113 protein-coding genes, 2 tRNA genes and 3 pseudogenes (2 of these 118 cut by a window edge) are annotated in these 110,536 nt (G+C 63.5%); 86 read left to right on the forward strand and 32 right to left on the reverse strand.

Features of this window, described 5'->3' with window-relative positions; all coding sequences use genetic code 11:
• The 3 genes from KTQ36_RS03855 to KTQ36_RS03865 all read left to right on the forward strand — a co-directional run.
• On the forward strand, positions 1–393 hold the 3' portion of the coding sequence (locus KTQ36_RS03855; RefSeq protein ID WP_218632425.1) for a peroxiredoxin. It extends 66 nt beyond the left edge of the window; 393 of the gene's 459 nt are visible here — the last part of the coding sequence; its start codon lies off the left edge, out of view; the stop codon is at positions 391–393.
• A complete protein-coding gene (locus KTQ36_RS03860) occupies positions 390–1,247 on the forward strand; it encodes an NAD(P)-dependent oxidoreductase (RefSeq protein WP_218632426.1) in 858 nt (285 codons plus the stop codon). The genes KTQ36_RS03855 and KTQ36_RS03860 overlap by 4 nt, the downstream gene beginning before the upstream one ends.
• Positions 1,248–1,308: 61 nt before the next feature.
• Entirely contained in the window at positions 1,309–2,088 is a 780-nt protein-coding gene (locus KTQ36_RS03865) for a succinate dehydrogenase iron-sulfur subunit (RefSeq protein WP_218632427.1), read from the forward strand.
• Here KTQ36_RS03865 and KTQ36_RS03870 read toward each other — a convergent pair.
• Complete coding sequence (locus KTQ36_RS03870; RefSeq protein WP_218632428.1) at positions 2,085–3,380, reverse strand: lipopolysaccharide biosynthesis protein; 1,296 nt, start codon at positions 3,378–3,380, stop codon at positions 2,085–2,087. The genes KTQ36_RS03865 and KTQ36_RS03870 overlap by 4 nt on opposite strands.
• Positions 3,377–4,546 (reverse strand): hypothetical protein, encoded by a 1,170-nt coding sequence (locus KTQ36_RS11480; RefSeq protein WP_218632429.1) that lies wholly within the window; start codon positions 4,544–4,546, stop codon positions 3,377–3,379. The genes KTQ36_RS03870 and KTQ36_RS11480 overlap by 4 nt, the downstream gene beginning before the upstream one ends.
• A 75-nt stretch (positions 4,547–4,621) precedes the next feature.
• Here KTQ36_RS11480 and KTQ36_RS03880 point away from each other — a divergent pair, with 75 nt between their 5' ends.
• On the forward strand, positions 4,622–5,119 hold the full coding sequence (locus tag KTQ36_RS03880; RefSeq protein WP_218632430.1) for a PaaI family thioesterase: 498 nt from the start codon (positions 4,622–4,624) through the stop codon (positions 5,117–5,119).
• The gene (zapE, locus tag KTQ36_RS03885) at positions 5,116–6,225 is read left to right on the forward strand and encodes a cell division protein ZapE (protein WP_218632431.1); all 1,110 of its coding nucleotides are present in this window, start codon (positions 5,116–5,118) and stop codon (positions 6,223–6,225) included. Before KTQ36_RS03880 ends, zapE begins: the two co-directional genes overlap by 4 nt.
• A 60-nt stretch (positions 6,226–6,285) precedes the next feature.
• Here the strand turns inward: zapE and KTQ36_RS03890 are convergent, their stop codons facing one another.
• The gene (locus KTQ36_RS03890; protein ID WP_218632432.1) at positions 6,286–6,678 is read right to left on the reverse strand and encodes a hypothetical protein; all 393 of its coding nucleotides are present in this window, start codon (positions 6,676–6,678) and stop codon (positions 6,286–6,288) included.
• Between the two features lie 157 nt (positions 6,679–6,835).
• Here KTQ36_RS03890 and KTQ36_RS03895 point away from each other — a divergent pair, with 157 nt between their 5' ends.
• From KTQ36_RS03895 to lpdA (KTQ36_RS03920), 6 genes are all read left to right on the forward strand, one after another.
• Positions 6,836–7,336 (forward strand): DUF6265 family protein, encoded by a 501-nt coding sequence (locus tag KTQ36_RS03895; protein WP_218632433.1) that lies wholly within the window; start codon positions 6,836–6,838, stop codon positions 7,334–7,336.
• Positions 7,337–7,449: 113 nt separating this feature from the next.
• Positions 7,450–8,412: a malate dehydrogenase gene (gene mdh / locus KTQ36_RS03900; protein WP_218632434.1), complete on the forward strand. Its 963-nt coding sequence runs from the start codon at positions 7,450–7,452 to the stop codon at positions 8,410–8,412.
• Positions 8,413–8,427: 15 nt separating this feature from the next.
• Complete coding sequence (gene sucD, locus KTQ36_RS03905; RefSeq protein WP_218632435.1) at positions 8,428–9,312, forward strand: succinate--CoA ligase subunit alpha; 885 nt, start codon at positions 8,428–8,430, stop codon at positions 9,310–9,312.
• 51 nt (positions 9,313–9,363) lie between these two features.
• On the forward strand, positions 9,364–12,156 hold the full coding sequence (locus KTQ36_RS03910) for a 2-oxoglutarate dehydrogenase E1 component (RefSeq protein WP_425600726.1): 2,793 nt from the start codon (positions 9,364–9,366) through the stop codon (positions 12,154–12,156).
• 13 nt (positions 12,157–12,169) lie between these two features.
• Positions 12,170–13,423: a 2-oxoglutarate dehydrogenase complex dihydrolipoyllysine-residue succinyltransferase gene (odhB, locus tag KTQ36_RS03915; RefSeq protein WP_218632436.1), complete on the forward strand. Its 1,254-nt coding sequence runs from the start codon at positions 12,170–12,172 to the stop codon at positions 13,421–13,423.
• 93 nt (positions 13,424–13,516) lie between these two features.
• On the forward strand, positions 13,517–14,911 hold the full coding sequence (gene lpdA / locus KTQ36_RS03920; RefSeq protein ID WP_218632437.1) for a dihydrolipoyl dehydrogenase: 1,395 nt from the start codon (positions 13,517–13,519) through the stop codon (positions 14,909–14,911).
• Positions 14,912–14,929: 18 nt separating this feature from the next.
• Here lpdA (KTQ36_RS03920) and sppA read toward each other — a convergent pair whose 3' ends face one another.
• Positions 14,930–16,780, reverse strand: coding sequence for a signal peptide peptidase SppA (gene sppA, locus KTQ36_RS03925; protein ID WP_218632438.1), 1,851 nt, complete (start codon positions 16,778–16,780; stop codon positions 14,930–14,932).
• Positions 16,781–16,887: 107 nt separating this feature from the next.
• Between sppA and KTQ36_RS03930 the strand changes: the two genes are divergently transcribed.
• The 3 genes from KTQ36_RS03930 (at position 16,888) to groL (ending at position 20,382) form a co-directional block, all read left to right on the forward strand.
• Entirely contained in the window at positions 16,888–18,291 is a 1,404-nt protein-coding gene (locus KTQ36_RS03930; protein WP_218632439.1) for an MATE family efflux transporter, read from the forward strand.
• A 111-nt stretch (positions 18,292–18,402) separates the two neighbouring features.
• On the forward strand, positions 18,403–18,690 hold the full coding sequence (gene groES, locus KTQ36_RS03935) for a co-chaperone GroES (RefSeq protein WP_218632440.1): 288 nt from the start codon (positions 18,403–18,405) through the stop codon (positions 18,688–18,690).
• A gap of 45 nt (positions 18,691–18,735) precedes the next feature.
• Positions 18,736–20,382 carry a chaperonin GroEL gene (gene groL, locus KTQ36_RS03940; protein ID WP_218632441.1) on the forward strand — a complete coding sequence of 549 codons (1,647 nt, stop codon included), beginning with the start codon at positions 18,736–18,738 and terminating at the stop codon, positions 20,380–20,382.
• Positions 20,383–20,403: 21 nt separating this feature from the next.
• Here groL and KTQ36_RS03945 read toward each other — a convergent pair whose 3' ends face one another.
• Together KTQ36_RS03945 and KTQ36_RS03950 are read right to left on the reverse strand one after the other, a co-directional pair.
• Positions 20,404–20,580: a hypothetical protein gene (locus KTQ36_RS03945; protein WP_218632442.1), complete on the reverse strand. Its 177-nt coding sequence runs from the start codon at positions 20,578–20,580 to the stop codon at positions 20,404–20,406.
• 214 nt (positions 20,581–20,794) lie between these two features.
• On the reverse strand, positions 20,795–21,037 hold the full coding sequence (locus tag KTQ36_RS03950; RefSeq protein ID WP_218632443.1) for a hypothetical protein: 243 nt from the start codon (positions 21,035–21,037) through the stop codon (positions 20,795–20,797).
• Positions 21,038–21,235: 198 nt separating this feature from the next.
• On the opposite strand from KTQ36_RS03950, the gene KTQ36_RS03955 reads away from it, so the two are divergent.
• From KTQ36_RS03955 to KTQ36_RS03975, 5 genes are read left to right on the forward strand one after another with little or no spacing between them, the layout of a single operon-like run.
• Complete coding sequence (locus KTQ36_RS03955) at positions 21,236–22,195, forward strand: ArsR/SmtB family transcription factor (RefSeq protein ID WP_218632444.1); 960 nt, start codon at positions 21,236–21,238, stop codon at positions 22,193–22,195.
• A 23-nt stretch (positions 22,196–22,218) separates the two neighbouring features.
• A complete protein-coding gene (gene metF, locus KTQ36_RS03960; RefSeq protein ID WP_218633812.1) occupies positions 22,219–23,070 on the forward strand; it encodes a methylenetetrahydrofolate reductase [NAD(P)H] in 852 nt (283 codons plus the stop codon).
• Complete coding sequence (locus KTQ36_RS03965) at positions 23,067–24,092, forward strand: homocysteine S-methyltransferase family protein (protein ID WP_218632445.1); 1,026 nt, start codon at positions 23,067–23,069, stop codon at positions 24,090–24,092. Before metF ends, KTQ36_RS03965 begins: the two co-directional genes overlap by 4 nt.
• Positions 24,093–26,696 (forward strand): methionine synthase, encoded by a 2,604-nt coding sequence (gene metH / locus KTQ36_RS03970; protein ID WP_218632446.1) that lies wholly within the window; start codon positions 24,093–24,095, stop codon positions 26,694–26,696. It begins immediately after the preceding gene.
• Positions 26,697–26,706: 10 nt separating this feature from the next.
• A complete protein-coding gene (locus KTQ36_RS03975; protein ID WP_255554208.1) occupies positions 26,707–28,686 on the forward strand; it encodes a protein-disulfide reductase DsbD family protein in 1,980 nt (659 codons plus the stop codon).
• On the opposite strand, the gene KTQ36_RS03980 is transcribed toward KTQ36_RS03975, so the two are convergent.
• On the reverse strand, positions 28,668–30,308 hold the full coding sequence (locus KTQ36_RS03980; RefSeq protein ID WP_345777658.1) for an amidohydrolase: 1,641 nt from the start codon (positions 30,306–30,308) through the stop codon (positions 28,668–28,670). The genes KTQ36_RS03975 and KTQ36_RS03980 overlap by 19 nt on opposite strands.
• Before the next feature lie 72 nt (positions 30,309–30,380).
• On the opposite strand from KTQ36_RS03980, the gene KTQ36_RS03985 reads away from it, so the two are divergent.
• From KTQ36_RS03985 to KTQ36_RS03995, 3 genes are all read left to right on the forward strand, one after another.
• Positions 30,381–31,592 carry a threonine ammonia-lyase gene (locus tag KTQ36_RS03985; protein ID WP_218632448.1) on the forward strand — a complete coding sequence of 404 codons (1,212 nt, stop codon included), beginning with the start codon at positions 30,381–30,383 and terminating at the stop codon, positions 31,590–31,592.
• A 156-nt stretch (positions 31,593–31,748) separates the two neighbouring features.
• Positions 31,749–32,552, forward strand: a complete 804-nt coding sequence (locus KTQ36_RS03990; protein WP_218632449.1) for an arginyltransferase — start codon at positions 31,749–31,751, stop codon at positions 32,550–32,552.
• A gap of 2 nt (positions 32,553–32,554) precedes the next feature.
• Positions 32,555–33,037 (forward strand): GNAT family N-acetyltransferase, encoded by a 483-nt coding sequence (locus KTQ36_RS03995; protein ID WP_218632450.1) that lies wholly within the window; start codon positions 32,555–32,557, stop codon positions 33,035–33,037.
• Positions 33,038–33,103: 66 nt separating this feature from the next.
• On the opposite strand, the gene ctrA is transcribed toward KTQ36_RS03995, so the two are convergent.
• Positions 33,104–33,811: a response regulator transcription factor CtrA gene (gene ctrA, locus KTQ36_RS04000; RefSeq protein WP_218632451.1), complete on the reverse strand. Its 708-nt coding sequence runs from the start codon at positions 33,809–33,811 to the stop codon at positions 33,104–33,106.
• Between the two features lie 224 nt (positions 33,812–34,035).
• On the opposite strand from ctrA, the gene KTQ36_RS04005 reads away from it, so the two are divergent.
• From KTQ36_RS04005 to KTQ36_RS04015, 3 genes are read left to right on the forward strand one after another with little or no spacing between them, the layout of a single operon-like run.
• Positions 34,036–34,689 (forward strand): RluA family pseudouridine synthase, encoded by a 654-nt coding sequence (locus tag KTQ36_RS04005; RefSeq protein WP_218632452.1) that lies wholly within the window; start codon positions 34,036–34,038, stop codon positions 34,687–34,689.
• Positions 34,679–35,089: an alternative ribosome rescue aminoacyl-tRNA hydrolase ArfB gene (arfB, locus tag KTQ36_RS04010; protein WP_218632453.1), complete on the forward strand. Its 411-nt coding sequence runs from the start codon at positions 34,679–34,681 to the stop codon at positions 35,087–35,089. The genes KTQ36_RS04005 and arfB overlap by 11 nt, the downstream gene beginning before the upstream one ends.
• Positions 35,089–35,571 (forward strand): GAF domain-containing protein, encoded by a 483-nt coding sequence (locus KTQ36_RS04015; protein ID WP_218632454.1) that lies wholly within the window; start codon positions 35,089–35,091, stop codon positions 35,569–35,571. The genes arfB and KTQ36_RS04015 overlap by 1 nt, the downstream gene beginning before the upstream one ends.
• On the opposite strand, the gene KTQ36_RS04020 is transcribed toward KTQ36_RS04015, so the two are convergent.
• Positions 35,563–36,015, reverse strand: coding sequence for a universal stress protein (locus tag KTQ36_RS04020; RefSeq protein ID WP_218632455.1), 453 nt, complete (start codon positions 36,013–36,015; stop codon positions 35,563–35,565). The genes KTQ36_RS04015 and KTQ36_RS04020 overlap by 9 nt on opposite strands.
• A 152-nt stretch (positions 36,016–36,167) precedes the next feature.
• Here KTQ36_RS04020 and KTQ36_RS04025 point away from each other — a divergent pair, with 152 nt between their 5' ends.
• The 10 genes and pseudogenes from KTQ36_RS04025 to KTQ36_RS04065 all read left to right on the forward strand — a co-directional run bounded on the left by KTQ36_RS04025 (position 36,168) and on the right by KTQ36_RS04065 (position 43,223).
• The gene (locus tag KTQ36_RS04025) at positions 36,168–37,460 is read left to right on the forward strand and encodes a pyruvate dehydrogenase complex dihydrolipoamide acetyltransferase (protein WP_218632456.1); all 1,293 of its coding nucleotides are present in this window, start codon (positions 36,168–36,170) and stop codon (positions 37,458–37,460) included.
• A pseudogene (locus KTQ36_RS11535) lies at positions 37,461–37,616 on the forward strand (helix-turn-helix transcriptional regulator); the annotation flags it as partial.
• A 75-nt stretch (positions 37,617–37,691) separates the two neighbouring features.
• Complete coding sequence (locus KTQ36_RS11325) at positions 37,692–38,024, forward strand: acyl-CoA thioesterase (protein ID WP_255554739.1); 333 nt, start codon at positions 37,692–37,694, stop codon at positions 38,022–38,024.
• A 37-nt stretch (positions 38,025–38,061) separates the two neighbouring features.
• Positions 38,062–38,274, forward strand: a complete 213-nt coding sequence (locus KTQ36_RS04035) for a hypothetical protein (RefSeq protein WP_218632458.1) — start codon at positions 38,062–38,064, stop codon at positions 38,272–38,274.
• A 77-nt stretch (positions 38,275–38,351) separates the two neighbouring features.
• Complete coding sequence (lpdA, locus tag KTQ36_RS04040) at positions 38,352–39,767, forward strand: dihydrolipoyl dehydrogenase (RefSeq protein ID WP_218632459.1); 1,416 nt, start codon at positions 38,352–38,354, stop codon at positions 39,765–39,767.
• An 82-nt stretch (positions 39,768–39,849) separates the two neighbouring features.
• Positions 39,850–40,446 (forward strand): lysozyme, encoded by a 597-nt coding sequence (locus KTQ36_RS04045; RefSeq protein WP_218632460.1) that lies wholly within the window; start codon positions 39,850–39,852, stop codon positions 40,444–40,446.
• A complete protein-coding gene (locus KTQ36_RS04050; RefSeq protein ID WP_218632461.1) occupies positions 40,430–41,065 on the forward strand; it encodes a hypothetical protein in 636 nt (211 codons plus the stop codon). Before KTQ36_RS04045 ends, KTQ36_RS04050 begins: the two co-directional genes overlap by 17 nt.
• Before the next feature lie 34 nt (positions 41,066–41,099).
• Positions 41,100–41,501, forward strand: a complete 402-nt coding sequence (locus tag KTQ36_RS04055; protein WP_218632462.1) for a hypothetical protein — start codon at positions 41,100–41,102, stop codon at positions 41,499–41,501.
• A 10-nt stretch (positions 41,502–41,511) separates the two neighbouring features.
• Positions 41,512–42,498, forward strand: a complete 987-nt coding sequence (locus KTQ36_RS04060) for an aminotransferase class IV (protein WP_255554209.1) — start codon at positions 41,512–41,514, stop codon at positions 42,496–42,498.
• On the forward strand, positions 42,495–43,223 hold the full coding sequence (locus KTQ36_RS04065; protein WP_345777659.1) for a sulfotransferase-like domain-containing protein: 729 nt from the start codon (positions 42,495–42,497) through the stop codon (positions 43,221–43,223). Before KTQ36_RS04060 ends, KTQ36_RS04065 begins: the two co-directional genes overlap by 4 nt.
• Here the strand turns inward: KTQ36_RS04065 and KTQ36_RS04070 are convergent.
• Positions 43,220–45,073, reverse strand: coding sequence for a heparinase II/III domain-containing protein (locus KTQ36_RS04070; RefSeq protein WP_218632463.1), 1,854 nt, complete (start codon positions 45,071–45,073; stop codon positions 43,220–43,222). The genes KTQ36_RS04065 and KTQ36_RS04070 overlap by 4 nt on opposite strands.
• A 323-nt stretch (positions 45,074–45,396) precedes the next feature.
• On the opposite strand from KTQ36_RS04070, the gene rpsL reads away from it, so the two are divergent.
• From rpsL to tuf, 4 genes are all read left to right on the forward strand, one after another.
• Positions 45,397–45,768, forward strand: coding sequence for a 30S ribosomal protein S12 (rpsL, locus tag KTQ36_RS04075; protein WP_218632464.1), 372 nt, complete (start codon positions 45,397–45,399; stop codon positions 45,766–45,768).
• 62 nt (positions 45,769–45,830) lie between these two features.
• Positions 45,831–46,301, forward strand: coding sequence for a 30S ribosomal protein S7 (rpsG, locus tag KTQ36_RS04080; RefSeq protein ID WP_218632465.1), 471 nt, complete (start codon positions 45,831–45,833; stop codon positions 46,299–46,301).
• A 63-nt stretch (positions 46,302–46,364) separates the two neighbouring features.
• Positions 46,365–48,464: an elongation factor G gene (gene fusA, locus KTQ36_RS04085; protein WP_218632466.1), complete on the forward strand. Its 2,100-nt coding sequence runs from the start codon at positions 46,365–46,367 to the stop codon at positions 48,462–48,464.
• Between the two features lie 101 nt (positions 48,465–48,565).
• Complete coding sequence (gene tuf, locus KTQ36_RS04090; protein ID WP_218632467.1) at positions 48,566–49,756, forward strand: elongation factor Tu; 1,191 nt, start codon at positions 48,566–48,568, stop codon at positions 49,754–49,756.
• A gap of 148 nt (positions 49,757–49,904) precedes the next feature.
• On the opposite strand, the gene KTQ36_RS11540 is transcribed toward tuf, so the two are convergent.
• Both KTQ36_RS11540 and KTQ36_RS04095 read right to left on the reverse strand, forming a co-directional pair.
• Positions 49,905–50,090, reverse strand: a complete 186-nt coding sequence (locus tag KTQ36_RS11540; protein WP_425600727.1) for a KOW motif-containing protein — start codon at positions 50,088–50,090, stop codon at positions 49,905–49,907.
• A gap of 147 nt (positions 50,091–50,237) precedes the next feature.
• On the reverse strand, positions 50,238–53,909 hold the full coding sequence (locus tag KTQ36_RS04095) for a calcium-binding protein (RefSeq protein WP_218632468.1): 3,672 nt from the start codon (positions 53,907–53,909) through the stop codon (positions 50,238–50,240).
• 290 nt (positions 53,910–54,199) lie between these two features.
• Between KTQ36_RS04095 and KTQ36_RS04100 the strand changes: the two genes are divergently transcribed.
• The 25 genes from KTQ36_RS04100 to KTQ36_RS04220 all read left to right on the forward strand — a co-directional run bounded on the left by KTQ36_RS04100 (position 54,200) and on the right by KTQ36_RS04220 (position 68,865).
• Positions 54,200–55,705, forward strand: coding sequence for an HWE histidine kinase domain-containing protein (locus tag KTQ36_RS04100; protein WP_218632469.1), 1,506 nt, complete (start codon positions 54,200–54,202; stop codon positions 55,703–55,705).
• A 333-nt stretch (positions 55,706–56,038) separates the two neighbouring features.
• The gene (rpsJ, locus tag KTQ36_RS04105) at positions 56,039–56,350 is read left to right on the forward strand and encodes a 30S ribosomal protein S10 (protein ID WP_011952197.1); all 312 of its coding nucleotides are present in this window, start codon (positions 56,039–56,041) and stop codon (positions 56,348–56,350) included.
• 239 nt (positions 56,351–56,589) lie between these two features.
• Entirely contained in the window at positions 56,590–57,438 is an 849-nt protein-coding gene (gene rplC / locus KTQ36_RS04110) for a 50S ribosomal protein L3 (RefSeq protein WP_218632470.1), read from the forward strand.
• 3 nt (positions 57,439–57,441) lie between these two features.
• Positions 57,442–58,071, forward strand: coding sequence for a 50S ribosomal protein L4 (gene rplD / locus KTQ36_RS04115; protein WP_218632471.1), 630 nt, complete (start codon positions 57,442–57,444; stop codon positions 58,069–58,071).
• Entirely contained in the window at positions 58,064–58,378 is a 315-nt protein-coding gene (locus tag KTQ36_RS04120) for a 50S ribosomal protein L23 (RefSeq protein WP_218632472.1), read from the forward strand. Before rplD ends, KTQ36_RS04120 begins: the two co-directional genes overlap by 8 nt.
• A gap of 3 nt (positions 58,379–58,381) precedes the next feature.
• Entirely contained in the window at positions 58,382–59,218 is an 837-nt protein-coding gene (rplB, locus tag KTQ36_RS04125; protein ID WP_218632473.1) for a 50S ribosomal protein L2, read from the forward strand.
• A 6-nt stretch (positions 59,219–59,224) separates the two neighbouring features.
• The gene (gene rpsS, locus KTQ36_RS04130) at positions 59,225–59,500 is read left to right on the forward strand and encodes a 30S ribosomal protein S19 (protein WP_218632474.1); all 276 of its coding nucleotides are present in this window, start codon (positions 59,225–59,227) and stop codon (positions 59,498–59,500) included.
• Positions 59,500–59,877 (forward strand): 50S ribosomal protein L22, encoded by a 378-nt coding sequence (gene rplV / locus KTQ36_RS04135; RefSeq protein ID WP_218632475.1) that lies wholly within the window; start codon positions 59,500–59,502, stop codon positions 59,875–59,877. The genes rpsS and rplV overlap by 1 nt, the downstream gene beginning before the upstream one ends.
• Positions 59,877–60,581 (forward strand): 30S ribosomal protein S3, encoded by a 705-nt coding sequence (gene rpsC, locus KTQ36_RS04140; RefSeq protein WP_218632476.1) that lies wholly within the window; start codon positions 59,877–59,879, stop codon positions 60,579–60,581. Before rplV ends, rpsC begins: the two co-directional genes overlap by 1 nt.
• Before the next feature lie 12 nt (positions 60,582–60,593).
• Entirely contained in the window at positions 60,594–61,016 is a 423-nt protein-coding gene (gene rplP, locus KTQ36_RS04145; RefSeq protein WP_218632477.1) for a 50S ribosomal protein L16, read from the forward strand.
• Positions 61,017–61,028: 12 nt separating this feature from the next.
• On the forward strand, positions 61,029–61,232 hold the full coding sequence (gene rpmC, locus KTQ36_RS04150) for a 50S ribosomal protein L29 (RefSeq protein ID WP_218632478.1): 204 nt from the start codon (positions 61,029–61,031) through the stop codon (positions 61,230–61,232).
• A gap of 11 nt (positions 61,233–61,243) precedes the next feature.
• On the forward strand, positions 61,244–61,513 hold the full coding sequence (gene rpsQ, locus KTQ36_RS04155) for a 30S ribosomal protein S17 (RefSeq protein WP_218632479.1): 270 nt from the start codon (positions 61,244–61,246) through the stop codon (positions 61,511–61,513).
• A gap of 29 nt (positions 61,514–61,542) precedes the next feature.
• The gene (gene rplN / locus KTQ36_RS04160) at positions 61,543–61,911 is read left to right on the forward strand and encodes a 50S ribosomal protein L14 (RefSeq protein ID WP_218632480.1); all 369 of its coding nucleotides are present in this window, start codon (positions 61,543–61,545) and stop codon (positions 61,909–61,911) included.
• Positions 61,911–62,234 (forward strand): 50S ribosomal protein L24, encoded by a 324-nt coding sequence (gene rplX, locus KTQ36_RS04165; protein ID WP_218632481.1) that lies wholly within the window; start codon positions 61,911–61,913, stop codon positions 62,232–62,234. The genes rplN and rplX overlap by 1 nt, the downstream gene beginning before the upstream one ends.
• Positions 62,227–62,805, forward strand: coding sequence for a 50S ribosomal protein L5 (rplE, locus tag KTQ36_RS04170; RefSeq protein ID WP_218632482.1), 579 nt, complete (start codon positions 62,227–62,229; stop codon positions 62,803–62,805). Before rplX ends, rplE begins: the two co-directional genes overlap by 8 nt.
• A 40-nt stretch (positions 62,806–62,845) precedes the next feature.
• Positions 62,846–63,151 carry a 30S ribosomal protein S14 gene (rpsN, locus tag KTQ36_RS04175; RefSeq protein ID WP_218632483.1) on the forward strand — a complete coding sequence of 102 codons (306 nt, stop codon included), beginning with the start codon at positions 62,846–62,848 and terminating at the stop codon, positions 63,149–63,151.
• A 12-nt stretch (positions 63,152–63,163) separates the two neighbouring features.
• Positions 63,164–63,559: a 30S ribosomal protein S8 gene (gene rpsH / locus KTQ36_RS04180; protein WP_218632484.1), complete on the forward strand. Its 396-nt coding sequence runs from the start codon at positions 63,164–63,166 to the stop codon at positions 63,557–63,559.
• Positions 63,559–64,095, forward strand: a complete 537-nt coding sequence (gene rplF / locus KTQ36_RS04185) for a 50S ribosomal protein L6 (RefSeq protein ID WP_218632485.1) — start codon at positions 63,559–63,561, stop codon at positions 64,093–64,095. Before rpsH ends, rplF begins: the two co-directional genes overlap by 1 nt.
• Before the next feature lies 1 nt (position 64,096).
• Positions 64,097–64,450, forward strand: a complete 354-nt coding sequence (gene rplR / locus KTQ36_RS04190) for a 50S ribosomal protein L18 (RefSeq protein WP_218632486.1) — start codon at positions 64,097–64,099, stop codon at positions 64,448–64,450.
• Between the two features lie 194 nt (positions 64,451–64,644).
• Positions 64,645–65,289 (forward strand): 30S ribosomal protein S5, encoded by a 645-nt coding sequence (rpsE, locus tag KTQ36_RS04195; RefSeq protein ID WP_218633816.1) that lies wholly within the window; start codon positions 64,645–64,647, stop codon positions 65,287–65,289.
• 3 nt (positions 65,290–65,292) lie between these two features.
• The gene (gene rpmD / locus KTQ36_RS04200; protein WP_218632487.1) at positions 65,293–65,481 is read left to right on the forward strand and encodes a 50S ribosomal protein L30; all 189 of its coding nucleotides are present in this window, start codon (positions 65,293–65,295) and stop codon (positions 65,479–65,481) included.
• 91 nt (positions 65,482–65,572) lie between these two features.
• Complete coding sequence (gene rplO, locus KTQ36_RS04205) at positions 65,573–66,100, forward strand: 50S ribosomal protein L15 (protein WP_218633817.1); 528 nt, start codon at positions 65,573–65,575, stop codon at positions 66,098–66,100.
• 105 nt (positions 66,101–66,205) lie between these two features.
• Positions 66,206–67,570, forward strand: a complete 1,365-nt coding sequence (secY, locus tag KTQ36_RS04210; protein WP_218632488.1) for a preprotein translocase subunit SecY — start codon at positions 66,206–66,208, stop codon at positions 67,568–67,570.
• Position 67,571: 1 nt separating this feature from the next.
• Positions 67,572–68,252 (forward strand): adenylate kinase, encoded by a 681-nt coding sequence (locus KTQ36_RS04215; protein WP_218632489.1) that lies wholly within the window; start codon positions 67,572–67,574, stop codon positions 68,250–68,252.
• A 67-nt stretch (positions 68,253–68,319) separates the two neighbouring features.
• Complete coding sequence (locus KTQ36_RS04220; RefSeq protein WP_218632490.1) at positions 68,320–68,865, forward strand: ATPase; 546 nt, start codon at positions 68,320–68,322, stop codon at positions 68,863–68,865.
• Here the strand turns inward: KTQ36_RS04220 and KTQ36_RS04225 are convergent.
• Positions 68,862–69,356, reverse strand: coding sequence for a dihydrofolate reductase (locus tag KTQ36_RS04225; protein ID WP_218632491.1), 495 nt, complete (start codon positions 69,354–69,356; stop codon positions 68,862–68,864). The two genes, KTQ36_RS04220 and KTQ36_RS04225, sit on opposite strands and share 4 nt — an antisense overlap.
• Before the next feature lie 48 nt (positions 69,357–69,404).
• Here KTQ36_RS04225 and KTQ36_RS04230 point away from each other — a divergent pair, with 48 nt between their 5' ends.
• Positions 69,405–70,808: an FAD-binding oxidoreductase gene (locus KTQ36_RS04230; protein ID WP_218632492.1), complete on the forward strand. Its 1,404-nt coding sequence runs from the start codon at positions 69,405–69,407 to the stop codon at positions 70,806–70,808.
• Here the strand turns inward: KTQ36_RS04230 and KTQ36_RS04235 are convergent.
• Positions 70,805–71,779 carry a flavin reductase gene (locus tag KTQ36_RS04235; protein ID WP_255554215.1) on the reverse strand — a complete coding sequence of 325 codons (975 nt, stop codon included), beginning with the start codon at positions 71,777–71,779 and terminating at the stop codon, positions 70,805–70,807. The two genes, KTQ36_RS04230 and KTQ36_RS04235, sit on opposite strands and share 4 nt — an antisense overlap.
• Positions 71,780–71,904: 125 nt before the next feature.
• On the opposite strand from KTQ36_RS04235, the gene KTQ36_RS04240 reads away from it, so the two are divergent.
• Entirely contained in the window at positions 71,905–73,059 is a 1,155-nt protein-coding gene (locus KTQ36_RS04240; RefSeq protein WP_218632493.1) for an acetyl-CoA C-acetyltransferase, read from the forward strand.
• On the opposite strand, the pseudogene KTQ36_RS04245 reads toward KTQ36_RS04240, so the two are convergent.
• From KTQ36_RS04245 to purS, 6 genes and pseudogenes are all read right to left on the reverse strand, one after another.
• Positions 72,950–73,726: pseudogene (locus KTQ36_RS04245) on the reverse strand (sulfotransferase family protein); the annotation flags it as partial. The gene KTQ36_RS04240 and the pseudogene KTQ36_RS04245 sit on opposite strands and share 110 nt — an antisense overlap.
• A gap of 233 nt (positions 73,727–73,959) precedes the next feature.
• Complete coding sequence (locus KTQ36_RS04250) at positions 73,960–74,502, reverse strand: tetratricopeptide repeat protein (protein WP_218632495.1); 543 nt, start codon at positions 74,500–74,502, stop codon at positions 73,960–73,962.
• Positions 74,503–74,651: 149 nt separating this feature from the next.
• Positions 74,652–74,728: transfer RNA gene (locus KTQ36_RS04255), tRNA-Arg, on the reverse strand.
• A 61-nt stretch (positions 74,729–74,789) separates the two neighbouring features.
• Positions 74,790–76,151 (reverse strand): polysaccharide lyase 6 family protein, encoded by a 1,362-nt coding sequence (locus KTQ36_RS04260; protein WP_218632496.1) that lies wholly within the window; start codon positions 76,149–76,151, stop codon positions 74,790–74,792.
• A gap of 101 nt (positions 76,152–76,252) precedes the next feature.
• On the reverse strand, positions 76,253–76,918 hold the full coding sequence (gene purQ, locus KTQ36_RS04265; RefSeq protein ID WP_218632497.1) for a phosphoribosylformylglycinamidine synthase subunit PurQ: 666 nt from the start codon (positions 76,916–76,918) through the stop codon (positions 76,253–76,255).
• A gap of 4 nt (positions 76,919–76,922) precedes the next feature.
• Positions 76,923–77,156: a phosphoribosylformylglycinamidine synthase subunit PurS gene (gene purS / locus KTQ36_RS04270; RefSeq protein ID WP_218632498.1), complete on the reverse strand. Its 234-nt coding sequence runs from the start codon at positions 77,154–77,156 to the stop codon at positions 76,923–76,925.
• Positions 77,157–77,297: 141 nt separating this feature from the next.
• On the opposite strand from purS, the gene KTQ36_RS04275 reads away from it, so the two are divergent.
• Both KTQ36_RS04275 and KTQ36_RS04280 read left to right on the forward strand, forming a co-directional pair.
• Complete coding sequence (locus KTQ36_RS04275; RefSeq protein ID WP_218633928.1) at positions 77,298–77,450, forward strand: hypothetical protein; 153 nt, start codon at positions 77,298–77,300, stop codon at positions 77,448–77,450.
• A gap of 31 nt (positions 77,451–77,481) precedes the next feature.
• Positions 77,482–77,868 carry a PaaI family thioesterase gene (locus KTQ36_RS04280; protein WP_218632499.1) on the forward strand — a complete coding sequence of 129 codons (387 nt, stop codon included), beginning with the start codon at positions 77,482–77,484 and terminating at the stop codon, positions 77,866–77,868.
• Here the strand turns inward: KTQ36_RS04280 and KTQ36_RS04285 are convergent.
• Together KTQ36_RS04285 and KTQ36_RS04290 are read right to left on the reverse strand one after the other, a co-directional pair.
• On the reverse strand, positions 77,865–78,959 hold the full coding sequence (locus tag KTQ36_RS04285; RefSeq protein ID WP_218632500.1) for an acyl-CoA dehydrogenase family protein: 1,095 nt from the start codon (positions 78,957–78,959) through the stop codon (positions 77,865–77,867). The genes KTQ36_RS04280 and KTQ36_RS04285 overlap by 4 nt on opposite strands.
• A 5-nt stretch (positions 78,960–78,964) precedes the next feature.
• Entirely contained in the window at positions 78,965–80,125 is a 1,161-nt protein-coding gene (locus KTQ36_RS04290) for an acyl-CoA dehydrogenase family protein (RefSeq protein WP_345777660.1), read from the reverse strand.
• Between the two features lie 81 nt (positions 80,126–80,206).
• Here KTQ36_RS04290 and KTQ36_RS04295 point away from each other — a divergent pair, with 81 nt between their 5' ends.
• The 5 genes from KTQ36_RS04295 to KTQ36_RS04315 all read left to right on the forward strand — a co-directional run bounded on the left by KTQ36_RS04295 (position 80,207) and on the right by KTQ36_RS04315 (position 86,227).
• Positions 80,207–81,454, forward strand: a complete 1,248-nt coding sequence (locus KTQ36_RS04295) for an acyl-CoA dehydrogenase family protein (protein WP_218632502.1) — start codon at positions 80,207–80,209, stop codon at positions 81,452–81,454.
• Positions 81,451–82,200, forward strand: coding sequence for an SDR family NAD(P)-dependent oxidoreductase (locus tag KTQ36_RS04300; RefSeq protein WP_218632503.1), 750 nt, complete (start codon positions 81,451–81,453; stop codon positions 82,198–82,200). Before KTQ36_RS04295 ends, KTQ36_RS04300 begins: the two co-directional genes overlap by 4 nt.
• Positions 82,201–82,216: 16 nt before the next feature.
• Positions 82,217–84,271, forward strand: coding sequence for a 3-hydroxyacyl-CoA dehydrogenase NAD-binding domain-containing protein (locus tag KTQ36_RS04305; protein WP_218632504.1), 2,055 nt, complete (start codon positions 82,217–82,219; stop codon positions 84,269–84,271).
• 107 nt (positions 84,272–84,378) lie between these two features.
• Complete coding sequence (locus KTQ36_RS04310) at positions 84,379–84,741, forward strand: MarR family winged helix-turn-helix transcriptional regulator (RefSeq protein ID WP_218632505.1); 363 nt, start codon at positions 84,379–84,381, stop codon at positions 84,739–84,741.
• Between the two features lie 115 nt (positions 84,742–84,856).
• Positions 84,857–86,227, forward strand: a complete 1,371-nt coding sequence (locus KTQ36_RS04315) for a L,D-transpeptidase family protein (RefSeq protein WP_218632506.1) — start codon at positions 84,857–84,859, stop codon at positions 86,225–86,227.
• A gap of 164 nt (positions 86,228–86,391) precedes the next feature.
• On the opposite strand, the gene KTQ36_RS04320 is transcribed toward KTQ36_RS04315, so the two are convergent.
• Positions 86,392–87,243 carry an outer membrane protein gene (locus tag KTQ36_RS04320; protein WP_218632507.1) on the reverse strand — a complete coding sequence of 284 codons (852 nt, stop codon included), beginning with the start codon at positions 87,241–87,243 and terminating at the stop codon, positions 86,392–86,394.
• Between the two features lie 309 nt (positions 87,244–87,552).
• Complete coding sequence (locus KTQ36_RS04325; RefSeq protein ID WP_218632508.1) at positions 87,553–88,383, reverse strand: outer membrane protein; 831 nt, start codon at positions 88,381–88,383, stop codon at positions 87,553–87,555.
• Positions 88,384–88,758: 375 nt separating this feature from the next.
• Between KTQ36_RS04325 and typA the strand changes: the two genes are divergently transcribed.
• The 3 genes from typA to KTQ36_RS04340 all read left to right on the forward strand — a co-directional run bounded on the left by typA (position 88,759) and on the right by KTQ36_RS04340 (position 92,121).
• Positions 88,759–90,576 carry a translational GTPase TypA gene (gene typA / locus KTQ36_RS04330; RefSeq protein ID WP_218632509.1) on the forward strand — a complete coding sequence of 606 codons (1,818 nt, stop codon included), beginning with the start codon at positions 88,759–88,761 and terminating at the stop codon, positions 90,574–90,576.
• Between the two features lie 351 nt (positions 90,577–90,927).
• Positions 90,928–91,473, forward strand: coding sequence for a cell wall hydrolase (locus tag KTQ36_RS04335; RefSeq protein WP_218632510.1), 546 nt, complete (start codon positions 90,928–90,930; stop codon positions 91,471–91,473).
• Positions 91,474–91,608: 135 nt separating this feature from the next.
• On the forward strand, positions 91,609–92,121 hold the full coding sequence (locus KTQ36_RS04340; RefSeq protein WP_218632511.1) for a response regulator: 513 nt from the start codon (positions 91,609–91,611) through the stop codon (positions 92,119–92,121).
• Here KTQ36_RS04340 and ligD read toward each other — a convergent pair.
• The 3 genes and pseudogenes from ligD to KTQ36_RS04355 form a co-directional block, all read right to left on the reverse strand.
• A pseudogene (ligD, locus tag KTQ36_RS04345) lies at positions 92,118–93,923 on the reverse strand (DNA ligase D); the annotation flags it as partial. The gene KTQ36_RS04340 and the pseudogene ligD sit on opposite strands and share 4 nt — an antisense overlap.
• Before the next feature lie 4 nt (positions 93,924–93,927).
• Positions 93,928–94,758: a non-homologous end joining protein Ku gene (gene ku, locus KTQ36_RS04350; RefSeq protein ID WP_218632512.1), complete on the reverse strand. Its 831-nt coding sequence runs from the start codon at positions 94,756–94,758 to the stop codon at positions 93,928–93,930.
• Between the two features lie 65 nt (positions 94,759–94,823).
• Positions 94,824–94,897 (reverse strand) — tRNA-Gln (locus KTQ36_RS04355).
• 174 nt (positions 94,898–95,071) lie between these two features.
• Between KTQ36_RS04355 and KTQ36_RS04360 the strand changes: the two genes are divergently transcribed.
• Together KTQ36_RS04360 and KTQ36_RS04365 are read left to right on the forward strand one after the other, a co-directional pair.
• Entirely contained in the window at positions 95,072–96,115 is a 1,044-nt protein-coding gene (locus tag KTQ36_RS04360; RefSeq protein WP_218632513.1) for a Ppx/GppA phosphatase family protein, read from the forward strand.
• Positions 96,112–96,798 carry an RlmE family RNA methyltransferase gene (locus KTQ36_RS04365; RefSeq protein ID WP_218632514.1) on the forward strand — a complete coding sequence of 229 codons (687 nt, stop codon included), beginning with the start codon at positions 96,112–96,114 and terminating at the stop codon, positions 96,796–96,798. Before KTQ36_RS04360 ends, KTQ36_RS04365 begins: the two co-directional genes overlap by 4 nt.
• Here the strand turns inward: KTQ36_RS04365 and KTQ36_RS04370 are convergent.
• From KTQ36_RS04370 to KTQ36_RS04380, 3 genes are all read right to left on the reverse strand, one after another.
• Positions 96,795–97,505 carry a DsbA family protein gene (locus KTQ36_RS04370; protein WP_218632515.1) on the reverse strand — a complete coding sequence of 237 codons (711 nt, stop codon included), beginning with the start codon at positions 97,503–97,505 and terminating at the stop codon, positions 96,795–96,797. The genes KTQ36_RS04365 and KTQ36_RS04370 overlap by 4 nt on opposite strands.
• A complete protein-coding gene (locus tag KTQ36_RS04375; protein WP_218632516.1) occupies positions 97,505–98,854 on the reverse strand; it encodes a M48 family metalloprotease in 1,350 nt (449 codons plus the stop codon). The genes KTQ36_RS04370 and KTQ36_RS04375 overlap by 1 nt, the downstream gene beginning before the upstream one ends.
• A gap of 89 nt (positions 98,855–98,943) precedes the next feature.
• Positions 98,944–101,367, reverse strand: coding sequence for an Rne/Rng family ribonuclease (locus tag KTQ36_RS04380; protein WP_218632517.1), 2,424 nt, complete (start codon positions 101,365–101,367; stop codon positions 98,944–98,946).
• A 327-nt stretch (positions 101,368–101,694) separates the two neighbouring features.
• Here KTQ36_RS04380 and KTQ36_RS04385 point away from each other — a divergent pair, with 327 nt between their 5' ends.
• From KTQ36_RS04385 to KTQ36_RS04405, 5 genes are read left to right on the forward strand one after another with little or no spacing between them, the layout of a single operon-like run.
• Positions 101,695–102,555, forward strand: coding sequence for an N-acetylmuramoyl-L-alanine amidase family protein (locus KTQ36_RS04385; protein WP_218632518.1), 861 nt, complete (start codon positions 101,695–101,697; stop codon positions 102,553–102,555).
• 43 nt (positions 102,556–102,598) lie between these two features.
• Positions 102,599–105,151: a penicillin-binding protein 1A gene (locus KTQ36_RS04390; protein ID WP_255554222.1), complete on the forward strand. Its 2,553-nt coding sequence runs from the start codon at positions 102,599–102,601 to the stop codon at positions 105,149–105,151.
• 33 nt (positions 105,152–105,184) lie between these two features.
• Positions 105,185–106,318: a peptide chain release factor 2 gene (gene prfB, locus KTQ36_RS04395; protein ID WP_218632519.1), complete on the forward strand. Its 1,134-nt coding sequence runs from the start codon at positions 105,185–105,187 to the stop codon at positions 106,316–106,318.
• Positions 106,308–107,009 carry a class I SAM-dependent methyltransferase gene (locus tag KTQ36_RS04400; RefSeq protein WP_218632520.1) on the forward strand — a complete coding sequence of 234 codons (702 nt, stop codon included), beginning with the start codon at positions 106,308–106,310 and terminating at the stop codon, positions 107,007–107,009. Before prfB ends, KTQ36_RS04400 begins: the two co-directional genes overlap by 11 nt.
• A gap of 30 nt (positions 107,010–107,039) precedes the next feature.
• Positions 107,040–107,834 carry a thymidylate synthase gene (locus tag KTQ36_RS04405; protein ID WP_218632521.1) on the forward strand — a complete coding sequence of 265 codons (795 nt, stop codon included), beginning with the start codon at positions 107,040–107,042 and terminating at the stop codon, positions 107,832–107,834.
• Here the strand turns inward: KTQ36_RS04405 and KTQ36_RS04410 are convergent.
• The gene (locus tag KTQ36_RS04410; RefSeq protein WP_218632522.1) at positions 107,831–108,988 is read right to left on the reverse strand and encodes a S41 family peptidase; all 1,158 of its coding nucleotides are present in this window, start codon (positions 108,986–108,988) and stop codon (positions 107,831–107,833) included. The two genes, KTQ36_RS04405 and KTQ36_RS04410, sit on opposite strands and share 4 nt — an antisense overlap.
• Between KTQ36_RS04410 and KTQ36_RS11485 the strand changes: the two genes are divergently transcribed.
• The 3 genes from KTQ36_RS11485 to KTQ36_RS11330 all read left to right on the forward strand — a co-directional run bounded on the left by KTQ36_RS11485 (position 108,987) and on the right by KTQ36_RS11330 (position 109,732).
• On the forward strand, positions 108,987–109,256 hold the full coding sequence (locus tag KTQ36_RS11485) for an entericidin A/B family lipoprotein (RefSeq protein ID WP_345777662.1): 270 nt from the start codon (positions 108,987–108,989) through the stop codon (positions 109,254–109,256). The genes KTQ36_RS04410 and KTQ36_RS11485 overlap by 2 nt on opposite strands.
• Before the next feature lie 26 nt (positions 109,257–109,282).
• Positions 109,283–109,423, forward strand: a complete 141-nt coding sequence (locus tag KTQ36_RS04420; RefSeq protein ID WP_218632523.1) for an entericidin A/B family lipoprotein — start codon at positions 109,283–109,285, stop codon at positions 109,421–109,423.
• Between the two features lie 180 nt (positions 109,424–109,603).
• Positions 109,604–109,732 (forward strand): hypothetical protein, encoded by a 129-nt coding sequence (locus KTQ36_RS11330; RefSeq protein WP_255554224.1) that lies wholly within the window; start codon positions 109,604–109,606, stop codon positions 109,730–109,732.
• Positions 109,733–109,829: 97 nt separating this feature from the next.
• On the opposite strand, the gene rpoC is transcribed toward KTQ36_RS11330, so the two are convergent.
• On the reverse strand, positions 109,830–110,536 hold the final stretch of the coding sequence (gene rpoC, locus KTQ36_RS04425) for a DNA-directed RNA polymerase subunit beta' (RefSeq protein ID WP_218632524.1). 3,571 nt of this gene lie beyond the right edge of the window; the window shows 707 of its 4,278 coding nt (coding positions 3,572–4,278); its start codon lies off the right edge, out of view; its stop codon occupies positions 109,830–109,832.

Genomic DNA, 110,536 nt, shown 5'->3' on the forward strand with positions numbered 1-110,536 from the left:
CTCGGTGCGCCGGGACGCACGACGGTGCTGTTCTTCTACCCCAAAGACATGACGCCGGGCTGCACCACCGAATCGATCGATTTCACAGGCCTCAAGGGCGAGTTCGAGAAAGCGGGTGCACAGGTCATCGGCGTGTCACGCGACAGCGAGGCGCGGCACGAGAAATTCATCGCCAAGCATGACCTCACCGTGCCGCTCATCTCCGACGAGGATGGCGCGGTCAGCGACGCGTTCGGGACGTGGGGCCTCAAGAAATTCATGGGCCGAGAATTCATGGGCATGATCCGCTCGACCTTCGTCATCGGCGCGGACGGCACGATCAAGGCCGCCTGGCCCAAGGTGCGCGTGAAAAATCACGCCGCCGAAGTGCTCGAGGCGGTGAAGGGGCTGTGACCCGCAAGGTCGGGCTGGTCGGTGTCGGCACGCTGGGCGATCCGGTCGCGCGTCATCTGGTCGCGGCGGGGCATGACCTGACGCTCTACAATCGCACGCGCGCCAAGGCCGAGGCGGTCGAAGGCGCGCGCGTCGCCGACGATGCGGCGAGCCTGATTGCGGAGTGCGATGTCATCTTCCTCGTGCTGGCGACCGAGGAGCAGTCCGACGAGGTGCTTGGCAGCGCTTCGGACCTGTCGGGCAAGACGATCGTGCAGCTGGCGACAACGTCGCCCGACTATAGCGAGGGGCTGCAGACGCGCATCTCGGAGGCGGCCGGCGTCTATGTCGAAGCGCCGATTTCGGGCAGCCGCGTGCCCGCCGAGCGCGGCGAATTGGTGGCGATGCTTGCCGGTGAACCGCAAGCGAAGGCGTCGGTGCGCGACCTGTTCGAACCGTTCACGGCCAAGCTGATCGACTGCGGCGCGGTGCCCAAGGGGATCGCGATGAAGCTGGCGTCCAATGTCATGCTCGGCCCGCTCATGCTCGGCATCGTCGAATCGATGGCCTTCGCCAAACGGGCAGGGCTCGATCTCGAGACCTTCGGCGCGCTTTTGAAGAACAGCCAGATGGCAAGCCCGATTCTGGGCGTGAAGGTCGACAAGATCCTGTCGGGCGACTGGAGCCCGCAGGCGCAGATGGACAATGTCATCACCAGTGGCGGCGATGCGGTGAAGCTGGCGCACCGGCTGGGCATGGAGGGCACATTGCTCGAACATGCGCTGGTCCACGTCGAGAAGGCCTGCGCCGCGGGGCTCGACAAGGAAGACGTCGCCGCGGTGTTCAAATTGCTGGCGGACGAGCCAAAAGCCTAGTTGGCAGGCGCGCTCGGCCTATGCTAGCGCGCTCCCCAATCTTAGTAGCGAGGACGGACACGTGGCCGAATTCACCCTGCCCAAGAACAGCAAGATCAAGAAGGGCACGGAGCACCCTGCCGAAAGCGGCGGGCGCCTGAAAAAATTCAAGATCTATCGCTACGACCCCGATACGGGCGCCAACCCGCGCTACGACACGTATACGATCGACCTCGACGATTGCGGGCCGATGGTCCTCGACGCGATCATCAAGATCAAGAACGAGATCGACCCGACGCTGACCTTCCGTCGTTCGTGTCGCGAAGGCATTTGCGGCAGCTGTTCGATGAACATGGACGGCAAGAACGGGCTCGCCTGCACCACTGCGATCGAGGATATGAAGGGCACGGTCCGCATCACGCCGCTGCCACACATGGAAGTGGTCAAGGACCTGGTCCCCGATTTCACCCACTTCTACGCGCAATATGCCTCGATCGAGCCGTGGATGAAGACCGAAACGCCCGAGCCTTCGGGCAAGGAGCGCAAGCAGGCACCTGAAGACCGCGCCAAGCTGGACGGGCTCTACGAGTGCATCCTGTGCGCCTGCTGCTCGACCTCGTGCCCGAGCTATTGGTGGAACTCGGACCGCTTCCTTGGCCCGGCAATTCTGCTGCAGGCCTATCGTTGGCTCGCCGACAGCCGTGACGAAGCGACGGGCGAGCGGCTCGACCAGCTCGAGGATCCGTATCGCCTCTATCGCTGCCACACGATCATGAACTGCGCGAACGTGTGCCCGAAGGGCTTGAACCCCGCCAAGGCGATCGCCGAAACCAAGAAGATGATCGCCGAGCGCGCCGCTTAAGCGCTTTTCGACCTCAGAATCAGTGACGTTGCGAGGGCCGCGAGCGCGGTCGCCGCGACCGCCTGCCCGATCATCACGTAGCCTGCCCCGTCGAGATCGTAGGTGCGCATCGCCCAGACCATCGCCGGAATGGCGAGCAACCCGGTGCCTGCGCTAATGGCAAGGCTGGTGCCGGGATGGCTCAACGCAGCCAGCGCGGCGGCGAGCCCGGGCTGCGCCATGGCAAGCGCGCGGGCGATGGCGACGAGCGCGAGGATTCCTCCCGCTGCCGCGAATTCGGGTCCCCCGAAGATCGCCATGACCGTGTCGCCCGAAACAAGGAAGATGGCGGCGATAAGCAGGCCGAAGCCAATGGCGTAGGCGGTGCCCTTGGCGAGCATCACCTTGAGCTCGGCCCAGCGCTTGCGAGACGCGAGATCGCTGATGACTTCGAAGCCTGACTGGCCGATCAGGATGGCAGGCTGGAGCAGCGCATTGGTCGCGCGCGCCGCCAGCGTGAACAGGCCCGCCGCCGCCGGACCCAGCACCGCGCCAACGAGCAGCGGGATGGCGAGTGGAGTGACGTTGACCAGCGTGTAGTCTGCGTTGGAGACGAAGGCGTAGCGGCCGATGCCGGGGAAGCGCTGTAGCGTCTCCCTGAACCGCCCCAGCCCCGGCCAGCCCGCGCCCTCGCGGTGCAGCAGCCAGAGCGCCAGCGCCCACAGGCTGACACCTTCGAAAACGGCCGCCGCCATCCACGCGATCAGGAAACCGGGCAGGCCGAGCCCGAGCCAGACCACGACCAGCGTACCGATTAGCCGCGTGACTGGCATCACAGCGGCGTGAATGCCGAGCCAGGTGAACTTGCGATAGAGCTGGAGCAGCCCGAAGGGCGTCTGCCGCGCCGCCATCAGAATGGTGAAGGCGTAGAAGGGAGCCCACGCTTCGGCCTCCGCGCCCCAGCCGCCCGCGCGCGCCGCGTAGGGAAGGAAGAAGAAGGCGATCAGTATCGCGACCAATGCCAGCACTGCCTCGATGCTGGCGGTAAAGCGAAAGACCGAGCGCAGCCCCGCCATGTCGCCCTCGCGCAGCGGCCGCTGCCCGTACCGAACGAGCGTCTGCCAGCCCGAAAAGGCGACCGTACCGCCCAGAAACTGGATCACCCCGTGCATGAGCGCGAGGACGCCGAACCCCGCAGGCCCCAGCTCGCGCGCGGCGATGGCGAGATAGACGACCGACAGCACCGCGCCGACCGCTTTGCCCGACAGCAGTTTGGAGAAATTCAGTCCTGCCCGCTTGAGGCTCTCGCTCACGCGGCGCGTTCCGCCCGCACTTCCTTGGCCTCGAACCTGGAGAGGATGGCGTCGGCGGCGCGCTTGGCGGCGCTTTCGTGCGTCACGTCGAAGGTGCGCGCGAAAAGATATTCTTGCGCGGCGCGATACTGGTCGTGGCTCGCCACCGCATGGTCGATCGCGGCGATGATGTCGTCGCCCGGCTGGACCAGCGGCCCGGCCTGCCAGTGGCGGAAGTTGACGTCGTCGGTGCGCCCCACGCCGTGCGCGTCGGCGAACAGGGCCGGGCGCGGATGGCGCAGGAATTCGTACACCTGGCTCGACACGTCGCCCAGATAGATGTCGCAATGGGTCGTGTAGCTCATGTCGAACAGATGCGGCCCGCCGAAATCGGCGTGGACGTTAGGCGCGTTCAAAAGCTCGGCACGGGGCCTGCGCACGCGGCTCAGCGTGAATTTCTCGAGGCTCGCCTGGATCGGCCGCTGGAACAGCATCGCATGCGGCGCGAAAATCAGGTTGTAACGCCCATCCTTCACGATCGCTTCGAGGATCGCATTGCCCATCTCGTACCAGCTCGAGAGCAAAGGCGAGGGGTGGGGGTTGTAGAGGATGGTCGGCTTCGACGGATCGGCGAACTTCATCTCGGGCCGCGGCGGATCGGGCAAGTCGAACTTGACGTAGCCGGTGGTCGCCATCCGGTCGCCCGGCACGCCGGCCTCGAGGTAGCGCTCCTTGATCTTGGGACCCGCGAGCAGCGACAGGTCGAACCCGCGGCTGTCGGGCGAAAAGCCGATCGCGCGGTCGCCCGCGCCGTGGCGCGCGTGAACGATCTTGAGGTTGGACACCCCGTTCTTCTTGCGGATGCGCAGCGACGTCTTCTCGGTCACGACGAGGATGTCGAGGCTCTCGAACCAGTCGTAATTGCGTCCCAGCACCGCCAACCGGCGCGAGGGCCAGAGTTTGTCGGCCACCGCATTGAGCGGGCCGAGACGCGAGCCCTTGAGCCGGCGCGAGGCGATCTTCATGCCGTAGAGCGCGGCAATGCGATCCATCTCCGCCTTGATCGCGCTATTGCTGTGGGCAAGCTTCACCTGGTGCCCGCCGCGCCGGATCAGTTCGAGCGCGATGGGCAGCGAGTGGGCGACCTGATGAGGCTGGTCGTGATTGAACAGGAATCCGATACGCACAGGCCCAGTCCCTCTCTAGCCCGCCCCCCTACCGATTGCATGCGGCAACCGATTTCTCCTAAGGCACAGTTTCCCATGACGAGCGAAGATGACCAAAACATGGCGGAATCAGAGGAAAACCGGCCCGGCGGCGCGGTGCCCGACCCGGACAATCCCGGCTGGCTGTGCTGGCCGCACATCCCGCCCGAGAAATTCGCCGCACAGATCGGCGTCCTGTCCTTCAAGCCCGAGGGTGAGGGACAGGCCCGCGTGCGCATGCAGGTCGAAGACCGCCACATGAACCCCGGCGGCTCGATACACGGCGGCGCGGTGATGAGCTTCATCGACATGGCGCTGTTCGCGGGCGGGCGCTGCGCAGGCATGGCGGAAGGCCATTACGTGACGCTCGAAATGTCCACCCGCTTCCTCAAGCGCGGGTCGGCGGGTAAGCCTCTCGACGCTGTTGTGCGCATCAATCGCCAGACGCCCGGCGGGCTGGTCTTCATCGCCGGTCATTGCGAGCAGGATGGCGAGCCCTGCTACGACTTTCACGGCACGCTTAAGCGCGTGCGCGACCCGCGCGACAAGAAGTGACCGGCGAGGTCGGCAAGGCCTATGCCGCGTTGGTCGAGGCGGGCGAGCTCAAGCCCGACGCCGACCAGGCCCGCGCGGTCGAGGCGCTCGACAAGTTCGCCGCCGACATGGGCCGCACGCGCAAGGGCTTCCTCAGCCGCCTGTTCGGCCGCGAAACCCCCGCACCGTGCGGCGTCTACATGTGGGGCGGGGTCGGGCGCGGCAAATCCATGCTGATGGACCTGGCCTTCGAGACGATCGACGCCAGTCCCAAGCGCCGCGCGCACTTCCACGCCTTCATGCTCGAGGTGCACGCGCGCCTCAAAGAGAAACGCGATGCCGAGGTCGACGAGCCCCTGCTCGAAGTCGCCGCCGATATCGCGAAAGAAGCGCGCTTCCTCGCCTTTGACGAAATGATGGTCACCAACAGCGCCGACGCGATGATTATGAGCCGCCTGTTCACCGCTTTGGTCGATGCCGGCGTGGGGATCGTCACGACCTCCAACCGCCCGCCGTCGGACCTCTACAAGGATGGGCTCAACCGCGAGCTTTTCGTGCCCTTCATCCGCCTGATCGAGGCGCAGATGCAGGTCGTGCCGCTGAACGGGCCGACCGACTATCGGCTCGATCGCATGAAGGGGCTCGACCTGTGGCACGTGCCCAACGGGCCGGAGGCGACCGAAGCGCTGAGCGACGCCTTCTTCCGCCTGACCGATTACGAGGTCGAGCGCGAGGCAGTGCCCTCGATGGAGCTCGACGTCGGAGCGGGCCGAAGCCTGCACGTGCCCAAGGCGCTCAAGGGCGTCGCGGTGTTCTCGTTCAAGCGTTTATGCGGCGAGGCGCGGGGCGCGGCCGACTATCTCGCCATCGCCCAGACCTTCCACACGGTGATCCTGGTCGGCATCCCGGTCATGGGCCCCGACATGCGCAACGAAGCCGCGCGCTTCGTCGCGCTGATCGACGCGCTCTACGAACATGGCGTGAAGCTGCTGGCCGCGGCGGACGCGGAGCCTGCCGCGCTCTACGAAGCGGGCGACGGCAGCTTCGAATTCGAACGCACCGTCAGCCGGCTCGAGGAAATGCAGAGCCTCGACTATCTCGAGGAAGGCCACGGCCTGCGCGAATGAACACGGGCCGCCCCGCGGTGAAGCGGAACGGCCCGGTACGCATACTCTCGTGACGCGCGCCTAGAGGATCGCGCGAAGCACTTCGCGGACGACCATCGTGGTCGGATCGACGCGGTAGATGTAATTCTGGTCGTAGATGTAGCGGCTGCGCGGATCGAGGTCGTAGCGGCGGCGATAATCGGACGGAATCTGGTTGTAAGGCGTCCAACGGTCGTAATTGGTCGGGAAACGGTGCCCGACGTCATACAACTTCTTGTACTGCCCCGGCGGCATGCATTGCGGGTTTTTCTTCGCAAGACCCGGCGGGCAGTGACGCGCCTGCTGGCCATAGTTGGAGCCATAGGGCTGGACCTGGCTGTGCTTGGCCTTGCCCTTGGCATGCGCGGGCTGCGCGGCGGCAGGCGTAGCGGCGAAAGCAACGGCCCCAAGGCCGAGCATCAGAAACTTCTTCATGAGAGTATCCCTCTTCAAACGTTATGCCCAACCTACGCGGGAGCCGCTGAATTGTGCCTGAAATCGCCGTTCATGCTCGTGTAAACAGACTCGACTCACCTATGAAAATCGTCGTCCGGGCGTTAACCTGCGTCACCCGCCCCCGATGAAGGAAAACATGATGCCGAACTTGCTCGCGATCATCGCTCTCGCTTGTGCGGAACCCGCTGTGGCGGAGCATCCCGTGGCTGACACGGCGCAGGTCGCAGAGCCGATCGATGCCGCCAAATTCCTCGTCGGGGACTGGGTCGGCGAGGGGATGGGCGGGCATGTCACCGAGACATGGTCCGCGCCCCATGGCGGGCAGATGGTCGGTCATTTCATGTATGCGCGCGAAGGTAAGCCGGTCTTTTACGAGATCATGCTGATCCGCCCCAACGAGGCCGGCTATCTCGAATTCCTCGTCAAGCATTTCAACGCCGACTTCACGGCGTGGGAAGAGAAGGACGAATGGGTCACCTTCGAGGGTCTCGCCGAGCGGCGCGAGGACCGTGCCCTGCGCTTCAACGGGCTGTCGCTGGTGCTCGATGAAAACGACGTGCTCACCGCCACCGTCACCATGCGGCGCGGCGACGGCACGGTGAACGACGTGCCCTTCGTGATGAAGCGGGTCGATTAGACCCCAAATTTCGGTCCTTCGCGGTTGCGGGAAGCGCGGCGCTTGGCTAGTGCGGCGCCCAAGAGAGTCGCGCCCGCGACGCAACTGCATTCGCAAGACCCGAAAGGACCCCAATGGCCCGCAAGAAAATCGCCCTGATCGGCTCCGGCATGATCGGCGGCACGCTCGCCCACCTCGCCGCGAAAAAGGAAATGGGTGACGTCGTCCTGTTCGACATCGCCGAGGGACTTCCGCAGGGCAAGGCGCTCGACCTGTCGCAGTGCGGCCCGGTCGAAGGGTTCGACGCAAAGGTCACGGGCACCAACGACTACAAGGATATCGCCGGCGCCGACGTCGTGATCGTCACCGCCGGTGTGCCGCGCAAGCCCGGCATGAGCCGCGACGACCTACTCGGCATCAACCTCAAGGTCATGAAGGCCGTGGGCGAAGGCATTCGCGACAACTGCCCCGACGCCTTCGTCATCTGCATCACCAACCCGCTCGACGCGATGGTCTGGGCGCTGCGCGAATTTTCGGGCCTCCCGCACAACAAGGTCGTCGGCATGGCCGGTGTTCTCGACAGCGCGCGCTTCGCGACTTTCCTCGCCTGGGAGTTCGACGTCTCGGTCAAGGACGTGAACGCCTTCGTGCTCGGCGGCCACGGCGACACGATGGTCCCGGTCCTGTCCTACTCGACCATCAACGGCATTCCGGTGGCCGACATGGCGAAGATCAAGGGCGTCGACGAAGGGCGCCTCGATGAAATCGTCAAGCGCACCCGCGGCGGCGGTGGCGAGATTGTGGGCCTGCTGAAGACCGGCAGCGCCTATTACGCCCCGGCGACCAGCGCCATCGCGATGGCCGAAGCCTATCTGGGCGACCAGAAGCGCATCCTCCCGGTCGCAGCCTATGTCGACGGCAAGTACGGCCTCGACGGGCTGTACGTCGGCGTCCCCGCCATGATCGGCGCGGACGGCATCGAGGACGTGATCGAAATCGATCTCTCGGACGAAGAAGCCGCCAACCTCAAGGTCTCGACCGACGCGGTCGAGGAATTGCTCGTCGCCTGCAAGCAGCTCGACGAAACCCTCGCGTAAGGACGGACACGACATATGAGCATTCTCGTCGACAAAAATACCAAGGTCATCACCCAGGGGATGACCGGCGACACCGGCACCTTCCACACGCAGCAGGCGATGGACTACGGCACCAATATGGTCGCCGGCGTGACCCCCGGTAAGGGCGGTCAGGAGCATCTCGGCCTGCCCGTGTTCGACACCGTCGCCGAGGCGCGTGACGCGACCGGCGCGGACGCCTCGGTCATCTACGTTCCGCCCCCCTTCGCGGCGGACTCGATCCTCGAGGCGATCGCGGCGGAAATCCCGCTGATCGTGGCGATCACCGAAGGCATTCCGGTGCTCGACATGGTCAAGGTGAAGCGCGCGCTGCAGGGCTCGAAGTCGCGCCTGATCGGCCCGAACTGCCCGGGCGTCCTGACGCCGGACGAATGCAAGATCGGCATCATGCCGGGCAACATCTTCTCCAAGGGCAGCGTCGGCGTCGTCTCGCGCTCGGGCACGCTGACCTACGAAGCCGTGTTCCAGACGACCAATGAAGGCCTTGGCCAGACCACCGCGGTCGGCATTGGCGGCGACCCCGTTAACGGCACCAACTTCATCGACGTGCTCGAACTCTTCCTCGCCGACGATGCCACCGAGAGCATCATCATGATCGGCGAAATCGGCGGCAGCGCCGAGGAAGAAGCCGCCGCCTTCCTCGCCGACGAAGCCAAGAAGGGCCGCAGCAAGCCGACCGTCGGCTTCATCGCCGGTCGCACCGCGCCTCCGGGCCGTCGTATGGGCCATGCCGGCGCGATCGTGTCGGGCGGCAAGGGCGACGCGGAATCGAAGATCGCGGCGATGGAAGAAGCGGGCATCCGCGTCTCGCCGAGCCCCTCGGAACTGGGCACCACGCTGAAGGCGCTTTTGAACGGTTAGGGAACGGACCCACCTTCCCCTTCATTGCCCTCCTGAAAAGGCAGGAAATACATGGACGCGATGAGCGTGGAACGCGAACAGGGACCCAGCTGGGCCCGCGACAATTGGCCGATCTCCGAACTGGACGACGCCAATCTCGGGCTCGATCCTACACAGGCGACCCTCGAGGAGGTGAAGGAAAAGGTCGCGGCCGCGATCCAGCAAACCGCCGGTGCGTCCGCCGCGACCGACATCGACGTCCAGAAGGCGGCCGACGCCTCGATCCGCGCGATGATGCTCATCCGCACCTATCGCGTGCGCGGCCATCTCGCCGCGCGGCTCGACCCGCTCGGCCTTGCGCACCACGAGTTTCCCAAGGAACTGACGCCCGAATGGCACGGCTTCACCTCGCTCGACGAGAAAGTCTGGCTGGGCGGCGTGCTCGGCTTCCAGAAGGCCTCGATCGCGCAGATCGTCGGCGTGCTCCAGGCCAATTATTGCGGCACGGTCGGCGTCGAATATATGCACATCAACGACCTAGAGGAGCGCCGCTTCCTCCAGGATCGGGTCGAGGGCAAGGACGCCGAAATCCACTTCACCCCCGAGGGTAAGCAGGCGATCCTCGCCAAGGTCATCGAGGGCGAGCAGTGGGAAAAATTCCTCGCGCGCAAATATGTCGGGACCAAGCGTTTCGGGCTCGACGGCGGGGAATCGATGATCCCGGCGCTCGAAGCGGTCATCAAATATGGCGGCCAGATGGGTGTCACCGAGATGACCATCGGCATGGCGCATCGCGGGCGCCTAAACGTGCTCGCCAACGTGATGGGCAAGCCCTACCGCGCCATCTTCCATGAATTTGCGGGCGGCGCGTCTAACCCCGAGGATGTCGGCGGGTCGGGCGACGTCAAATATCATCTCGGCACGTCGAGCGACCGCGAATTCGACGGCAACAATGTCCACCTGTCGCTCGTGCCCAACCCCTCGCACCTCGAGGCGGTCGATCCGGTCGTGCTGGGCAAGTGCCGCGCGGTCATGACGCTGCGCGGGGACAAGCATGGCAAGACGGTGCTGCCGATCCTGCTTCACGGCGATGCCGCCTTCGCCGGGCAGGGCATCGTTGCCGAATGCCTGATGATGAGCGGGCTGCAGGGCTATGCCACGGGCGGCACGCTCCATTTCGTCATCAACAACCAGATCGGCTTCACCACTAGCCCGCAATTCGCGCGCTCTTCGCCCTATCCGAGCGATATCGCCAAATCGATCCAGGCGCCGATTCTCCACGTCAACGGCGACGACCCCGAGGCGGTTACGTGGGCGTGCAAGGTCGCGATCGAGTATCGCCAGACCTTCGGGCGCGACATCGTCATCGACATGTGGTGCTATCGCCGCTTCGGCCACAACGAGAGCGACGAGCCCAAATTCACCCAACCGATCATGTATGACGCAATCGGCAAGCATCGCCCGATCAGCGAGGTCTATTCGGAGCGGCTGCGCGACGAGGGCGTGATCGACGGCGACTGGGCGTCGAGCCACCAGAGCGAGTTCGTCGCGCATCTCGAAGAGGAATTCGAGGCCGGCAACGATTACGAGCCCGCCAAGGCCGATTGGTTCGGCGGCCGCTGGGCCAATCTGACCGTTCCCGACGAGGACGACCGCCGCCGCAACACCGGCACCGCGATCGAGCCCGACTGCTACGATAAGCTCACCGAGGTGCTCACCCACGTCCCCGAGGATCTCGACATCCACAAGACGTTGGGCCGTATCCTCAAGGCCAAGAAGAAGGCGCTGACGACCGGCGAGGGTATCGACTGGGCGACCGGCGAAGCACTGGCGTTCGGCAGCCTCGTCCTCGACGGCTACCAGGTGCGCTTGTCGGGCCAGGATTCAGGCCGCGGCACCTTCTCGCAGCGTCACGCGGTCTGGGTCGACCAGAAGACCGGCGAAAAATTCATCCCGCTGCGCGAGATGCGCACCGGCGGGCCGCGGTTCGAGGTCCGCGACAGCCCGCTGTCCGAATATGGCGTGCTCGGCTTCGAATATGGCTATTCGATCGCCGATCCGATGACGCTCAATCTGTGGGAAGCGCAGTTTGGCGACTTCGTGAACGGCGCGCAGATCATGATCGACCAGTTCATCAGCTCCGGCGAGGCCAAGTGGCTGCGCGCGAGCGGTCTCGTGATGCTTCTCCCTCACGGCTATGAGGGGCAGGGGCCCGAACATAGCTCGGCGCGCCCCGAACGCTTCCTGCAGCTATGCGCGGAAGACAATATGCAGGTCTGCAACATCACCACGCCGGCCAACTATTTCCACGTGCTGCGCCGCCAGATGATGCGCGATTTCCGTAAACCCCTGATCATCATGACGCCCAAGTCGCTGCTGCGGCACAAGCAGGCGGTCTCGAACCGCGACGAGTTCGTCGGCGAAGGCCACTTCTTCCGCATCAAGTCGGATCTCAACCCGCCTGCGCCGACCGAGACCAAGCGCCTCGTCCTGTGCACCGGCAAGGTCGCGTACGAGCTGATGGACGCGCGCGACGAGGCGGGCGATGAGCACACGCAGATCGTGCGCATCGAACAGCTCTATCCCTTCCCGTCCGAGCCGCTGGTCAAGCGTCTCAAGGAAATGACCAATCTCGAAGAGGTGGTGTGGGCGCAGGAAGAGCCCAAGAACCAGGGCTATTGGTTCTTCGTCGACCCGCTGATCGAGCAGTGCCTCGCGGATGCGGGTCACGACATGCGCCCGATTTATGCCGGTCGCCCGCCCTCGGCATCGCCCGCGACGGGGCTGGCGAGCCGTCACAAGAAACAGCAGGCGGCCTTGATTGCCGACGCGCTCGGGCATAGTGCGACCGATACCGACAAATAAGGACGATCATTCCATGGCGACCGAAGTAACCGTTCCCACCCTGGGCGAGTCGATCACCGAAGCGACGGTGGGCGAATGGCTCAAACAGCCGGGCGACGCGGTCGCGCAGGACGAGCCGATCGCAAGCCTCGAAACCGACAAGGTGTCGGTCGAGGTGCCTTCGCCAGTGGCGGGCACGCTGAGCGAGCAGCTGGTCGCCGAGGGTGACACGGTCGAAGTCGGCGCGGTCATTGCCAAGATCGGCGAAGGCGCAGCGACGGGTGAGCCTGCCGCCGCCAGCGCGACCCCCGAGGAAGTCGCCCAGCCCGCGCAGGACCCGGGCCCCGAAGCCGAGGGCATCAGCGACGAGAGCGGTCCCGTGACCCTGTCGCCGGCCGTGCGCCGCGCGGTGCTCGAACATGGCGTCGACCCGAGCAAGATTACCGGCACCGGCAAGGACGGGCGCATCACCAAGGATGACGTGATCGCCGCTGCCAAGGCCAAGGACAGCGCGCCGGCCGCGAAGGCCACGCCGAGCCCCGCACCTGCGCCATCCAAGCCCGCCGCCAAGGTCGCGACCACGGGCGAGCGCAAGGAAGAGCGGGTCAAGATGAGCCGCATGCGCCAGACCATCGCCAAGCGTCTCAAGGATGCGCAAAACACCGCAGCGCTGCTCACCACCTTCAACGATGTCGACATGTCGGCGGTGATGGAAGCGCGCGCCAAATATAAGGATGTGTTTGCCAAAAAGCATGGCATCCGCCTCGGCTTCATGAGCTTCTTCGTGAAGGCCTGCGCGCTCGCCGCCAAGGACGTGCCCGCAGTCAACGCGCGCATCGGGGGCGACGAGATCGTCTATCACGACTATCTCGACGTCTCGGTCGCGGTTTCTGCTCCCAAGGGCCTCGTTGTCCCGGTCGTGCGCTCGGCCGACGCCATGAGCTTCGCCGAGATCGAGCTGACCATCGCCGACTTCGGCAAGCGGGCCAAGGAAGGCCAGCTCAGCATGGAAGAAATGCAGGGCGGTACCTTCACCATTTCGAACGGCGGCATCTTCGGATCGCTGCTTTCGACCCCGATCATCAACCCGCCGCAGTCGGCCGTGCTCGGCATGCACCGCATCGAGGAGCGCCCCGTCGCGATCGACGGCGAAGTCGTCATCCGCCCGATGATGTACCTGGCGCTCAGCTACGACCACCGCCTCATCGACGGCCGCGAAGCGGTCACCTTCCTCGTGCGCGTCAAGGAGGCGCTCGAGGATCCGATGCGCCTGCTGATTGATCTCTAGGTTTTCGCGCCTATTTGGCTTTTCGACGAGGGGCGGCTAGGGACGCCCGCGACTGACAAGACTCGCGCAAACGCGCTGCTGAGGTGATTGAAAATGGCTGAATTCGACTATGACGTTCTTGTGATCGGTGCCGGGCCCGGCGGCTATGTCGCTGCGATCCGCGCAGCGCAGCTCGGGCTCAAGACCGCATGCGCCGAAGGCCGCGAGACGCTGGGCGGGACCTGCCTCAACGTCGGCTGCATTCCGTCCAAGGCCATGCTCCACGCGTCGGAATATTATGACGCCGCCGCCAATGGCGCGATGGACGACATGGGCATCGAGGTCGCGCCCAAGCTCAATCTCGACAAGATGCACGGCCAGCGCCGCGATGCGGTGAAGGGCCTGACCGGCGGCATCGAATTCCTGTTCAAGAAAAACAAGATCGACTGGCTTAAGGGTTATGCCAGCTTCAAGGACGCGCATAGCGTCAAGGTCGCAGGCAAGACCGTGACCGCAAAGAACATCATTATCGCCACCGGCTCGTCGGTGACCCCGCTCCTGGGCGTCGAGATTGACGAGAAGGTCGTCGTCTCCTCGACCGGCGCGCTCGAGCTGGAGAAAGTCCCCGAGCATATGGTCGTCATCGGCGGCGGCGTGATCGGGCTCGAGCTCGGAAGCGTCTGGCGTCGCCTCGGCGCCAAGGTCACCTGCGTTGAATTCCTCGACGAAATCCTGCCCGGCATGGACGCCGACATCCGCAAGGAATCGCGCAAGATTTTCAAGAAGCAGGGCATCGAGTTCAAGCTCGGCACCAAGGTCACCGGCGTCGAAGTGAAGGGCAAGAAGGCCACGCTCACCATGGAGCCTGCCAAGGGTGGCGATAGCGAAACGCTCGAAGCCGACTGCGTGCTCGTCGCGATTGGGCGCAAGCCCAACACGGACGGCCTCGGCCTCGACGCGATCGGGCTGGAGGTCAACGAGCGCGGCCAGATCGAGACCGACCACGACTTCCGCACCGCGGTCGACGGCGTCTGGGCGATCGGCGACGTCGTTCCCGGCCCGATGCTCGCGCACAAGGCCGAAGACGAAGGCATCGCCTGCGCCGAAAATATCGCGGGGATGACCGGGATCGTCAATCACGCGATTATCCCGGGCGTTGTCTACACCAAGCCCGAAATTGCCGGCGTCGGCCTTACCGAGGAAGACGCCAAGGCTGAATATGGCGAGGTCAAGGTCGGCAAATTCCCGATGCTCGCCAACAGCCGCGCCAAGACCAATCACGAGCCCGACGGGCTGGTGAAGGTCATCTCGGACGCCAAGAGCGACCGCGTCGTCGGCGTATGGTGCATCGCCGTGCCCGCCGGCACGATGATCGCGCAGGCCGCGCAGGCGATGGAATTCGGCGCGACCAGCGAGGACATCGCCTATACCTGCCACGCCCACCCGACCCACTCCGAAGCGGTCAAGGAAGCGGCGATGGCAGTGCAGGGCAAGCCGATCCACATCTAGCGGACCGGGCGTGCGCGCCTAGTCGAGCAACGCTTCTACGAACCCGCGCCAGCCACCCGTCTCGGCGCGGGTTTGCTTGAGGTCGGTGGGACAGGCAAGGCAGCGGGCCTGGACGCCGCGCGTCTGGAGCAGGCCGCGCGCTTCACGGACCGCAGCCATCAGCCGCGCCTCGCTCGATCCGCCCATCCAGGCATAGGCGCTCGCGCCCTCCACCTCTTCGCTCGCCATCAGTCCGCGCAGGAAGGGCGGCAGGTCGCTGCCGCGCTCGAGCCAGCGCACGTCATGGTCCTCGCCCTCCAGCTCGGCCAGTTCGGCCGCGCGGGCGATCGCATCGTCGATGCCGCCGAAACTGTCGATCAGCCCCAGCTGCCGCGCGGTGCCGCCGTCGTAGACGCGTCCACCGGCCAGGTCGCGCACCGAGGCGACTTCCATGTCGCGATTGGCCGCGGTCAGCGCGAGGAAGCGGACATAGGTCTGGTCGACGCCCGCCTGCACCAGCCGGTCGGCAGCGTCGGAGGGTCCACCCAAGATGTCCGGTTCGCCCGAGAGCGGGGTGGTCTTCACCCCGTCGACGCCGATGCCGAGCTGGTCGAGCGTGCCTTCGAAGCTGGGGAAGATGCCGAATACACCGATCGAGCCGGTGATGCTCGCCGGTTCGGCCATGATCTCGTCCGCCGCCAGCGCGACCCAGTAGCCGCCCGAGGCCGCGACGTTGCCGAACGAGGCGACGACCGGGATGTCGGCGTCCTTGGCGCGCAGCACCGCCTGGCGAATGCGCTCGGAGGCGAGCGCGGAGCCGCCCGGGCTGTCGACGCGAATGACCAGCGCTTCGATCCCGTCGTCGACCGCGTCGTCGATCAAATTGGCGATGTCGGTGCCCGCGGCCGAGCCGACCGGCGCGCTGCCGTCGACGATGGTGCCCGCGACCGTCACGACCGCAATGTCAGCGGTCACGTCATTATCGACCTTGTCGGCGATATAGTCGCGCAAAGGGATGACCTTGTAGCCGTCGGGGTTCTTCTCGCTCGTCCCGCCCAGTTCGGCGAGCATGGCGTGCCATTCGCGGCGCGGGGCAAGCTTGTCGACCAGCCCCGCCGCCAGCGAGGCTTCGGCGAGATCGCCGTCTGCCGCATCGAGCGCGGCGACCGGGTCGGCGGCATAGGCGCGCACGTCGGCCTCGGGCCGGGCGCGCTCGACCGCGTCGAGCCAGTTTTCGAAGATTGCACCCGCAAGTTGCTGCGCATTCTCGCGCGCCTCGGGGCTCATGTCGGCGCGCTGGTAGGGCTCGACCGCCGATTTATAATCGTTGTCGCCCGCGCGGTAGATGTTGGCGGTGATCCCGAACCGATCCATCGCTTCGGCGAAATAGAGGTTGGACCCGCCCGGCCCCGCAAAGGCGACACCGCCCATCGGGTCGAGCCAGATTTCGTCGGCATGCACGGCGAGCTGGTAGGCGTCGTCCGAATAGCCGATCGCGTAGGCGGTGACCGATTTGCCCGCGTCGCGCACTTCCTGCAGCGCGTCGGCGACATCCTGGATCGCCACCTGTCCGCCGCCCAGAAACCCGTCGAGATCGAGCGCCACGCCCTCGACCCGGTCGTCCTCGGCCGCCGCGCGCAACGCAGCGACTAGGTCGCGCCGCTCGAATTCCTGCATCACGCCGCCGGTCAGCGCGGTGAAGGGGTCGACCTCCGCTGCTTCCTCGACGATCACGCCGTCGAGATCGACGTGCAGGATGCCGGCGTGGACCGGATCGGGCGCACCCTTGAGCACGGCGTAAAGCAGGGTGAAGAAGAGGATCATGAAGACGAGGACCATCGCGTCCTTGATCCCGACCAGCAGTTTCCATGCCCAACGCGCGAAACTCATAACGGCAAATCCCTTCGTGGTTCGCAGGCAACATAGGAAGCCAAAGCCGCTTTCCCAAGCGCAATTGGCTGGACTGTGCCTGTCGGTTCGACGTAGCGGCCTCGCCCATGGACGAACAGGCGGCATCACGGGGCAGCTGGCGGCATGAATTGCGCGCGACGATAGCGCTTGCCTGGCCGCTGATCCTCGCCAACCTGACCATGGCCACGATCCAGGCGATCGATACGTTCTTCATGGGACAATATGGCGCGCGCGAACTGGCCGCCGCCGCGCTCGGCATCAACCTCGGTTTCCTGCTTAACCTGGTCGGACTGGGCATCATCACGGCGGCCTCGCCGATGATGGCCAGCGCGCTCGGGCGCGGGGCGGGCAAGGTCAAGGACGTGCGCCGCACCTTCCGCCAGTCACTCTGGCTGGTGGTCACCATAACCGTTCCGATCTGGCTGCTGCTGGCCAATGCCGAGTGGGTCATCGGCTTGCTCGGCCAGGAGCCCTCGCTGGCTGCGGGTGCGCAGACCTTCCTCTACGGCTGGATGTGGTCGGCCTTCTTCTTCCTCGTCTTCAACGCGCTCCGGAATTTCCTCGCCGCGCTCGAGCGTCCGGGCTGGATCCTGATCATCTCGGCCGCGGGCATCCCGATCAACAGCCTGCTCGACTATATGCTCATCTTCGGCCGTCTCGGCGCGCCCGAGCTCGGCCTCTTGGGCGCGGGACTGGCGACGACCATCACTTGGGGTCTCATGGTGATCGCCACGGTGATCGTCGTGCTGCGCGATCCGCAATTCCGGCGCTACAACCTGTTCGCGCGCATCTGGCGCCCCGACTGGCAGCGCTATTGCCACATGTGGCGCCTCGGCCTGCCCATCGGCGCCTCTATGGGCGCGGAAGGCGGCGTGTTCGCCGCCGCCGCCTATTTGATGGGGCTGATCAGCGCGCAGGCGCTCGCCGCGCACGCCATCGCGCTTCAGATCGCCGCACTCAGCTTCATGGTGCCCTGGGGCATCGCGCAGGCCTCGACCGTGCGCGTCGGGCTCATGCTCGGGCGCAGCGACAAGGACGGCATCGCCCGCGCCGGCTGGTCGGCCTGGATGCTGGGCGTCGGCTTCATGAGCATGACGGCGGTGCTCATGTGGGTCTTCCCGCGCGAACTCGTCGGCATTTTCCTCGCCGACACGGCAGAAAATGCACCCGTCCTCGAATTGGGGGTCAGCTTCCTGATCGTCGCCGCCATCTTCCAGATCGTCGACGGCGCACAGGTGGTGGGGCAGGGCATCCTGCGCGGCCTTCACGATACGCGCGTGCCGATGGTCTTCACCTTCGTCGGCTACTGGTTCATCGGTATCGGCATCGCCGTCTGGCTGGGCTTCGAAGCCGGCTGGGACGGGGTCGGCATCTGGACCGGGCTCGCGGCCGGATTGGCGATCGTCGCGGTGCTGATGCTCGCGCGCTGGATGATGCGCGAGCGGCTGGGCCTGACCTCGGACGAGCCGAGCAAAAAAATCACTTCCTGAAGTGTTGACTAGTAGGAATGCGCAACCCACATGCGCTGCGACGTTGGCACTCGCCACATTAGAGTGCCAGTCGTGAAAATGTGTTCAACACCAAGAAAGAAGAGGGGCCCCATGGGTTTCAAACCGCTTCACGACCGTGTCCTCGTCCGCCGTGTCGAGGCCGAAGAAAAGACCGCTGGCGGGATCATCATCCCCGACAGCGCCAAGGAAAAGCCGCAGGAAGGCGAGGTCGTCTCGGTCGGTTCGGGTAACCGCGCCGAAAACGGCACCGTCACCCCGCTCGACGTCAAGGCCGGCGACAAGATCCTGTTCGGCAAGTGGTCGGGCACCGAGATCAAGCTCGACGGCGAAGACCTCATCATCATGAAGGAAAGCGACATTCTCGGCGTTCTCGCCTGAGCCTCGCTTGCCTCACTGACCAACCAAAATTCTAGGAGCTGAACAATGGCTGCCAAGGACGTAAAATTTAGCCGTGACGCGCGCGAGCGCATCATGAAGGGCGTTGACATTCTCGCCGACGCCGTCAAGGTGACGCTGGGCCCCAAGGGCCGCAACGTCGTCATCGACAAGAGCTTCGGCGCACCGCGCATCACCAAGGACGGTGTCTCGGTCGCCAAGGAAATCGAACTCAAGGACAAGTTCGAGAATATGGGCGCGCAGATGCTGCGCGAAGTCGCCAGCAAGACCAACGACGTCGCGGGCGACGGCACCACCACCGCCACCGTGCTGGCGCAGTCGATCGTGCAGGAAGGCATGAAGTCGGTTGCCGCGGGCATGAACCCGATGGACCTCAAGCGCGGCATCGACATGGCCGTCGCCAAGGTCGTCGAAGACCTGCAGAGCCGTTCGAAGCCGGTCGCCGGCAGCGAAGAAGTCGCGCAGGTCGGCATCATCTCGGCCAACGGTGACAAGGAAGTGGGTGAAAAGATCGCCGAAGCCATGGACAAGGTCGGCAAGGAAGGCGTGATCACCGTCGAGGAAGCCAAGGGTCTCGAATTTGAGCTCGACGTCGTCGAAGGCATGCAGTTCGACCGCGGCTACCTCTCGCCCTACTTCATCACCGATCCGGAAAAGATGCAGGTCGAACTCAACGACCCCTACATCCTGATCCACGAGAAGAAGCTCTCGAACCTCCAGGCCATGTTGCCGGTGCTCGAAGCGACGGTCCAGGCGGGTCGCCCGCTGCTGATCATCGCCGAGGACATCGAAGGCGAAGCGCTCGCGACCCTCGTCGTGAACAAGCTGCGCGGCGGCCTCAAGGTCGCGGCCGTCAAGGCGCCGGGCTTCGGCGATCGTCGCAAGGCGATGCTCGAAGACATCGCCATCCTGACGGGCGGCGAAATGATCAGCGAAGATCTCGGCATCAAGCTTGAGAACGTCACGCTGAACATGCTCGGCACCGCCAAGCGCGTCACCATCGACAAGGACAACACGACCATCGTCGACGGCGCCGGTGAAAAGGATGCGATCGAAGGCCGTACGGCTGCCATCCGCCAGCAGATCGAGAACACCACCAGCGACTATGACCGCGAGAAGCTCCAGGAGCGTCTCGCCAAGCTCGCCGGCGGCGTTGCCGTGATCAAGGTCGGCGGTGCCACCGAAGTCGAGGTGAAGGAACGCAAGGACCGCGTCGACGACGCGCTCCACGCGACCCGCGCCGCGGTCGAGGAAGGCATCGTTCCGGGCGGCGGTACTGCGCTGCTCTACGCCAAGTCGGCCATCGAAGGCCTCACCGGTGCCAATGACGACCAGACCCGCGGCATCGACATCGTCCGTCGCGCGCTCGAAGCCCCGGTTCGCCAGATCGCTTCGAACGCCGGTTTCGACGGCGCCGTGGTCGCCGGCAAGCTGGTCGATGGTGGCGATCCCACCATGGGCTTCAACGCCGCCAACGACACGTACGAAAACCTCGTGGCCGCAGGCGTCATCGACCCGACCAAGGTCGTGCGCACCGCACTGCAGGACGCCGCGTCGGTGGCCGGCCTGCTGATCACCACCGAGGCAACCGTCGCCGAACTGCCCGAAGACAAGTCGGCGGCCCCCGCCGGCATGCCGGGCGGCATGGGCGGCATGGGCGGCATGGACTTCTAGTCCTCCCCCAGCCTCAGGCTGTTACTCGGAAGGGGCCGCGTCTTCGGACGCGGCCCCTTCTTCTTTTGCGCCCTCCTCGTCGAGCATCGCGTCGATCTGTTCGAAGCGTTCTTCGTCCGCCTTGCTTGGCCGCTCGGGCTCGTCGCTCGAACAGGCGGCGAGGGCGGCGAGGCAGGCGAGGGGGAGGGGCAGGCGCATTACCTGATCATGAGCGATCAAGGCCGACTTTGCCAGCGGGGTCAGGGCGGCCTGACCCCGTCGGACCTGTCAGGCTTGCGCTTGCAGGCCGTCCGGCGGGACGGTGTCTCCTGCGATCAGCTTCGCTGCCGCAGGGCACCTTGCATAGAAAAAGGGGCCGCAGCGAACTGCGACCCCTTCATTGGACGAAGCTGAATAAGCTTCGACCCGGAAATTACATTTCCGAGTCGACTTCTTCAGCAGCTTCTTCCATTTCTTCGCCAGCGGCGTCCGCAGCAGCTTCAGCGTCGGCAGCAGCTTCTTCAGCATCTTCTTCGACGGCTTCGCCAGCAGCTTCCATGTCAGCTTCCGCTTCCATGGCAACGTCTTCGGCAGCTTCTTCGGTGGCTTCGGTTTCGGCTTCACAAGCCGCGAGACCGAGACCCATGGCCGCAACGGCCAGAATCATCTTCTTCATAATATATTCCCATTCCTTGCTTTGCGTGCCCGCTCACCGCGCGCACAAGGCACAGCCTGCCGTTTCAAGGGCAGGCCTGATTGCCGAAATAGAAGGTTCCGCACTGTCACGCAACGGACATTTTTGTCACCCCGCCAGAGGACTGTTGCGCCCAAGCAACTGCTTGACTGACATAAAGATTTCTTTATGTCTTTATGAATGAGCAAGAAAGCGGGCCTCTCAGCGACCTTTCACGCGCTGTCGGACATCAGCCGGCTGCGCATCCTGATGCTCGTCCGCTCGATGGAGCTCACCGTCGGCGAAGTCGCGCAGGTGCTGGGACAGAGTCAGCCGCGCGTCTCGCGCCACGTCCGCATCCTCGACGACGCCGGGCTCGTCCGCCGCCGCAAGGAGGGCAGCTGGACCTTCATCGAAGCCACCGGCAGCGCCCCGCTCGACGCTTTTTTTTACGAACAGGCGAGCAGCGACGACGTTGAAATCTTCACTGCCGACATGGGCCGGCTCCAGTCGATCCGTGCCGAGCGCGCCGATGCCGCCTCGCGCTGGTTCGATTCGCGCACCGAACGGTTCGAGCGCCTGCGCGCGCTCCACGCCCCCGAACGCGAGGTCGAGGACGCGGTCGTCGCCACGCTCGGCAAGACGCTCGGCACATTGGTCGATATCGGCACCGGCACCGGGCGCATGATCGAGTTGCTCGCCGCGCGCGCCGACAAGGTGATCGGCATCGACCGCAGTCCCGACATGCTCCGCCTCGCTCGCGTGCGCATCGACGAGGCCGGCGTCGGCAATGCCCAGCTGCGCCAGGGCGACATGACCGCGCTCCCGCTCAAGGATGGCAGCGCCGACACCGTCATCCTCCACCTCGTCCTCCATTATGCACACAGCCCGTCTGCCGCGCTGCAGGAGGCCGCGCGCCTGCTGCGCCCCGGCGGACGCCTGCTCATCGTCGATTTCACCGCGCATGACCGCGAGGAATTGCGTCGCGACCACGGTCACCAGCGGCTCGGCTTCTCCGACGAGCGGGTCACCGACTATTGCACTGCGGCGGGGCTCTCGCTCCAGGACATGCACACGATCGAAGGCGACCCGCTCTCGATCCGCCTGTGGACGGCCAAGGCGCCCGGCCGCGCCCGCACACGCAAGAAGGAGGCGGCGTGAACGACGATTCCCAATTTGACGTGATGTTCTCCGCCCCCAAGGGCGACATCGACGTCAGTTTCGAATTCTTCCCGCCACAGAGCGAGCAGATGCAGGACAAGCTGTGGTCCTCGATCGAGCGCCTTGCCCCGCTGGGCCCCCGCTTCGTGTCAGTGACCTACGGCGCGGGCGGCTCGACGCGCGAACGCACCCACGAAACCGTCAAGCGGATTGTGGAAGAAACCGACCTCACTCCCGCCGCGCATCTCACCTGCGTCGGCTCCTCGCGCGACGAGGTCGACGCCATCGCGCGCGACTATTGGGATGCGGGCGTGCGCCACATCGTCGCGCTGCGCGGCGACATCAGCGACGAAAATGGCATCCGCGAGGACGGCTACGCCAATGCCGCCGAACTGGTCGAGGGGCTGGCCAAGGTCGCGCCGTTCGACCTGTCGGTCGCCGCCTATCCTGAAGTCCACCCCGACGCCGAGACCGCCAATGCCGATCTCGACTTCCTCCTGCGCAAGATCGACGCAGGCGCCAGCCGCGCGATCACCCAATTCTTCTTCTCGCCCGAGCCCTATCTGCGCCTGCGCGATGCGCTCGCCGCCAAGGGGCGCGAGATCGAGCTGGTGCCCGGCATCCTGCCCGTCACCAACGTCGCGCGCGCCCGCGAATTCGCGTCCAAGTGCGGCACCGAGATCCCCGGCTGGCTCGACGCCCGCTTCGAAGGGCTCGACGAGACCCCGCGCGGGCGCGAACTGGTCGCGGCGATGGTCTCGGCCCACCTGTGCGGCCAGCTCTATGCCGAGGGCGTCCGCCACTTCCACTTCTACACGCTCAACCGCGCCGAGATGAGCTGGGCGTTGTGCCACATGCTGGGGTGCAAGGGATGAGCCGCGCAGAAGCCTTCTGGAACGCCGCCAAGGAGCGAATTCTCGTCAAGGACGGGGCGTACGGCACAATGATCCAGCGTCTGGGCCTCGACGAGGACGGCTATCGCGGCGAACTCGACCTTGATCGGGCGCAGCGGGGGAATAACGACCTCTTGAACCTCACCAGGCCGGACGCGGTGTGCGGCATCTGCCAGGCGTTCGTCGATGCGGGCGCGGACGTGCTCGCCACCAATACGTTCAACGCCAATGCGATCAGCCAGGCCGACTATGGCGCCGAGGCCTATGTCGCCGACATCAATCGCGCCGCCGCCCGCCTGACGCGCGAGGTGGCGGGCCCCGACCGTTTCGTGGTCGGCGCGGTGGGCCCGACCAACAAGACATTGTCGCTCTCGCCCGACGTCGAGAACCCGGCCTATCGCGAAGTCACTTTCGACGAGGTCGTTGCCTGCTACGAACAGCAGGTCGAGGCGCTGGCCGAAGGAGGCATCGACTTCGTGCTGGTCGAGACGATTTTCGACACGCTCAACGCGAAGGCCGCGATCGTCGCGACCAAAAACATCGAACGGCGTATCGGGCGCGACTTGCCGCTGATGATCTCGATGACGCTGACCGACCTGTCGGGGCGCAACCTGTCCGGGCATACGGTCGAGGCGTTCTCGACCGCCATCGCCCACGCGCGGCCCCTCACCATCGGGCTCAACTGCAGCTTCGGCGCCGCCGCCTTGCGCGCGCATCTGAAAACCATCGCGGCGAGCGCCCCGACGCTGGTCATGGCCTATCCCAATGCCGGGCTCCCCAACGATCTGGGCGAATATGACGAGGCGGCCACAGACACTGCGGCGCAGGTGTCCGAATGGCTCGACGAGGGTCTGGTCAATATCGTCGGCGGCTGTTGCGGCACCACGCCCGAGCATATCGCCGCCATCGCCGCCGCTTGCGAGGGCGCGACGCCACGGGCGCCTGCGTCCCCCGACCCGGCCATGAACCTCGCCGGGCTCGAACCGATGAGGCTCGCCAGCTAGATGAGCGACAATCTCTCCAGCCGCTTCGTCATGGTCGGCGAACGCACCAACGTCACCGGCTCGGCGCGCTTCAGGAAGCTGATCGTCGCGGGCGATTACGACACGGCGGTCGAGGTCGCGCGCGACCAGGTCGACAATGGCGCGCAGATCATCGACGTGAACATGGACGAAGGCCTGCTCGACGGGGTCGAGGCGATGGGTCATTTCCTGCGCCGTATCGCCGCCGAACCCGACATCGCGCGCGTGCCGGTGATGATCGACAGCTCCAAATGGGAAGTGATCGAGGAAGGTTTGAAGACCGTCTCGGGCAAGCCTGTCGTCAATTCGATCAGCCTCAAGGAAGGCGAGGAAGATTTCCTCGAAAAAGCGCGCAAGATCAGGGATTATGGCGCCGCCACCGTGGTCATGGCGTTCGACGAGACGCGGCAGGCGGATACCAAGGATCGCAAGGTCGAGATTTGCGCGCGCGCCTACGACCTGCTGGTCGAAAACGGCTTTCCGGCCAGCGACATCATCTTCGACCCCAATATCTTCGCGGTCGCGACCGGGATTGACGAGCATCGCCGCTACGGCATCGATTTCATCGAAGCGTGCCGTGAGATCCGCGAGCGCTGCCCCGGCGTCCAGATCTCGGGCGGCCTCTCCAACCTGAGCTTCTCGTTTCGCGGTAACGAGCCGGTGCGCCGCGCGCTCCACTCGGTTTTTCTCTACCACGCCATTCCCGCCGGCCTGTCGATGGCGATCGTCAATGCGGGGCAGCTCGACGTCTATGACGAAATACCGCCAGAGCTGCGCGACGCGTGCGAGGACGTGCTGTTCGACCGTCGCGCCGACGCCACCGACCGGCTGGTCGAACTCGCGGAAAAATATGCCGGCGGCGGTGCCAAGAAGACCGAGCGCGACACGAGGTGGCGCGAGGCGGCGGTCGAGGAGCGGCTGGCCCACGCGCTGATCCACGGCATCGACGCACATGTCGAGGATGACGTGATGGAGGCGCATGCCAAGGCGGGCCGCGCCATCCGCGTCATCGAAGGGCCGTTGATGGACGGCATGAACCGCGTCGGCGACCTGTTCGGCTCGGGCAAAATGTTCCTGCCGCAGGTGGTGAAGTCGGCGCGCGTGATGAAGAAGGCGGTGGCGCGCCTATTGCCGCATATCGAGGCCGAGAATGAGGGCGGCGAGGGGGCTGCCAAGGGCAAGATCGTGATGGCCACGGTCAAGGGCGACGTCCACGACATCGGCAAGAATATCGTCGGTGTCGTGCTGCAATGTAACGGCTACGAGGTGGTCGACCTCGGCGTGATGGTCGGCTGGCCCGACATCCTCGCCGCGGCGCGCTCGTCCAGGGCGGACATGATCGGCCTGTCGGGCCTGATCACGCCCAGCCTCGATGAAATGGTCTCGGTCGCGGGGGAGATGGAGCGCGAGGGCCTCACAATGCCGCTGCTGATCGGCGGCGCGACGACCAGCCGCGTGCATACAGCGTTGAAGATCGCGCCTGCGCGTTCGGGCCCCGTGATCCACGTTACCGACGCCAGCCGTGCGGTCGGCGTGATGACCAAATTGCTCGGCGACGATGCGCAGCCCTATTTGGCCGAGATCGCCGCCGACTATGCCGATATCCGCGAGAAGCGGGGCAAGAAGGGCAAAGGCGCGATCGCTTCGCTCGAAGATGCCCGCGACAACCGCGCCGAGGTCGATTTCGCGCTGAAGCCGCCTGCGCCGGCGAAGCCGGGCCTCCACGTCTTCGACGACTGGCCGGTCGCCAAGCTACGCGACACGATCGACTGGACGCCCTTCTTCCGCAGCTGGGAGCTGCACGGCACCTATCCCGCAATCCTCGACGACGAAGTGGTGGGAGAGGCCGCGCGCTCGCTGTTCGACGATGCGCAGGCGATGCTCGACCGGATCGTCGCGGAGGATTGGCTTACCGCCAGGGGCGTCGTCGGGCTTTGGCCCGCTCGGTCGGAAGGCGACGACATCCTGATCGACGGCGGCACGCGACTCCCTTTCCTGCGCCAGCAGGTGAAGAAGCGCGAAGGCCGCTCGAACGACTGCCTGGCCGACTTTGTCGACACGTCCGGCGACCATCTCGGCGGCTTCGCGGTCGCGATCCACGGTGCGCACGATCGCGCCAAATCGTTCGAGGAGGCAGGCGACGACTATTCCGCGATCCTGTTGAAGGCGCTGGCCGACCGCTTGGCCGAGAGCTTCGCAGAAGCGATGCACGCCCACGTCCGCCGCGACCTGTGGGGCTATGCGCCCGACGAGCAGCTGACCAACGAGGCGCTGATTGCCGAGCAGTATCGTGGCATCCGCCCCGCGCCCGGCTACCCCGCCTGTCCCGACCACAGCTTGAAGCCGATCCTGTTCGACCTGCTTGGCGGCGATCCGGCAGGCATCTCGCTGACCGACAATTTCGCCATGTGGCCGGCCAGCGCAGTGTCGGGCTTCTATTTCGGCCATCCGCAGGCGCGCTATTTCGGCGTGGCGCGGGTCGGACGCGACCAGCTCGAGGACTATGCCGGGCGGCGCGGGGTCGATCTCGATACGGCCCAAAGATGGTTGTCGCCCAATCTCGACGAGAGCGCTGCACTCGGCTAGCGGGATGGCGATGATTTTTCGCCTCCTAATCCTCCTGACCCTGCTGATTCCCGCGCCCCTGATGGCGCAGCAGACCAATATCGTCCCGCGCCTCGTCGCCGAGGGGCCGGCGCCTGCCGACGGTGGCAAGGTCGAGCTTGCATTGGTGATGGAAACCGCGCCCGGCTGGCACGGCTACTGGCTCAATCCGGGCGATGCGGGCCTCCCGCTCCAGGCAAGCTGGGACCTGCCCGAAGGGGCGGAGCTTTTCGAACTGCGCTACCCCACGCCCGTCGCCTTCGAGGGCGCGGGGCTGATCAACTATGTCTACAAGGATACGCACGCGATCCTGGCGACGCTGACCGTCCCGCCCACCGACCGCGGCGTGCTGCGCGTGTCGGGCGATCTGCGCTGGCTCGCCTGCACCGACAAGATCTGCGTACCCGAAAAGGGCAATGTCGCGCTCGCCATTCCCGTCGGTGACGGCGCCTCGCGCCAGACCGAATTCGACGAGTATCGCAAGCGCCTGCCGCGCCCGCTCGCCGGCGACACCAGCTTCGAGATGGCCGGCGACACGGTCCGCATCGCCGTCCCGCTCCCCGCCTCGACACCGGTCGGCAAACCCACCCTCTTCCTCGCCGAAAACGGCATCATCGACTACGCCGCGCGCCAAGAGTTCCGCCGTGTAGGAGATCAGCTCGTCGCAACCCTACAACGCAGGGGCGATCAGCAAACCGACGCTCTATCCGGCGTTATCGACATCGGCGAGGGACAGGGCCTCGCCTTCGAAGCCTCCCCAGGCGACGTGCCCACCGGCGGCAAGCTCGTCGGCGGGCTCGGCATGGAGGCAGTGCTGCTCGCCATGCTCGGCGCGCTCGCGGGCGGGCTGTTCCTCAACCTTATGCCCTGCGTCTTCCCGATCCTCGCCATGAAAGCGATGCACCTCGCCAAGGCGGGTGGCAGGGAGGTCGAGGCGAAGCGCGATGCGCTCGGGTACACGCTGGGTGCGGTGCTCGGCACAGCAGCACTCGGCGGCCTGCTGCTCGCGATCCGCGCTGGCGGGACGGCGGCGGGCTGGGCGTTCCAGCTCCAGGACCCGCGCACCGTTTTCCTGCTCACGCTGCTCGCCGGTGCGATCACGATGAACCTGCTCGGCCTCTTCCGCCTTCCGGTTCTGGCAGGCGAGGTGAAGGCGAGCGGGAGCGTGTCGACGGGTGCGTTGGCGGCGCTGGTTGCAACGCCTTGTGCGGGGCCGTTCCTGGGGGCAGCGCTCGGGACGGCGCTGATCCTGCCGGTCGCGGGCGGCATCGCCGTGTTCGCCGCGCTGGGGCTGGGCCTTGCCATCCCGTTCCTGCTGATCGGTTTCGTGCCTTTCCTGCGCGAGCGCCTGCCCGCCCCGGGACCGTGGATGGTCAAGCTGCAGCGCTGGCTCGCCATCCCCATGGGGGCGACGCTGGTCGGGGCACTGTGGCTGCTGTGGCGGCTCACGGGCGATCAAGGGCTGCTGCTTGCGCTGGCAGCGCTGGCGTTGCTCGCCTTGCTGCTCTGGCTCTCGAAACGGTCGGTGGCTTTGGGCTGGACGGCTTTGGCGGGTGTCGTCGCGCTCGCGGTCGGCGGGGCCATCTTGCTACCCGACCGGCCCTCGGCCGAGAACCGTGCACCCGATTTCGCCGAGGTGTGGTCCCCCGCAAAGGTCGAGGCTGCACGCGCCGAAGGACGGCCGGTTTTCGTCTACTTCACCGCCGACTGGTGCCTGTCATGCAAGGCCAACGAAAAGGTCGCAATCGACCGTGATGGTACGCTCGAGGCGTTCGAGGCCGCCAATGTCGCGGTGCTCGTCGCCGACTGGACCGATGGCGATGCCGAGATCACGCGTTTCCTCGACGCGCGCGAGCGCGCCGGCGTGCCGCTTTACCTCTGGTACGCGCCGGGGGCGGCGGAGCCCGAAGAGCTGCCGCAGATCCTCACCCCCGACATGCTGGTGAGCCGCGCTCAGTCGTTCGCGCGATAGACCTGCTTGCCGCCCACGTAAGTCGCCAGCACCTTGGTCTCCGAAATGTCCGACGGGTCGATGGTGGTGATGTCGCGGTCGACGACGATGAAGTCGGCATAGCGCCCCGCGCTCAGCGAGCCGAGCGCGTCCTCGGCAAAACCGGCATAGGCCGCGCCCACCGTAAAGCCCGCCAGAGCTTCGCCAAGCGTCACGCGCTCGTCGGCGAGCCAGCCGCCTTCGGGTTCGCCATTGGCGTCGATGCGAGTGACCGCGACCTCGAGCCCTACGAAGGGGTTGGGATGCTCGACCGGGAAGTCGGAGCCGAACGCGAGTAAAGCGCCGCTGTCGGCGAGGCTGCGCCAGGCGAAAGCGGCGCCGAGCCGGTCCATGCCGAGCCGCTTCTCGGCCATTTTCCAGTCGCTCGTCTGGTGCACCGGCTGCATCGAGGCGATGACGTTGGAGGCCGCCATGCGCGGAAGGTCGGCGGGGTCGAGAATCTGGGTATGCTCGTTGCGGAAACGTAGGGCCGACGCGTTGGGGGTCGCCTCGACTGCGTCGAGCAGCTGGTCGTTGGCGGCGTCGCCGATCGCGTGGACCGCGACCTGATGCCCGAGCGCGACGGCGCGCGCGACGCTGTCGGCCAGCTGCTCGTCGGTCAGCATCTGGAGACCGGTCGTATCGGCGTCGGCATAGGGCGCCTTGAGCCAAGCACCGCGTGAGCCGAGCGCGCCGTCAGTGACGAGCTTGACCCCCGCCATGCGCAACTTGCCATCATAGAGCCACGGCGTCGGGCCGTTGGCGGCGATGCGTTCGAGCGTGTCGGCGCCTGCGGCATAGGCCATCACGCGCACCTTGAGCTCGCCCTCGTCGCCCGCGCGGCGCATGGCGTGCCAATGATCGTCGGGCGTGCCCATGTCGGCCATGGCGGTGAGCCCGTGTTCGAGCATGATGCCCTGCGCCAGCTCGATCGCCTCGGCATAGTCCTCACCGGTATAGGCAGGCACGAGCGCGTAGAGTGGCTTCATCGCAGTATCGACGAAGACGCCGGTCGCCTTGCCGTCATCGTCGCGCAGGATCGCGCCGCCGACGGGGTCGGGCGTGTCGTCCGAAGTGCCCGCCATCTGCATCGCCATCGTGTTGACGACGGTGGCGTGCCCGTCGACGCGTTCGAGGATGACGGGGCGGTCCGAGACGACCGCGTCGAGATCGGCGGCTGTCGGGAAGCGGCCGTCGGAGAACATTTCGTGGTTCCACCCGCGCCCGACGATCCAACCGTCGCCCGGGTTGGCGGCGGCAAAGTCTGCGAGCTGCTGCTGGAGCGAGGCAATGCTGTCGGTCCCGAACAGCTGCAGGCTCATCATCGTCTGGCCCATCATCAGGAAATGGCCATGCCCGTCAATCAGGCCAGGAAGCACGTGCGCACCTTCCATATCGACCCGCAGGTCGGCGCTCGGCACCGTGTCGCCAGCGCGATAGGTGGCGACGATCTTGCCCTGCTCGTCCACCATCATGGCATTGAAGCGCACGATCTCGCCGTCGGCGGTCGCCTGCACACCGTTGACGTTGTCGTAGAGCGTGGCGGGGTCGGCCAATGCCGGGCTGGCGACAAGGGCGGTGGCGGCGAGAAGGGCGAGGCGCATGATCATCTCCGAAAGTCGTTTGCGCACTCGCATAGCATTGTCGAACGCCAAGGGAAGGGCTAGGCGGCAAACATGACCGTGACGATCGACGACATCCGCGCCGCCGCCTCGCGTATCGAGGGGCAGGTCGTGAAGACCCCGATGAACCATAGCCGTACGCTGTCCGAGATTATCGGCGCACAGGTCTGGCTCAAGTTCGAGAATCTCCAGTTCACTGCGGCTTACAAGGAACGCGGGGCACTCAACAAGTTGCTGCAGCTGACCGATGCGGAGAAGAAGCGCGGCGTCATCGCGGCGAGCGCGGGCAATCATGCACAGGCAGTCGCCTATCACGGCGCGCGGCTGGGCATTCCGGTGACCATCGTCATGCCCGAGCCGACCCCGACCATCAAAGTCGTCCATACCGAAGGCCATGGCGCCAACGTCGTGCTGCACGGCAAGGTCTTCGACGATGCCTACGCCCATGCGCGCCAGCTGGAGGACGAAAAGGGCTATGTCTTCGTCCACCCGTTCGACGACGAAGCGGTCATTGCGGGGCAGGGGACGACCGCGATCGAAATGCTCGAGGCCGCGCCCGATCTCGACACGCTGGTCGTGCCGATCGGCGGGGGCGGGCTGATCAGCGGGATTGCGACCGCGGCCAAGGCGATCAAACCCGATATCGAGGTCGTCGGGGTCGAGGCCGCGATGTTCCCGGCGATGAAAGACATTATTGCAGGTCGCGAGCCCGATTGCGGTGGCGACACACTGGCCGAAGGGATCGCGGTCAAGAACCCGGGGCAGATTACGCGCGGCATCATCGCCGAGCTGGTCGACCGCATCGACCTGGTCTCGGAAGACGCGATCGAACATGCGGTGGCTCTGCTGGTCGGGATTGAGAAGTCGGTGGTCGAAGGGGCGGGCGCCGCTGGGCTCGCCGCCATGCTCGACGATCCCGACAAATATCGCGGCAAGAAGGTCGGCACGGTGCTGTGCGGCGGCAATATCGACACGCACCTGCTGGCTAACGTCCTCGTGCGCGAACTGGTACGCTGCGGGCGTATCGCGCGGCTCAAGATCGCGGCGGAGGATCGCCCGGGCGCGCTCGCGGCGATTACCAAGGCGTTCCATGAGTGCGGGGTCAACATCATCGAGACCAACCATCACCGCGTCTTCACCGCGCTGCCCGCCAAGGACACGCTGATCGAGGTCGAATGCGAAGCGCGCGACGAGGCGGCGATCGAGGCGCTGGTCGAGAAGCTCGAAGGCTACGGATTCAAGGTCACGCGCTCGCCGATCGTCTGATAGTGGCGGATTTGCGCCGGTTCCGATTCAATTCGGGACAAATTGTCCAAGGCTGGGACAGGCCCCGGCCTTAACCACACTTTGCGGCACCAAGCCCTTTTCTTGTGCGTTTTTTGGACGCATAAAGATTTTCGTAACCATGAAAGGAGCCGCCGGGTGAGCGCACCATTTCGCTTTCCCAAATTCTTCGTCACTAACCCAGCACCGTGCCCCTATATCGAGGGCAAGGTGGAACGGAAGGTCTTTACGGAGCTGAACGGCCGCCAGGCGAGCGAACTCAACGAGGCGCTCTCGCGGATCGGTTTTCGCCGTTCGCAGTCGGTTTCCTATCGTCCCTCCTGCGTCGATTGTAATGCCTGCGTGTCGGTGCGCGTGTGTGCCAAGGAATTCACGCCCAACAAGACGCAGCGTCGCCTCCTTCGCCGCAACAACGACCTCGAAGTCACCGCGTGCAAGCCGTGGACCACGGCCGAGCAATATGAGCTGCTCCAGCGCTATCTCGCCGCGCGGCACCCGGGTGGCGGCATGGCAGAAATGGACGAACAGGATTTTGCCGACATGGTCGAACAGACGCCGGTTCGCACCTATGTCGTCGAATATCGCGAGCCGTCGGTCGACGGACGCCCGGGCAAGCTGGTCGGCGCCTGCCTGTCGGACCAGCAGGCGGACGGCCTGTCGATGATCTACAGCTTCTACGACACCGGCCCCGATGCGCGGCCGAGCCTCGGCACCTACATCATCCTCGACCATATCATGCGCGCGGCGCGGGCCGACCTGCCCTACGTCTATCTCGGCTATTGGGTCGAGGGATCCCCGCGCATGGATTACAAGGCGAAGTTCAAGCCGATGGAGCGGCTGGGGCGCGAAGGTTGGGGTCCGATGGGCGAGCCGCAGCCCGACATCGCCGCCGAGCGACGCAAGGCGCCGCCGATGCGCCTCGACCGCCTCAAACGCGACTGACCATGGTCTCCATCCGCGCCGCCGACGCCGCCGATGCCGACGCGATCTGGGCGATCATCGAACCCGTGATCCGCGAAGGCGCGACCTACGCCTTCGACCGCGACAGTCCGCGCGAGAAGATGCTCGGCTTCTGGATGCGGCACTACGCTTATGTCGCGGAGAATGACGGCGAGATCGTCGGCACCTATTTCCTCAAGCGCAATCAGGGCGGCGGCGGCAGCCACGTCGCCAATTGCGGCTACATCACCTCCGAAGGCGCGCGGGGGCAGGGGGTCGCGCGGTTGATGGCCGAACATAGTTTCGAAGAAGCCAAGCGGCTCGGTTTCAAGGCGATGCAGTATAATTGTGTCGTCTCGACCAACACCGGCGCGATGCGGCTGTGGCACCTGCTCGGCTTCAAGATCATCGGCTCCATCCCCAACGGGTTCGAGCATCCCGAGAAGGGCATGGTCGACGCTTACGCCATGTATCGCTGGCTGGACTGACAAAAAAAGGGCGCCGCTGCCTCCCCGCAGCGCCGCCCTCTTGCCCCCTCAGGCTCTCGCCTGTGTTTACGCAGCAGCTTCTTCATTCTGCTTGTCTTCTTCCTGTTCGCGCAGCACGTAGCCGCGGCCCCAGACGGTTTCGATATAATTGTCGCCGCCGCAGGCCAGGCTGAGCTTCTTGCGCAGCTTGCAGATGAAGACGTCGATGATCTTGAGTTCGGGTTCATCCATTCCGCCATAGAGGTGGTTGAGGAACATTTCCTTGGTCAGCGTTGTGCCCTTGCGCAGCGAAAGGAGCTCGAGCATCGCATATTCCTTGCCGGTGAGGTGGACGCGATTGCCGTCCACTTCGACCGTCTTGGCGTCGAGATTGACCGCCAGCTTGCCGGTGCGGATGACCGACTGGCTGTGACCCTTCGAACGGCGGACGATGGCGTGGATACGTGCCACCAGTTCGTCGCGGTGGAAGGGCTTGGTGACGTAATCGTCGGCGCCGAAGCCCAGCGCACGCACCTTGGAATCGAGTTCGCCGATACCCGACAGGATCAGGACCGGCGTTTGCACTTTCGCGGTGCGGAGTTTCTTGAGGACGTCATAACCGTGCATGTCGGGCAGGTTGAGGTCCAGAAGGATGATGTCGTAATCGTAGAGTTTGCCAAGATCGAGGCCTTCTTCGCCAAGATCGGTGACATAGGTATTGAAACCTTCGGTCGAGAGCATCAGCTCGATGCTCTTGGCAATCGTGGCTTCGTCCTCAATCAGCAAAACGCGCATAATATCTTCCCCCGATTAGTACGCCGCTTCAGGCGATGACTTCACAAAAGTTTCACGACCTTAACGACGTCTAAGCGTCCATTAACCATGACATTCCTGAAGGGAAAAGGTTAATAAGTCCTAAAGCGAGGCAAAAAGTTAACTTTTCCGCCAACCGTGACTCTGGGGACTCACTTTAGGTCAAGCCTTGTGAACCCGCGCTGAGCGTGCCAACGGCCAAATCCATGAATCTCGAAGACAAAATCCTGTTCGTCGATGGCGAGGTGCTGGTGCTGGACAAGCCGGCAGGGCTGCCCGTCGATACGCCCCGCCGTGGAGGAGACAGTATCGAACGGCGGCTGGAAGAGTTGACGCTCGGTTACAAAAGGTTGCCGACGCCGATGCACCGGCTCGACCAGGATACGTCGGGCTGCCTGCTGTTCGCGCGCCATCCCGCGGCGCGCAAATGGACGCAGGCGATGTTCGAAGAGCAAAAGGTCGAGAAGACCTATCTCGCCGTGCTCGGCGACGTGGTCGAGGGCGAGGAAGGTCAGATCGACCTGCCGCTGGGCAAGGTGTCGAGCAAGGATGCCGGCTGGCGCATGACGCACGACCCGCAAGGCAAGGCGGCGCGCACGCGTTGGCGCAAGATCGCGGAGCAGGACGGCAGGACGCTGGTCGAGTTCGTCCCCGAGTCCGGCCGCACCCACCAGATTCGCGTGCACGCGCGCGAGGGGCTCGGGGTCGGGATCGTCGGGGACCGCGTCTATGGCTATCCCGGCGGGGAGATGATGCTGCACGCATGGAAGCTGGCGACGCCGCGCAAGAAGGGGCATCGCCTGGAAGTGACCGCGCCGCTGCCCGAGCATTTCGCCGAGTGGGCCGCGCATGTCGCCTGAGGACGTCACGATCCCAGAGGATGCGCTGGAGGAGACGTTCCTCGCGGCGACCGGGCCGGGCGGGCAGAACGTCAACAAGAATGCCACTGCCTGCCAGCTGCGGGTCGATGTCGCGGCGCTTGGCCTGCATCCGCGCGTGGTCAATCGGCTGCGCCATATTGCGGGGAGCAAGGTTACCAAGGACCGCAGGGAGATCATCTTCACCGCGCGTTCGCACCGCAGCCGCGAGGCAAACCGCGAGGAGGCGCGGGCGCGCCTTGCGGAGATGATCGCCAAGGCCCATGTCCAGCCCAAGAAACGCAAGAAAACGCGCGTCAGCCGCTCGCAAAAGGCCAAGCGCGTGGATAGCAAAGTGAAGCGCGGCCAGAAAAAGGCTCTGCGCGGGAAAGTGAAATATTGATGTTCGACTTCAAGATCGACGCCAACGACAAGCCCAAAATGTATGCCGAGCTCGGCCAAGCGCTCGAGGCGCTGGTCGCGGGCGAGCCCGACGCTATTGCGAATATGGCCAATGCCGCGGCGCTGATCTGGGAAACGCTGCCCGACATCAACTGGGCGGGCTTCTATCGCAACATTGACGGCGAACTCGTGCTCGGCCCGTTCCAGGGACGCGCGGCCTGCATCCGCATTCCGATCGGCAAGGGCGTGTGCGGCGCGGCAGCCGAAACCAAGGAGACGCAGCTGGTTGCAGACGTCCATGCCTTCCCCGGTCACATTGCGTGCGATGCGGCCTCGCGTAGCGAGATCGTGGTGCCGATCATGAAGAATGGCGAAGTCATCGCCGTGCTCGACATCGACAGCCCCGAACCCGACCGCTTCGATAAGGAAGACAAGGACGGCTGCGAGGCGCTGGGCCGAATTTTCGAGAAGGCGCTAGCTTAAACTCTCGACCTGCTCGTCGGTCATCGCACCGGGGATCAGCAGCACGGGGCAGGGCAGGTCGCCCGCGCCCTCGCCGGTGAAATGCTTGACGATTGGGCCGGGATTAGCGCCCTCGGCGGCGCCCAGTACCAGCGCGGCGATGTCGCCCTCGGCGATGCGCTCGCGGATCGCCTTGATCGGGTCGCCTTGTTTCACGGTGAGCTTGGGCGCGGTGCCGGTTTCCTCGACCAGCTGGCCGATCAGGCTGGCGATCTGTGCCTCCAGCCGGACGCGCTCTTCTTCTTCCATCGCGGCCTGTACACCGCCCCACTGGACGAATTCCTGCGGCTCGACGACGGCGAGCACTTCGACCGCGCGATCGGTCTTGGCGGCACGGCGCGCGGCGAAGCGCAATGCGACTTTCGCCTCGGGTGCGTCCTTCATAATGACCAGGTAGGTCTGCATATAGCGGTTCGCCTCCCCTTCGTTGAACGCCGGAACCGACGCTGCGCCAGAAACGCTGGAAGCGCAAGAATCCGCGTGTTCCGCCCGCCGCCCTCTTGACCCCACCCACCGCAATGCGCTTGTGGGGCGCAAGAGCTTCAAAAGGGAAATCCATGGCCACCGAACTCAAGATGCCTGCGCTGTCGCCGACGATGGAAGAAGGCACACTCGCCAAATGGCTCGTGAAAGAGGGCGATGAAGTGTCGTCGGGCGATATTCTCGCCGAGATCGAGACCGACAAGGCGACGATGGAGTTCGAAGCGGTCGACGAGGGCACCGTGCTCAAGATCCTGGTCGACGAAGGCACCGACAATGTCGCGGTCGGCACCGTGATCGCAATGCTGGGCGAGGAAGGCGAGGAAGTGTCCGCGCCGTCCAATGACAAGCCCGAAGCCAAGAGCGCACCCGAAGCCGCGCCGAGCCCCGACAAGGGTTATGGCCGCGACAGCGCGCCCGAACCCGAGACCAAGGAAGTCCCCGCCGAGACGAAGGCCCCCGCCGCGCCGACCAAGTACGGCGAGCGGGTGAAGGCCTCGCCGCTGGCGCGTCGCCTGGCCGAGGCGCAGGGCATCGATCTGACCACCATCACCGGGAGTGGCCCGGGCGGGCGCATCGTGCGCGCCGACCTCGGCGAAGGTGCCGGCGGGGCCAAGGCCGCGCCCAAACAGGCGGCCGCCGCGCCGACTCCGCAGGCTGCGAGCGTCGATCCGGGCGACATTCCGCACAGCGTCGAGAAGCTGTCGAACATGCGCAAGACGATCGCGCGCCGCCTGACCGAGTCCAAGCAGCAGGTGCCGCACATTTATCTCACGGTCGATATCCAGCTCGACAAGCTGCTGAAGCTGCGCAGCGAAATGAATGCCGGGCTCGAAGCGCGCGGGATCAAGCTGTCGGTCAACGACATGCTGATCAAGGCGCTCGGCGTCGCGCTGATGGAAGTGCCCGAGTGTAACGTCAGCTTCGGCGACGGCGAACTGATCAAGTATGAACGCGCCGACATTTCGGTTGCGGTCAGCATTCCCAACGGGCTGATCACGCCCATCGTCGCGGGCGCGAACGACAAGGCGCTGTCGAAAATCTCGACCGAGATGGGCGACCTCGCGGGCCGCGCGAAGGAAGGCAAGCTGCAGCCGCATGAGTATCAGGGCGGCACGGCCTCGCTGTCCAACATGGGCATGTTCGGGATTAAGCAGTTCGAGGCGGTCATCAACCCGCCGCAGGGCATGATCATGGCGATCGGCGCGGGCGAAAAGCGTCCCTATGTGATCGACGACAGCCTCCAGATCGCCACCGTCATGAGCGCCACCGGCAGCTTCGACCATCGCGCCATCGATGGGGCGGACGGCGCAAGGCTGATGCAGGCATTCAAACGACTGGTCGAGAACCCGTTGGGGATGGTGGCTTAGTTGAGCAATCACCTGAAGGCTTGGCGATTGGCCCGAGGCTTCACACAAGAAAGGCTCGCAAACCGCATCTCAACGGGAAAATCTGTCATTTCCGACCTTGAGAAAGGCAAGTTGCGTCTTTCTCAGCCTTGGTTGGAGAAAATCGCTCCCGTATTCGGGACGACGCCCGGAGCAATCCTTGACGGTCCGCCGAATGAATCTGTGAGAGCCCCCCTCATCCGCGTGACCGCCATGCCCTCGGACACCAACCCCTATGGCGGCATCTTCGGTGGGTGGCTGATGAGCCAGATGGCGCTGGCGGCGGGGTCGCTCGCGTCGCGCCATTCGAAGGGCAAGGCGGTGGTCGTGGCCGCGACCGACTTGTCGTTTCCGGGCGCGATGGAGGTGGGGGACGAACTCTCCGTCTACGCCACGCTGGAGCGCGAGGGCACGACCTCGATGACCATCCGCGCCACCGCCAGAGGCCGCGAACGCGACGGGGATCGCGAGTTCGATGTCGCCTCTGGCCTGTTCACCTTTGTCGCGACCACCGCGGACAACAAAAAGCGCCCGGTACGCCGCTGAAACGACTTGTTTACCCTCTTGCGCGAGACTCGGGTGCATGAGTTGGCTCGGTTCTCTCGTGTTCGGCGCATTGCTCGCCTTCATCCTGCCCATGGCGACGGGCGGGCGCGACGGCATCTGGCGCGACAGCTGGGCCGGGGTCGGCACCATCGCGCCGTTCGACCAATCGCCCGGCCTGCTCTTCTCCATCCCGCTCTTCGTCGGCAGCGCTATCGCGCTGCGCCTCTTCTTCAGCTGGCACCGCAACTAGGCGCGCGGCGCGGGGTCTTGTCGCCCTGACGCGCACCAGCTAGTCGGCTCCCAAGACAAAAATCGGGAGCTTGCCACGTGGCCAATTCATACGATCTCATCGTCCTCGGTTCGGGACCCGGCGGCTATGTCGCAGCGATCCGCGCGTCGCAGCTCGGCATGAAGACCGCGATCGTGGAGCGCGAGAGCCTGGGCGGCATCTGTCTCAACTGGGGCTGCATCCCGACGAAGGCGCTGCTGCGCTCGGGCGAGATCCTCCATCACATGAAGCATGCCGAAAAGTTCGGGCTGAAAGCGGACGGGGTCGGCATGGACATCGACAAGGTCGTCGCGCGCAGCCGCGGGGTCGCAAAACAGCTTAACCAGGGCGTCACCGGGTTGATGAAGAAGAACAAGATCGACGTGCACATGGGCACCGGCCACATCGACGGCGTCGGCAAGCTGTCGGTGACCGACGACAAAGGCAAGAAGACGCAGCTGACCGCCAAGAACATCATCGTCGCCACCGGCGCGCGGGCCCGCGACCTGCCATTTGCCGAGACCGATGGCGACAAGATCTGGACCTATCGCCATGCGATGGTGCCCAAGGAAATGCCCAAGGACCTGCTGGTCATCGGCTCGGGCGCGATCGGGATCGAGTTCGCGAGCTTCTACAACGACATGGGCGCAAACGTGACCGTGGTCGAAATGCTCGACCGCATCGTGCCGGTCGAGGACAAGGATATCAGTGCAGAGCTCCAGAAGAGCCTCAAGAAGCAAGGCATGAACATCATGGCGGGCGCGGGGGTCGAAAGCCTCAGCGCGACCAAGAAGGGCGTCACCGCCAAGATCAAGGACGCCAAGGGCAAGGTGGAGGAGAAGACTTTCTCACACTGCATCGTCGCCATCGGCATCGTCCCCAACACCGAGAATATCGGCATCGACAAGTTGGGCGTGAAGACCACCAAGGGTCATGTCGACACCGACGCCATGTGCCGCACCAACGTGAAGGGCATCTGGGCGATCGGCGACGTCACCGCGCCGCCGTGGCTCGCGCACAAGGCCAGCCATGAAGGCATCATCTGCGTCGAAGCGATCGCGCAGGAAGCGGGCAACAAGGATGTCCATCCGCACGCGATGGACGTGAAGAATATCCCGGGCTGCACCTATTGCCACCCGCAGGTCGCGAGCGTCGGCCTCACGGAAGAGAAAGCCAAGGAAGCCGGGCACAAGGTGAAGGTCGGCAAGTTCCCCTTCATCGGCAACGGCAAGGCGATCGCGCTGGGCGAGACCGAGGGCTTCATCAAGACCGTGTTCGATGCGGAGACGGGCGAACTGCTCGGCGCGCACATGATCGGCGCGGAAGTCACCGAGCTGATCCAGGGCTATACCGTCGGGAAGCAGGGCGAGCTGGTCGAGGAAGACTTTATGAACGCCGTCTTCCCGCATCCGACATTGAGCGAAATGATGCACGAAAGCGTCCTCGCCGCCTACGGCCGCGTGCTGCATATCTGACGGAACGACCCGCGCCACTTGTGCGTCTCACCGGCAAGCCAAACGGAAAGGGCTTGTCGTCAAGCGTTCTCACCTCCTTCCCTTGATCGCCGTCTTCGCGCTCGCCGCGTGCGAGGGTGTGCAGGAGTTCGAGGAGGAAGTTGACGAAGAGATTGCGGAAGGCATCGAGCATGTCGGTGAAGGCATCGAACGATTGCTTCCCGACGAGCTATTCGCCAGCGAGGAACTGAAGCGCGCCATCCGCGAGGAGGAGGGCGAACTGGACTTTGTCTATCGCGACGTGACCGGTCGTCCGACCGTCGGCGCGGGGCACCTGGTAAGGCCCGAGGACGGGCTGGCGGTAGGCCAGCGCATCACGCGCGAGCAGTTGGAGAAATTCCTCGAGGACGATGTCAGGCTCGCTGAAGACAATGCGCGGCTGCTGGCCAGGGACACGCCGCTCGCGCAGCATGAATTCGATGCGCTGGTCGACCTGGTCTACAATGTCGGCCCGGGCAATGTGAGCGAGGAGAAAAGCCCCGCGCTCAACGATGCACTCCGGCGACGCGATTATCGCAAGATCGCCGAGAATCTTGTCTATACCAAGGATGCGCTGGGACGACCCGCAGGTGGCCTGGTGCGCCGCTCGGAGCGTCGGCGGCGAATGTTCGAGAAAGGTGATTATGGGCAGCTTCGGTAAATCGATGGCCGCGCTGGGCGTGCTGGCGCTGGCGGCGTGCGACACCGCGACGCCGACCGAGAACGCGATCGAGGAAGCGCAGGGACCCGAAGGCGAAGCCGTCCCGCCGGGCAGCGAGGCCGCGAGCGAATGCCTTGAAGACATCTGGCAGGCCCGCGAAGCGATGGGCGACTTTGACGCCGATGCCGAACGCCGTTTCGACCAGCAGCACGATTCCGCCAAGGGTGGCGCGATCAGCTGCGCGACCGGAACGAGCGCCAGCCAGTTCGAGGCCACGCTGACTGCCCTTCGCGCCGCTGCGACCGATAGCGACCGCGCGGGGCTTCTGGCCGAAGCGGGCATTCCACTGCTTTTCATTTCGGCCGATGGCGAGACGCGCCAGCTCGAGAGCCCCGAAGCGCTCGAGGCTGCGTTCGATACGGTCTTCGCGCCCGCAACGATCGAGAAACTGAGGATCTTGTCGCTCGACGACATGACCGTCGTGCCCGGTAAGGGCGGCTTTTTCGAACTCGGCGCCTTCTGGCTTGTCGTGCCTGAATTGGGGGCGCGACCACAGCTCGCCACGGTCAATGACCAAGCAGCGGCGGAGGCGGCGCTATTGGATGACGGGACGACTTAGCCCTTTCTTAGGGCTTGGGTGCCATCATCGAGCCATGAAGATCGATGCCCGCAAGTTTGCGACCTGGCTGATTGCGCTCGCCATCGTCATGGCGCTCTATTCGCTGGCGAGCGACGGGGAGACACTGCTCGCGAGCGGTTTCGGCGTCGGCATTCTCGTGGTCGGTATGGTCTTTCGACGCGCAATCTTCAGCGCCGTCCACCGCGTCGTGGAAAACACCGTCGACACCCAGGCGACCAAGCTGTTCGGCGAAGCGCGCGACCCGGGCGAGCCGTTCGATTTCGAGGGAGCGATCCAACGGCATCTCGACGCGCGCGAGGACGAGGCGTTCGATCCCGACGCGGCCTTCGACCGCTATATGGCGAAACGCGCCGCCGGCGAGGTCACGCCGCCGCCCGGGACCCAACGCCGAACCTTCGGGCGCAAGGGTATCTGACGCTTTGCTCTTGGCAGCGCACAGGCGCTGCGCCACGGTGCCGCACATGGGCAAGGGCACTCACCAATATGTTCCCGACGAACGCAACGCGTCGGTCCTCATCGACATCAATGGCGACCATATCCCGCGTGAGAAGGCGATGGTCAGCGTCTTCGACAGCGGCTTCATGCTCGGCGACGGGGTATGGGAGGGCATCAGGCTGCATGGCGGGCGGCTGGCCTTTCTCGATCGGCATCTGAAGCGGCTCTATCGCGGTGCCAAGGCGATCCACATGAATATAGGGATCGACGAGGCCGAGATGACGCGGCGACTCTACGCGGTGCTCGATGCCAACGGCATGACCGACGAGGGCGCGCATGTGCGTTTGATGGTGACGCGCGGTGTGCGCTCGACCCCTTATCAGGACCCGCGCGTGGTGGTGGGCGATGCAACCATCGTCATCATCCCCGAGTGGAAGCGCGCTGCGCCCGAAACAGCGACGCGGATGCTTGACCTGTTCACCGTCCATGTCCGGCGCGGTGATCCGGCGGTGCAGGACCCCAAGCTCAATTCGCACAGCAAACTGAACTGCATCACCGCCTGCATCCAGGCGGCCGAAGCAGGCGCGGACGAGGCGCTGATGCTTGACCCGCACGGCTTCGTCGCGACGTGCAATTCGACGCACTTCTTCATCGTGCGCGATGGCGAAATCTGGACGTCGAGCGGCAACTATTGCCTCGACGGCATCACGCGGCAGATCGTGCTCGAAATTGCGCGCGAGGCGGGCATCACGGCGCTGGAGAAAAATTTTTCGCTTACCGAGGTTTATGGGGCCGAAGAGGCGTTCACGACCGGCACCTTCGCGGGCGTCGCGCCGGTGGGGACCATCGATGGGCGCGTGATCGGGACGACGCGCGGACCAATGGTCGAGCGGCTGCAGCAACTCTATCTGGAACGGATTGCCGCCGACGTCGCGGCAGCAGATCGCCCCTTCGAGCAGGCTCAGGGCAGGCCGTGACACTGCGCATCGCCATGTGGTCGGGGCCGCGCAATATCTCGACCGCCATGATGCGCGCCTTCTCGAGTCGCCCCGACACCCATGTGAGCGACGAGCCCTTTTATGGCGCCTTTCTCAAGGCGACGGGCGAACCGCATCCAATGGCGGCCGAGACCATCGCCGACATGGATTGCGACTGGCGCTCGGTCGCTCAGAAGCAAAAGGGTGATCCGCCCGACGGGTCGGCGGTCTGGTACCAAAAGCATATGCCTCACCACATGGTCGGCGAGATCGGCCTTGGGGAGTTTCTTGAAAGCCATCGCCACGCCTTCCTGATCCGCGCGCCAGAGTGCGTGGTGGCGAGCTATCGCAAGAAGAACGAATTGCGCGAGCCCGAGATGCTCGGCTTCGCGCAGGTCCGCGACTATGTCGAGCAGGTCATCGAAGCGACTGGCGACGTGCCGCCGATCGTCGACAGCGACGATATCTTGGAAGATCCGGAAACGATGCTGCGCAAATTGTGTGCTGCTCTGGGCCTCGATTGGAACGTGGCCATGCTGTCCTGGGAGGAGGGGCCGCACCCGCAGGACGGTGTGTGGGGCGCGCACTGGTACGATCGCGTCAACCGGTCGACGGGTTTTGCGGGGGCGCCGGGGCCGATGCCCGAGTTGGAAGGTGACTATGCCCGCGTCGCCGAGGCGTGCGCTGCCGACTATGCGTGGCTGCACGAACGGGCCATCGCCTAGTCGCTGACGGTGTAGTCGAAGCTTATCTCGCCCTCGCTCGGACGGCTGAACTCCAGCAAGTGCGTCTTGCCATCTGCAGTCCAGCCAAGTCGCCCATTGCGTCCCGCCGTGTCCACGGCGTTTGCCGAGACATCGACAGCGAAATCCTCGCCGAAGGCGAACAGGGTCGCGGCGGCCTGGCAATTCGCACGTTGAAGTCGATAGCCGATCGCCGCGTTGGCCATGATCTTCTTGTAACCGCGTGAGAACCAGCCCTGATAGCGCGGTTCCTTGCGGCCCGAAACGCAGTCCGCCGCCTTGGCCGATCCGAGCAACGGAGCGATCTGCAGCGGCACGTCATACGAAGGGAGGTCGACTGCAAAGCGCAGGCCATCCTGTCGCGCTTCCAACCCCGGCGCGAGGTGGAACCACTGGGTCGCGTCGTGGCGCTTTCCGAGATTATTTTTGAACCAGTCGAAGCAGACCAGCCACCGGCCCGGCGCCATAACGAGCAGCCGCGCATGGCGCATCCCCTCGAAGTGTCGCGCCTCGGTCTCGAACGCGATCAGGCTGGTATCGTCGGCGACAAAGCTGCGTCCGGTCGCGCTGCCGAACGGCTTTACGCCCTGACGGGGATAATTCTCGCCGTCGAACTCGAGGCAGTTATGCGCGCGGGTGGACTCGCAATAGATGCGATATGGATCGCTGTACCAGAAGCCGTCTTTTCGCAGTTTCGAGCCCGCTTCGGTTTTGCCGACATAGCCGTAGCGCCCGGCATCGACGAGGATCGGCTGGCCGCGATCGCTCCAGATGAAACCGAGCGTGTCGGCATGTTTGTGCGTGCGCGAGTGGAAGCCGGCCTGCTGGAGCAGGTAGCTGTCGGTCGCGAAGGTCGGCTCTGTCTTCTGCGGGACACGGGCGGCGAAATAGCCGGCATCGCGAAACGCCGCGATGGGGGTGGCGGGCGGTGTGCCGATGCGCCCGGCAGTCGCGGCGTAGCGCATCTCTTCGCTCTTCCATTGCCGACGGGCGAGCTTGCGCGGTCGAATGACCAGCTGATGGTCGGAATCGCCGATATTGGCGATGTGTCCGTTGGGCTGCACGAACCAGGAGAGGGCTCGCTCGATCCGATCGGCGAAGGCAATGATCGCATCATCCTCGACCAGCCCAGCATCGATCAGCGCCTGCACGGTCGAGTAGACCATTCGGTGATAGTCGGGCGAATGCTCCATATGGGCGCCGTCATCGCCGAACTGCTGATGGATCATCCTGTCGAGCCGCGCCTGCCCCTGCCTCTTCGCGCGGGCCATTTCGGGAGCCTCATCGGCATAGCGCCGCGCCATCGCGAGCTGCCCTGCAACCTGGTAGAAGCCGTGATTGTTATGGAACATGATGTTGTCGTCGTCGGCTAGGTAGCCGGCGTGGAGCAGGAGGGTCGACCAGAGGAGGTCGCGCTCCTCTGACGAGCCGAGGTCGGCCTCGCGCATCGCCTCGAGCAAATAAGCGAGGCGATAGGCGCGTAGTCCCGCCGCCATGTCGTACCAGGCCATGTCGGTCTCGCCCGAGGGCGCTGCCATCGACGCCCTGTTCCCGTAGCGCCGCGACCAGTCGAGCGCGACCTCTGCCGACTTGGCGAGATAGTCGCTATCGCCCGTGATCGAGTGCGCCATGAGCGGCAGGTCGAGCATGTCGAGCGAATGGGCGTGATAGTTGCGCGAACGTTCGGACTGGTCGTGGAGGATCCAGCGCTCGTCGTCATCGGGTGACGTGGGGTCAAAGAAGCCCACCCACGGCCCGCGTCGATATTGGGCGTCCGCTTGCTTCTGGACCTCGCCCGGATCGAGCTTGAAGAAATTTTCGTATGCGAACATGAACTGAGATGATCACCTGGAATGGCGGGATGCGGGGCATCCCCTATCGCACCGTCAGGCCGAGCGAAAGCGGGAAAGCGTGGGTCAGGCGGGCAGCGGGGGATCGGCTCTCTTCGCCCCGCACCCCGTTGACCTTCAAGGCGAATCCTCCTAAGGGGCCGCTCGTCCGACGCGAACGCCAGTCATTGGCGCGATCCGACGACGCAAAATAGAGCTGAACAATGGCATGCGCCGCGAAGGGTTACCGCCCGTCAAGCCGGGAGGGAGAGCCTTCGTTGGTTTTGCGTATGTCAAAGTAACCGCAAAGAGAAGGTGAAGGCTTCATGCCGACGATTAACCAGTTGGTCCGCAAGGGCCGTACCAAGCAGGTTGCCAAGAGCAAAGTGCCTGCAATGGAGCAGAACCCGCAGAAGCGCGGCGTCTGCACCCGTGTCTACACCACCACCCCGAAGAAGCCGAACTCGGCGCTTCGTAAGGTTGCCAAGGTCCGCCTGACCAACCAGCGCGAAGTCATTTCGTACATTCCGGGTGAAGGCCACAACCTCCAGGAACACAGCGTCGTGCTGATCCGCGGCGGCCGTGTGCGCGACCTTCCGGGTGTGCGCTACCACGTGCTGCGTGGCGTGCTCGATACGCAGGGTGTCAAGGACCGCCGCCAGAGCCGTTCGAAGTACGGCGCCAAGCGTCCCAAGTAACTGGATCGTCGGTGCGCGCCGCCTGCTGATGGCCGGCGCCCCGCTCAGATAAGGATAAGACTATGTCCCGTCGTCGTCGCCCTGAAAAGCGCGTCATTCTCCCCGATCCCAAGTTCGGGGACCTCGTCCTGTCGAAGTTCATGAATTCGGTCATGCTCGACGGCAAGAAATCCGTCGCAGAACGCATCGTCTACGGTGCCCTCGACAATGTCGAAGCCCGCATGAAGAAGGACCCGCTGGGCGTCTTCCATGAAGCGCTTCAGAACATCAAGCCGGGCGTCGAAGTGCGCAGCCGCCGCGTCGGTGGTGCGACGTACCAGGTCCCCGTCGAAGTGCGCGCCGAGCGTGCCCAGGCGCTGGCCATTCGCTGGCTCATCGGTGCCGCGCGTTCGCGTCCCGAAAAGACCATGGCCGCCCGTCTCTCGGGTGAGCTGATGGACGCCTCGCAGAACCGCGGCAACGCTGTGAAGAAGCGCGAAGATACGCACCGCATGGCGGAAGCGAACCGCGCCTTCTCGCACTACCGCTGGTAACAAGAATGACATGCCGGGCTGCCACAGGGCGGCTCGGCATCACCCCCGTAAAGGAAGATTATCATGGCCCGCAGCCATCCCATCGAGCGCTATCGTAATATCGGTATCATGGCGCACATCGACGCCGGCAAGACCACGACGACCGAGCGTATCCTCTATTACACCGGTAAATCGTACAAGATCGGCGAAGTCCATGACGGCGCCGCCACGATGGACTGGATGGAGCAGGAGCAGGAGCGCGGCATCACCATCACGTCGGCCGCCACGACCACCTTCTGGACGGTCAAGGATGGCGACGATGTCGGTGCAGAGCATCGCATCAACATCATCGACACGCCCGGCCACGTCGACTTCACCATCGAAGTCGAGCGTTCGCTGCGCGTGCTCGACGGCGCGGTCGCGGTGTTCGACGGCGTTGCGGGCGTAGAGCCGCAGTCGGAAACGGTGTGGCGCCAGGCGGACAAGTACAAGGTTCCGCGGATGTGCTTCATCAACAAGCTCGACCGCACCGGTGCCGATTTCTATTATTGCGTGAAGTCGATCGTCGATCGTCTCGGCGCGACCCCGCTGGTCCTTGCCCTGCCGATCGGCTCGGAGGACAAGCTCAAAGGCATCGTCGACCTGGTCAAGATGCGCGCTGTCGTCTGGAAGGACGAGAGCCTGGGCGCCGAGTTCGTCTACGAAGACATTCCCGCCGACATGGCCGACAAGGCCGCCGAGTATCGTGAGAAGCTCGTCGAACTCGCCGTCGAACAAGACGACGACGTGATGATGGCCTACCTCGAAGGCGAAGAGCCCGACGTCGCGACGCTCAAGCAGCTCATCCGCAAGGGTACGCTCGGCCGTGCGTTCGTTCCCGTGCTGTGCGGCTCGGCGTTCAAGAACAAGGGCGTGCAGCCCCTGCTCGACGCCGTCGTCGACTATATGCCTTCGCCGATCGACGTTCCGCCGATCGAAGGTGTCATCCCCGACACCGAAGAAAAGGACACGCGTCCCAGCTCGGACGAAGCGCCTTTCTCGGCGCTGGCCTTCAAGATCATGAACGACCCGTTCGTCGGCTCGCTCACCTTCGCCCGCATCTACTCGGGCAAGCTCTCCAAGGGCACGGTCCTGAACTCGGTGAAGGACAAGAAGGAAAAGATCGGCCGCATGCTGCTGATGCACTCGAACAACCGCGAGGACATTGAAGAAGCATTCGCCGGCGACATCGTCGCCATCGCGGGCCTGAAGGAAACCACTACGGGCGACACGCTGTGTGCATCGTCGAAGCCGATCATCCTCGAGCGCATGGAGTTCCCGGACCCCGTGATCGAGCTGTCGGTCGAACCCAAGACCAAGGCTGACCAGGAAAAGATGGGCGTCGCGCTCAATCGCCTGGCCGCCGAAGACCCCAGCTTCCGCGTGACGACCGACCACGAAAGCGGTCAGACGATCATCAAGGGCATGGGCGAGCTTCACCTCGACATTCTCGTCGATCGCATGAAGCGCGAGTTCAAGGTCGAAGCGAATGTCGGTGCGCCGCAGGTGGCCTATCGTGAATCGCTCAAGAAGCCGGTCGAGCTGACCTACACCCACAAGAAGCAGTCGGGTGGTTCGGGTCAGTTCGGTGAAGTGAAGGTCAAGCTCACCCCGGGTGAGCGCGGCGCCGGCATCACCTTCACCGACAACGTCAAGGGCGGTAACATTCCGAAGGAATATATCCCGTCGGTCGAAAAGGGCATGCGCGAAACCGCAGAAACCGGCTCGCTCATCGGCTTCCCAATCATCGACTTCGACATCGAGCTGCTCGACGGTAAGTATCACGACGTCGACTCGTCGGCGCTGGCGTTCGAAATCACGGGTCGTGCCGCGATGCGCGAAGCCGCACAGCGTGCGGGCATCAAGCTGCTCGAGCCGGTGATGAAGGTTGAAGTCGTGACCCCCGAGGACTATCTCGGCGACGTCATCGGCGACTTGAACAGCCGTCGTGGCCAGATCCAGGGCACCGACAGCCGCGGCAACGCACAGGTCGTCGAAGCCATGGTCCCGCTGGCGAACATGTTCGGCTACATCAACGAGCTGCGCAGCTTCACCTCGGGTCGTGCCCAATATTCGATGCAGTTCTCGCACTATGACGAAGTGCCGCAGAACGTTGCGGACGAATTGAAGGCGAAGATGGCCTAACGGGGCTAGCGTAACCCGAAAATACTCGTTAAGGGCGCACCCGTCTCCAAGGGCGGGTCGCCCGGAACACCTTAGATAGAAGATACGAAAAGAGGCGTATAATGGCGAAGGCAAAATTCGAGCGGAACAAACCGCACGTCAACATCGGCACCATCGGTCACGTCGACCACGGCAAGACCTCGCTGACCGCGGCGATCACCAAGACCCTGGCGGAAGCCGGCAAGTCGGAAAAGGTCGATTTCGAAAACATCGACAAGGCCCCGGAAGAGCGCGAGCGCGGCATCACCATTTCGACGGCGCACGTCGAATATGAAACCGACAACCGCCACTATGCGCACGTCGACTGCCCGGGTCACGCCGACTATGTGAAGAACATGATCACCGGTGCCGCCCAGATGGACGGCGCGATCCTCGTGGTTTCGGCCGCTGACGGCCCCATGCCGCAGACCAAGGAGCACATCCTGCTCGCCAAGCAGGTCGGCGTTCCGACCATGGTCGTGTGGCTCAACAAGGTCGACCAGGTCGACGATCCCGAGCTTCTCGAACTCGTCGAACTCGAAATCCGCGAAGAACTTTCGAAGCGTGACTTCGACGGCGACAACATTCCGATCATCGCCGGTTCGGCGCTTGCTGCTCTCGAAGACAGCAACCGTGAAATCGGTCAGGACGCCATCCTCAAGCTGATGGAAGCCGTCGACGAGTGGATCCCCGAGCCGGATCGTCCGCTCGACAAGGACTTCCTCATGCCGATCGAAGACGTGTTCTCGATCTCGGGTCGCGGTACGGTTGTCACCGGTCGTATCGAAACCGGTATCGTCAACGTTGGCGACGAAGTCGAAATCGTCGGCATCAAGGACACCACCAAGACGACCGTCACGGGCGTCGAAATGTTCCGCAAGCTGCTCGACCAGGGCCAGGCTGGCGACAACGTTGGCGCGCTGATCCGCGGTGTCGGTCGTGACGAAGTCGAGCGTGGTCAGGTTCTGGCCAAGCCGGGTTCGATCACCCCGCACACCGACTTCGAAGCCGAAGTCTACGTCCTGTCGAAGGACGAAGGCGGCCGTCACACCCCGTTCTTCGCCAACTACCGTCCGCAGTTCTACTTCCGTACGACTGACGTGACCGGCGAAATCACGCTGCCGGAAGGCACGGAAATGGTCATGCCGGGCGACAACGTGTCGCTGGGTGTCAAGCTGATCGCTCCGATCGCGATGGACCAGGGTCTCCGCTTCGCCATCCGTGAAGGCGGTCGTACCGTCGGCGCGGGCGTGGTCGGCAAGATCACCGCGTAAGCGTCGCGCGCTCCTTCAAGGAGCGTTCGAAAAGAAAAGGGCCCGGTGCTTCACCCGAAGCGCCGGGCCTTTTCTTATGTGCAGAGCGGTGGATGAGAAGCGGCGCTTATAAGCGTCCGCTAACGACCCAAATGCGGACCTAAGCAGTTCAGATTTTCTCAACACTTCGCGAAAGAGTTTTGAACCGAGTGCCATCGTCCTGACGAACGGTAATCGTCAGATTACCCCCCTTGCTGCGATTAAGATCTTCTACAAGTCCTGTCTTGCCTTTGTGCACTCCGGCACTGACCTTGCACCTGTCGCCATTCACGACCTGCGTCTGCTCCTCGGGCATGAAATCCTCCTCACGCGATGAATTGACTTGGTCTTCGTTGATGCAGAATAGCTAGCACGGAGAGCACTAGATTGCATTGAGGGTCCGTTTTCCCACCCCCCAAACTGACCAGGCAGCGAACGACCCATTTTCTGACGTTATTCATGGTTAGAATGCAAAATCAGCCGCTTGATCCAACTGCGTCGCCATTATGTCGAACAGCAAGACACTGTCGCCGGCAGGCGTCGTGATGAGCGTGTCGGTGCCTTGCTGAATGATCGACAGGTCTTCATAGCCGATCCCCAGCGCGCTGAAATCGAGCATGTCCTCTTCGCCTCCGGGTGTGAAGCCGGCGATCATGTCCGCTCCAGAGTTGGCGTCGAAGACAAAGGTGTCATTGCCACTACCCCCGGCCATGAAATCGTCGCCTACACCCCCAAGGATAATGTCGTCGCCAGGACCGCCGATCAGGAGATCATTGTCTCCTCCACCATCAATCCTGTCATTGCCCGACCCACCGTTGATCCTATCATTGCCAGAACCACCGTTGAGGATATCGTCGCCAGTCCCGCCGAAGAGCTCGTCGGCACGACTTCCACCATTGAGAGTGTCGTTTCCAGCTCGGCCGTAAAGACTGTCCTCGCCACCAGAGCCATCCAACAAGTTCGGGCCAGCATCGCCCTTAAGAACGTCGCCGTACGCAGATCCGATCACATTCTCGATACCTTCGAGAGTGTCATTGCCGTCTCCGGCCGCAGTCCCGAAGAATAGATCCACTACCACTGATCCCGGCGCTTGATCATAAAGGGCGTAGTCACTCGATGAGCCGCCGACCAGTTGGTCGTCCCCTTCGCCGCCGCGCAGGCGGTCATTGTCCGGCCCACCGATCAGAAGGTCGTTGTCTGCGCCGCCGTCGAGATAGTCGTTGCCCGAGCCGCCATTGGCTCGATCGTTACCGACACCGCCAACGATCATGTCGTTCCCCGGTCCGCCGAACAATTCGTCGGCGCGCGTTCCGCCGAAAAGCTCGTCGTCTCCCGCCTCGCCAAACAGCGTATCCTCGCCTCCGTCACCAAGCAGGCGATCGTTACCGAGGCCCCCGCGCAGAATATCGCGCCCCGCACCCCCCGTGATCTGGTCGGCTCCATCCTGACCCCAGATCGAATCATTTCCTCCAAGGCCTTCTATCTTGTCGTCCAGATTGCTGCCTACCAGCGTATCCGAGAGTTCAGTGCCGACGTATACATAGCCATTGATCGGGCTCACCGTCGGAGCGAAGCCTTCGAAGTTGTAAGCGGTGAAGGCGTTTGCATCCGTGTTTTGGAACACAATAAAGGTCGTGAAGTTATCGCTTCCGCCATTGCGGTCGAACTGCAACAGCGTATCAACTCCGTCTTGGACCAGACGCAAATGTCCGGAGGAGAATGGATTTTTTCCGTTCCAATTCGTAAGGTTGTTGCTCAAAAATGACGCCCAAATAATGTTGGCGCCACTATCCCCGGGCGCGAATTCCGAGAACGTTACATTCGAAGCGATGTCGCCGGAGCCCCATAGTTCGATTGTATCTCGATCGCCGCCAAACGAGATCTCGCTTGTCTGGCTGGCAGGGCGCAAAGTCACGTAGTCGTCGCCTCCACTCAGGACGATGGAAACGTCACTTTCGTTGAAATTTACGTATGTGACAGTGTCATTGCCCTCGCCGGCATCTATTTGAACGTGGCTGTATGGGATCGTCGAGCTACGAAAAACGAAAATAGTGTCGTTGCCGTCGCCACCATGGAGCGTGTCTGACCCACCATTTGCGTCTCTGATATCATCATCACCAACTCCGCCGTCGACGAAGTCGTCGCCAAACCCGCCGTCAATGCGGTCATTCCCCTCTCCGCCATAAATCTCATCATTACCAGGTCCACCGTCGAGCGTGTCGTCGCCGCCAAGGCCCTCAATGAAGTCATCGCCGTCCTGACCCTCGATCGTGTCAGCATCAGCTGTGCCTGTCAGTTCATCAGGCCCGTCGCTGCCGACCAAAGTCTTGCCAACTCCATTCAGATTGAACCCGTCAAAGTTGTAAGCAACTAAATCTGCAGCCACGGTCTCTAGCAAGATTATGAATGTGATATAGGCGTCACCGCCACCGTCTTGATCTACTTGAACAAGTGTATCGTTGTCCTGCTGGACAAGACGCACATGACCAGTTCCAAATGGGTTCGTACTCGAATCCCAATTTAGCAAATTGTAGGATAGGAAGTCGGTCCAGACGATAGCATCGCCGCTCTCGCCGGGAGCAAAATCAGTGAAGATAAGGTTCGCCGCCAAACCACTGTTCGTATCGAACTGGATAGTATCCTGCCCGTCACCGAAAGTGACTACGACACTGCTATCCCCGTCAAAAAAGTGAACGAGCAGATTGTCATCGCCGGCGCCAAGATCAATGGTGGTATTACTCGTGAATCGATAGTGATAAAGTACGAAGTCGTCGCCAAGGCCGGCGTCAATGGTGATCGTTTCATCCGTGCTGTAGAGTCGTTGAATCCGGATGTCGTCCGCTCCGCCACCTCCAACTAGCTGATCGTCACCGCCCACGTCGGAGAGCCTATCGGCACCGTCGCCTCCTTGGATGATATCGTTGCCATAACCGCCCGTCAGAAGGTCGTTACCTTCTCCGCCGTCGACGATGTCATTGCCATAATCACCATTAACGTGGTCGTCGCCGGCGCCTCCGCGAAGTGTATCATGGCCAAAACCACCGGCTATGGAGTCGTTGCCGCCCAAGCCCGTGATAAGGTCATCGCCTACGCCGCCGTACAGCCAGTTATCATCCGATTCAGTGCCAGTGATGGTTTGACTCGGCACGGGATTCCCATCGGGAGAGTAACCCTCAAAGTTGTAGGCGGTGAAGGAAGCTGCATCAGCGTTCTGAAAGATGACGAAGGTGACGTAATTGTCTCCACCCCCATTCTGATCAATCTGCAGAATCGCGCTGCTCCCGTCCTGCGCAAGTCGCAAATGACCCGATCCGAAGGGATTTTCGCTCCCGTCCCAGTTAGTAAGATTGCGACCTAAGAAGTAGACCCAAGAGAACTTGTCTCCCCCATCGCCGGGGGAAAAGTCAGTAACAGACAAGGTTGCAGAGAAATTGCTTTGATCATCGAGAATAATCGTATCGATGCCTTCGCCGAGACTGATTGTGGCACTCCCAGCCTTAAAAAAGAGATGGAGGAGATCGTTGCCTATACCGAGGTCGATCAACGCCTCCCCATCGACGAAATTATAATACGAAACTGAATCATCACCTGCACCGGCATCAACGCTTACATATTCATATGGACCATCTGTTCGGGTGACTTTGATTTGATCAATACCGCCTCCGCCGGAAATTTGATCACCACTCCCACTCGTGTCTTGGAGCCAATCGTCTCCCTCGCCCCCTTCAATGAGGTCAGCACCATAGCCGCCATAAATTTGATCATTTCCATCGCCGCCGCGTAGGATGTCATCACCGGCGTAACCGTAAATGAAGTCATTGCCAGCGAGACCGTCGATGGTGTCATCACCTACTGTTCCCTCCAAGACGTCGTCACCAGTGGTGCCAGTGATGGTCTGGCCTGAGGTGGCTTGGGTGCGGAGCACGCCGCCATCGGAGATGGTGACGAGGTCGCGGCTCGAAATGCTTAACGCGCGCGAATGCCCACCATCACCAAGACTGCTTTGATTCCCGTCGTTTTCGACCGACAGAAGTCCTCTGTATGACATTTCTTCACGGGCGGGAGAGAGCCGGTGTCTCGCTCCAATCGAATTAGGCTGAGAATGTTCCTCTCCGGGCGATTGGATTTCGACCATATCTCCCCCCCGTAGCGTTCACCGCGCTGCCATGGCGCAACTTATGACTTGTTTATTAAAATTAGGGCAATGATTGAAGGTAGCAAGTTAAACTTGATAGAGTTGCCATTTTCTACGCGATGACGTCCGCTTCCTACCCCGAAACCGACCAGGCAACGAACGACCCAATTGCGGACATTGTGCATGAGTAGGATCTCGCGCATAGGATACTCGATCTTCTTTACTATACCGCCCCAACTGGAGCGGAATGAGACATCACGTAGCAGATTGAGTAAAGGAGGATTGAGACCATGCAGCGTATTAGCCCCTTCATCGATCCTGCGATCTTGGAGGGAATACTTGCAACGGCATTAGATGCGGTGATCGTTTCCGATGCCAAGGGTACAATTGTTGAATGGAATCAGCACGCCACGATCACATTGGGCTGGGAACGTGACGACATCCTGGGCAGGACCATGGAAAGCACGATCGTGCCAGAACACCACAGGCAAAGCCATGTCGAGGGGATGACGAGGCTTCAGCAGGGAGAGCAGGCCCGCATTCTCAATCGGCGTCTCGAATTGACGGCACGTCATCGCTCAGGCGTGGAAATCCCGGTTGAAATGGCCATCACCGAAATCGGAAAAAGCCCTGACAATTTATTTATCGGTTTTCTGCGGGACATCACCGAACAAAAAAAATACGAGGACGCCCTCACCCGTCGTGCGGTCGAGGCTGAGCTAATCTCGACCATGTCCGGTGCTGTGGCCAACGCACGAAGTTTCGAAAGTGCTCTTACGCGTAGCCTTGACGCCATCCTTCAGTTGACCGGATGGCCAGTGGGTCATGCTTTTATTAGGCCTAATCCCGATCCGGTGCTTGTTCCTTCCGGGGTCTGGGCTGCTCGAAATGCCAACTACAGGCGATTGAAGGCTGCGACGGAAGATTCGGTGTTTCCGATTGGGATTGGAATGCCTGGGAAAATCCTCGAGTCTGGCGAACCGTTATGGATTGAAGACATTTCCGAATACCCTGAATTCAAGCGACAGAACCACGAGTTCAAGAGCGCCTTCGGCTTTCCGCTCAAGTCTGAAGGTGTCGTCATCGCGGTGCTCGAATTCTTTGCTAATTCCGAAACACGTCCGGATGAAGAGCTACTCAAGACGGTGAAAGTCCTTGGTGAGCAGCTTGGCTTGGTGGTTGAACGTAAACGACAGGAGGATCGCCAGAAATTGCTCGTGAACGAGCTCAATCATCGCGTGAAAAACACGATTGCGATCGTACAAGGCATTGCGCACCAGACGTTTGAAGATGACGTACCGGTCGAACAGGGCCGCGAGACATTTATACGGCGGCTAGATGCCCTCGCTTCTGCACATCATCTTCTGATCTCGGAAAATTGGGCCAAGGCATCGATTACCGACATCGTTACTCGCGCGCTCGATGGTTGCGGCGGCTCTCTCGAGCGGGTTCGGATCAAGGGCCGCGATTTCGATGTTCAGTCTGAGACCGCAGTTTCGATTGCGCTGGCGATCCACGAACTTTGTACCAATGCATTCAAATACGGCTCGCTTTCGGTTCCGGCAGGGCGTGTCGAAATTACATGGAAGCTGGAGAAGGGCGACATTCCAGTTTTCGTCTTCGAGTGGCGTGAACTTGGGGGGCCTCCCGTCAAAGAGCCGAGCAAAAAAGGCTTCGGCTCTCGCCTGTTGGAGCGAGGGTTGGCAAAGAGCCTAGGAGGACGGGTCGAGTTAAATTTCGATCCATCAGGGTTCTGTGCTCGCTTCTCTGCACCATTGAATCGGCAAGACCCGTGAGTGCGGCAATCGGTCAAGCGACCGGGGTTTATCCTCACGCTATCAATTGGTTTGATCGTCGCCGATGCAGAGTAACTGGCACCGAGAACACCAAATTGCCTCAAGCGTCCGCTTTCCACCCCAAACCAGACACAGAATAACGAGACATCTCTCAAAGGGCTTGATCTCCCGACGCATCCTTTGTAGAGGCGCGCTCACAGACATGGGGATTCGTCCTTTTGTCGCTTAGTTTCAAGGAGGTCGCCCGTTCCGGTACGCCGGGCATAAACGGGTTGGGCCTCTTGTTTTTTGGGCTGGAAACAGCCTTTGGCTCTTTCGCATCGGTAAGTGGATATGGAAACGCAGAACATTCGCATTCGTCTCAAGGCTTTCGACCATCGTGTGCTCGATCAGGCTACAGGTGACATTGCAGATACGGCACGTCGTACCGGCGCGCTGATCCGTGGTCCTATTCCGCTGCCGACGCGCATCGAGAAGTTCACCGTGAACCGCGGCCCGCACATCGACAAGAAGTCGCGGGAGCAGTTCGAGGTCCGCACCTACAAGCGCCTGCTCGACATCGTGCAGCCGACGCCGCAGACGGTCGACGCGCTGATGAAGCTCGATCTCGCCGCAGGGGTGGACGTAGAGATCAAACTGGCCTAAGGGCCACGCCAAGCCAGCAACATCGCTGATTTGGCTGGGAGATTCGGGTCAAACCGAGCCTTCCAATTCCGGCACTTGCCGGGATGCAATTTAGGGATACCGGGCAGTCTTTCGAGACTGCGGTCTGCGTCCCCCGCATCCTGCCCTCAGCAGGAACGACCCGAGCGGGGTTCGCACATATTCATGGGTCGCAAGCACGTCGTGTTTTGACGGCGTGCCTCTGTTGAGGAGTGTGGATCATGCGCACTGGCGTGATCGCGAAAAAGATGGGGATGACCCGCTTGTTCCAGGCAGACGGTCGGCATGTGCCGGTCACCGTCCTGTCGCTGGAAGGCAACCAGGTCGTCGGTCGTCGCGAAACTGATACTGACGGCTACACCGCCGTCGCCCTGGGTGCCGGCACGGCAAAGGCGAAAAACGTCAACAAGCCGCAGCGTGCCCAGTATGGCAAAAACGAAATCGAACCCAAGCAGAAGGTCGTCGAGTTCCGCGTCTCGGAAGATGCGCTGCTCGACGTCGGCGCGAACATCACCGCCGACCACTTCATCGCTGGCCAGATGGTCGATATCCAGGGCGTGACCCAGGGTAAGGGCTTTGCCGGCGCCATGAAGCGCTGGGGCTTCGGCGGTCTGCGCGCGACGCACGGCGTCTCGATCTCGCACCGCTCGCACGGTTCGACCGGTAACCGCCAGGATCCGGGCCGCGTCTTCAAGAACAAGAAGATGGCCGGTCACATGGGTGCCCGCAACCGCACCCAGCAGAACCTGATGATCGTCCGCACCGACGTCGAGCGCGGCCTTCTCTTCGTCAAGGGCTCGGTGCCCGGTTCGAAGGGTGGCTGGGTCATCGTCGAGGACGCGGTCAAGGTCCCGCTGCCCGAAGGCGTGCCGTTCCCGGCCGCGATGCGTCGCAATGCCGACGAGGTCGCCACGGAAGAAGCACCTGCGGGCATGATCGAAGAAGCAGCTTTCGAAGAAGCCGCGCCGACCCCGACTCAGGAAGAGATCGATGCGGCGATGGCTGAAACCGAAAAGAACGAAGCCGCCGACGCCGACAAGGCCGATGGCGACGAAAGCAAGGAAGGCTAAGCGATGAAGGTCAAAGTTCAGACCCTCGACGCCAAGGCCGGTGGCGATCTCACGCTCGACAAAGCCGTGTTCGGCGTCGAACCGCGTGAAGACATCCTCCACCGTGTCGTGACCTGGCAGCTCACCAACCGTCGTGCGCCCGCGCGCCCGACCCGTGAGCGCTCGGACGTCGCCCGCACCGGTAAGAAGTGGGGCCGCCAGAAGGGTGGCGGTACCGCTCGTCACGGCGACCGCGCCGCCCCGATCTTCATCGGTGGTGGTAAGGCCCACGGTGCCCGCGCCCGCGTCTTCACCTCGAGCCTCAACAAGAAGGTTCGCGCCCTCGGCCTGAAAATGGCTCTTTCGGCCAAGGCCAAGGACGGCAAGCTGCTCGTGCTCGACAATCTCGACATGAACGGCGAAGCGAAGACCAAGGAACTGTCGGCCAAGCTCGAGAAGCTCGGTTTCGGCAAGACCAACCTGGTCATCGACGGCGAAGCGCTGAACGTCGGGTTCGCCCGAGCGTCGGCCAACCTCGAAGGCATCAACCTGATGCCGGCGATGGGCGCCAACGTTTACGACATCCTCCGCCACGACACGCTCGTCCTGACGCGCGCCGCGGTGGAACAGCTGGAGGCACGTTTCAATGGCTAAGGCTGAGAAGAAAGCGGTAGAGAACCGCCACTACGACGTCGTCCTGGCGCCGCACATCACCGAGAAGTCGACCATGGCGTCGGAACATAATGCGGTGGTGTTCAAGGTTGCCGGCGATGCGTCGAAGCCCGAAATCAAGGAAGCGGTGGAAGCGCTGTTCGGCGTGGAAGTGACCAAGGTCAACACCATCGTGACCAAAGGCAAGACCAAGCGGTGGAAGGGCCAGCCCTACCGCCGTTCGGACGAGAAGAAAGCGATCGTCACCCTGAAAGAGGGCCAGACGATCGACATCACGAGCGGGGTCTAACCGATGGCATTGAAAGCATATAAGCCGACGAGCCCGGCCCGCCGTGGCCTGATCCTCGTCGACCGGTCGCAGCTCTACAAGGGCAAGCCGGTCAAGGCGCTTGTCGAAGGCAAGAAGAAAACCGGCGGCCGCAACAACAAGGGCCACGTGACCTCGCGTGGCATCGGTGGCGGTCACAAGCAGAAGTATCGCAAGATCGACTTCAAGCGTCGTCACTGGGACGTCGAGGGCACGGTCGAGCGCATCGAGTACGACCCCAACCGGTCGGCCTACATCGCGCTCGTCACCTACGGCGACAAGGACCAGGCCTACATCATCGCTCCCCAGCGCCTTGCGCCGGGCGACAAGGTGATCGCGGGCGAAAAGGTCGACGTGAAGCCGGGTAACGCGATGCTGATCGGCCAGATGCCGGTCGGTACGATCGTCCACAACGTCGAGCTGAAGCCCGGCAAGGGCGGTCAGCTGGCCCGCGCGGCAGGCACGTACGTGCAGGTCGTCGGCCGCGACAAGGGCATGGTGATCGTTCGCCTGAACTCGGGCGAAACGCGCTACATCCGCTCGGACTGCATGGCCACGGTCGGTGCCGTCTCGAACCCGGACAACAGCAACACCACGCTCGCCAAGGCCGGCCGTAACCGCTGGCGCGGCAAGCGTCCGCTGACCCGTGGTGTCGCGAAGAACCCGGTCGATCACCCGCACGGTGGTGGTGAAGGCCGCACCTCGGGTGGCCGTCATCCGGTGACCCCGTGGGGCAAGCCGACCAAGGGTGCGCGCACTCGTAAGAACAAGGCGACGGATAAATTCATCATCCGCTCGCGTCACGCGAAGAAGAAGGGCTAAGCGATCATGGCTCGTTCCGTCTGGAAAGGACCCTTTGTCGAACTGTCGCTGCTGAAGAAGGCTGAAGCCGCTCAGGAGCAGTCGAATGCGAAGCCGATCAAGACCTGGTCGCGTCGCTCGACGATTTTGCCGCAGTTCGTGGGTCTCACGTTCAACGTCTACAACGGCAAGAAATTCGTGCCCGTCTCCGTCTCGGAAGAGATGGTCGGCATGAAGCTCGGTGAATTTGCGCCCACGCGCTTCTTCCCGGGCCACGCCGCCGACAAGAAGGGTAAGCGCTAATGGGTAAGCCCAAATCGCCTCGCAAGGTCGGTGACAAGGAAGCGATCGCGACCGCCACGATGGTTCGTGGCAGCCCGCGCAAGCTGAACCTGGTTGCCGGTCTCATTCGCGGCCGCAAGGTCGAAGAAGCCCTGAACATCCTCAAGTTCTCGCCCAAGGCGATGGCCGAGGATGCCTACAAGGTGCTCGCTTCGGCGGTGGCAAATGCCGAGAACAACCACAACCTCGATGTCGACGCGCTCGTCGTGGCGGAAGCCTCGGTCGGCAAGTCGATCACCATGAAGCGTTTCGCGACCCGTGCGCGCGGCCGTTCGACCCGTATCGAAAAGCCGTTCAGCCGCCTGCGTGTCGTCGTGCGCGAGCAGGAAGAAGCCTAATGGGTCATAAGAGTTCCCCCATCGGCCTGCGGCTGCAGATCAACCGCACCTGGGATTCGCGCTGGTTCGCGGAAGGCCAGGATTACGGCAAGCAGCTGCTCGAGGATCTCAAGATCCGCCGCTATATCATGAAGACGCTGCCGCAGGCGGCGATCTCGAAGGTGGTGATTGAGCGTCCGGCCAAGCTGTGCCGCATTTCGATCTACGCTGCCCGCCCCGGTGTCATCATCGGCAAGAAGGGCGCGGACATCGAGAAGCTGAAGAAGCAGCTCGCCTCGATGACCGACAGCGAGATCAGCCTGAACATCGTCGAAATCCGCAAGCCGGAAATCGACGCCCGCCTCGTCGCCCAGGGCGTGGCCGACCAGCTCGAGCGCCGCGTGGCATTCCGCCGTGCGATGAAGCGCGCGGTGCAGTCGGCGCTCCGTCTCGGTGCGGAAGGCATTCGTATCACCTGCTCGGGCCGTCTCGGCGGCGCGGAAATCGCGCGTACCGAGTGGTATCGCGAAGGTCGCGTTCCGCTGCACACGCTGCGCGGTAACGTCGATTACGCCGAAGCGCAGGCCCACACCGCCTACGGCGTGTGCGGCGTGAAGTGCTGGGTCTTCAAGGGCGAGATTCTCGGCCACGACCCGCTGGCGCAGGAAAAGCTGATGATGGATGCGCAGACTTCGGGCGTTCGCCCGGCGCGCGACCGTCGATAGAGGAATTGAAAGATGCTGCAACCGAAGCGCACCAAATTCCGTAAGGCCTTCAAGGGCCGCATCCACGGCAACGCCAAGGGTGGCACCGAGCTGAACTTCGGCGCCTACGGCCTCAAAGCCCTGGAGCCGGAGCGGATTACTGCCCGCCAGATCGAGGCGGCTCGCCGCGCGATCACGCGTCACATGCGCCGTCAGGGTCGCCTGTGGATCCGCGTGTTCCCGGACGTGCCCGTTTCGAAGAAGCCGGCCGAAGTCCGCATGGGTAAAGGTAAGGGTAGCCCCGAATTCTGGGTCGCCCGCGTCAAGCCCGGCCGCATCCTTTTCGAACTGGACGGTATTCCCGGCCCGCTCGCCAAGGCTGCTTTCGAACGTGCCGCTGAAAAGCTGCCGATCAAGACCAAGGTGGTCGCCCGCCTCGGCGAGAAGCTGGTTTAAGGAGGAGTTGAGATGAACATCGCAGATCTCAAGGCCAAGACCGACGATCAGCTGGCCGAAGAACTGACGGCGCTGAAGAAGGAGCAGTTCAACCTGCGCTTCCAGGCCGCCACCAACCAGCTCGAGAAGCCGTCGCGAGTCCGCGAGGTGCGTCGCACCATCGCGCAGATCAAGACGCTGCAGACCGAGCGCGCCCGCGCCGCGGCGAAGGCGTAAGGAGAAGCCAGATGCCCAAACGCATCCTCACCGGGACGGTCACGTCCGACAAGATGAACCAGACGGTCACCGTGCTCGTCGAGCGTCGCGTCAAGCACGCGCTCTACGGCAAGATCATCAAGCGTTCGAAGAAGTATCACGCCCATGACGAGAACAACGAATTCTCGGTGGGTGAGACGGTTCGCATCGAAGAGTGCAAGCCGATTTCGAAAACCAAGAGCTGGACGGTCCTCGACCGCGTGAGCGCTGCACCTGCCGGTGCGGCCGACGCCGAGGCCTAAGGCTGCAGAAGGAAGAAAGGTAGCAAACCATGATCCAGATGCAGTCGACCCTCGACGTGGCGGACAACTCGGGCGCCAAGAAAGTCCAGTGCATCAAGGTGCTGGGCGGCTCGAAGCGTCGTTTTGCCAGCGTCGGCGACATCATCGTGGTGTCGGTCAAGGAAGCTGCACCGCGCGGCAAGGTGAAGAAGGGTGACGTGCATCGCGCCGTCATCGTTCGCACCCGCAAGGACATTCGCCGCCCCGACGGGTCGGTGATCCGTTTCGACGGCAACGCCGCGGTGCTGGTCAACAAGAACGAAGAACCGATCGGTACCCGTATTTTCGGGCCGGTGGTTCGTGAACTGCGCGCGAAGAAGCACATGAAGATCATCTCGCTCGCTCCGGAGGTGCTGTAATGGCTACCGCGAAGATCAAGAAGGGTGACACCGTCGTCGTCCTGTCCGGCAAGGACAAGGGCAAGTCGGGCAGCGTCACCAAGGTGATGCCCAAGGAAGGCAAGCTGATCGTGGAAGGCGTGAACATCATCACGCGCCACAAGAAGCCGACCCAGATGGATCCCAATGGCGGTCTCGAGCAGCGTGAAGCCCCGCTTTACGTCTCGAAGGTCGCGCTGGCCGATCCCAAGGACGGCAAGCCGACCCGCGTGCGCATCGAAGCCGACAAGGACGGCAACAAGGTTCGCGTCGCGACGCGTTCCGGGGAGAAGATCGATGGCTAAGGATTACACTCCGCGCCTGAAGAAAGAGTATGACGACACGATCGTGAAGGCGATGACCGAGAAGTTCGGTTACGCCAACAAGCACGAAGTGCCCAAGATCGAGAAGATCGTCATCAACATGGGCGTCGGCGAAGCGACCCAGGACAAGAAAAAGGTCCAGAACGCGGCTGCCGAAATGGAAAAGATTGCGGGCCAGAAGCCGGTGATCACGAAGGCGAAGAAGTCGATCGCGCAGTTCAAGCTGCGTGAAGGCATGCCGATCGGTGCGAAGGTGACCCTTCGTCGCGACCGCATGTTCGAATTCCTCGATCGCCTGGTGACCATCGCTCTCCCGCGCGTCCGCGACTTTCGTGGTCTCAACCCGAAGTCGTTCGACGGCCGTGGCAACTACGCCATGGGCATCAAGGAACAGATCGTCTTCCCCGAAATCAGCTACGACGACATCGACGTCGTGCGCGGGATGGACATCATCGTGACCACGACCGCAAAGACGGACGAGGAAGCGCGCGAACTGCTGCGCCTCTTCAACTTCCCGTTCCCCGCGGAAAACAAGGAAGCCGAAGCTGCTTAATTGCAGCTTCGCTCCTGAGGAAAGGAAGAGAACTTAAGTCATGGCGAAACTGAGTTCCGTAAATAAGAACGAGAAGCGCAAGAAGCTGGTCAAGCAGACTGCGCCGAAGATGGCGAAGCTGAAGGCGATCGCGAACGACAAGTCGCTCGACGAAACCGAACGCCTGATGGCACGCCTGAAGATGGCCGAACTGCCGCGCAACGGGAATCCGACGCGCGTTCGTAACCGGTGCGAGCTCACCGGTCGCAGCCGCGGCTATTATCGCAAATTCCGTCTCTCGCGCATCATGCTCCGCGAACTGGCCAACAAAGGCCTGATTCCCGGCGTGACCAAGTCGAGCTGGTAAGGGGTAACTAGGATGGCAATGACCGATCCCCTGGGTGATATGCTCACCCGCATCCGTAACGGCCAGCAGGCGAAGAAGGACTCGATCCTTTCGCCCGCTTCCAAGCTGCGTTCGCGCGTCCTCGACGTGCTGCAGCGTGAAGGCTACATCCGCGGCTATTCGGAAGAAGAGCTGTCGGGTCAGGCCGGTCTGCGGATCGATCTGAAATATTTCGAAGGCCAGCCGGCGATCCAGCATGTCGCGCGCGTGTCGAAGCCCGGCCGCCGCGTCTATTCGGGCTCCAAGGAGCTCCCGCGGATCCGCAACGGCCTCGGCATCACGATCGTCTCGACGCCCAAGGGCGTGCTGAGCGACGCCGAGGCGCGTGAGCAGAACGTCGGCGGCGAAGTGCTGGCGGAGGTGTTCTAATGAGCCGTATCGGTAAAAAACCGGTGGCGCTGCCCCAGGGCGTGGAAGCGAAGGTCGAAGGCCAGACGCTCTCCATCAAGGGTCCCAAGGGCACGCTGTCGATGGACATGATGGACGATCTCATCAAGTTCGACGTGTCGAACGATGAAGTCGCGGTCAGCATGATCAACCCCTCACAGCGTTCGCGCCAGGTGTGGGGCATGCAGCGCACGCTCGTCCAGAACCTCGTCGACGGGGTCACCGAAGGCTACACCAAGGTCCTCGAGATCAACGGTGTCGGCTATCGCGCCAAGGTGCAGGGCAAGAAGCTCAACATGCAGCTCGGCTTCAGCCACGACGTCGATATCGACATCCCCGAAGGCATCGAGGTGAAGACCCCGGACGCCACCACGGTGGAAGTGTCGGGTATCGACAAGCAGAAGGTCGGCCATTTCGCTGCCGAAATCCGCAAGTGGCGCAAGCCGGAGCCCTACAAGGGCAAGGGCATCAAGTATCGCGGGGAATATATTTTCCGCAAGGAAGGCAAGAAGAAGTAAGATGGCTAAACTGTCCCTCTTCGATCGCCGCCGTCGTCGGGTTCGCTCGGCGCTCAAGGCGCGCTCCGCCGGTCGCCCGCGTTTGTCGGTCCACCGTTCGGGCAAGCATATCTATGCCCAGGTCATCGACGATGCGATGGGCAAGACCATCGCTGCTGCCTCGACCCTCGACAAGGACGTCAAGGTCAAGTCGGGCGCGAACGTCGATGCCGCTGCTGCCGTCGGCAAGTCGGTTGCCGCCAAGGCCAAGAAGGCCGGCGTCGACAAGGTTGTGTTCGACCGCGGTGGTTTCCTGTTCCATGGCCGCGTCAAGGCGCTGGCCGATGCCGCCCGTGATGAAGGGCTGGAGTTCTAAGCATGGCTGACGAAAAGAAGACCGAAGAAAAGGTCGAGAAGACCGAAGCTGAAGCCAAGACCGAAGCCCCGGCAACGGAAGCGACGGACACGGCGCACGGCGAACAGGCCCCCGGCGTTGCCGAGACCGCCGAAGTCGCTGCGGCCAAGGCCGACGCCAACCTCGAAGGTGCCGGCGAAAAGGCCGAAGCGCAGATGAAGCGCGGTGGTGGTCGTGGTCGCGGTGGCCCCGGTGGCGGTCGTGACAATCGTGGTGGCGGTCGTGGCCGCGGTCGCGGTCGTGACAATCGTCGCGACGATGACGGCGAGGACCTGATCGAAAAGCTGGTCCACATCAACCGCGTCTCGAAGACCGTGAAGGGCGGTAAGCGTTTCGGCTTCGCCGCGATCGTGGTCGTGGGCGACGGCAAGGGCCGCGCGGGCTTCGGCTCGGGCAAGGCTCGCGAAGTGCCCGAAGCGATCAACAAGGCGACTGCGGCGGCCAAGAAGGCCATGATCCGCGTGCCGCTCAAGGACGGTCGCACGCTGCACCATGACGGCAAGGGCCGTTTCGGTGCCGGCAAGGTCGTCGTTCGCTCGGCGCCTCCGGGGACCGGCATCATTGCCGGTGGCCCGATGCGTGCCGTGTTCGAAAGCCTCGGCGTCGCCGACGTCGTGACCAAGTCGAACGGCACCGCCAACCCCTTCAACATGATCCGTGCGACCTTCGAGGCGCTCAAGGATCAGACCAGCCCGCGTTCGGTTGCCCAGCGCCGTGGCAAGAAGGTCGCCGACCTTCTCGGCCGTGGTGGCATGGACAAGGCCGAAGCGGAAGCAACCGCCGACGCGGTGACGGAGTAATCAATGGCGAAGGCTAAGAAGATCAAGATCACGCAGACCGGTTCGCCGATCCGTCGTGACAAGACGCAGCGCGCGACGCTCGTCGGCCTGGGGCTCAACAAGATGCACCGGACCGTCGAAGTCGAAGCGACGCCCGAGGTCCTGGGTCAGGTCAAGAAGGTCGCCCACCTCCTCAGCGTCGAAGAGGCGTAAAAAATCCAATCAAGGAAGTCCCGGCGTTCGCGTCGGGATTTTCCGCGTAAATCAGCGCGAAACGAGCGAAAGCGAGTGCACGAAAATGACGATCAAACTCAACGACATCAAAGACAATGAAGGCGCCCGCAAGGAGCGCATGCGCGTCGGCCGTGGTATCGGTTCGGGCAAGGGCAAGACCGCCGGTCGCGGCCAGAAGGGCCAGAAGAGCCGTTCGGGTGTTGCCATCAAGGGCTTCGAAGGCGGCCAGATGCCGATCCACATGCGTGCCCCCAAGCGCGGCTTCAACAATCCGTTCGGCAAAGACTATGCCGTCGTGAACGTCGGCGCGGTCCAGAAGGCCATCGACGAGAAGAAGCTCGACGCCAAGAAGGACATCGACCACGCTGCATTGAAGGCAGCCGGTCTCGCCCGTGGCGGCAAGGACGGCGTGCGCCTGCTCGGCAAGGGCGAGCTCAAGGCCAAGGCCAACTTCATCGTCGCCGGTGCCTCGAAGGGTGCCGTCGAACTGGTCGAGAAGGCCGGTGGCAGCGTTGACGTGATCAAGGTCGTTCCGGCTGCCGAAAAGGCCGCCGCGAAGAAGGGCACGGGTCGCGCGGGCAAGAAAGCCAACGCGTAAAACTTGCCGCCCGGGGGTTCGCAAACCCGCGGGGCATCCTATATCGGGCGGCGGGGGGCTCACGGAGCCTTTCGCCGCCTGTTTGTTTTCATGAAGGTTTGACGAATGGCTTCTGCCGCCGAACAACTCGCCTCCGGCATTTCTTTCGACAGCTTCCGCAAGGCGACCGAGCTGAAGAAGCGTCTCTGGTTCACTCTGGGTGCGCTGGTCCTGTTCCGCTTCCTCTCCTTCGTGCCGATCCCCGGGATCGATCCGCGCGCGCTCGCCAGCCTGTTCGATACGCAGCGCGGCGGCGTGCTCGACTTCTTCAACACCTTCTCGGGCGGCAGCCTCGAGCGCATGAGCATCATCGCGCTCGGCATCATGCCCTACATCACCGCCTCGATCGTCATCCAGCTGGGCGCTGCGCTCCACGAACCGTGGAAACAGCTCAAGAAGGAAGGCCAGACCGGGCGCCAGAAGCTCAACCAGTATACCCGTTTCCTCACCGTCTTCCTGACCACGATCCAGGGCTATTTCATCGCCACGGGCCTTGAAGGGCTGGGCGCCAATACCGGCATCCAGGCGGTGGTCGAGCCGGGCTATCTGTTCCGCGGGGCGGCCACGGTCAGCCTCGTCGGCGGAACGTTGTTCCTGATGTGGCTGGGTGAGCAGATCACCGCGCGCGGCATCGGTAACGGCGTGTCGCTGATTATCATGGCGGGCATCGTCGCCACGCTACCCTCGACGCTCGCGCAGCTGTTCGAGAGCGGCCGTTCGGGCGCGATGGATCCGCTGCTGATCTTCAGCGTCGTGATCGCCGTCGCCATCCTGATCCTCTTCATCTGCTTCATCGAACGCGCGCAGCGTCGGGTGCTGGTGCAATATCCCAAGCGACAGACCGCGCGCGGCCTGATGCAGCAGGAGCGCAGCCACCTGCCGATGAAGATCAACACGGCCGGCGTCATCCCGCCGATCTTCGCCAGCTCGATCCTCGTCATGCCGCTAACTGTCCTGCAATTCGCCGGCGGCAGCGTCGATCCCAACGCGGCGTCGAACGACGTGCTGATCAACATCTCGACCTATCTGCAGCGCGGCAGCCCGCTCTACCTTGCGCTTTACGGTATCGGCATCGCCTTCTTCACCTTCTTCTACGCGTCGGTGCAGTTCAACAGCGAGGACGTGTCGGACAATCTCAAGCGCGCGGGCGGCTTCGTCCCGGGCATCCGCCCCGGCAAGTCGACCGAGCAATATTTCGATTATCTCTTGAACCGCATCACCACCGTGGGCGCGGCCTATCTGGTGCTGATCTGCCTGATCCCCGAATTCATGTTCAGCCAGGCGGGCGTAACATTCGCGCTGGGTGGCACGAGCCTGCTCATCGTCGTCAACGTGACGATGGATTTCGTGAGCCAGGTACAAAGCCACTTGATCGCGCACCAATATGGCGATTTGATCAAGAAATCGAAATTGAAGGGTCGTCGCCGCTAGCATGACCGACACGCCGACACAGGGGAACGACGTGCGTACCAACATCATCCTTCTGGGACCGCCGGGCGCGGGCAAGGGGACGCAGGCCCACCGCCTGGTCGAAACCCGCGACATGGTCCAGTTGTCGACCGGCGACATGCTGCGTGCCGCGATCAACGCGGGCAGCCCCGTGGGTCAGCAGGCCAAGGCAGTGATGGAACGCGGCGAGCTTGTCTCCGACGCGATCGTCTCGGCGCTGATCGGCGAGCATCTCGACGATGCCAAGGGGAAGGGCGCGATCTTCGACGGCTACCCGCGCACCCAGCACCAAGCCGAAGCGCTCGAAATGCTGCTCGCCGATCGTGGCCGCACGCTCGACCATGTCATCGAGCTGAAGGTCGACGAAGACGCGTTGGTCGACCGCATCTGCGGCCGCTTCAGCTGCGCCAAATGCGGCGCGCTCTATCACGAAACCGCCAAGCCGACCGCCAAGGACGGCGTGTGCGATGTGTGCGGGTCGACCGAATTCAAGAAGCGCCCCGACGATAATGAGGAAACCGTGCGCAAGCGGATGGCCGAGTATCGCGCCAAGACCGCACCGATCCTGCCCTTCTACGAGGCGCAGGGCGTGGTGCGCGAGGTCGATGGGATGGGAAGCGTCGAAGAGGTCGCTGCCGCGATCGACGCGATCATCGACGGCTAGCCCACCTCTCTCGACATCATGGTGAAGCTGCGCTAGTTGAATGAGCGTTCAACTGGAGGGTATAGCTATGCGTCGCCTTGTTTCCGTTGCCGCTCTCGCCACCGCCGCGATCGCCGCGCCTGCCGGGAGCGAAGTGGTTTCGTCCTCCGCCAATGCCTTCCACGTACGCCACAGCGAGCCGCTCGTCGCGACGCAGGAAGATGCCTGGAACCTGCTGCGCCAGCCTGCGCTCTGGTGGAATGGCGAACATAGTTATTCGCTCGATGCGGCCAATTTCTATCTCGAGCTGAAGCCCGGCGGATGTTTCTGCGAACGCATGCCCGACGGTGGCTTCGTCGAGCATATGCGCGTGCTCAGTTTCACGCCCGGTGAGGAACTGGTGCTCGAAGGCATGCTGGGACCGCTGCGGACAATTCCCGCGACGGGCGTCCTGGTCTTCAAGCTTGAAAGCCAGGGTGGCAATTCCCGCATCACGTCCGATTTTAAGGTCGTCGGCTTCCCTGAAGGCAACGGCACAATGTGGGCCGGTGCGGTCGACGGGGTGATCGGCGAGCAGATGAAGCGGCTGCGGTCGCGAGCGGCCTCCAAGGGCCGGCGCGGCAACCCCCTCTAGGCGCGCTCGAGCGTCACGAAGGCAAAGGGCGGGCGTCCGTCGACCGACGGGTAAGCATCGCGCATCGTCTCGCGCCAGGCCTCATCTTCGCGGGGATCTGGCACGACCGTGTCGCCATCGACGTCTTCGAGGATCTCGGTCAGCTCGATTTTCTGCGCGAGCGGCAGGAAGAGCGCGAAAATCTCCGCGCCGCCGATCACGAACAGGTGATGGTCACCGGCTGTAGCGATGGCTTCTCCGACAGTTTGCACGACCTCGGCACCTTTGGCCTTCCAATCGGGATCACGGGTCAGGACGATGTGCCGCCGCCCGGGCAGCAGGCCTGGCAGGCTGTCGAACGTCTTGCGGCCCATGACCATCGCGCCACCCATGGTGATCGCCTTGAACCGCTTGAGATCGGCAGGAAGATGCCAGGGCAGGTCGCCATCCTTGCCGATCACGCCATTCTGCGCACGCGCAAGGATCATGGTAATGGGAGCAGGCTGGGTCATCGGCGCAAATCCATGGCGGTTTCGCGCCCGCTTGGCTAGGGAAAAGCCATGAGTGTCGACACGGTCATCGAGACGCTGCGCGGACAGCTGGGCGACAAGGTCGTCGTCACCGATGCGGACGCCATTGCGCCGTGGCTGACCGACTGGCGCGGCCGGTGGACAGGCGCATCGAAGGCGCTGTTGCAGCCGTCGACGACACAAGAGGTCGCGACCATCGTGAAGGCATGCAACGAGGCAGGCGTGCCGCTGGTCGCGCAGGGCGGCAACAGCTCAATGGTGGGCGGTGCTACGCCCAATCCGGACGGCGGCTCGCTGCTCCTGTCGATGCGAAGTATGAATAATGTCCGCATGCTCGACGCGGAGGCCGGAACGGTCGTCGCCGAGGCCGGTGTCATTCTTGCGAATCTGCATGACACGGCGCTCAAGCGGGGCCTGCGCTTTCCGCTGACGCTGGGCGCAAAAGGTAGCGCGACGGTGGGCGGCCTGGTGTCGACCAACGCCGGGGGCACGCAGGTGTTACGATTTGGCACGATGCGCGGGCTGACGCTGGGGCTGGAGGCGGTGCTGCCCGACGGGACAATCCACGACGGGCTGGGCGGGCTGAAAAAAGACAATCGCGGGCCATCGCTCGACCAATTGCTAATCGGGGCCGAAGGAACGCTGGGTGTCGTGACGGCGGCCTTGCTCAAGCTCGCGCCGGCGCCGGTCGCGCGTTCGACCGCATTCGCGGGTGTGAAGTCTCCAGCAGCAGCGCTGAGGCTTCTGCGACGGATGACCGATCTGGTCGAAGGGTTCGAATTGCTTCCCCACGACAGTCTCGAAGCGGCGCAGCGGCACATGGATGTCTCGTCTCCGCTAGCAAGCAAGCATGATTGGTACGTGCTGGTCGAGGCGACGCAAGCGAAGGGGCAGGAGGACGCGCGGGCATTGCTCGAGCGCTTGCTGGCCTATGCGATGGAGGACGGGCTGGTCGAGGACGCGGCCATCGCCTCCAATGAAGCGCAGTCGGAGGCAATGTGGCGCATCCGCGACGGGCTTTCAGACAGCGAGAAGCAGGTCTACGGCCTAGCGACGCAGCACGACATTTCGGTGCCGGTCGATGCGATTCCCGAATTTCTCAAGCGGGTGAAGAGCGAAATCGAGCGCGAATGGCCGGGAAGCTGGGTGTCGGGATACGGGCATCTGGGCGACGGCAACATCCATCTCCACGTCCGCGCGATGGACCGGGCATGCGAGGGCTGGCAGGAGAGTGAAGGCAAAGAGATCGGAAGACGCGTCCACGATCTCGTCACCGAGGCGGGCGGCTCGATCAGCGCTGAACACGGCATCGGCCAGATGAAGCGCGACGAGCTTGCGAGATTGGGCGAACCGGCGCGGCTGACGATGCTGCGAGCGCTGAAGGCGGCGCTGGATCCCAAGAGGATCATGAACCCCGGGAAGCTGATCCCTTAGGCGAAATGCAGGCGGCGATATTTGCCGCGGAAATAAAGGAGCGGATCGCGTTGTGGGGCGAAACGCACACGCTTGACCTCGCCCACAAGGATCACGTGATCGCCGCCGTCATACTCGGCGAATTTCCGGCATTCGAAGCTGGCAAGCGAATTGGTGAGAATGGGCGGGCCGTGATCCCACACTTCCCAGTCGACGCGTTCGAAACGGTCATCGCTTTTTCTCGCGAATAGGTCGCTGACCGACTGCTGGCCGATGTGGAGCACGTTGACGGCGAAATGATCGACTTCGGAAAAAACCGCCATCGAATGCGCTTGCCTATGCGGGCAGACGAGGAGAAGCGGCGGGTCGAGGCTGACCGAGGTAAAGCTGTTGGCGGTAAGGCCGACATTTGTGCCGTCGGGTGCGCGGGCGGTGACGATGGTTACTCCGGTCGCGAAGGTGCCGAGCGCGTCGCGCAGGGTGCGCGGGTCGCTGCCACCGATATATTCGGTCGGGGTGCGCGGGACGCGGCGTTCTAGGAATTCGATGAGGAGCGCATCGAGCAATTCGGATGGAGCGTCGGTTTGCTGTTCGACCCATTCGGCCCCAGGGGCGGTCAGAGCGGCGTACAGGTCGCTGCCCTCGGGACGGACGATCATGGCGGGGAGATGCGGCGGGAGGGTCGCGTCGCTGTCGCCGCCGACCAGCACGAGGCCCGTGCACAGGTCGGGCTCGCCCTCGCACAGCGCGCGCGCGGCAGTCTCTGCGCCCGCGCCAAGGCCGACGATGACGGGGCGGGTCGAGAGCTGGGCGAGGATCGCGCCGAGATCGCCGACATGCTGTTCATCGGAGCCGTTGGATCGCCGCGCGGGGATGATGACGTGGCGACCGGCATCGGCCAGCGCCTCCGCCATCGCCTCGTAATCGGCAGGATCGCGGCCCTCGTCGGGCAGGAGCAGCACGGCGGGCTCGTGCTGCGAACCGACGACCATCGCCGCGAGCGGAATGCCGCCATATCCAGTAAAATCACGCGTCGCGATGAGCCCGTTCCTTTCGCGCCCACCCTTGCCAAGCCGAGGGCCGCGCTGGCAAGCCTTGATGCGAAGGAGAGACGTGAATGGACGCCTATATCGTCACGGCATTGCGGACCGCGGGAGGCAGGCGCGGCGGCGCGCTTAAGGACTGGCACCCGGTCGACATGGGTGCGGCGGTGCTCGATGCGCTCGTCGAGCGGTCGGGGATCGATCCCAACGCAATCGACGACGTCATCATGGGATGCGTGACGCAGGCCGGCGAACAGTCGGTCCATGTCGGGCGCAACGCGGTTCTCGCCTCGGGCCTGCCCAAGAGCGTGCCCGCAGTGACCATCGACCGACAGTGCGGCAGTTCGCAGCAGGCGCTGCAATTTGCGGCACAGGCGGTGATGAGCGGGACGCAGGACGTGGTGATCGCGAGCGGGGTGGAATCGATGACCCGCGTGCCGATGGGGAGCGCGGGCTACTGGACCCCCGAGCCCAAGGCGGGCAGCCCGACCGGCAAGGGCACGGCGAAGAATTATCCGGGAATCGTCTTTTCGCAATTCACCGGCGCGCAGATGATGGCCGAAAAGCACGGCTTTTCGCGCGAGGAGATGGATGCGTTTGCGCTGGAGAGCCATCGCAAGGCGGCAGCCGCGACCGAAGAAGGGGCGTTCGAGGACGAAATCCTGCCGCTCGAGACCGAGGCGGGCCCGCACACGATCGACGAGGGCATCCGCTTCGACGCGACGATCGAGGGGATCGGGTCGGTCAAGCCGCTCGTCAAGGGCGGATCGATCAGCGCGGCCAACGCTAGCCAGATCTGCGACGGGGCGAGCGGGGTGCTGGTCGTCAACGAGCGAGCGCTGAAAACCCACGGGCTGACCCCTCTGGCACGGATGGTCGACATGACGGTGACCGCGGGCGACCCGGTCATCATGCTCGAAGAACCGCTCTTCGCGACCGACCGCGCGCTGAAGAAGTCGGGCATGAGCCTCGATGAAATCGATCTCTACGAGGTCAACGAGGCCTTCGCGCCGGTGCCGATGGCCTGGGCCAAGCATGTCGGCGCCGACCCGTCGCGGCTCAACGTACACGGCGGCGCTATCGCGCTCGGTCACCCGCTGGGCGCGAGCGGCACCAAGCTTATGGCGACGCTGGTCCACGCGCTCCACCGCCATGGCAAGCGCTATGGCCTACAGACGATGTGCGAAGGCGGCGGACAGGCGAACGTGACGATCGTGGAGCGGCTCTAGCGATCGTAATTCCGACGAAAGTCATCGATAAATTGATCGACGGCTTCGGTAAGCGGCCTCGAGCTTCGATCTTTTGCTGCACCTGGACCAAACTCGCGGTCTTGACGTACCGCCTTGCCTGCTCGGGATGGTGCACTGCCTCCTCGTCATCCAGCCCCAGCCATTTCAGCACCAGTGTGATCGAGTTGTCCGGATCCCTGACGAGTTGTTCGTAGTGCATAGAATAGATGCGGTCGGGGAATAAGGTCGTCCAGTGCCGGAACATCTGGTCTTCCAGTTTCATGAAGTGGGCGATGTCCTCAAGCTGCCAACTCCAGGGCGTAGAGGGAACGAAAAGGGTTTTGAAGCAGGACCAAGCGACGTCCTCCGGCGTGCGACGCATCCAGACGATCTTCGCGTCGGGCATGGCGTGGAGCAGCCCGGTCAGATGTGACTGGAGCAACGTTTTGTCGACGAGCATCGAATTCGCACTACCGAAATGTTCATTGAGGAGGCGATGATAAGTGCGGGCCACATCGCCCCACGGATCGGCCGAAACGCGGGCGCTCTGGTACGCCATTGCGCCCGCATGGTCTGGTGTCGGTAGGTCAAGCAGGCAGCGAGTGAACGCATCCACTTCATCGCTGCCATCGATCATGGAATGGCTGCACAATATCTGTTCTAGTAGCGTCGAGCCGGATCAAGGCATCCCCATGACGAAAATGGCACGCTGGCCAAGGAATTTGGACGGAACCAGTCGGGAAAATCCGTCAGGCGTGAAGTCCTCGAGGAGTTTGCCAACATAGGTTTCGGTCCATTGGCGATCGTACCGGTCGACACGTTGGCGTCGTTGAGCCCCGGACCGGTAAAATGGACTGCGCGTTCGGGCGCATCGGCATCGAGCCACGCCTTGGCGAGTGCCTAATCCTTCATGGAGCGAGCATGCGGGTCGTCGCGTCGAGCGCCCGAAATGAAATGTTCCATCAGCGCGATATCGGGGTCGTCGCGTTCGAACCGCTTCATGGTCGATAGCCAGAACCAGCCTCGCTCGGGAAAAGGGCCATTGGCGGTGAGCCATCGAGCGAGTTTCATAGCCTCGTCGAAGTCGCCGCGTTCCATCGCGAGGGTCGCGCGCACTTCGGCGACGGCCGGATTGTTGCGCTGGGCGGCCGACGATGTCTGCAGATCTCGCTGCACCTCGTCTTCGCGATTGTAGCGCGAGAGGACGTGCCAATACTTCAGCCGCAGCTGCAAGTCCGAAGGGTTGGTGTCCCGAGCCCTGTCCGCTGCTCGTAAAGCAATTTCGACTTCGCCCAACTCACGGGCGAGGTCGACGATCGAAAGGTAATGGTCTCCCGATCCCGAAACGCTGTCGAGCGCTTTCCAAAGTTGCCCAACCGCGCCATCGCGGTCCCGTGCGCGAAACGCCGCGATGGCGCTCGCCACGGAGGACGATTGGATCATCGGCGATAGCTACGGCCAATTTCGAGGAATACCTAGAATATATCGACGAAACGGCAGCCGAAGCGGACCTGTTCCCGTATCGGAAGATGTTTGGGCGGCGGGCAGGAGAACGTGACGCTCGTGGAGCGGCTCTGACGTCTGGCGGGAAATGGCGCGCCCGGTAGGGTTCGAACCTACGACCTCATGCTTAGAAGGCACGTGCTCTATCCAGCTGAGCTACGGGCGCGTGGCTGTTGCCTTAGGCGAAGGGGCGGGGACAGGCCAAGCCCATATTGGGCGGAATGCCGCTAGCTTGGCTTTGGGTAGAAGGGGGTGCCGACCTGCTCGAGACGCAAGGGCGCCAAGTCGCGGGGAGCGCCGATCGATGCCAGGGCAGGGTCGGTTGGGTAGAGCAGGCCGTTACGCGCTCTTGAAAAGCCGAAATTGGCCGCCCGGAAGCCGCCAGCCGGAGCGCGTCCCGTCCCGGCGATGGCATTGTCGCGGCTGGTGATGCCATCGATGCTGCTGGCCACCTTGATGAGGCCTCCGAGGCCGCCATCGAACAGGTTGGAGCGCATCATACTGTCACGGGGTGCGCGCGTGCGTTCGGGGTTGGCGCCAGCGCCGATCGTCACCGCCTTGCTGTTGAGGACGCTGTTACGCTCGATCTGTGCGCGTTCGACCGGAACGTGCTTGTGCGCGGGACTGTTGGGCATGCCGTTCATGACGGACAGGGCGCTGAACAGGCCGGTTCCGGTGAGGCCTTCCATATAATTGGCGCGCACGACCTGGTCGCGCGCGATGATGCGGATGCCGCCAGTATCTTTCTTCCCATGGCCGAAAAAGACGTTGCGTTCGACGAGATTGCCGTCGCCATGACGCAGCGTCAGCGTGCCGCGGGCGCGCAGGAAGAGGTTGTCGCGGATGACGTTGCCACCCGATTTGACCGAGACGATTTCCAGCTCGCCATCGGTGCGGTCGAAGATGTTGCGTTCGACCAACGTGTTGCTGGTGAAGCGTGAGTTGCTGCTGGTGCCGATGCGGATCGTCTCGGCGCCGTTTTCACCCAAATACGGGCGGGGGCCGAAATAGTTGTGGTCAATGCGATGGCCGTTGTTGCGACCCGCGGCATCGTGCAGGCGCACCGATAGGGTCGTGCCCTTATTGGCCTTGCCGACAATGTGATTGTGATCGAAGCGGTTATTCTTGCCGTAGAGGACGATCCAGAAGTCGGTTTCGCCCGCGCGGGGTTTCGTGAAGCCGTCGATGACCGTGTTGGTGACACGGCTATTGTTGGCGAACCGCCCCTTGGCGGCGCGGAAACTGATGACTTCGTTCGTCGGGCTGAATCCGTTCCGAAATACCAGTCCGTCGACAAGGAGGTGGTTGCCACCGATGCGAAGGTTCGAACGGCCGGAAAGGATGACCCTTCCGGGAGTTTGGGCGCGCACGGTGATGGGGCGGCGAGCGGTACCGTTGCCGGTCACGACCATCCGGAAATCACGCCATTCGCCATTGGCAAGGATGATGGCGTCGCCTGGCTCGGCATGCTGCATCGCCGCGCGGAATTGCCGCTGGTCCTGGACAAGGATGTCCGCCGCGGAGGCCGGGGTTGCAGCCAGCGCTAGCATTGCGGCAGTCATCGGCACCGAAAGGTGCCGGGCGCTCATGGAGGACAATCTCGCGAACATGGAAGTCATCATAGCGAAATGCGCTGCCCACGTCCTGAACGGGAAAGAGGGCGTCCATTCAGCTTTCGCGATGAAGAACGTCAGGCGACCGTTTCGAGGAGGCCTTCGAACAATCTTCGGCCGTCGGTGTTGCCGTGGGCGGGTTCGAGGGCGCGTTCGGGGTGGGGCATCATGCCGAGCACGTTGCCGGCCTCGTTGAGGATGCCCGCGATCGAGCGCGCGCTGCCGTTGACGTTGTCGAGATAGCGGAAGGCGATGCGGCCTTCGCCTTCGAGACGGTCGAGCGTGTCGGGGTCGGCCTGGTAGTTGCCGTCATGGTGGGCGACGGGGATCGCGATTTCCTCGCCCGCGTCATAGCGCTGGGTGAAGAGCGACTGGCTGTTCTCGACCTTGAGCCGCGCGTCGCGGCAGGTGAAGTGGAGGTGCGCGTTGCGCATCAGCGCGCCCGGCAGCAGCCCGGTTTCGGTCAGCACCTGGAAGCCGTTGCAGATGCCGATGGTCGGCACGCCGCGATTAGCAGCCTCCGCGACCGCCTTCATGATGGGCGAGCGGGCCGCCATCGCGCCCGAGCGCAGATAGTCGCCATAGGAAAAGCCGCCGGGCACGCCGATCATGTCGATGCCGTCCGGCAACTCGCTTTCCCCGTGCCAGACCATGTCGGGCGCCTTGCCGAACACGGTTTCGAAGGCGACGGCGAGGTCGCGGTCGCAATTCGATCCGGGAAAGACGATGACCGCGCTCTTCATGGCGTCAGCCTTCCATCTCGATCGAGAAATTCTCGATCACGGTGTTGGCGAGCAGCTTCTTGCACATTTCCTCGACATCCTCGCGGCTGGTGCCGTCCTTCAAGTCGAGTTCGATGATCTTGCCCGCGCGCACGTCGTCGACGCCGGAAAAGCCGAGCGAGCCCAATGCGTGGTGGATGGCCTTGCCCTGCGGGTCGAGGACCCCGTTCTTGAGCATGATGGTCACGCGGGCTTTCATGGGGGCGCTGGCTCCTTGGCTGGGTGGTTGCGCTCCCTATGGCGGGGGCGGGCGCGAGAGGCAAGCTTTACGAAATCCTAACCAATAGTCGCGATACTCTTAGGCCTTGTATTGCGTCCAACAACGCTCGGGGAGGGCGTCATGATTGTCGGTTTGGCTTCGTTGATCTTTATCGCCCTGTTCGGATGGGGCGGAGACTATTTCGGGTGGAGCGACCCCAAGGGCGAGTTGCAGCTCGCGCTAGGCGCGTCCTTCATCCTGGGGATCGTCGCGGGCTACAAGTCCCGGGGCTGACATGGCGGTCGCCGCGCCCTAAGGGGCGGGGATGACACTGCCTCCCTACGCAAAATTGCTCGATATCCGCGCAGAGCGCTCCGATGGTGCGCTGCGCTTCGTGCTGCCCTTCGGTGACGACGTCATGGGGCGGCCGGGCTTCCTCCATGGCGGCGCGATCGCCGGGCTGCTCGAACTGACCGCTTTTGAGACGCTCAAGGCCGCGATCGAGGAAAATGGCGTCAAGATGAAGCCGGTGACGGTGACGGTCGACTATATGCGCGGGGGCGCGAGCCGCGACACCTATTGCGAGGGCGTCATCGAGCGGCTGGGGCGGCGGATGGCCAATGTCGACGTGATCGCATGGCAGAAGGATCGCGCGACCCCGATCGCGACCGCGCGGATGAACTTCCTGCTCGACCGGTCGCAGGCCGGCTAGCCGGACACCGCCATGCGCGCGTGATAGGTTGGGGAGCCGAAGAGCTCGTCCACGACCGCCTGGCGCTTCATGTAAAAGCCGATGTCATGTTCGTCGGTCATGCCGATGCCGCCGTGCATCTGGACGGCTTCCTGCACCGCGAGGCGGGCGACCTGGCCGGCCTTGGCCTTGGCGACGTGGACGGCGCGGGCGGCGCGGTCGGCGCCTTCGTCGAGCAATTGCGCGGCCTTGAGCGTGGCGGCGCGGGCGATTTCGATCTCTCCGTAAAGATGCGCGGCGCGGTGCTGCAGCGCCTGGAAGCTGCCGATGGGTTGGTCGAACTGCTTGCGTTCGCGCAGGTAGGCGTTGGTCATCTCGAACGCGCCGGCAGCGACGCCGACCAGCTCGGAGGCGGCACCCGCACGGCCCGCGGCGAGCGCGCGCATGAGCGGCGCGTCGCCTTCGCCGACGAGCGCGTCGGCATCGACCTCGACCTTGTCGTAGGTGAGGCGGGCGGCCTTGCTGCTGTCGGTGAGGGTGACGTTCTCGGTGGTCAAGCCGTCGGCATCGGGCTTCACCGCGAAGAGGGCGAGGCCGTTTTCGGTGCGCGCGGCGGTGAGGATGAGGTCGGCGCTGCCCGCGTGGACGGCGAACTGCTTATTGCCGTTCAAGACGAAGCCGTTGCCGGAGCGTGTCGCGGTCATCGCGATCTTGAACGGATCGTGGTGTGGACCTTCATCGATGGCGAGCGCGGCTACCGTCTTGCCCTCGACGATACCGGCGAAATGCGCGTCGGCATGCGCAGTGCTTTCCAACGCGCGGACGGTGGCGACGGCGGTGGTGAGGAAGGGGGAGGGGGTGAGGTTGCGGCCGATCTCCTCGAGCACCACGTTGGCCTCGACCTGGCCGAGGCCGCTGCCGCCCTGGGCTTCGGGGACCATGATCCCGGTGAGGCCGAGCTTGCCGAATTCTTCCCACAGGCCGTGGCCGAAACCGTCCTTGCACTCGATGTCGCGCCAATGGCGCAGCTGTTTCGTGATCGAGCCTTCGTCGGCCATGAAGGGCCGGACCGTGTCCTGCAGCATGCGCTGGTCGTCGTTCAGTTTGAGCATGGCGCTTAGGCTCCCGGCATCTGGAGGATATGCTTGGCGACGATGCCGAGCTGGATTTCGCTAGTGCCGCCCTCGATCGAGTTGGCCTTGGTGCGCAGCCAGTCGCGGGCCTTGGCGCCGCCGTTGGAGCGCTCGCTTTCCCATTCCAGCGCGTTCGAGCCGCCCAGCGCCATGAGCAGTTCGTGGCGCTTCTTGTTCAGCTCGGTCCCGGCATATTTCATCATCGAAGGCTGGGCGGGGTGCGCTTCGCCGGCCTTCAGCTGGTCGATGAAGGCTTCCATCATTGACTGGTAGGCGAGCGCGTCGACGTCGAAGCGGGCGACGTCGGCGGCGAGTATCGGGTCGTCAATGTCGCCAAGTGCTTCGGAAAGCAGCGAGCTGCCTGCGCCGCCGCCGAGGCCCATGCCGCTGATCATCTCGCGTTCGTGGCCGAGGAGATATTTGGCGACCGTCCAGCCCTTATTCTCCTCGTGGACGAGCTGATCCTTGGGGACCTTCACGTCGTCGAAGAAGGTTTCGCAGAAGGGCGAATAGCCGCTGATCAGCTTGATCGGCTTGGTCGAGACGCCTTCGCTTTCCATGTCGAACAGCAGGAAGCTGATGCCGCCATGCTTGCTCTCGGTCGAGGTGCGCACGAGGCAGAAAATCCAGTCGGCCTCGTCGGCATAGCTGGTCCACACCTTCTGGCCGTTGACGAGATAATGGTCACCCTTGTCCTCGGCCTTGGTTGAGAGGCCGGCGAGGTCGCTGCCCGCGCCGGGCTCGCTATAGCCCTGACACCAGCGGATTTCGCCGCGCGCGATCTGGGGGAGGTAGCGTTTCTTCTGTTCCTCGGTGCCGAACTGAAGCAGCGCGGGGCCGAGCATCGAGATGCCGAAGCTGGTGAGCGGGCTGCGGCAGCCGAGTGATTTCATTTCCTGCTTGAGGATCTTGGTCTCCTCGGCCGAGAGACCGCCGCCGCCATATTCGGACGGCCAGTCGGGGACGGTCCAGCCGCGTTCCCCCATGACCTCCATCCATTGCTTTTGCGCCTCGGACTGGAATTCGAAGTGGCGGCCGCCCCAGCAAATATCCTTTTCGGAATTCATGGGGGTGCGCATTTCGGCGGGGCAATTGGCCTCCAGCCAGGCGCGGGTTTCGGCGCGGAATTGCTCTAGATCGGTCACTGGCCCTTGTCCTTTGGGTGGCGGATGCGTAGCCCCGTTTTGAAACGCTACCGACCCAATCGCAACCCGGGAGAAGGGCTCATGGACTTTGACCTTACGGAAAGGCAGGCATTTTTCCGCGACCGGGTGCGTAATTTCATCAATGAGCATGTGCGGCCGCGAGTCGGCGACTATCATGCGCAGATCGCCGAAGGGGATCGGTGGGAGCATTTGCAGGTCATCGAGGACCTGAAGCCCAAGGCGCGCGAGGCGGGTCTTTGGAACCTGTTCATGCCGCCGGGCGGCGCGCTGCAGCATGTCGACGAGACTTTTCCGTTCGAGGGCGAGCAGCTGACCAATCTCGAATATGCGCTGTGCGCCGAAGAAATGGGGCGCATCTTGTGGTCGGCGGAGGTGTTCAACTGCTCGGCGCCCGACACGGGCAACATGGAAGTGCTCCACCGTTACGGGACGCGGGAGCAGAAGGACGAGTGGCTCACGCCGCTGATGCGCGGGGAAATCCGTTCGGCCTTCCTGATGACCGAGCCGGGGGTGGCCTCTTCGGATGCGACCAATATCGAATGCCGTATCGAGCGCGACGGCGACGACTGTGTCATCAACGGGCGCAAATGGTGGTCGTCGGGCGCGGGCGATCCGCGCTGCAAGGTCGCGATCCTGATGGGCAAGACCGACCCCGAAGAGCATAAATATCGCCAGCAATCGATGGTGTTGATGCCCTTGGATGCCAAAGGCGTGACGATCCACCGGGCGCTGACCGTCTACGGCTATGACGATGCGCCGCACGGGCATATGGAAATCAGCCTCGACAATGTGCGCGTGCCCGCGAGCAGCATCTTGCTGGGTGAGCGGCGCGGGTTCGAGATTGCGCAGGGTCGGCTGGGGCCGGGGCGCATTCATCATTGCATGCGGACGATCGGTGCGGCGGAAGAAGCGCTCGAGCTGATGGTCAAGCGGCTGCAGAGCCGGGTGGCGTTCGGCAAACGGATCGCCGAGCATTCGATCTGGGAACAGCGCGTGGCCGAGGCGCGGATCGAGATCGACTGCACGCGGCTGTTGTGCCTCAAGGCCGCCGACATGATGGACAAGGTCGGCAACAAGGACGCCAAGGCCGAGATCGCGATGATCAAGGTCAAGGCGCCGCGCATGGCGCTGCAGGTGATCGACGACGCCGTGCAGGCGTTTGGCGGGGCAGGCGTGAGCCAGGATACGCCGCTGGCGCATAGCTGGGCGGGCATTCGCACGCTGCGGCTCGCCGACGGGCCCGACGAGGTGCACAACCGCACGATCGCGCGGCTGGAATATGCCAAGCATGCGGAACTGGCCAAGTGAGGCTAAACGGCAAGATCGCGATCGTCACCGGCGCGGGATCGGGGATCGGCAAAGCGTCGGTGGAGCTGTTCCGCGAACATGGCGCGACGGTCGTTGGCGCGGACCTCAAGGGCGCGGACGTTGAGTGCGATGCGGGCTCCGAGGCTGCCGTTGCCAAATTGGTAGCCGATACGGTTGCCGAGCATGGCGGGCTCGACATCTTTTTCGCCAATGCGGGAATTTCTGGCGGGTTGGAGAGCATTTTCGAGCAGGACGAGTCCGCCTGGGCGGAGATCCTGCGCGTCAACACGATCGGCCCCGCGATGGCGATCAAATATGCCGCGCCCGAGATGAAGAAGCGCGGGGGCGGGTCGATCATCGCGACCGCGAGCGTGGCGGGGCTGCGTTCTGGCGCGGGGGGACCGGCCTATACCGCGTCCAAGGCGGCGGTGATCAACCTCGTGAAGATCGGGGCGCAGCAGCTGACCGGCTCGAACATACGCGTCAACGCCATCTGCCCCGGCCTCATCGAAACCGGCATGACCGAATTCGTCTACGAACGTGCTCGCGCCAAGGGCGTCGAGGACAAGCTTGGCCACCTCAACCCGATGAAACGCGGTGGGCAGCCGATCGAAATTGCCAATGCCGCGCTGTTTTTGGCCTCCGACGAGGCATCTTACGTCAACGGCCATGCGTTGGTCGTGGACGGAGGCCTTTCGGCCTCGCACCCGTTCAATCTTCAGGCCTATGGCCGCACTGCAATCTGACCATTTGGAGAACCCAATGACCGACCCGATCTCGTCCGAAAATCATGGCGATGTGCGTATCATCTGGAGCGACAATCCGCCCGTGAACGCGCTGGGCGCGGCGGTGCGCCAGGGACTGGTGCGCGAGATCGAGGCGGCCGAGGATGACGACAGCGTCAAAGCGGTCGTGATCGCTTGCAAGGGCCGCACTTTCTTTGCGGGCGCCGACATCACCGAATTCGGCAAGCCGCCAGTCATGCCGTGGCTGCCCACGGTCGTCGACCGCATCGAGGCGTGCGAAAAGCCGGTGGTCGCAGCGATCCACGGCACCGCGCTGGGCGGCGGGTGCGAAGTCGCGCTCGGTTGTCATTATCGCGTGGCGCTGCCGAGCGCGAAGCTGGGCTTTCCCGAAGTTAATCTGGGCCTCCTGCCGGGCGCAGGCGGGACGCAGCGCGGACCGCGCGTCGCGGGCGTCGAACTGGCGCTCAAGATGGCGACGACGGGTAAGCCGATCACGGCGGGCGAGGCGCATGACGCCGGGCTGGTCGACCGGATCGTCGAGGGCGACCTGGTCCAGCATGCAGTGGCCTATGCCGAGGAAGTGAAGGACGTGCGTCCGCTGCCGCGCTCGAGCGAACACAGCGACAAGATCGAGAATGTCGATCCGTCGGTGTTCGAGGATTACAAGAAGGCCAACGCCAAGCTGTTCCGCGGCGACGTCGCGCCGCTCGCCAACCTCGAATGCATCAAGGCGGCGGTCGAGCAGCCCTACGAGCAGGGCGTGATGACCGAGCGCACCAAGTTCATGGAGCTGATGAGCGGCCCGCAGGCCAAGGCGCGGCAATATTTCTTCTTCGCCGAGCGCAAGGCCGCGAAGATCGAGGGCGTCGACGACAGCGTCGAGCCGCGCGAGATCAAGCGCGTGGGCGTGATCGGCGCCGGCACGATGGGTGGCGGCATCTCGATGAACTTCCTCACCGCGGGCATTCCCGTGACCATCGTCGAGATGAACCAGGAAGCGCTCGACCGCGGGACGGGCGTCATGCTCAAGAATTACCAGTCGACCGCGCGCAAGGGGCGGATGACCGAAGAACAGGTCGAAGGCGCGATGGGGCTGTTGAAGCCGTCGCTCAACTTCGACGACCTTGGCGAATGCGATCTCATCATCGAGGCGGTGTACGAGAATATGGACGTGAAGAAGGACATTTTCACGAAGCTCGACGGGATCGCCAAGAATGGCGCGATCCTGGCGTCGAACACCTCCTATCTCGACATTAACGAGATCGCGTCGGTGACCAAGAGGCCCGAGGACGTGGTCGGGCTGCACTTCTTCTCGCCCGCCAACATCATGAAGCTGCTCGAGGTCGTGCGCGGCGATAAGACGGCGGACGACGTGCTGGTGACCGCGATGGCGCTGGCCAAGAAAATCAGGAAAGTCGCCGTCATCGCAGGCGTTTGTTACGGCTTTATCGGCAACCGCATGCTGATCCCGCGCCAGCTGCAGGCGGAAAAGCTGCTCATGGAAGGCGCGACCCCGCAGCAGATCGACAAGGTGCATGTCGAGTTCGGCATGCCGATGGGGCCGTTCCAGATGGCCGACCTTGCCGGTGTCGACATCGGTTGGCACCGCGATCCGGAGCGGATCGAAAGCATCCGCGACGCGCTGTGTGCGATCGATCGCTGGGGCCAGAAGAAGGGCGCGGGCTTCTACGACTATGACGAGAACCGTCGTCCGAGCCCGAGCGAGAAGGTGCAGTCGATTATCGACGACTTTGCCGCCAAGCAGGGCATCGAGAAGCGCGAGATTTCCGATCAGGAGATTGTCGAGCGCACGCTTTACACGATGGTCAACGAGGGCGCGAAAATCCTCGACGAGGGCAAGGCGCAGCGGGCGAGCGATATCGATGTCGTGTGGGTCTACGGCTATGGCTGGCCGGTCTATCGCGGCGGTCCGATGTACTGGGCCGACAGCGAAGGACTCGACACGATCGTCGAGGGGCTAAAGCGGCAGGAAGAGCGGCTGGGCGACGACTGGAGCTTCTCGCAGCTGTTGCTCGACAAGGCCGAGGCCGGAGAGAAGTTCACGCGTTAGGCCTTGCTTGCTCCCTGCAAGCTTGCACATCCACGAATATTTGCTAGCCTGCAACTATGTGGGGAGCAGCATCACCTGAGCTTCTGGCGAGCCGGATGGCGGCGATCATGGAGCGATACGAAGAGGGCCGCGTCGAGAATGACCGCGCCTTTCGGCAAGAACGCACCATGTTGAAGGCGATCGGCGAACGAGAGCCAGCGACGCTGGGCGAGATTGCCGAGGCGACCGAGCGCGGGGCGCCGGCGCTGAGCCGGGCGGTCGACAGTGCGGTCAAGCGCGGGCTGGTCGACAGGCGGCAGGATCCCGACAATCGGCGCAAGCTGCAGCTGCGGCTGACCGAAGCCGGACAGCACAAGGTCGACGAAGCGGTGATCGATTCAGGGCCGATGGTCGAACGCTTCCAGCGGCTGGCGCAATCGGAATTGCGGGCCATCGAGCGGGCCATCGAAATTTTGGAACGGGCAGGCTGACGGTAACCATTTGGCGATTGTCGTCGAATCCCGTTCAGCATATGTTATCCGGGAACCTGCGAGGCTGCAGGGAATTGGAGTATTTCCAAGGCTTTAAGAGTGGGGTTGTAACGACGTGACGTATCGAACGATGATCAAGTCGGCCTGTCTCGGCTCCGCACTGGCGCTGATGGCTGCTCCTGCATATGCGCAGGAAGCCCCCGATCCGCTACCTGGAGAGCCGACATTGGCCGCGCGGCCGCCGGTGGCGGAATTCACGGTCGCCAAGCCGGTCGTGAGCCAGGGCGTCATTGCCGCCTTTTACGACACCTTTCGGCCCGGCATGGTGTTTCTTGAACGGCCCGATTTCGATGTGGGCATTGCGCGCATGCTCGACGTGCTCGATCGGTCGGTGGTCGAGGGGCTCGCCGAAGGCCCGCGACTTGCCGCGACCATCCGCCGCGAACTGGAAATCGGCATTCCTACCGATCCCGGACAGCGCGCCGCGCTCGATCGGCTGATCAGCCGCGCGTGGATGAGCTACATGGCGACGGTCAAGGCACCGGTGCCGGGCATGCTCTACGGCGCCGACTGGGTGAAGCCCAAGGGCAACCAGCCGCATGAAGTGCTGCTGACCGCCAAGGCGGTGCCCGACCTCGCGCAGCACGTCACCGACATGTCGAACGTGAACTATTTCTACGACCGGATCCGCGATGCGGAGTGGAAGCGGCTGGGCGAACGGCCGGGCGCGCAGCCCGACCCGCGCGTGGTCGCCAACCTGGCTCGCGCCCGTGCCATGCCGCGCAAGGGTCGCTACGTCCTTGTCGACAGTGCGAGCCAGACGCTGTGGATGGTCGAGAACGGACAGCCGGTCGACAGCATGAAGGTCGTGGTGGGCAAGGTGTCCTACGCGACGCCTATGATCGCGAGTCTCATCCATTACGCGACGTTCAATCCATACTGGCACGTCCCCGATCACTTGGCGAGGGGCTACCTGGCCGACGGCATGCTGCGCGAGGGACGGCGTTACGCCGAGCGCAACGGCTACGAGATGATCGATAGCTGGTCGTACGAAGCCAATGTGCTCGATCCCATGTCGATCGACTGGAAGGCTGTGAAGGCCGGCACGGCCAAGGTGCAAGCGCGCCAGCTTCCGAGCAAAATCAACTCGATGGGCAAGATCAAATTCGACTTTCCCAATCCCGAGGGCATCTATTTGCACGACACGCCCAAAAAGGAATATTTCGACCTGTCGGAACGCGACCTGTCGAACGGATGTATTCGTCTCGAAGATGCCATGCGGCTGGGTCGCTGGCTGCTTCGCGAAGAGCCGGTAGCGCCTAATGCCGACCCTGAGCAGTTCGTGCCGCTCCCTGTCGGGACCGCGGTCTATGTGACTTATCTGACGGCGACGGTGGACGAGGGCGGGCAGCTGGCCTTCCTCGACGATATCTATAGCTGGGACCCGGTGGTCGGCGGCGCGCAGCAGGCGCAAGGCCAGCGCTAAAGCGCGTATGAGAAAGACGAAGGCCCGGGCCGCAAGGCTCGGGCCTTTCTTTTTGCGCGCAATCCGTGCGTACACACCACAGGCTGATGGCGCGCATAAGAAAAGGGCCGGAGCATTGCTGCTCCGGCCCTCTCTTTCACTAGCCTAAGCCAGTGCCCTGTCGCTTAGCCGCGCTCGGGTTCGGGCGGCGGCGGCGGCGGCGGCGGCGGCGGCGGCGGCGGACATTCGTCCGTAGCCAGGATCACCGAGCCGTCGGGGCACGTAATCGTCGCCGGAGGCGGCGGCGGCGGCGGCGGCGGCGGGGGCGGCGGCGGAGGCGGCGGCGGAGGCGCAGCCTGGCCGAAGTTGTAGATCAGGCTCGCCAGAAGGCTGTGCGAGCTGAGTTCGCCCTCGAAGTCCTGCGGCCAATCGGGTTCTTCGTTGATGTCACCCGAACGCCAGTAGCGATACTTCAGGCCGGCATCGAGAACGTCGCTGACCGGATAGCGGAAGCCCGCGATCCCCTGCCACTGCAGAGCGTAGTCCTTGAGCTCGACGACCGCCGGACGGCTGCCTTCGATGATGGCGACCGAAGTCTGGCCGGTACCGATACCACCACCAGCGTAGAACTGGAGGCCGTCATCGTCACCGAAGTCGAACAGGACGTTGAGCATGGCCGAGTAGGCGCGCGAACGACCGTCACCATCGACTTCACCGCCGATGCTGCGGCCGAAGAAGTCGAACGGGTCGACGTTGTGGGTGTCATGACCGGCACGCTTGTAGCCGAGCTCGAGCTCGGTACGGATCATGCCGAAGTCGTAGCCGACGATGCCGTCGACGTCGAAACCGAGGTTGTGCTTGGCAGTACCGATCGACTGACCATTACCATCTTCACCGAGGAAGATGGTGAAATCGGTGTAGCCCGGAACGAGCATGACACCGCCCTCGACACCGGCATACCAATGGCCGTCATCTTGGGCCATTGCCGGCGTAGCAAAGGCACTAGTGGCCAATGCTGCGATTAGCAATTTCTTCATATAAAACTAACTCCTTCTGATCACTCGAAATTTAATACGGTCGATTGCTGCCGTTTAGATCCGAAGACCTTCAAACTACCGACCTTATTTCTTGGGTGCAACGATGAAAACTGCCCCTCACGTGATTCCCTGTTTTAGGAGCGCGCCAACTTGGAGTTTTATCCAAGTTAGTCAGCCCTCTAACACCGCAACGTGCCACCCTAGGATCGGTTCCCGCACGTGTGGAATTTGACATAAATCATAAAAAACGGGTCCGGAGTGTTGCACTCCGGACCCACTTTCTTGGCCGGCCTAGCCGGTCCGCGTCGCTTAACCGCGCTCGGGTTCGGGCGGCGGCGGCGGCGGGGGCGGCGGCGGCGGCGGCGGACATTCGTCCGTGGCCAGGATCACCGAGCCGTCCGGGCACGTAATCGTCGCCGGAGGCGGCGGCGGCGGCGGCGGAGGCGGCGGGGGCGGCGGAGGCGGGGGCGGAGGCGCAGCCTGGCCGAAGTTATAGATCAGGCTGGCGAGCAGCGAGTGCGTTGCCAGCTCACCCTGCCAGTCGGCATCGGGCCAATCGGGCTCTTCGTTGAGCCCGCCCGAACGCCAGTAGCGATACTTGAGGCCGGCATCGAGGCTGTCGCTGATCGGCACGCGGAAACCCGCGATCAATTGCCACTGCAGTGCATAGTCCTTGAGTTCGACGATCGAGCGCGCGCTCGAGTCCGTCGTCACCGTGACCGATGACTGGCCGGTGCCAAGACCGCCGCCGACATAGAAGGCGGTGCCGCCGTCATCGTCGCCGAAGTCGAGCAGCACGTTGACCATCGCCGAATAGGCGCGCGAGCGACCATCCGCATCAATGTCGCCAGCGCCGACCAGGCTGTAATTGTCATGGCCGGCACGCTTGTAGCCAAGCTCGAGCTCGGTACGAACCATACCGAAGTCGTAGCCGATGATGCCGTCGACGTCGTAACCGAGGTCGTGTTCGCCGGTGCCAACGAGCGAGAAGGCATCGCTGCCCGGTGCGGCATTTTCCACGTCGATGTCTTCGACGAGCATGATGCCGCCTTCGACGCCGACATACATGTGGCCATCCTGCGCCATCGCCGGGGTGGCGAGAGCGGCGGTAGCCACTGCTGTCAGGAGAATTTTCTTCATCTGTATTCCTTCCTTCCGATCACTCGAAATTCTGGCGATCCCAAGTCCCCGTTTCGAACCGAAGAACCCCAAGCAAAAAATACCTGTCGCTCTCTAGCACTGCAACGATGAAAAGATTTGCCCCTAAGTGATCCCTTTCGCTGTCTACCCGCACTGGGGAAAATCCCAGCACGTACAGCCCTCTAGGAGGCGGAACGGGTGTCTCCCCGTTTGTTTCCACGAAACAGCGGTTTTTTGATGGGGTGGGTCGCAATGTTGCCCAAATGTCGCACTACTAGAGGACGCCAACAGCCCATTGAGGCCTAATTGCTGCGTTGCAGCATCGCGGCTGATCCCCTATGGGCGCAGCGAAATTCCCCGATTGGACAAAAGATTATGAGCCTTCGCAACGTCGCGATCATCGCGCACGTCGACCACGGTAAGACCACCCTCGTCGACCAGCTGTTTCGCCAGTCCGGCACCTTCCGCGACAACCAGCGCGTGGAAGAACGGGCCATGGACAGCAACGAGCTCGAGAAAGAGCGCGGCATCACCATCCTGGCAAAGTGCACCTCGGTCGAGTGGCAGGATACGCGCATCAACATCGTCGATACGCCCGGCCACGCCGACTTCGGCGCCGAGGTCGAGCGCATCCTGAGCATGGTCGACGGTGTCATCCTGCTGGTCGACGCCGCCGAAGGGCCGATGCCGCAGACCAAGTTCGTGACCGGCAAGGCGCTGGGCCTCGGTCTCAAGCCGATCGTGGTCGTCAACAAGATCGACCGCCCCGACGCGCGCGCGGCGGAAGTGCTCGACGAGGTGTTCGAGCTGTTCCTCAACCTCGATGCGAGCGACGAACAGCTCGACTTTCCCGTGCTCTATGCCTCGGGCCGCTCGGGCTATGCCGGTCTCACCGACGACGTGCGCGAGGGCGACCTCACGCCGTTGTTCGAAAAGATCGTCGAGCATGTCCCGGCGCCCGGCCTCGACGAGACGGCGGAATTCAAGATGCTTGCGACGCTGCTCGACCGCGACAACTTCCTCGGGCGTATCCTGACCGGCCGGATCGAGAGCGGCACGCTCAAGGTCGGCGACCCGATCAAGGCGCTCGACGTCAACGGCAACAAGGTCGAAGAAGGCCGCTGCACCAAGCTGTTCGCCTTCGACGGGCTCGAGCGCGTGGCGGTGGAGCAGGCCAAGGCGGGCGACATCGTCGCGATCGCGGGCCTCGTGAAGGCGACCGTGTCGAACACGATCGGGACGCCGGAAATGACCGAGCCGCTTCAGGCGCGTGAAATCGACCCGCCGACGCTCTCGATGACCTTTGCGGTCAACGACAGCCCCTATGCCGGGCAGGATGGCGACAAGGTCCAGAGCCGCGTCATTCGCGACCGGCTCGAGCGTGAAGCCGAGACCAACGTCGCGATCCGCGTGTCGGAAAGCGCCGACCGCGACAGCTTCGAAGTGGCGGGTCGCGGCGAATTGCAGCTCGGCGTGCTGATCGAGAATATGCGCCGCGAAGGGTTCGAACTGTCGATTTCGCGCCCGCGCGTTCTGTTCCGCGACGGCCCCGATGGTCGCGAGGAGCCGTATGAGAGCGTTGTCGTCGACGTCGATGACGAGTTTTCGGGCACGGTCGTCGAGAAGATGGCGGTGCGCAAGGCCGAGATGACCGACATGCGCCCCTCGGGCGGCGGCAAGACGCGCCTGACCTTCAGTGCGCCGTCGCGCGGCCTGATCGGCTATCACGGCGAATTCCTGTCGGATACGCGCGGGACGGGCATCATGAACCGCGTGTTCGAGAAATACGGACCCTACAAGGGCAAGATCGAGGGTCGCCAGAATGGCGTGCTCATCTCGATGGATAAGGGGCAGGCAGTCGCCTACGCGCTCAACGCGCTGGAAGATCGTGGCATCTTGTTCATCTCGCCGGGCGAAGCGCTCTACGCCGGCATGGTGATCGGCGAGAATGCCAAGCCGCAGGATCTCGAGGTCAATGCGCAAAAGTCCAAGCAGCTGACCAACTTCCGCTCGACCGGCAAGGACGAGGGCATCCGCCTGACACCGCCGCGTCGAATGACGCTGGAACAGGCGATCGCCTACATCCAGGATGACGAGCTGGTCGAGGTGACGCCCAAGAACGTGCGCATCCGCAAACGCTATCTCGACACGCACGAACGCAAGAAGATGGCGCGCAAGATGGAAGACGCTTAACCATATTTCGCAGGTGCAATATTCATCTGCCAGACAGGTTGTTCCCACAACGAGACAGTAAAAAACCCCCGTTTTCAGGGGGTTGCAGCTTTCGTCTCATAGTGGGAACGGCTCGTCGCCGCGTTATATTGCGTTTCACCGAGAAATGATTATTTAGCACTTGCAACAAGGAAAGAGCGAGGGGTTTCGAGGCCGTGGAGGGGCTCGAAGTCGAGAGCGAGACGGAAGGTCGCCGAACGATCGCGAAGGGAGCCGGGAGGGGCTCCTGATCGGAACGCGCCGGCCGCATTGTTTAGAGACAATATGAAACGCATTTGGGGGGCCGGCGTGCTGCCGGCTATGGCTGCTTTTATGTTCACGACCGGGGGGTCGGAAGCACTCGCAGCAACGGTTCAGAGCATTCCCGTGATCAACAAGATCGTGGAATCGAAGGAAACCGACATCGAGGAAGCGATCGAGGAGGCCGAAGTGCTGGACTCGAAGTCGCTGCCCGAACTGGTCGAAGATTATAAGGACAGCTACGAGCTCGATCGCCAGGGCAAGTGCCTTGCCACCGCGGTCTATTTCGAAGCGCGTGGTGAGAGCCTCGAGGGTCAGCTGGCGGTTGCCGACGTGGTATTGAACCGCGCCGACAGCGAGCAGTATCCCGACGACTGGTGCGACGTGGTCAAGCAGAAGGCGCAGTTCAGCTTCGTCCAGAACCGCCAGTTCCCGAAGATTCGCGACATGCAGAGCTGGGAAAAGGCGAAGGCCGTCGCGCGCATCGCGATCGACGGTGCCGAAGAAGTCGTCCGCGGTGACGTGCTGTGGTATCACGCCGACTATGTGAAGCCGATCTGGCGCCACAACCTGTCGGAAGTCACCAAGGTGGGCGTCCACATTTTCTACAACGCTTAAAGCGTATAGACATCACGAGGTCGCTGGAGCGCCACGCTTGGCCGTAAATCCCGTTTACGAGGGATGGCGGTCCGAGCGGGCGCTCTTTTCATATGTGCCTTCCATTTCAGAGCTTTGGCCGGGGGAAGGGCGAGCATGCTGAAGATACTGATCGTCGAGGACGATGCTGCGCTCGCGGCAACGCTCAAATATTTGGTCGAAGACAATCCGCGCTATCGCGTGATCGCGATGGCGTCGGACGAGCAGGAGGTGCTGTGCGCGATCGAGGCCGAAGCGCCCGACCTGGCGCTGGTCGACCTCAAGCTGGCGCACGGGTCGACCGGCTATTCCGTGGCGGTGCGATTGTCGGACATGGATGTGCCGAGCCTGTTCGTCACCGGGCGCGCCCCCGATTTCGCGATGCCCGAGCTGGCGCTTGGATGCCTGCTCAAGCCATTTACGGCAGAGGACGTGCACCGCGCGCTGTCGGCCGCCGAAGACATGATGCGCGGGCGCGAGCCGCTGCGCAAACGGATGCCCAACAATTTGATGATGTGGGATGCCAGGGATGTCGACGAGATGCCTTCGCCGGGCTTCATCCCGTCCAAGCGCAGCCTGCGCACGCGGCTGGAGCATTGGCTGGCGAAAACGCAGACCGACGCGGCCTAGACGTCGGGTAGCTTCTGGTCGGCTTCGCCCCAGCCTTCGAGCGTTTTCGACTTGGCGCGGCGGAGGAGCTTTGCGGCGTCGGCAATCGAGAAGGGCTGTGCGGTCTCGGCCTTCTTGAGCTCGTTCCATGCGAGCGGAACGGCGACGGGCGCACCCGAGCGGGCACGGGCGCTATAGGGCATGACCGCGGTCGCACCGCGCTGGTTGCGCAGCCAGTCGATGAAGATTTTCCCCTTGCGCTTGGCCTTGCTCATGGTGGCGACGAAGCGGTCGGGCTGGTCCATCGACAGCGCCTCGGCGAAGCGTTTGGCGAAGTCCTTGTGCGCGTCCCAGCTATGGCCGGGGGCGAGCGGGACGACGATATGCACGCCCTTGCCACCGGTCAGCATGGCGAAGCTTTCGAGCCCGATGCCGGCGAGCTGGTCGCGAAGGTCGAGTGCGGCGGTCTTCACGTCAGCGAAGGAGAGGCCCTCGTCGGGGTCGAGATCGAAGACGAGACGGTCGGGGCGTTCGACCTTAGGCGCGCGGCTGCCCCAGCCGTGAAACTCGATCGTTCCCATCTGAACGCACTGGAGCAAGCCGGTGGCGTCGTCGATATAGATATAGTCTTCCTTGCCGCCTTTCTTCTCGGCGATGGCGATGGGTTTGACCGCATCGCCGAGCCCGCCATGATCGTGTTTCTGGAAGAAGCACTTTTTCGCGCGCCCCTGCGGGCAGCGCACGAGGCTGATCGGCCGCATGGCAGCGTGGTCGAGTAGGAGCGGGGCGATGGCGGCGTAATAGTCGGCGAGGTCGCCTTTGGTCGCCTTGGCGTCGGGAAAGACGACGCGCTCGCGGCTTGAGATGACGACGGCGGGCGGGCCTTCGGGTTTGACGTCTTTGGGCGCCTTGTCCTCGCGAAGGCCGATGAAGCTGGCATGGCGCACGCTGCCATCGGCGGTGAACTCGGCAAAGGCGATCTCGGCGACGAGCTTGGGCGTGATCCAGGTGACGCCGCGCGCGTCCTTGCGTTCGACCTCGACGGGCGGGGTCTTGCGTTCGAGCCGGCGCATTTTCGTTGCGAGGTGGGTCATCGTGTCATGCGAGAAGCCGGTGCCGACATTGCCTTTGTAGGTCAGTTCGCCGTGCTTGTGCTGGGCGAGGAGAAGCGAGGCGAAGGGGCGCCCCTTGCTGGACGTTTCCTTCCATCCGACGATGACGAATTCCTCGCGGCGAATGCACTTGATCTTGAGCCAGGCTTTCGAGCGGCGATGGGCATATCTGGCAGACGCCTTCTTGGAGATGATGCCTTCGCCGCCCGCTGCGCACATTTGCGCGAGCATCGCCTCTCCCTTGCCGACGATATGATCGGCAAAGTGGATGGGTGGTTTGGCCTTGGCGAGGAGTTTGGCGAGCCGCTCCTTTCGTTCGAGATTGGGCAGGGCGGTCAGGTCCTCGCCTTCAAGCTCGATCAGGTCGAAGGCGTGAAAGCCGAGCCGGTCGCTCTTCGACTGCGAGCCGTGGCCGCGCTTGAGCACCTTTTGCAGCGTCGAGAAATCGGGATTGCCCTTGGCGTCGTAGGCGACGATTTCGCCGTCGATGAGCGAAGGGGCGAGCTTGAGCGTTGCGAGATGGTCGACCAGCGGGCCGAATTTCTCGGTCCAGTCCTTGCCGTTGCGCGTGTAGACGCGCACGTCGCCGCCATCGATGGCGACGAGTGCGCGGTACCCATCATATTTGATCTCGTGGATCCAGTCGCGCCCGGTCGGCACGCGATCGGCGAGGGTCGCCAGCTGGGGCTTGCGATAGGCGGGCAGCGCCACGCGCCTAGGCCGACTTCTTCTTGGGCGCCGACTTCTTGCCAGCCTTTTCTTCCTTCACCGATTTCTTGAGCGCGGCCATCAGGTCGATGACGTTGCCGCCTGTGGTCTCGGTCTCCTCGACCTCGGTGACGACCTTCTTGGAGGATTTGGACTTGGCCTTCTTCTCGACCAGCTTGAGCAGCGCTTCGGCATAGCGATCCTCGAATTCGGTCGCGTCGAAGGGCGCGCTGCGTTTCTCGATCAGGCTCTCGGCCATTTCGAGCAATTCCTTGGCGGGCTTGTCATCGGGGATCGAGCGGAAGAATTCGTGCCCTTTCTTCACCTCGTCGGCGTAGCGCAGCATTTCGAGCAGCAGCCCCTTGCCGCATGGCTTGACCGCGACGAGCTTCTCGCGCCCGCGCACCGAAAGCTGGCCGATTCCGACCTTCTTTGACGCGCGCAAGGCATCGCGCAGGACGATGAATGCCTCCTCGGCAAGTTCGTCCGACGGAGTGACGTAGAAGGGCTTCTCGAAATAGAGCGGGTCGATCTCGCATTGCTCGACGAACTGGACGAGTTCGAGCGTCTTCTTGCTCTCCAGCTTGACCGCCTCGATCTCGTCCTCGTCGAGGAGGACGTAATTATTCTTCGAATATTCGTAGCCCTTTACGATCTCGTCACGGTCGACCGGGCCGACGCCGCGGACGACCTTTTCATAATTGATCCGCTTGCCCGTGGGCTCGTGGATCTGGTTGAAACTGATCTTCGCGCCAGACTTGGTCGCGGTAAAGATTTCGACGGGGATCGAGACCAGCGCAAGGCGGATCTGTCCCTTCCAATAGGCACGTGCCGGCATATGTCACCTCAGGGGCGACAAGCGCGCCAGCGAAGGCGAGGTTCCGTTCGGGAGAGAGTTGCGGCTGGATGCCCCACGTGGATTCGAACCACGATTGACGGATTCAGAGTCCGTAGTCTTACCATTAGACGATGGGGCAGCGCGTCGGCGCTCATCAGCCTGCGGAAGCGCGAAATAGGGGGGTGGGGTGACCCTGTCAACCGACTGAAAACGGGAAATATTGCGCTTTGGCGGCGGCTCGCGCTAATAAGGCGGCAGGTCAGCCGCGCCTGAATGGTCTGCGCGGTGCAGAAAAACTAGATTGGACTGGGCCATGGGGCAGGGAGAACCCGCCAAGGCACCACCGCCCCGCCGAAGGGCGAAAAGAGGAAATAGCCCGCATGCGCGGCGCCACCAGGACCGCAGCTACGGCGCGCTCGACCTGGGTACCAACAATTGCAGATTGCTGATCGCCCGGCCGACGCCGGGTGGCTTTACCGTCATCGATGCTTTTTCGCGGATCGTCCGTCTGGGCGAGAATTTGTCGACCTCGGGCCGCCTGTCGGACGAGGCGATGGACCGCGCGGTCGGGGCGCTGTCTGTCTGTTCGCAGAAGCTGCGGCGGCGCAACGTGACGCTGGCGCGATCGGTCGCGACCGAAGCCTGTCGTCGCGCGGTCAACGGGCGCCAGTTCATCGACCGCGTGCGGCGCGAGACGGGCATCGCGCTCGACATCATCGCGCCGCAGGAGGAAGCACGGCTGGCGGTGCTGGGCTGTCATACGCTGCTGGGACCGGGCGACGGGCCGGCGGTCATCTTCGACATAGGCGGCGGCTCGACCGAATTGGTGCTGGTCGAGCCCGAGGGACGCGAGCCCAAGATCCGTGCCTGGTGGTCGGCGCCCTGGGGCGTAGTCAGCCTGACCGAGAGCGAAGGGCGCGAGGCAATCGAGGGGCCCGACCGGGTCAAGGCGTACGAGCGGATGCGCGAACGAGCGCGGCGCGGTTTTGCGCGCTTTGCAGAATGGCTGCCCAAGGATCGCGACGATATCCGCCTGCTGGGGACCAGCGGGACGGTGACGACGCTGGCATCGGTCTATCTCCAGCTGCCTGCATATGACCGCAAGCAAGTCGACGGGCTCAAGGTCCCCACCGACAGCATGCGCGATATTTCGACGCTGATCAGCGAACTCGATTTTTCGGGACGCGCGGCGCTGCCGTGTATCGGCGAGGACCGCGCCGACATGGTGGTCGCGGGCTGCGCGATCCTGGAGGCGATCCTCGACATTTGGCCCGCTGCCGAACTGGGCGTGGCCGACCGCGGCATCCGCGAGGGTATTTTGCGCAGCCTGATGGCACGGGACGGACATCGACTATGAGCAAGAGTGGAGGACGCCGGGGTGGCGGCGGCAAAGAGCGGGTGCGGACTGCGAAGAAGCGCACGGCAAGCTCGACCCGCTGGCTTCAACGCCAGCTCAACGATCCATATGTGAAGAAGGCCAAGCATGACGGCTATCGCAGCCGCGCGGCCTACAAGCTGATCGAACTCGACGATCGCTTCAAATTGTTGCGCGGCGCGAAGGGCGTGGTCGATCTCGGCATTGCGCCGGGCGGCTGGGCGCAGGTCGTGCGCCAGCGCGCGCCCAAGGCGAGCGTGGTGGGGATCGACTTGCTCGAGACCGATCCGATCGATGGCGTTACGATCCTGCAGATGGATTTCATGGACGACGATGCGCCCGACAAGCTCAAGGCGGCGCTGGGCGGCTCGGCCGATATCGTACTGTCGGACATGGCGGCCAATACGGTCGGGCATAAGGCGACCGACCATCTGCGCACGATGGGCTTGATCGAGGCGGGCCTGGAATTCGCCGTGGAGATCCTCGAGCCGGGCGGCGCCTATGTCGCCAAGGTGCTGGCAGGCGGGGCGGACGATAGTCTCGTCAAGCAGATGAAGAGCCACTTCAAGACCGTGAAGCACGCCAAACCCCCCGCGAGCCGCAAGGGATCGAGCGAATGGTATGTGGTGGCGCAGGGCTTCAAGGGGCGCCCTGACGAGGCCTAGGCGTCCTGGGCTTTCTTGCGGGCGCGTTCGATGGCGTCCTTGTAGGCGGCATAGCCGTCGGCGCTGTTGATCACCTGGTCTCCAATGACGAAGAGCGGCGTTCCCGTCGCGCCGAGCAATCCTGCGATTTCGAGATTGCGATCGATTTCGGCGTTGATGGCCGGGTCGTCGAGCGCCTCGACCGTGATGCCTGCGGCGTCGAGCGCGGCGTTGAGCGACTCTTCGCTGATCCCGCCCGAAGCCCAGAGGCTTTCGTGGAATTCGGCGAACTTGCCGGCCTTGGACGCGGCTAGCGAAGCGCGCGCGGCAGCCACGCTGGCGGGGCCGAGCACGGGCAATTCGCGATAGACGACGCGCAGGGTCGGGTCCTCGGCGAGGAGGCGTTCGAGATCGGGCTTGGCCTGGCGGCAGAAGCCGCAGGCATAGTCATAATATTCAACCAAGGTGACTTCGGGATTTTCCGCGCCTGCCCAACTGGAATGGAAGGGCTCTTCGATGAGGCTGCGATTGGCCTCGAGCATGGGAGCGAAGCGCTGTGCCTCGAGCGAGGCGGCGGCATCGACGAGGATGTCGGGGTGATTGGTCATCGCATCGCGGACCAGTCGCTCGCCGATCAGGCCCGGCCCCGCCGCCAGGAGGACAGTCGCCGTCGCGAGCGCGCCTACCAGGCCTCCGCCGAGACCCGCCAGCAGCACCTTGTTCGACATTATTTGTCCTCCAGCTTCTCGATTTCCGCTTCGGACACCATGGCGATGTCCTGGGCGCGAAGCCAGTCCGGACCCGAATTTTTCATGTTGTTCATGGCCTGGCGCGCAGAGGCGAGGGCAAGCTTGTGCTCGCCGATCAGGTGAAAGCGTTCGGCACTGGCAAGCGCTGCGCCGGCAAAGTCGCCCTCACGGTCGTAGATCACGCCAAGCTGGTACCACGCGAAGCTGTTCTCGCGATCCTTATGCACGGCGGCGCGCAGGATGCGCTTGGCCTCTGCCATCTGCTCGGGATCCTCGCGGGCGATGAGCGCGTGGCCGTACGTGACCGCGATCAGCGGGTGGCCGTTGGTCATCTCGTAGGCATTGGAGAGCGGCTCGATCGCAGCCTCGGGATTGCCGTTTTCGAGCAGGATCTGACCGCGCAATTCCTGGAAATAGGGATCGGTCGGGTCGCTCGCGACCAGCTCTTCCGCCTCGCCCAGCGCGGCATCGGGATAGCCGCCACGATGCCAGGCATAAGCGCGCGCGTAGCGACCGGCGACGCTGTTGTCGCCCTGCGGATAGTCGCGGGTCGCGCGGGCTGGATCGACATAGCCGATCAGCTTCGCCTTCACGCGCTGGAAGCGGGCTTCGTGATCGGGATTGACCGGGCGTTCCCATGCGGGGTCGCGCTGATAGACGCCGGTCAGCGTCGAGATGCGTTCGCGCGACAGGGGGTGGGTGCGCGCGTAGCTGTCCTTCTGCGGGATGTTGAGCCGCAGTTCCTGGTTCTCAAGCTTGCGGAAAAATTCGAGGCTGCCCTTGCCCGACAGGCCGGCATGCGAGAGGTAGCGCGCGCCGGCAAGGTCGGCGCTGGTTTCCTGGACGCGGGTGAAGGCAAGGAGATTGTAGGTCGCCACCTGCTGACCGGCCATGAAGATGCCCATGCCCGCTTCGCCCGCGCCGGCAGCGATGGCTGCGGCGCCCAGCAGGATCGAGGCGAGGCTGATATTGCCGGCTCTTTCCAATCCGTCGCGGAAGCGGATGACATGGCCGCCTTCGATATGACCGAGTTCGTGGGCGATGACCCCCTGCAACTGCCCGACATGATCGGCTTCGGCGATTAGCCCGGAGTGCAGATAGACGATCTGTCCGCCCGCGACGAAGGCGTTAATCGAGGGGTCGTCGATGATGACGATGTCGACATTTTCGGGGACCATGCCCGCGGCCTCGACCAGCGGGGCGCTGATTTCGTCGAGGAAGGCCTCGGTCTCGGCGTCGCGCAGGATCGATTGCGCGAAGGCGGGGCGTGCGAACAGGCATGCCGCCACGACCAGCGCGATCAATGCGCGGATTGGAAACGCGTTCATGAGGCGCACTTCAGCAGCAGGGCGCTGAACGGGCCATGAAGGGGCACCGCGCCAGGCCGCAAGGGGCAGGGCGCGGTGCCGGTTCACGATCAGCCGAACGTCTTCTGCCACCAGCCGGTGCGCGGCGGGGCATCGTCGGTGTTGGCCGCGTCGGACTTTTCGGCCTCGGCGGGCTTGTCGTCCTTCTTGGCAGTCGCCTTCTTCGCCGGCGCTTTCTTGGCGGGTGCCTTTTTGGCCGCAGTCTTGCGCTTGGGTTTGTCCTCGGCCTTGGCGTCGGTGTCCGTCGCCTCTTCCTTGGGCTCTGCCTTCTTGCGGCTGCGCGTGGCCTTCTTGGGCTTTTCCTCGGCCTTGTCGTCCTCGGCCTTGGGTTCCGCCTTCTTCCGCGACGCACGCTTCTCGGGTGCGGGTTTCTCGTCCTCGGCCTTTTCGTCAGCCTTGGCGTCGGCGTCTTCGGCCTTCTTCTTGGCGGCGGGACGGCGACGGGTCTTGGGCTTCTCTTCAGCCTTGTCGTCGGAAGCCTCGGGCGCGTCGTCCTTCTTCGCCTTGGTGCGCGGCTTGCGCTTGGGCTTTTCGTCGTCCGACTTGGGCTCGTCGGCCCTGTCGTCGGACTGGTCCTCGGCGGCCTCATCCTGCTGCGGCTGGTCGCCACCGCGACGACGACGTCCACGACCACCGCGACGGCGGCGACGGCGACGGGGCTTGCGCTCCTCGTCATCCTCGGCGGTTTCGTCCTCGTCCTCTTCGTCCTCGATCGGCTCGGGCTTCTTGTCCGAAATATCGATCTGGTTCTTGGGACGGGCATTCTTGGGCGGGCGCGGGCCCTGGCTCTCGACGCTCATCTTGGCGCCTTCGAAGCTCTCGTCGATCACCACCTCGACCGAGACGCCATAGCGTTCTTCGACCTCGGCCAGTTCGGCGCGCTTCTTGTTCAACAGGAAGATGGCGGCTTCGCGACCTGCGCGCAGCACGATCTTGTTGCCCTTGCCGCGCGCAGCCTCGTCCTCGATCATGCGCAGCGCGCTGAGACCCGACGACGATGCGGTGCGCATCAGTCCGGTGCCGTCACAGTGCGGGCAGGCGTGGGTCGAGGCCTCGAGCATGCCGGTGCGCAGGCGTTGACGGCTCATTTCCATGAGCCCGAAGCCCGAAATCCGTCCGACCTGGATGCGCGCGCGATCCTTCTTGAGCGCGTCCTTCATCGCCTTCTCGACTTTGCGGACATGGCCGTTCTGTTCCATGTCGATAAAGTCGATGACGACGAGGCCCGCCATGTCGCGCAGGCGCAGCTGGCGGGCGATTTCCTTGGCCGCTTCCAGGTTAGTCTGGAAGGCGGTGTTCTCGATATTATGCTCCTTGGTGGAGCGGCCCGAGTTGATGTCGATCGAAACCAGTGCCTCAGTCGGGTTAATGACCAGATAGCCGCCCGATTTGAGCTGCACGACCGGCTGGTACATGCCCGAGAGCTGGTCTTCGATCCCGAAGCGCTGGAAGACCGGCGTCGGGTCGTCGTAAAGCTTCACGCGCTTCACGTGGCTGGGCATGAGTAGCTTCATGAAGCCGCGCGCGGCCTTGTAGCCGTCCTCGCCCTCGACCATCACCTCGTCGATTTCGCGAGAATAGAGGTCGCGGATCGCGCGTTTCACCAGGTCGCTGTCGCGATAGATGAGCGCAGGGGCGGCAGACTTGAGTGTCTTGTCGCGAATTTCGTCCCACAGGCGCGCGAGATAGTCGAAGTCGCGTTTGATCTCGGCCTTGGTGCGGGTGAGGCCCGCGGTGCGCACGATCAGGCCCATGCTGCCGGGCAGCTTGAGGTCGGCCATGATCTGCTTGAGGCGCTTGCGGTCGCTGCCGTTGGAAATCTTGCGCGAGATGCCGCCACCATGGCTGGTGTTGGGCATGAGCACGCAATAGCGGCCCGCGAGTGAGAGGTAGGTAGTGAGCGCAGCGCCTTTATTGCCACGCTCTTCCTTCACGACCTGGACGAGCAGCACCTGGCGGCGCTGGATGACGTCCTGGATCTTGTAGCGACGGCGCAGCGCCTGGCGCTTCTTGCGCACTTCGTGGACAGCACTTTCATCGACCGGCGAACGATCGCTTTCGGTGCCGACTTCCTCGGCGCCTTCGGCAGTATCCTCGGCGACGGCAGCGTCGTCTTCGTCCTTGGAGGGCGCGTCATCGTCATCCGCCGCGTCCATTTCGGCACGCAGCCGCTCTTCCTCGGCGGCATGCTCGGCCTCTTCGGCGAGCAGCGCGTCACGGTCGGACTTGGGGATCTGGTAATAGTCGGGGTGGATTTCGCTAAAGGCCAGGAAGCCATGGCGATTGCCGCCATATTCGATGAACGCCGCCTGGAGCGACGGTTCTACGCGAGTGACCTTGGCGAGGTAGATATTGCCTTTGAGCTGCTTGTGCTCAGCGGATTCGAAGTCGAACTCCTCGATCCGGTTTCCGTCGACGACTGCGACCCGGGTTTCCTCCGGGTGGCGCGCATCGATCAACATGCGCTTGGACATTGGTTTTTCTCCGGGCAGGCGGCGCGTTCAGGCGAGCCGGCCATGCCATATTTGCGATCCCGCCCGTTCCAGACGGTGCGGGGACGATTGTTGGGAAATCTGTCTTTGCTGCATGGGCCATCGCCGGTGTCCCGGCGTTAGACGCGCGCTGTACCGCTGGAGCGGGAGCGCAATGGGCGTCTTGTGGCGTCATGCAGCGTCAACCTCGTGAGTGCCCGCACCCGAATAGGCTTGGGCTAGGAGGTCCGGTTAGCACCAGTCCTTGGCCCCCGCAAGCGAATGTGAACGAGACTTGCAGGCCGCGCCGAGTGTGGCACAAGGGGCAAGATGATCAGGATTTCCGCCCTTTTGTCGATTTGCGCGTTGCTCGCCGCTTGTGGCGGAGAGGGCCGCGCGCCCGACCGGACCGACCCGCGCGAAGTGATCGAGGGCGAGGCGGGCGAAGGGGGCGTCACCATCAACCTGCGCGAAGCAGGCGGGCCGGTGCGGATCAGCGAGGCGCGCGTGCCGGGCCAGCCGATGGTGCTGATCGATCCGGGCCATGGCGGGGAGGATGGCGGCGCGGTGAGCCCCGGCGGGGTGCGCGAAAAAGACCTGACGCTGGCCTTCGCCGAAGAGCTTCGCGACCTGTTGGTCGAGCGCGGACGCGTGCGTGTGGCACTGACCCGCGACAAGGACGCGACCGTCAACCTCGAACAGCGGCCGCAGATCGCTCGCGCGATCGGCGCCGACCTGTTCGTGTCGATCCACATGGATAGCGCGCCCAATCCGGAAGCGACGGGGGTCACCATCTATTCACTGTCCGACGTCGCCTCGACCAAGGAAGCGGCTGCGCTGGCGGCGGCGGAGCGCGAACGGGTGGGGCCGGTCACGAGTGGCGGCGAAGGCGCGGTCGAACATCTGCTGACCGATCTTGCGTTGCGCGACCAGATGAGCGCGAGCGCCGCCTTCGCGCGGCGTTTCCTGCGTCGTGCCGGCGAAGGGGTGCCGCTGCGCCCCACACCGCACCAATTCGCCGATTTTGTCGTCCTGCGGGGCGCGCAGACGCCGGGCGCGCTGGTCGAGGCGGGGTATCTTACCAATGCGACCGATGCCGCGCGGCTGAGCAGCGTGGAGGGACGCCGTCCGCTCGTGCAGGCGCTGGCCGAAGCGATCGAGGCCGACTTGGCTGCACGCGGGCCGCGCTAACCGCTTTTCGAGGCGGGGCTTTGACGCTAGAGCGGTGCCAGACATGAACATGCCCACCATTCCCATGCCCGACCTGGTCGCGTTCAATAATCGCGTTCACGCGCGGCTCGACCCGTGGCGCGAGAAGCGCTGGGTGCGCTGGCTTTTCTATATCGTCGCCGTGGGCCTGATCGCGGTGGCGCTGTTGTGGGTGATCCTGAGCGCGAACCAGATGAGCGAGGAGGAAATCCTCGGCTACGAACCGGCGCTGCCAACCATGGTGCGCGGCAATGACGGCAATCCGATCGGCACCTACGCGCGCGAACGTCGCGTCAACCTCTCCTATGACGACTACCCGATCCAGGTGGTCGAAGCGTTCATCTCGGCGGAAGACAAGACCTTCTTCTCGCATGGCGGGATCGATTATCCCGCGCTCGCCAACGCCGTGTTCGAATATACGACCAAGTCGGTGACGGGCGGCGGCCGCGCGGCGGGTGGTTCGACCATTACGCAGCAGGTCGCGAAGAACCTGTCGGGTGACGACGATTATTCGCCGGTTCGCAAGGTGCGCGAAGCGGTGCTCGCTTTCCGGATCGAAGATACGCTGTCGAAGGAAGAAATCCTGGCGCTCTACCTCAACGAGATTTTCCTCGGGCGGAACGCCTACGGGGTGCAGGCGGCGAGCCGCGCCTATTTCGACAAGGATGTCGGCGAGCTCGACCTGCACGAGGTCGCCTACCTGGCGGCGATCCCCAAGGGGCCGAGCAATTACCATCCGGTGCGCAACAAGGCGCGCGCCACGGCGCGGCGCAATTACGTGCTGCGCCAGATGGAAGAGAATGGCTTCATCACGCCGCAAGAGCGCGATGCGGCGATTGCCGAGGAACTGGTCGCCATCCCGCAAGGCTCGGCGCAGCCGTTCCGCGAAATGGGCGGCTATTTCCTCGAGGAAGTGCGTCGCAAGCTGCTCGAAGATTATGGCGAGGAAGCCGGCGACGGCGAGAACAGCGTCTATGCCGGCGGGCTGTGGGTCCGCACGTCGATGGATGCCGAGATGCAGGACGCGGCGGCCGAAGCGCTGCGCGAACAGCTGGCCCGTTATGACGGGTCGCGCGGCTGGCGCGATCTCGGCATGAAGATCGACATGAGCCAGGACTGGAACAGCCAGCTGCGCATCGCCGCGGTGGGTACCGGCTTCCCCGACTGGAAGAAGGCGGTCGTGCTCGAGAAAGACGGGCAGGCGGCGCGGATCGGCTTCACCAATGGCGAGACCGCGCTGCTGCCGCGCTCGGCCGCGCTCCAGCCCCGCGCGGGCGGCGGAGGCATCGCCTTCAACAATATCGCGGTCGGCGACATCATCGTCGTCAAGGACCTGGGCAATGACGAATATGCGCTGCGTTCGATCCCGCAAGTCTCGGGCGCCTTCGTCGCGCAGCAGGTCAATACCGGCCGCGTGCTGGCGATGCAGGGCGGGTTCGACGCGATGGGCGGCGGGCTCAACCGTGCGACGCAGGCGCGGCGCCAGCCGGGTTCGGCGTTCAAGCCGATCGTCTACGTGACGGCGCTGGAAAACGGGTTCACGCCCGCCTCGGTCGTGCTCGATTCGCCCTTCTGCGTCTGGCAGGGCGCGGACCTGGGCGAAAAATGCTTCCGCAATTTCGACGGCAAATATTCGGGGCCCAAGACGCTGCGTTGGGGGGTCGAGCAGTCGCGCAACCTGATGACCGTGCGCACCGCGAGCGAGACCGGGATGGCCAAGATTACCGCCAATGCTGAGCGGATGGGCGTTGGCCAATATCCCAACTACCTCTCGATTGCGCTGGGAGCGGGGGAGACGACCCCGCTTGCGCTGACCAATGCCTACGCCATCCTCGCCAACCATGGCCGCGAGGTGAAGCCGAGCCTGATCGACTATGTGCAGGACCGCAAAGGAAAGGTCATCTTCCGCCAGGACAATCGCTGCGCGATCATGGAGAATTGCAACGCGGCCGATTATGACGGCGGCAACATGCCCCGCCCGCCCAGCCGCGCGCGCCAGATCATTGATGCGCAGGCCGCATTCCAGATGGTGCATATCATGACCGGCGTGGTCGAACGCGGGACCGCAGTGCGGCTTGCCAGCCTCGACATGCCGCTGTTCGGCAAGACCGGCACGACGAGCGGACCGACCAACGTCTGGTTCGTCGGCGGAACGCCCGAGATCGTGACCGGCACCTATATCGGCTATGACGAGAACCGGAACCTGTCGCGATCAGCACAGGGCGGGAATACGGCGGGGCCGGTGTTCATGATGTTCGCCGAAAAAGTGCTCAAGGACCGGCCCAAGGTGCCGTTCAGGGCGCCGCCCGGCATCCGCATGGTGCGGATCGATCGCCAGACGGGGACGCGCGTGTTCGGGACGTTCCCGACCAGCGAGGAGCGTCTGTCGAGCGTCATCTGGGAAGCATTCAAGCCGCAGACCGAACCGCGGCGCAGCTGGCGCGCGGTGGAGGAAGAGCCCGAGGACGATTTGCCGACTATTCCGGACAATCTCGTCACGCGCCCGGCGCCCGCGCGGCCCGCACAGCCCGCGCCTGCCGACGACGACTTCTTGCAACGACAGGGCGGCATCTACTAACGCCGCCATCGAACAGACTTTGGGAATTCGACCATGCGCGCCGAAGCGCAAGCCTTTGCCGACCAGATCAATGCCGCCACGCAGCTCTTGCGCCGTTTCCTCGACTGGGATGTCGCGCAAAAGCGGCTCGACGAGCTGAACGCCAAGGTCGAGGACCCGACCCTGTGGGACGACCCCAAGGGCGCGCAGGCGATCATGCGCGAGCGCGGGCGGCTGGAAGACGCCATGAAGGCCACGCGTAACATGGAAAAGGAACTGGCCGACACGCTCGAGCTGATGGAAATGGCCGAAATGGAAGGCGACGACGGGCTCGTCGACGATGCGGTCAAGAGCCTCGAGCAGCTGGCCGAGCGCGCCGAGCGCGACAAGGTCGCAGCGCTGCTGGCGGGCGAAGCGGATGGAAATAATGCCTATGTCGAGGTCCATGCCGGTGCCGGCGGGACCGAGAGCCAGGACTGGGCCGAGATGCTCCAGCGCATGTACACGCGCTGGGCCGAACGGCGCGGGATGAAGGTCGAGCTGGTCGACCATCATGCGGGCGAACAGGCGGGGATCAAGTCGGCGACGCTGCTGCTCAAGGGCGAGAATGCTTACGGCTATGCGAAGACCGAGAGCGGCGTGCACCGGCTTGTGCGCATTTCGCCCTATGACAGCTCGGCGCGGCGACACACGAGCTTCTCGAGCGTCTGGGTTTATCCCGAAGTCGATGACGACATCGATATCGAGATCAACGAGAGCGATCTTCGCATCGATACTTATCGCGCGTCAGGTGCGGGCGGGCAGCATATCAACACGACCGACAGCGCGGTGCGCATCACGCACATCCCGACCAACATCGTCGTCGCCTCGCAATCGCAGCGCTCGCAGCACAAGAACAAGGCCGAGGCGATGAAGCAGCTCAAAGCGCGCCTCTACGAAGCCGAGTTGCAGAAGCGCGAGGAAGAGGCGAATGCGGCCAACGCGAGCAAAACCGACATCGGTTGGGGTCACCAGATCCGCAGCTATGTGCTCCAGCCTTACCAGCAGGTGAAGGATTTGCGCACGGGCGTGATCTCGACGGCGCCCGGAGACGTGTTGGATGGCGACCTCGACAAATTCATGGCCGCGGCGCTGTCGCAGCGCGTGACGGGCGAAAAGGTCGAGGTTGCGGACGACGATGTCGAATAGGCTGATTGCCCTGACGGCGCTGGCAGCGCTTGCCGGATGCGATGCCGATCCGCGCGAGGCCAATGGCGGCTTCCCGGTGGCGGGACGCGCGGTCGCGCCGATCGTCTCGGACCGCTTTTCAACCGAAGATGCGCGTGACCGTGTCGGCGAGGCCGAGCAGGTCATGGAACTGGCGGGCATCGTGCCCGGCATGTCGGTCGCCGATATCGGTGCGGGCGAGGGCTATTATACGATCCGGCTGGCCAATGCGGTCGGGCCGGGCGGGCGCGTGCTGGCGCAGGACATTATCCCCGAGACGCGCGATGCGTTGGCGCGGCGCGTACAGCGCGAGGAATTGGAGAATGTCTCGGTGCGATTGGGCGCGTCGGCCGATCCGCGGCTTCCCCCGGCGAGCTTCGACCGCATCTTCCTCGTCCACATGTATCACGAAGTGACCGAGCCCTACGAGTTCCTGTGGAACTTGCGACAGGGCCTCAGGCAGGGCGGCGAGGTCGTGGTGGTCGATGCGGACCGGCCGATCAAGCGTCACGGCATGCCGCCCGGCCTGCTCGACTGCGAGTTTGCGGCGCTCGGCATGGAGCGCATCCGGACAGCGGAAATTGCGGGCGCGGACGCCTATTTCGCGGCGTTCCGCATTAGCCGCGAGCTTCCCGAGCCGAGCGAAATCGACGTGTGCGAGGAAGACGCTTGAACGGCGCCAGAGCCGTTGTAGGGTGAGGCCATGCGGCAATATCTAGACTTGATGCAGCGAATCCTCGACGAGGGCGCGCGGCAGGACGATCGCACTGGTGTGGGCACCTATTCGGTGTTCGGTGCGCAGATGCGGTTCGACCTCTCCAAGGGGTTTCCGCTGCTGACGACGAAGAAGCTCCACCTGCGATCGATCATCGTCGAATTGCTCTGGTTCCTGAACGGCGACACCAACGTCAAATATCTCCAGGATAACAAGGTCAGCATCTGGGACGAGTGGGCCGACGAGAATGGTGATCTGGGTCCGGTTTACGGCAAGCAGTGGCGACGCTTCGAAGGCGGAAACGGGCGCACGGTCGACCAGATCGAGGAGCTGGTGAAGCTGATCAAGGAGGATCCCGCGTCCCGCCGCCAGGTGGTGAGCGCGTGGAACCCGGCGGAGCAGCCCGACATGGCGCTGGCGCCGTGCCACTGCCTGTTCCAAACGCATGTCGCCAACGGCAGGCTGAGCCTCCAGCTATACCAGCGTTCGGCGGACCTCTTCTTGGGAGTCCCGTTCAACATCGCTTCCTATGCATTGCTGACGCACATGCTGGCGCGCGAGACCGGGCTTGAAGTCGGCGATTTTGTGTGGACCGGCGGTGACGTGCATCTCTACTCGAACCATCTCGAGCAGGCGCGCGAGCAGCTGGGACGCGAGCCGCGAGTCCTGCCGACGCTCAAGATCGAGGATCGCGGGCAGGGACTGTTCGACTATGAGCCGTCGGATTTCAGCTTTGAGGGCTATGACCCGCATCCGCACATCAAGGCGCCAGTCGCGGTCTAGGGCATCATAAAGGCGCGGTCGAACAGCTCGGGGAACTCCGTCGCAGGCATGCTCGACAAGTCGGCCGGCAAGTCAGGCTCGATCCCCTCGATTTCGTTGACGCCGGCCGCCGTGAACCGGGCACAGTTGGGCATCAGCACGTAGAGCGGCGCCGCCTTCAGCTGCACGGCATGTCCGCCATCGATATAGCCGCAGCCGGCACCGAAGGTGCGTTCCCCGACGAGGACCGCGCGGTCATTGTCGGCAAGCCAGACGGCAAAGCCTTCTGTCGCCGATGCCGACCTCCGGTCGAGCAGCAGCGAGATCGGTCCCGTCCAGAGGCCGCTCCCTTCGATCCATTCCTTCTTTGCGTTGGGCTTGAGGACCGGGCAGACTTTTTGCCCCTCCCAGATGGCGCGTCGGTCGCAGGCCGGATCGGCCAGTAGCGGCGAGCTCCGTCCAAGGTTTCCCTCGCCGAGCTTCGCAACGATATCGGCGATCCACTCGCTGCCGCCGCCATTTCCGGTCGCGTCGATCACCAGGCGCTTGGCACCGGCTTCCCTGAGTGCAGAAAGGGTTTCGTCGAAATGCGCGTTGAGCCGCTTGCGCGTCGCCAGCTGGAGCGCACGCGCGTCAAGGCCGGCCTCGGCAGCTTCGGCGCATGCCTCCTTATATTTGTTCTCTCCAAAGGCGGCGATGCGAACGATGCCGGTTTCGCCAATCGTGCCGGCGGGAAAGTCCCGGCTGGCGACAGGCTTCCAGTCGGGATGGGCGGTGTAGCTTAGATCGCTGGCTAAATTTTCGGTCTCGTACCCTGCGGAAGCGCAGTCGGTCCCGGGCGCGGTGCTGCTTTCCATCGGGAGAAGCGTAGCGGTCTCGGGGGCTTGGCCGAAGTGCATGCCAAGGTGAGGGTCGTCGAAGGCGTCCACGAAACGTCTTAGAGCGAGGAATGCCTGGATGTGACTGAAGCTGCCGTCGAGCGCTTCACCGGTCTGGCTGTCGAGTGCTTCAAGATCGAGATTGCGCTGTTCAACCTGCCAATCGAGATTGGCATAGCCTTCCGCCATCCCATCCTTGAGCCGCTCATAGTCCGCCTGCCAGGCCGCCCGATCGTAGGTGAGCAGGTCATAGCCGACTGCGGCAACGGCCAGCAGGGCGACAATCGAGAAAAGCATGCGCATTATCGACATAATACAGCAATACGCTCTTCGATCTGTTCTTGCAAGTCGTCGCGGCTGCGCAACGTTTTGTATCGGCCATGCAACCATCGGCTTCAGCACCGCGTTCAGCCGCCACAACAACGGGAGAAGTATTATGGTACGTAAGTTTTTCTCGACGATCGCCGTTGGCGGTCTGCTCGTTCTTTCGGCCTGCAATACCGTCCAGGGTGTCGGCGAAGACGTGGAGTCGGTTGGTGAAGCTGGCGAAGAAGCCATCAACTAAGCGCGCGCTTGCATAGGAGACGTCCAATGGTCCGCAAATTTATCACCAGTGTCGCCATCGGCGGGCTGATGGTGCTGTCGGCGTGTAATACCGTGAAAGGCGCCGGCCAAGACATCCAGTCGGTCGGCAAGTGCGGCGAAGACGCGATGGACGGGCACGACTGCTAGTCCGACCCAACCGAGAAACAGGGCCCTGTCGCTTCGGCGCCGGGGCCCTTTTTCTTGCTATTCATGCCCCATCAATCCGGTGGGGGAGATGATCCTTGCGTTCGCGTCACGATGACGCTGGACGACGGCCCACCCAATTGCCATGTGTCGGTCCGACGCTAGGCAGAAAAGGATTTGAACATGCTGCGCAAGACGATGACCCTGGTCCTTGTCGGTGCGACGCTCGCGGTTGCGGCCTGCAACACCGTGCGTGGCGCGGGCGAAGACCTGCAGTCGGTCGCCAACACGACCGAGGACGCGATCAACTAGTCGCTTCCAACAGCTCCACAAAGAGAAACCCCCGGCGGATCGCTCCGCCGGGGGTTTTCTTTTGGAAGGTGGCGAAGGGCCGAAGCCCCTCATCGCCTTATTCTTCGCCGGTCACTTCCTTGGCTGCGGCATCGCTGCCGTCGCCCGAGGTGATGACCTCGGCCAGCGGATCGGTGGTGGCTGCTGCCGCCGCCTTGGGATCCGCCTCAACCTCGGCGTCTTCGGCTGCCTTCACCTCTTCGGCGGTGGCGGCCATCGCTTCGGCCAGCTTCTTCTGCTGGGCACGCAGGGCAGCGTCACGCGACGAAGCGGCGATCCGCATGCGGTTCATGCCCGCACCCGTACCGGCCGGGATGAGACGACCGACGATCACGTTCTCCTTGAGACCGACCAGCGTATCGACCTTGCCCTCGACCGAGGCCTGGGTCAGCACGCGGGTCGTTTCCTGGAACGACGCTGCCGAGATGAAGCTGCGGGTCTGCAGCGACGCCTTGGTGATGCCGAGCAGGATGGGCACGCCCTTCGCCTTCTTCTTGCGCGGTGCAAGCTTGGCGTTGGCTTCGTCCATCTCGTCGCGATCGACCTGTTCGCCGGCAAGCAGCGTGGTGTCGCCGCCGTCGGTGATTTCGACCTTCTGCAGCATCTGGCGAACGATCACCTCGATGTGCTTGTCGTTAATCTTCACGCCCTGCAGTCGATAGACTTCCTGGATCTCGTTGACGAGATACTCGGCCAGCGCTTCGACGCCCATGACCTCGAGGATGTCGTGCGGATCGGGCGAACCGGCGACGATATTGTCGCCCT

This window comes from Sphingomicrobium clamense (assembly GCF_019264355.1).
Lineage (GTDB): Bacteria > Pseudomonadota > Alphaproteobacteria > Sphingomonadales > Sphingomonadaceae > Sphingomicrobium > Sphingomicrobium clamense.

What these genes read in the sequence shown, in the direction of transcription:
- rpmC (WP_218632478.1), top strand. Translation starts at nt 61,029, where the DNA reads ATGAACATCGCAGATCTCAAGGCCAAGACCGACGATCAGCTGGCCGAA.
- purQ (WP_218632497.1), bottom strand. Translation starts at nt 76,918, where the DNA reads ATGAAGAGCGCGGTCATCGTCTTTCCCGGATCGAATTGCGACCGCGAC.
- KTQ36_RS03895 (WP_218632433.1), top strand. Translation starts at nt 6,836, where the DNA reads ATGATGCCGAACTTGCTCGCGATCATCGCTCTCGCTTGTGCGGAACCC.
- rpsN (WP_218632483.1), top strand. Translation starts at nt 62,846, where the DNA reads ATGGCGAAACTGAGTTCCGTAAATAAGAACGAGAAGCGCAAGAAGCTG.
- KTQ36_RS04305 (WP_218632504.1), top strand. Translation starts at nt 82,217, where the DNA reads ATGACCGACCCGATCTCGTCCGAAAATCATGGCGATGTGCGTATCATC.
- KTQ36_RS04220 (WP_218632490.1), top strand. Translation starts at nt 68,320, where the DNA reads ATGCGTCGCCTTGTTTCCGTTGCCGCTCTCGCCACCGCCGCGATCGCC.
- KTQ36_RS03890 (WP_218632432.1), bottom strand. Translation starts at nt 6,678, where the DNA reads ATGAAGAAGTTTCTGATGCTCGGCCTTGGGGCCGTTGCTTTCGCCGCT.
- KTQ36_RS04295 (WP_218632502.1), top strand. Translation starts at nt 80,207, where the DNA reads ATGGACTTTGACCTTACGGAAAGGCAGGCATTTTTCCGCGACCGGGTG.
- metF (WP_218633812.1), top strand. Translation starts at nt 22,219, where the DNA reads ATGTTCTCCGCCCCCAAGGGCGACATCGACGTCAGTTTCGAATTCTTC.
- rpsG (WP_218632465.1), top strand. Translation starts at nt 45,831, where the DNA reads ATGTCCCGTCGTCGTCGCCCTGAAAAGCGCGTCATTCTCCCCGATCCC.
- rpsQ (WP_218632479.1), top strand. Translation starts at nt 61,244, where the DNA reads ATGCCCAAACGCATCCTCACCGGGACGGTCACGTCCGACAAGATGAAC.
- KTQ36_RS04410 (WP_218632522.1), bottom strand. Translation starts at nt 108,988, where the DNA reads ATGCTTTTCTCGATTGTCGCCCTGCTGGCCGTTGCCGCAGTCGGCTAT.
- KTQ36_RS04215 (WP_218632489.1), top strand. Translation starts at nt 67,572, where the DNA reads ATGACCGACACGCCGACACAGGGGAACGACGTGCGTACCAACATCATC.
- KTQ36_RS11485 (WP_345777662.1), top strand. Translation starts at nt 108,987, where the DNA reads ATGCGCATTATCGACATAATACAGCAATACGCTCTTCGATCTGTTCTT.
- rplC (WP_218632470.1), top strand. Translation starts at nt 56,590, where the DNA reads ATGCGCACTGGCGTGATCGCGAAAAAGATGGGGATGACCCGCTTGTTC.
- KTQ36_RS04070 (WP_218632463.1), bottom strand. Translation starts at nt 45,073, where the DNA reads ATGTTCGCATACGAAAATTTCTTCAAGCTCGATCCGGGCGAGGTCCAG.
- groES (WP_218632440.1), top strand. Translation starts at nt 18,403, where the DNA reads ATGGGTTTCAAACCGCTTCACGACCGTGTCCTCGTCCGCCGTGTCGAG.
- KTQ36_RS04240 (WP_218632493.1), top strand. Translation starts at nt 71,905, where the DNA reads ATGGACGCCTATATCGTCACGGCATTGCGGACCGCGGGAGGCAGGCGC.
- rplX (WP_218632481.1), top strand. Translation starts at nt 61,911, where the DNA reads ATGGCTACCGCGAAGATCAAGAAGGGTGACACCGTCGTCGTCCTGTCC.
- KTQ36_RS04360 (WP_218632513.1), top strand. Translation starts at nt 95,072, where the DNA reads ATGGGGCAGGGAGAACCCGCCAAGGCACCACCGCCCCGCCGAAGGGCG.
- KTQ36_RS04365 (WP_218632514.1), top strand. Translation starts at nt 96,112, where the DNA reads ATGAGCAAGAGTGGAGGACGCCGGGGTGGCGGCGGCAAAGAGCGGGTG.
- ku (WP_218632512.1), bottom strand. Translation starts at nt 94,758, where the DNA reads ATGCCGGCACGTGCCTATTGGAAGGGACAGATCCGCCTTGCGCTGGTC.
- KTQ36_RS04235 (WP_255554215.1), bottom strand. Translation starts at nt 71,779, where the DNA reads ATGGTCGTCGGTTCGCAGCACGAGCCCGCCGTGCTGCTCCTGCCCGAC.
- KTQ36_RS04320 (WP_218632507.1), bottom strand. Translation starts at nt 87,243, where the DNA reads ATGAAGAAATTGCTAATCGCAGCATTGGCCACTAGTGCCTTTGCTACG.
- KTQ36_RS04225 (WP_218632491.1), bottom strand. Translation starts at nt 69,356, where the DNA reads ATGACCCAGCCTGCTCCCATTACCATGATCCTTGCGCGTGCGCAGAAT.
- KTQ36_RS04025 (WP_218632456.1), top strand. Translation starts at nt 36,168, where the DNA reads ATGGCCACCGAACTCAAGATGCCTGCGCTGTCGCCGACGATGGAAGAA.
- KTQ36_RS04285 (WP_218632500.1), bottom strand. Translation starts at nt 78,959, where the DNA reads ATGCTCAAACTGAACGACGACCAGCGCATGCTGCAGGACACGGTCCGG.
- KTQ36_RS11325 (WP_255554739.1), top strand. Translation starts at nt 37,692, where the DNA reads ATGCCCTCGGACACCAACCCCTATGGCGGCATCTTCGGTGGGTGGCTG.
- KTQ36_RS11540 (WP_425600727.1), bottom strand. Translation starts at nt 50,090, where the DNA reads ATGCCCGAGGAGCAGACGCAGGTCGTGAATGGCGACAGGTGCAAGGTC.
- secY (WP_218632488.1), top strand. Translation starts at nt 66,206, where the DNA reads ATGGCTTCTGCCGCCGAACAACTCGCCTCCGGCATTTCTTTCGACAGC.
- KTQ36_RS03995 (WP_218632450.1), top strand. Translation starts at nt 32,555, where the DNA reads ATGGTCTCCATCCGCGCCGCCGACGCCGCCGATGCCGACGCGATCTGG.
- KTQ36_RS03945 (WP_218632442.1), bottom strand. Translation starts at nt 20,580, where the DNA reads ATGCGCCTGCCCCTCCCCCTCGCCTGCCTCGCCGCCCTCGCCGCCTGT.
- KTQ36_RS04390 (WP_255554222.1), top strand. Translation starts at nt 102,599, where the DNA reads ATGAACATGCCCACCATTCCCATGCCCGACCTGGTCGCGTTCAATAAT.
- KTQ36_RS03955 (WP_218632444.1), top strand. Translation starts at nt 21,236, where the DNA reads ATGAGCAAGAAAGCGGGCCTCTCAGCGACCTTTCACGCGCTGTCGGAC.
- KTQ36_RS04310 (WP_218632505.1), top strand. Translation starts at nt 84,379, where the DNA reads ATGGAGCGATACGAAGAGGGCCGCGTCGAGAATGACCGCGCCTTTCGG.
- groL (WP_218632441.1), top strand. Translation starts at nt 18,736, where the DNA reads ATGGCTGCCAAGGACGTAAAATTTAGCCGTGACGCGCGCGAGCGCATC.
- KTQ36_RS04370 (WP_218632515.1), bottom strand. Translation starts at nt 97,505, where the DNA reads ATGTCGAACAAGGTGCTGCTGGCGGGTCTCGGCGGAGGCCTGGTAGGC.
- rplE (WP_218632482.1), top strand. Translation starts at nt 62,227, where the DNA reads ATGGCTAAGGATTACACTCCGCGCCTGAAGAAAGAGTATGACGACACG.
- arfB (WP_218632453.1), top strand. Translation starts at nt 34,679, where the DNA reads ATGTCGCCTGAGGACGTCACGATCCCAGAGGATGCGCTGGAGGAGACG.
- KTQ36_RS04375 (WP_218632516.1), bottom strand. Translation starts at nt 98,854, where the DNA reads ATGAACGCGTTTCCAATCCGCGCATTGATCGCGCTGGTCGTGGCGGCA.
- rplN (WP_218632480.1), top strand. Translation starts at nt 61,543, where the DNA reads ATGATCCAGATGCAGTCGACCCTCGACGTGGCGGACAACTCGGGCGCC.
- KTQ36_RS04005 (WP_218632452.1), top strand. Translation starts at nt 34,036, where the DNA reads ATGAATCTCGAAGACAAAATCCTGTTCGTCGATGGCGAGGTGCTGGTG.
- KTQ36_RS03950 (WP_218632443.1), bottom strand. Translation starts at nt 21,037, where the DNA reads ATGAAGAAGATGATTCTGGCCGTTGCGGCCATGGGTCTCGGTCTCGCG.
- KTQ36_RS11330 (WP_255554224.1), top strand. Translation starts at nt 109,604, where the DNA reads ATGCTGCGCAAGACGATGACCCTGGTCCTTGTCGGTGCGACGCTCGCG.
- KTQ36_RS04385 (WP_218632518.1), top strand. Translation starts at nt 101,695, where the DNA reads ATGATCAGGATTTCCGCCCTTTTGTCGATTTGCGCGTTGCTCGCCGCT.
- KTQ36_RS04250 (WP_218632495.1), bottom strand. Translation starts at nt 74,502, where the DNA reads ATGATCCAATCGTCCTCCGTGGCGAGCGCCATCGCGGCGTTTCGCGCA.
- KTQ36_RS04100 (WP_218632469.1), top strand. Translation starts at nt 54,200, where the DNA reads ATGCAGCGTATTAGCCCCTTCATCGATCCTGCGATCTTGGAGGGAATA.
- rplF (WP_218632485.1), top strand. Translation starts at nt 63,559, where the DNA reads ATGAGCCGTATCGGTAAAAAACCGGTGGCGCTGCCCCAGGGCGTGGAA.
- KTQ36_RS03930 (WP_218632439.1), top strand. Translation starts at nt 16,888, where the DNA reads ATGGACGAACAGGCGGCATCACGGGGCAGCTGGCGGCATGAATTGCGC.
- KTQ36_RS04120 (WP_218632472.1), top strand. Translation starts at nt 58,064, where the DNA reads ATGGCTAAGGCTGAGAAGAAAGCGGTAGAGAACCGCCACTACGACGTC.
- rpmD (WP_218632487.1), top strand. Translation starts at nt 65,293, where the DNA reads ATGGCGAAGGCTAAGAAGATCAAGATCACGCAGACCGGTTCGCCGATC.
- mdh (WP_218632434.1), top strand. Translation starts at nt 7,450, where the DNA reads ATGGCCCGCAAGAAAATCGCCCTGATCGGCTCCGGCATGATCGGCGGC.
- sppA (WP_218632438.1), bottom strand. Translation starts at nt 16,780, where the DNA reads ATGAGTTTCGCGCGTTGGGCATGGAAACTGCTGGTCGGGATCAAGGAC.
- KTQ36_RS04050 (WP_218632461.1), top strand. Translation starts at nt 40,430, where the DNA reads ATGGGCAGCTTCGGTAAATCGATGGCCGCGCTGGGCGTGCTGGCGCTG.
- KTQ36_RS04020 (WP_218632455.1), bottom strand. Translation starts at nt 36,015, where the DNA reads ATGCAGACCTACCTGGTCATTATGAAGGACGCACCCGAGGCGAAAGTC.
- KTQ36_RS03985 (WP_218632448.1), top strand. Translation starts at nt 30,381, where the DNA reads ATGACCGTGACGATCGACGACATCCGCGCCGCCGCCTCGCGTATCGAG.
- tuf (WP_218632467.1), top strand. Translation starts at nt 48,566, where the DNA reads ATGGCGAAGGCAAAATTCGAGCGGAACAAACCGCACGTCAACATCGGC.
- KTQ36_RS04095 (WP_218632468.1), bottom strand. Translation starts at nt 53,909, where the DNA reads ATGGTCGAAATCCAATCGCCCGGAGAGGAACATTCTCAGCCTAATTCG.
- KTQ36_RS03980 (WP_345777658.1), bottom strand. Translation starts at nt 30,308, where the DNA reads ATGCGCCTCGCCCTTCTCGCCGCCACCGCCCTTGTCGCCAGCCCGGCA.
- KTQ36_RS03880 (WP_218632430.1), top strand. Translation starts at nt 4,622, where the DNA reads ATGACGAGCGAAGATGACCAAAACATGGCGGAATCAGAGGAAAACCGG.
- KTQ36_RS04420 (WP_218632523.1), top strand. Translation starts at nt 109,283, where the DNA reads ATGGTCCGCAAATTTATCACCAGTGTCGCCATCGGCGGGCTGATGGTG.
- KTQ36_RS04380 (WP_218632517.1), bottom strand. Translation starts at nt 101,367, where the DNA reads ATGTCCAAGCGCATGTTGATCGATGCGCGCCACCCGGAGGAAACCCGG.
- KTQ36_RS04275 (WP_218633928.1), top strand. Translation starts at nt 77,298, where the DNA reads ATGATTGTCGGTTTGGCTTCGTTGATCTTTATCGCCCTGTTCGGATGG.
- rpsL (WP_218632464.1), top strand. Translation starts at nt 45,397, where the DNA reads ATGCCGACGATTAACCAGTTGGTCCGCAAGGGCCGTACCAAGCAGGTT.
- rpsS (WP_218632474.1), top strand. Translation starts at nt 59,225, where the DNA reads ATGGCTCGTTCCGTCTGGAAAGGACCCTTTGTCGAACTGTCGCTGCTG.
- sucD (WP_218632435.1), top strand. Translation starts at nt 8,428, where the DNA reads ATGAGCATTCTCGTCGACAAAAATACCAAGGTCATCACCCAGGGGATG.
- metH (WP_218632446.1), top strand. Translation starts at nt 24,093, where the DNA reads ATGAGCGACAATCTCTCCAGCCGCTTCGTCATGGTCGGCGAACGCACC.
- KTQ36_RS04335 (WP_218632510.1), top strand. Translation starts at nt 90,928, where the DNA reads ATGTTCACGACCGGGGGGTCGGAAGCACTCGCAGCAACGGTTCAGAGC.
- KTQ36_RS04280 (WP_218632499.1), top strand. Translation starts at nt 77,482, where the DNA reads ATGACACTGCCTCCCTACGCAAAATTGCTCGATATCCGCGCAGAGCGC.
- KTQ36_RS04405 (WP_218632521.1), top strand. Translation starts at nt 107,040, where the DNA reads ATGCGGCAATATCTAGACTTGATGCAGCGAATCCTCGACGAGGGCGCG.
- rpsC (WP_218632476.1), top strand. Translation starts at nt 59,877, where the DNA reads ATGGGTCATAAGAGTTCCCCCATCGGCCTGCGGCTGCAGATCAACCGC.
- fusA (WP_218632466.1), top strand. Translation starts at nt 46,365, where the DNA reads ATGGCCCGCAGCCATCCCATCGAGCGCTATCGTAATATCGGTATCATG.
- rpsE (WP_218633816.1), top strand. Translation starts at nt 64,645, where the DNA reads ATGAAGCGCGGTGGTGGTCGTGGTCGCGGTGGCCCCGGTGGCGGTCGT.
- rpsH (WP_218632484.1), top strand. Translation starts at nt 63,164, where the DNA reads ATGGCAATGACCGATCCCCTGGGTGATATGCTCACCCGCATCCGTAAC.
- prfB (WP_218632519.1), top strand. Translation starts at nt 105,185, where the DNA reads ATGCGCGCCGAAGCGCAAGCCTTTGCCGACCAGATCAATGCCGCCACG.
- KTQ36_RS03965 (WP_218632445.1), top strand. Translation starts at nt 23,067, where the DNA reads ATGAGCCGCGCAGAAGCCTTCTGGAACGCCGCCAAGGAGCGAATTCTC.
- rpsJ (WP_011952197.1), top strand. Translation starts at nt 56,039, where the DNA reads ATGGAAACGCAGAACATTCGCATTCGTCTCAAGGCTTTCGACCATCGT.
- KTQ36_RS04035 (WP_218632458.1), top strand. Translation starts at nt 38,062, where the DNA reads ATGAGTTGGCTCGGTTCTCTCGTGTTCGGCGCATTGCTCGCCTTCATC.
- typA (WP_218632509.1), top strand. Translation starts at nt 88,759, where the DNA reads ATGAGCCTTCGCAACGTCGCGATCATCGCGCACGTCGACCACGGTAAG.
- KTQ36_RS04015 (WP_218632454.1), top strand. Translation starts at nt 35,089, where the DNA reads ATGTTCGACTTCAAGATCGACGCCAACGACAAGCCCAAAATGTATGCC.
- rplP (WP_218632477.1), top strand. Translation starts at nt 60,594, where the DNA reads ATGCTGCAACCGAAGCGCACCAAATTCCGTAAGGCCTTCAAGGGCCGC.
- KTQ36_RS04260 (WP_218632496.1), bottom strand. Translation starts at nt 76,151, where the DNA reads ATGAGCGCCCGGCACCTTTCGGTGCCGATGACTGCCGCAATGCTAGCG.
- KTQ36_RS03975 (WP_255554208.1), top strand. Translation starts at nt 26,707, where the DNA reads ATGATTTTTCGCCTCCTAATCCTCCTGACCCTGCTGATTCCCGCGCCC.
- KTQ36_RS04340 (WP_218632511.1), top strand. Translation starts at nt 91,609, where the DNA reads ATGCTGAAGATACTGATCGTCGAGGACGATGCTGCGCTCGCGGCAACG.
- rplV (WP_218632475.1), top strand. Translation starts at nt 59,500, where the DNA reads ATGGGTAAGCCCAAATCGCCTCGCAAGGTCGGTGACAAGGAAGCGATC.
- KTQ36_RS04325 (WP_218632508.1), bottom strand. Translation starts at nt 88,383, where the DNA reads ATGAAGAAAATTCTCCTGACAGCAGTGGCTACCGCCGCTCTCGCCACC.
- KTQ36_RS04055 (WP_218632462.1), top strand. Translation starts at nt 41,100, where the DNA reads ATGAAGATCGATGCCCGCAAGTTTGCGACCTGGCTGATTGCGCTCGCC.
- KTQ36_RS03910 (WP_425600726.1), top strand. Translation starts at nt 9,364, where the DNA reads ATGGACGCGATGAGCGTGGAACGCGAACAGGGACCCAGCTGGGCCCGC.
- rplD (WP_218632471.1), top strand. Translation starts at nt 57,442, where the DNA reads ATGAAGGTCAAAGTTCAGACCCTCGACGCCAAGGCCGGTGGCGATCTC.
- ctrA (WP_218632451.1), bottom strand. Translation starts at nt 33,811, where the DNA reads ATGCGCGTTTTGCTGATTGAGGACGAAGCCACGATTGCCAAGAGCATC.
- lpdA (WP_218632437.1), top strand. Translation starts at nt 13,517, where the DNA reads ATGGCTGAATTCGACTATGACGTTCTTGTGATCGGTGCCGGGCCCGGC.
- rplR (WP_218632486.1), top strand. Translation starts at nt 64,097, where the DNA reads ATGGCTAAACTGTCCCTCTTCGATCGCCGCCGTCGTCGGGTTCGCTCG.
- purS (WP_218632498.1), bottom strand. Translation starts at nt 77,156, where the DNA reads ATGAAAGCCCGCGTGACCATCATGCTCAAGAACGGGGTCCTCGACCCG.
- KTQ36_RS04230 (WP_218632492.1), top strand. Translation starts at nt 69,405, where the DNA reads ATGAGTGTCGACACGGTCATCGAGACGCTGCGCGGACAGCTGGGCGAC.
- rplB (WP_218632473.1), top strand. Translation starts at nt 58,382, where the DNA reads ATGGCATTGAAAGCATATAAGCCGACGAGCCCGGCCCGCCGTGGCCTG.
- KTQ36_RS04400 (WP_218632520.1), top strand. Translation starts at nt 106,308, where the DNA reads ATGTCGAATAGGCTGATTGCCCTGACGGCGCTGGCAGCGCTTGCCGGA.
- odhB (WP_218632436.1), top strand. Translation starts at nt 12,170, where the DNA reads ATGGCGACCGAAGTAACCGTTCCCACCCTGGGCGAGTCGATCACCGAA.